This window comes from Rhodoferax sp. XS2R6, assembly GCF_056521365.1.
The window spans coordinates 1-113,266 of sequence record NZ_JBWMAY010000002.1 but is presented as its reverse complement, the minus strand read 5'-3'; the positions used below and the strand labels follow the sequence as shown (position 1 = coordinate 113,266).

Here is a 113,266-nt window from a genome sequence, read left to right as displayed (position 1 = left end):
CGATGTGGGCCAAAAAGGTATTGCTGTTGGGGCCCGGGTAGCTGCGGTACTGGTCGGCAAAGGGGTAACTGGCCACAGCGGCTTCAATGCCGTCAATCATGGCCTCCACCTCCACGCCGCGGTGGTCCACCAGCAGCGCAGGGACCGAGCCGTACCAGAGCCCGTCGGGAATCGCGTAGTTGCGTTGCACCACCTGTGGTGCACGCCAGCCCACCACGTCGTAACGGGTGTAGGCCACCTCACCCTTGCGCTTGTAAATGATCCACGGGTGCACCGCAAAATTGCCACGCCAGCCGTAGGTGGGAGCGGCATACACCTGCACGATCGCCAGACCGGCCTGCTGCACCGGGTCCGGCGCCATGCCCGAGGAATGTCGGGGCGCCGTCGCCCAGTTGCGGGTGGGGTTCTGTTGTGCGTGCACCCCTTGGGCGACCCACACCAGTCCACCCAAAAAGACCGTAAGGCCCAGACGCGACAGTAGCTTCACAGCGGCCGGTGTGGGGTGTTAGCCAAACGAGGCCACGGGCGTCGGCAACTCGTCGTCCAGGTACAGCTCGTACTCGTCCCACTCGCCTTTGCCAAAGTGTTCGTCACATTGCAATGCAATGTCCTCGAACGAGGTGAACTCGGTGCAAAACATCACGGTACTGAAACTCTGGCGGTACGCGCGCCCGGCTTCGTCGATCAGTTCTCCCCGCGGGTCGATGACGATCTGGCAGCAGTGCACCCACACGTACTGGCCATCCAGCGCATCTTCCATCTCGATGGCGCGCAAGGCATCTTCTGTGTCTTCGGGGTTGGGCCAAGGCCGGGCCAGGCGGTAGGTCTGCCCATGGCAAGGATGGTGAGGGTCGAGCTCCAGATCAATCGTCTGCCAATCCGGGGAAATCTGGTCGGCAACCGCGATCAGCTCCTGCTGGCTGATGTCACCTTCCCAATGCACATCGGTGATGTGCACGGAAGTACCAAACTCGCCGAACCAGAGGCTCGCTTTGTGTTTCATCGTGTCAGGGTGCATACGGGGGCTCCAAAGTGCGTGGAAGCACTTTAGCGCATGCCGGGCCCTCACCCCCACACAACAGCGAAAACCCCAAACCGCTCAGTGGTCCAGCTTGGAGGGGCTCTCTCGGCTCAGCAAGGCATCAAACCAGGCGGCGCTTTGGGCGCTGCACTTCATGTGCCGTTGCAAATCTCGCTGGAATGACGTCAGACGCGGCTGCCTTTGCTGCATCGGAGGTGTCAAGGATTTCACAGGCTGCCGAACTTTTCTCATTGGCTGTGTCCCTTCGAGTGGTGAGTCCATCCTAGCGGCTTGTTTTGACAAAACCATGCTCCGTGAGCGAAGTTTTTGAAGCGAGTCATAGAACTGTGGGGTTCTCTCCACACGCACCGCACGGATACCACAGCAGCGCGCTGTGCAGACGCCAACAGTGCGTCTGGCGCACTATGAATCGCATTAGAAAAACCTATTTGAGCGATTCATGCGCAAACCCTACACTGACTTGGTCAAACGATTTTCAACAGCCCAAGGAGATAAACATGTCGACAGAAGCCAAGTGCCCGTTCCCCCACGCAGCGCGCAACACCACCACCGTGGCCGCGCAGTCCAATACCAACTGGTGGCCCCACCAGCTCAAGCTCACCATCCTGCACCAGCACTCCGCTCAGTCCACCCCCATGGGCGAGGCCTTTAACTATGCCGAAGAGTTCAAGAGCCTGGATCTGCATGCCGTGGTCAAGGACCTGCATGCCCTGATGACGGATTCGCAAGACTGGTGGCCAGCCGACTGGGGCCACTACGGTGGCCTGATGATCCGCATGGCTTGGCACTCGGCCGGCACCTACCGCACGGCCGATGGCCGCGGCGGCGCAGGCACTGGTAGCCAGCGCTTTGCCCCGCTGAACAGCTGGCCCGACAACGGCAACCTGGACAAGGCACGCCGCCTGCTCTGGCCCATCAAACAAAAGTACGGCCGCAAGATTTCCTGGGCCGACCTGATGATCCTGGCCGGCAATGTGGCACTCGAATCCATGGGCTTCAAGACCTTTGGTTTCGCCGGCGGCCGCCCCGACATCTGGGAACCTGAAGAAGACATCTACTGGGGCGCCGAAAAAACCTGGCTGGCCACCAGCGACAAGCCCAACAGCCGTTACTCCGGTGACCGCAATCTGGAGAACCCACTGGCTGCTGTGCAGATGGGACTGATCTACGTGAACCCAGAAGGCCCGGACGGCAAACCCGACCCGGTGGCCAGTGGCCGCGACGTGCGCGAGACCTTTGCCCGCATGGCCATGAACGACGAAGAAACCGTGGCCCTGGTGGCTGGCGGCCATACCTTCGGCAAGGCGCACGGCGCCGGTGACCCCACGCTGGTCGGCCCCGAGCCCGAAGCTGCAGGCATCGAAGAACAAGGCCTGGGCTGGATCAACAAGCTGGGCAGCGGCAAGGGCGTGCACACCACCACCAGCGGTATTGAAGGCGCCTGGAAGCCCAACCCCACCACCTGGGACAACGGCTATTTCGACATGCTGCTGGGTTACGAATGGGAGCTGACCAAGAGCCCCGCCGGCGCGCACCAGTGGGTGGCCAAAAACGTGAAGCCCGAGCACATGATTCCCGATGCGCACGATCCGTCCAAGAAACACGCGCCCATGATGACCACGGCCGACCTGTCGCTGCGCTTTGACCCGGCCTATGAAAAAATTTCGCGCCGCTTCCACCAAAACCCCGCCGAGTTTGCCGACGCCTTTGCGCGCGCCTGGTTCAAACTCACCCACCGCGACATGGGCCCAGTTGCACGCTACCTGGGCCCGCTGGTGCCCCAGGAAACCCTGATCTGGCAAGACCCGATTCCAGCTGTCAACCACCCACTGGTGAATGCACAGGACGTGGACGGCTTGAAAGCCAAAGTGCTGGCATCCGGCCTGTCCATCTCCCAGTTGGCGAGCACGGCCTGGGCCTCGGCATCCACCTTCCGGGGCAGTGACAAACGGGGCGGTGCCAACGGCGCACGCATCCGCCTGGCGCCACAAAAAGACTGGGAGGCCAACCAGCCCGCCGAACTGGCCAAGGTACTGTCGGCACTGGAAGCCATCCAGAAGGAATTCAACGCCGCGCAATCGGGCGGCAAGCGCATCTCCTTGGCAGACCTGATCGTGCTGGCCGGTGGCGCCGCCGTCGAAGCCGCCGCCCAGCAGGCGGGCAACCCGGTGCAGGTGCCGTTCACCCCGGGCCGCATGGACGCGGCGCAGGAGCAGACCGATGTGGAGTCCTTCGCCGTGCTGGAGCCAGCCGCCGACGGTTTCCGCAACTACGTTCGCAAAGGACTGGAAGGTTCGGCTGCCGAGCTGCTGGTGGACAAGGCCCAGCTGCTGACCCTGAGCGCGCCCGAGATGACAGTGCTGGTGGGGGGCCTGCGTGCCCTGGGTGTGAGCCAGGGGCAGCAAGGTGTCTTCACCCAACGCGCCGGAGTGCTGAGCAATGACTTCTTTGTCAACCTGCTCGACATGGGCACACAGTGGCAAAAATCCACCACCGCCCCCGGTGTGCTGGAAGGGCGGGACCGCGCAACGGGCCAGGTCAAATGGACGGCCACGGTGGCCGACTTGGTCTTCGGCTCTAACTCCCAGCTGCGTGCGCTGGCCGAGGTTTATGCCAGCAGTGATGCACAGCAATCCTTTGTGCGCGACTTTGCCGCGGCTTGGACCAAGGTGATGAACCTGGACCGTTTCGACCTGGCGTAAACCAAGCGCTTCCTGCCTACTTGGGCAGGAAGAGCAGCCAGTACACCAGCAAGAGATTGACCAGCCCCAGCACGAAAGTGGCCAGCTTCCAGACGAAGCTGGGGTCACGCTGCATCAGCGGCGTGCCCTGCGGGGCGTTGAGCGGGCGTGATGCGCCGCGCTCCAGCGCCAGCAAAAACTCTTCGGCGGTCTCAAAGCGCTGGCGCTGGTCGCGCGCCACGGCTTTTTGCAATACGTGGTCCAGCCAGATGGGCACCTCAGGGTTGTGGCGGCTGGGGGCCGTGGGGTCGCGGTAGTAACGGCCCACTTGGTAGGGCAGCACCTCGCCATACGGCAGCTTGCCGGTGAGCAGCTGGTACAGCGTCACGCCCAGCGCAAACAGGTCGCTTTGTGCATTGGGCAGTTGGGCCTCGCCCTCCTCCGCCTCGCCCTTGCCATTGGCCGCCTTGGTGCGAAAGCCCCACTGCTCGGGATTCACATAACTGGGCGTACCCGCGTGTAGTGCGCGCATGGCGGCAGGCTCGCGCCCGCTCAGGGCCACGCCAAGGTCCAGCACACGCAACACACCGTCGTCGCCCAGGTGCAGGTTGGCGGGTTTGATGTCGCGGTGCACCACACCCTGGCGGTGCAGGCGGCCCAGCGCGCGCAGGGCCTGCATGGCATAACCCAGCGCCACGGCTGGCGCCACACGGGGCTGTTTGTCCAGCAGTTGCTGCAGGGTCTCGCCGCCATGCCAGTCGTACAACACATAAAACGCCGAGCGCTCGCGACCCGTGGGGAGTGTGTCGTGCACAGCCACCAGGTTGTCGGCCGCGCGCGAGCTTTGCATGCGCTGCGCCAGCCAGGCCTCGTGGGCCAGCATGGCGCGTTCTTCCTGGTCATGGGCGCGGGCCGTGTTCAGCGTTTTAAGGGCGTACAAGGTCTGGGTCGCTGGATCACGTACTTGGTAGAGCACATTGATGCCGTTGTCCGCGATCGGCGCGGTCACGGTGAATCCGTCCAGCACGTCGGCCACCTTCAGGCGTGGCGGAATCGGTAGCGCCTGCGCCAGGCGGTTGGCGTCGGCCAGGGTGGCCTCCTGCAGGCCGCGCACACGCACCACGATGGCAGAGACGTTGTCGTTGCTGCCTTTGGCCAGCGCCTGGTCCACCAGTTTCTCGCTGGCCTCACGGGCGTCCGCCAAGGCGGCGTACTCGGGCAGGCGCCGGGCAGACACCTCGCCGTGCACACCATCCGTCATCAAAATGAACACATCCCCCACCTGCAGGTCGCCTTGCAGGTAGTCCACCACCAAGCGGTCTTCGGCGCCCACAGAACGCAGCAGTTGGTGCTTGAAATCGGGGTGGTTGACCACATGGTCTTGCGTGAGCTGGGTGGCCTGGCCGTCGCGCACCAGGTAACAGCGTGTGTCGCCCACATGGGCCAGCGTGTAAGACTGGCCGCGCAGCACCAGCGCGGTGAGTGTGGTCAGGCCCATGGCAGGCTGGCGGCGCCGGTTGATGCCACACAACCAGGCGTTTTGCGCGGCAATGATGCGGTCCAGCGCCACCGTGGTATCCCAGGTTTCGGGCGTACCAAAGTAATCGCGCACCAAACTGGTGACCGTGGTCTGCGCCGCCTCGCGCCCCATGCCCCCGGCACTCACACCATCGGCAATGGCCACAATGGAGCCGTGGTCCTCTTGCCCCGGGGTGGGCAACATGGCCGCACAAAAGTCTTCGTTCAGCGCCTTGCGTCCGGCTTGCGAAGCAAACCCAATATCAATATCAAATGCCATGCACCAAGATAAGCAATTTTGGTGCCCAGGAATGCCGCACCGCACCAAATTTGTGCGGGTTAACCCTTGTCTTCCGGCTCACCCAACAGCATCTGCATGCTGCGTTCGTAATGGGTGGAGAGCTGTTCAAACAGACCCAGCAAGGTCTCACTGCCAGTGGCCAGCTCTTGCAGGCGTGCGCTGCGCGGGCTGCCTGCCAGGCGCTGTGCGTCTTGGGCGGCGGCCACCATTTGCAACCAGGCCACGCCGGCCGCGCCCAGCGCACCATGGATGTCGGGGGTGCTCAGGGGAATGCCGTTGAGGTACGTGAGCGCCTCTTCAAACTCGCGCTGAACGACGCGCAGGCTGGCCTGGGCCAGGTCCACCACAGCGCCCTCGCCCACCAGGGCCAGCAGCACGTATTTGCTATAGCGCTGGGACAACATGCGCTGGCGCCCGGCCAGGTTCAGCACATGCAGCGGTGCGGCGGCGCCCGAGCTTTCCAGGTTGGTGGTCAGGCGCTCGGCCCCCAGCAGCAGCGCCTCGGCCTGTTGTTCCACCGCATCGGTGCTGCCCTGGGCCAGGACGGCCTTCAATTGCTCCCAGGTCTGGGCCACCTGCTCCAGCAGGTCGCCATAGGTGGGTTGGGACAGGTTTTTGCGCAACAGGGCAAAGTTGCTATCCACCCACAGTAAAGAGTCTTTCAGCAGCGCCGCATGGTGCACCGGCTGTACCCCCGCGGCTTGCAGCAGGTGCAGCTTGACCAGGCGCTGCGACAACATGCGCAACTGGCCCGAGCGGTTGACCGCCTCGGCAAAGTGGGCTGACTGGATGATGTGCTGCGACAGCTGGCCCATGCGCTGGTTGGAATTCATGGCGGCCGAGCGCAGCGTGCGGAAGGCGTCGTCGTCCGACAGGCTCTGGGCCCGCATCAGGATGCCCTTGGCCCGGTCCACCGCCTTGCGCTCCTCAAACCGGGTCGCCATGTCCTCAAAGGCCTCGCGCTGCTGCCGCTCTTTCTGAAACCGGGCCTGTGCCAGGTGGACCAGAGGGCGCAGGCGATTGGCGCCATACCCATGCACCACGTAGACGTGCACCCCGCTGTCGGTGGCCTGCTGGATATGGGCGGCATCCGTGTCATGGGTGAAAACGACCAGCGGGCGGGGTACGGTCTGCCCCACCATCTGCAGCGCCTGGAGCCAGGCCACCGTGGGCAACGGCAGGTCGCAGATCACCACATCTGGTGCGTGCAGCACCACGGCCTGCACCAACTTGCTGCAATCCTCCACCGTGGCCCGCACCGCAATGCCCGCCGCCGCCAGGTCGGCGGCCAGCGTGGGGGCGGTTTTTTGGCGGGCGGAGCACAGCAGGGCGGAGGTCATAAATAACAGGTGTAGCTGGGGAAAACGGGGCTGGTCAGCCCTGCAGGGTCACGCAATTCGCGCACCAGGAGGCCAGGGCGGCAGGCCTGCGTGGCCAGGCGCCGATCATATGGCACAGCTCTTGCATTAGCTGAGGTGGGCGCAACGACGCGTCCAAACGAGATGACAGCCGGCAAGGTTCTGCGCACAACGACGTCGCGCAGCACAGGGCTGTCCAAGGCCAGTGCTTGCTGGTGCGCCTTTGCTTAAGGCGCGGATCTCCTCTACCCCCTTATTTCTGGCATGTGGCCCCGCCACATCCGCGTTTGTCTCGTTCTTTGGAGTCGCCACTATGAAAAAATCGAAACTGGTAATGATTGGCAACGGCATGGCCGGCGTGCGCACCATTGAGGAATTGCTCAAGGTGGCCCCGGACCTGTACGACATCACCGTCTTTGGCGCAGAACCCCACCCCAACTACAACCGCATCTTGCTGAGCCCGGTGCTGGCTGGCGAGCAGACGCTGGACGAGATCGTGCTGAACTCGTTTGAGTGGTACACGGAGAACAACATCACGCTGCACGCCGGCAAAAAAGTGGTGGAAGTGGACCGCGTCAAACGCATCGTCAAGGCATCCGACGGTACTGAGGCCGAGTACGACCGCCTGCTGATCTGCACCGGCTCCAACCCCTTCATCCTGCCCATCCCCGGCAAAGACCTGCAAGGCGTGATCGCCTACCGCGACATTGCCGACACCAACGCCATGATCGACGCGGCCACCAAGTACAAGCATGCGGTCGTCATCGGCGGCGGCCTGCTGGGCCTGGAAGCGGCCAACGGCCTGATGCTGCGTGGCATGACCGTGAGTGTGGTGCACGTGATGCCCACGCTGATGGAACGCCAGCTGGACACCGTGGCCGGTGGTCTGCTGCAAAAATCATTGCAAGAGCGTGGCCTGAACTTCCTCATGGGTGCACAGACCCAGGAGCTGGTGGGTGGCGAAGACGGCCGCGTGAAGAGCATCAAGTTCAAGGACGGCACCGAAGTACCCGCCGACCTGGTGGTGATGGCCGTGGGCATTCGCCCCAACACCGAACTGGCCGCCAGCATGCGCCTGCATGTGGACCGCGGCATTGTGGTGACCGACACCATGCAAACCGTGACCGACGCCCGTATCTACAGCGTGGGCGAGTGCGCCGCCCACCGCGGCATTGCCTACGGTCTGGTGGCGCCTCTGTTTGAGCAGGCCAAAGTGGCGGCCAACCACCTGGCCATGTACGGCATTGGCCGCTACACGGGTTCGCTCACCTCCACCAAGCTAAAGGTGACCGGCATCGACCTGTTCTCCGCCGGCGAATTCCAGGGCGGCGAAGGCACCGAAGAAATCGTGATGAGCGACCCGTTTGGCGGCGTCTACAAAAAGCTGGTCATCAAGGACGACAAACTGGTGGGCGCCTGCATGTACGGCGACACCGTGGACGGCAGCTGGTACTTCAAGATGCTGCGCGACGGCCGCAGCATTGCTGACATCCGCGACAAGCTGATGTTTGGCGAAAGCGGCTCCAACATCGGTGACGTGGGCCACCAAGGCCAGAACAAGGCCGCCGCCATGGCCGACAGCGACGAAGTCTGCGGCTGCAACGGCGTGAACAAGGGCACCATCTGCAAGGCCATCAAGGAAAAAGGCCTGTTCACCCTGGACGAGGTGAAGAAGCACACCAAGGCCAGCGCCTCCTGCGGTTCCTGCACCGGGCTGGTGGAACAGATCATCATGTTCACCGCGGGCGGCGACTACTCCGCCACGCCCAAGAAGAAGGCCATGTGCAGCTGCACCGAGCACAGCCACCAGGAAGTGCGCGATGCCATCTTCGCCAACAAGTACCTCACCATTGCCGCGGTGCAACAAGGCATGGGCTGGAAGACCCCCAACGGCTGCTCCAGCTGCCGCCCTGCGCTGAACTACTACCTGATCAGCAGCTGGCCCAAACAAGCCAAGGACGATCCACAAAGCCGCTTCATCAACGAACGCAGCCACGCCAACATCCAGAAGGACGGCACCTACTCCGTCATCCCACGCATGTGGGGCGGCGAGACCACAGCCAACGAGCTGCGCAAGATTGCCGACGCGGTGGACAAGTACAAGATCCCCACCGTCAAGGTCACCGGCGGCCAGCGTATCGACCTGCTGGGCGTGAAGAAGGAAGACCTGGTGAGCGTGTGGAAGGACATTGGCATGCCCAGCGGCCACGCCTACGCCAAGGCCCTGCGCACGGTGAAGACCTGTGTGGGCTCTGAGTGGTGCCGCATGGGCACCCAGGACAGCACCCAGATGGGCAAGGACCTGGAGCGCGCCCACTGGCGCATGTATGCACCGCACAAGGTCAAGTACGCCGTCTCTGGCTGCCCGCGCAATTGCGCTGAGGCCGGCATCAAGGACGTGGGCATCATTGGCGTGGACAGCGGCTGGGAGATGTACATCGCCGGCAACGGTGGTATCAAGACCGAAGTGGCGCATTTCTTCGTCAAGCTCAAAACGACCGAAGAAGTGCTGGAGTACACCGGCGCCTTCATGCAGCTCTACCGCAAGGAAGGCTGGTACCTGGAACGCACCGTGCACTATGTGAGCCGCGTGGGCCTGGACTATGTGAAGAAGCGCATCCTCGAAGACGCCGAAGGCCGCAAGGCCCTGAACGAAGAACTGCTGTTCGCACTGGACGGCGAGCCGGATCCCTGGTTTGACTTCCAGGACGCGCAGGTCGACACCCGCCAGTTCGAAGCCGTCAAAGCCTGAGGGCCGCAGCCATGCAACGCAGAACCCTGATGTCTGTGGCCGCCGCCGGCGCAGTGGGCCTGGCCCTGCCCGCCCGCGCCCAGGTGGCGGACTTGAGCGACGCCATCAACAAGGCCGGGCGCCAGCGCATGCTGAGCCAACGCATGGGCAAGGCCTGGTTGGCCCTGCTGCAAAACGTGGAAAAAACCAGCGCCCAGGTGGTGCTGGACAAATCCATGGCGCTGTTTGACCGCCAGCTGACCGAGCTGAAGGGGTTTGCCCCCACGCCCGATGTGCAAGCCACCTACACCAAGCTGGACGCCGCCTGGTCCGACTACAAAACCGCGCTGGTGGGCAAAGCCCCCGCGCGTGACGGCGCAGCAGCCCTGCTGCAGCTCGACGCCAAAGTGCTGGCCCTGGCCCACCAAGGCACGGTGCAATACGAAGCCGCGCTAGCCAAACCCGTGGGCAAACTGGTCAACGTGGCCGGGCGCCAGCGCATGCTGACCCAGCGCATGGCCAAGTTTTACTTGGCCGCCACGCTGCCAGTGGACGCCGCTGTGGCCAGCGCCGAGATTGGCAAGGCACGCAGCGAATTCACCACCGCCATGGAGCTGCTGCGCAACGCGCCCGAAGCGACCCTGCGTATCAAAGACGAGTTGCTGCTGGCCGATGCACAGTGGGTGTTTTTTGACATGGCGCTCAAGCAGCTGCAAGAAGGTGCGCAGCGCCCCAAACCCATGGCCGACGTGTTTGTGAGCAGCGAAAACCTGCTCGCCGTGATGGACCGGGTGACCGGCCTGTACTCGGCTGTCAAAGCGTAAATACAAGCAAAATAGGCCTCTAGCGCTTATGAAATATGCGCAAGCAGCTACTAAAACAATAGCATTAGGAAGAACAAAATGACCGAATGGACCCTCATCTGCAAGATTGACGACATCCCCGTGCTGGGCTCGCGCCGTGTGGAACGCGCCCAGGGTCTGGACGTGGCGGTGTTCCGCAACACGCAGGACGAAGTGTTTGCGCTGCTGGACCGCTGCCCGCACAAGGGGGGCCCGCTCTCGCAAGGCATTGTGTTTGGCACCAGCGTGGCCTGCCCGCTGCACAACTGGACCATCGGCCTGTGCGATGGCCAGGCCAGCGCGCCGGACGAAGGTTGCACGCCCAAGTTCGAAGTCAAGCTCGATGGTGGCCAGGTGTTCCTCAAGTCGGCCGAACTGCAAGGCCACGCCACCGACCTGGTGCGCCCCATCGCTGGCCCCGCCCGCCGCAACGCCGCCGCCTGACCGTTACGAGGACCCGCAACCATGACCGAAACGCGCTCTACCTGCCCGTACTGTGGTGTCGGCTGTGGCGTCATCATCGAGTCCCAGGGTGCGCAGATCACCGGCGTGCGCGGGGACCCGGACCATCCGGCCAACTTCGGCCGCCTGTGCTCCAAGGGCTCCACGCTGCACCACACGGCCAGCGCCCCCGTCACGCTGCAAACCCGCCTGCTCCAGCCCTTGCAGCGCCTGCAGCGCAATGCGGTGCCCCAGCCCGTGTCCTGGGACAGCGCATTGACGCTGGCCACCGACCAGTTCGCCCGCATCATCCAAAACGACGGCCCCGACGCCGTGGGTTTTTACGTCAGCGGCCAGCTGCTTACCGAGGACTACTACGTCTTCAACAAACTCGCCAAGGGCCTGATTGGCACCAACAACATCGACACCAACTCGCGCCTGTGCATGAGCAGCGCCGTGGCGGGTTACAAAAAAACACTGGGCGCCGACGCCCCGCCCACCTGTTACGACGATGTGAACCACGCGCAGACGATTTTTATCGTCGGCTCCAACACCGCGTTTGCCCATCCCATCCTGTTTCGCCGCATCGAAGACGCCAAGCGCAAAAACCCCGGCATGAAGATCGTGGTGGCCGACGTGCGCCGCACCGACACGGTGGAACTGGCCGACCTGTTTTTGCAAATCCAGCCCGGTACCGACGTCATGCTGTTCCACGGCATGCTGCACCTCATGCTGTGGGAAGGCTGGACCAACGCCGCCTTCATCGCCGAGCACACCACGGGGTTTGACGACCTCAAGGCCACGGTGCGCGACTACACACCCGACGCCGTGGCGCAGACCTGCGGCATCAGCAAGGCCGACCTGCTGGAAGCCGCACGCCTGTTCGCCCAGAGCCCGGCCACGCTGAGCCTGTATTGCCAGGGTCTCAACCAGTCCAGCAGCGGCACTGCCAAAAACACGGCCCTCATCAACCTGCACCTGGCCACCGGCCAGATCGGCATGCCCGGCGCCGGCCCGTTTTCGCTGACCGGCCAGCCCAACGCCATGGGCGGGCGCGAAGTGGGTGGCCTGGCCAACCTGCTCTCCGCCCACCGCGAACTGGCCAACCCCGCACACCGTGCCGAAGTGGCCGCGTTGTGGGGCGTGCCCAGCGTGCCAGAGACTCCCGGCAAGACAGCCGTGGAAATGTTCCAGGCCGCTGCCGATGGCGAGATCAAAGCGCTGTGGATTGCCTGCACCAACCCCGCACAAAGCATGCCCGACCAGGCCACCGTGCGCCGCGCCTTAGAGCGCGCCGAGTTTGTGGTGGTGCAAGAGGCCTTTGCCACCACCGCCACCACGCGTTACGCTGACCTGCTGCTACCCGCCACCACCTGGGGCGAAAAAGAAGGCACGGTCACCAACAGCGAACGCCGCATCTCTCGTGTGCGCGCCGCCGTAGTGCCGCCTGGAGCACCCGACACCGCACCACGGCACGACTGGGCCATTGCCACCGACTTTGCCCAGCGCTTGGAGCACGCCCTGGGCCGCACGCCCGCACAGCCCACACTGTTCCCCTACCCCACGGCCGAGTCGGTGTGGAACGAACACCGCGAATCCACCCGCGGCCGCGACCTGGACATCACCGGCATGGACTACGCCCAGCTGGAAGCCACGCCCCTGCAATGGCCCATGCCCGCGGGCGCCAGCACCGGCAAAGTGCGCCTGTACGAAGACGGCGTGTTCCCCACCCCGGATGGCCGCGCCCGTTTTGCCAACGTGGCCTACAAAGCGGTGGCCGAGCCGCGCGAGGCACGCTACCCGTTTTCGTTGACCACCGGCCGCCTGCGAGACCAGTGGCACGGCATGAGCCGCACCGGCACCTTGGGCCGCCTGTTTGGCCATGTGCGCGAGCCCGTGTTGCAAATGCACCCGCAGGACATGGCGCGCCGCCTGATCGCCGAGAACGACCTGGTGCACGTGACCAGCAAGCGTGGCTCCATCCTGGTCCCGGTGCAGGCCAGCCCCGAGGTGGGCCTGAGCCAGGTCTTCATGGCCATGCACTGGGGTGAGGAATTCTTGAGCGGCGTGAGCGCCACCGGCACCCGCCTGGCGGGTGTCAACGCGCTCACCACCTCGGCCTATTGCCCGGACTCCAAACAGCCCGAGTTCAAACACGCTGCCGTCAAGGTGCTCAAGGCCGATATGCCCTGGACCCTGCTGGCCATTGCCTGGCTGCCCGACGACACCGTGCTGGCGGTGCGCGGCCAGCTGCAGGCGCTGATGGAGCGTTTTGCCTACGCCAGTTGTGTGCCCTTTGGCAACGCCACCGCCGACGACCATGGCCGCAGCGGTGTGTTGTTCCGCGCGGCCGACATGGAAGCCGCACCCGACGCACTGCTGCAGGAGATCGAAGCACTGCTGCAACTGGGCGGCGCCGATGTGGTGCGTTACGCCGACAAAAAACGCGGCCAGCGCCGTGCCGTGCGCCTGCAACGCGGCACGGCCAACGCCACGCTGGAAGGCTTTTTGCTGGCCGGTGACACCCGCGCGCAGAGCTGGATGACCACGCTGCTGCAGGACGAGCAGCCCGCACAAAACTACGGCCGCGCCCTGCTGGCGCCCGGTGCCACACCGCCCCTGCCCGTGCAGTCGCGCGGCAAGGTCGTGTGCAGCTGCTTCAACGTGACCGACACCGCTATCGACGCCACGCTGGCCGAATGCACCGGCTTTGCGGCAGACCGCCTGGCCACGCTGCAAAGCACGCTCAAATGCGGCACCAATTGCGGCTCGTGTGTGCCCCAGTTGCAGCGCATGGTGCGTGCCAGCATGGCGCCGGCTGCGGCAGGTGCATAAGCACATAGCCGAAAGTTATCTGGCATCAAAGACAATCGCCCCATGGCTATTGGCAACTACATCAAGGAAATCGGGCGCGGCAAAGACGGCGCCCGTGCACTCACCCGCGAACAGGCGGACGATCTGTTCGGCCAGGTGCTGGACGGCAGCGTGACCGACCTGGAGGTCGGCGCCTTCTGCCTGGCCATGCGCATCAAGGGCGAGACGGCCGAAGAGATGGCCGGCTTTCTGGATGCCACCCGCCGCCGCATGGCCTTGCTGCCCGCCAGCACCCTGCCCACGGTGGTGATTCCCAGCTACAACGGTGCGCGCAAGCTGCCCCTGCTCACGCCGCTGCTGGCCTTGCTGCTGGCGCGCGAGGGCCTGCCCGTGCTGATCCACGGCGCGGCCACCGAGGACCGCCGTGTTTTTGTGTCAAAAGTGCTCGAAGCCCTCGATATACCTGCGCAAGAAGCTATCAAATCCATAGCACCTGGCAGCGTGGCCTTTGCGCCCACGGCCCTGCTCAGCCCCGGCCTGCAGCGCCTGCTGGACGTGCGCCGTGTGGTCAATCTGCGCAACCCGGCGCACAGCCTGGTCAAGCTCATGAACCCGGTGAACGGCCCCGCCCTCCTTGTGAGCAGCTACACCCACCCCGAGTACGCCATCTCCATGGCCGACACCTTTGCGCTGATGCAGGCCAACGCCTTGCTGATCCGCGGCACCGAAGGCGAGTCGGTGGCCGATCCGCGCCGCACGCCCAAGATGCAAGCCTTTCTGCGCGGCCAGGCCACCGACCTGCAGGCCTACCAGGCCGGCTCGCTGACCGAACTGCCCGAACTCCCCAGCGCCATTGACGCTGCCAGCACCGCGGCCTACATTGGGTCTGTGCTGGCCGGCAGCCAGGCCGTTCCAGCCCCCATTGCCCACCAGGTGGCGCACATTTTGCAACTGCACCGCAGCCTATGACACACGATCTTTCCAGCACCCTTAGCAGCGGCCACGTCACCTTGGTCGGCGCCGGCCCGGGCGACCCGGAGTTGCTCACACTCAAGGCGCTCAAGGCCATCCAGCAGGCCACCGTGCTGCTGGTGGATGACCTGGTGAACGACGCCATCGTGGCGCACGCCAACCCGGCTGCCCGCGTGGTGCATGTGGGCAAGCGCGGTGGCTGCAAGTCCACACCACAGTCCTTCATCGAACGCCTCATGATCACCGCCGCCCAAGAGGGCGAGAACGTGGTGCGCCTCAAGGGTGGCGACCCCTTCATCTTTGGCCGCGGTGGCGAAGAGGTGGAGCACCTGCAAGCCGCGGGCATTCGCGTCTCGGTCATCAACGGCATCACCGCCGGCCTGGCCGCCGTCACCTCGCTCAACGTACCGCTTACACACCGCGAGCATGCACATGGTGTGGTGTTTGTCACCGGCCACGCCAAGCCCGGCGACAAGGGCACCGACTGGCCCGCCCTGGCCACTGCGGCCAAGCAGGCCAAGCTCACACTGGTGATCTACATGGGCGTGAGTGGTGCGGCCGACATTGAAGCCGGCCTGCTGCAAGGCCTGCCCGCCGACACGCCGGTGGCCATCATCCAGAACGCGAGCCTGCCCACGCAGCGCCACGCGGCATGCACCCTGCAGGCCCTGCAAGCCACCATCCGCCGCGAGCACCTGGCCAGCCCCAGCGTGATCGTGGTGGGCGATGTGGTGCTGGGTCTGCAAGCCGCCGTGCAAACGAGTCACAGCAAGGCGGCATAACGGCATCGTTTTTGCATGGTGTGACTCCACCGCGAAAGGAGTTCACCATGTTCATGCCTACCCCCGTCCAGAACCCCTCTCCCCCTCGCACGTCCCTGCAGACGCAGCCCTTGGCCAGGCTCGCCGTAGCGGCCGCGACACCCCCCATTTCCGACCTGAACCTTGCCGCACGCCAGCGCATGCTGTCGCAACGTGTCGTCATGCAAACCCTGCTGGCCGCCGGCGGTGATGCACGCCAGCTCAGTGCGGCACGCACCACCTTCCAGCTGTTTTGCGACAGCCATGCACGGCTTCTGGGCACCATGTCGCACTACGACACGCCCAGCGCTGCACGCCTGCACGCGGTGTACGAAGGCCCGCAGGGCGTGAACGCCACGATCCAGGCTTTTATGGAGCTGATGCGCAGCGCGCTGGACCACATCGCTCGGCAGTCGCCACGTATACAGCCGGTGCTCGAAGCCATTGTGGACACCACCGACTCCGTGCTCGAAGCACTGAACGCGGCGACCAATGTGTTCGACGCCGTAACCAAGGCCAAGGCCGATCTGCTGTTCAAGGAGCTCACCGGCATCGTTTCCGACATCCACACCATCGCCCGCGAAGCCAAGGTGGTGAGCTTCAACGCCCAGGTGATGGCCGCACGCGCGGGCCAGCAAGGGCGCGAATTTGCCGTGGTGGCCACGGTGCTCTCGGGCATCAGCACCGAGATTGACGGGCTGTCGCGCAAGGCGATTGATTTGGCAGACCGGAACCGGCAGCACGCCTGACGGGGTCGCGACCCACTGAGTCCGCTCTTCTCCGGCTAGGTCGCAGCGCGCCGGTGCCCACAGCCCGGCGCTCATGGCGCCCTGCTGGTCGCAAAATCGCGCCGAACTGCGGGCACCGGCGCGCTGCGACTGGGGCGTACAAGACTGCTCCTCTACACTGCGGCCTATGCACAGTTTTGACGTGGTGATCGTGGGTGCCGGGGCTGCCGGCTTGTTTTGCGCCGGGGTGGCGGGCCAGTTGGGCCTCAAGGTGCTGGTGATCGACCACAGCGAGAAGGTGGCCGAAAAAATCCGTATCTCGGGTGGCGGGCGCAGCAACTTCACCAATGTAGATGTCACCGCCGCCAACTTCCTGAGTGAGAACCCGCGCTTTGCCAAATCGGCGCTGTCGCGTTACACACCAGCCGACTTCATTGCGCTGGTGAAGAAGCACAACATCGCCTTCCACGAAAAGCACAAGGGCCAGCTGTTTTGCGACCGTTCGGCCGAAGACCTGATCGACATGCTGCTGGCCGAATGCGCCGGCGGCGGCGTGGAGCGCTGGCAGCCCTGCAGTGTTAAAAATATAAGGTTTTTGGCCTCTAGCCCACATGGCGCATGCGCCAGCAGCTATGAAATTGAGAGCGACCGCGGGACCATCCACTGCGGCGCAGTCGTTATCGCCACGGGTGGCCTGTCCATTCCCAAAATCGGCGCCACCGACTTTGGCTACCGCGTGGCCAAGCAGTTCGACCTGCCTGTGGTCGCGCCCCGCCCTGCGCTGGTACCGCTGACCTTTGACGAAGCCGCCTGGGCCCCGTTTGCCCAGCTCTCAGGCCTATCGCTGCCGGTGGACATTGCCACCGGGGCCAAGAAGGCCAGCATGGCCTTTCGCGAGGACCTGCTGTTCACCCACCGGGGCCTCAGTGGCCCGGGTGTGCTGCAAATCTCGAGCTACTGGGCCGAAGGCACGCCGATTCGCCTGAACCTGGCGCCCGGCACCGACTTGTCGAAGCACCTGAGCGAAGCCAAGACTACCTCGCGCAAGCGCATTGCCAACGAGCTGGCCGGCCTGGTGCCCAGCCGCCTGGCCGATACCTGGGTGGAGCAAGGCAAAACCTGGGGCCACGACTGGCAGCGCCCGGTCAACGAGGCCAGCGACAAGGCCCTGAACGCCCTGGCCGAGCACCTGAGCCGCTGGGAACTCACGCCCACCGGCACCGAGGGCTACCGCAAGGCCGAGGTAACGGCCGGCGGCGTGGACACCAAGGTGCTGTCCAGCCAGACCCTGGAAAGCCACCAACCGGGCCTGTTTTTCATTGGCGAAGTGGTCGATGTGACGGGCTGGCTGGGCGGTTACAACTTCCAGTGGGCCTGGGCAAGTGCATTTGCTTGCGCAAAAGCACTTGCCGAGCGGCGGCAATAAGGCCCCCACGCTCCACCGCTGCGCGGGTCGCTGCCCCCCCAAGGGGGTCAATTCGGCCCCAGACAGGGCTTGGCAGCGCGCATTAACGCGTTATAATCGCGGGCTATTCTGGCAGTCTCCCCATCGGCCAATACTAGTTATAGATGGGGAAATACCGCTGAACGTGGCATGTGGGTCTCGATCTCCCCCCATGACTGGCGACAGCACATTTTGGAATTCATTACGTAATGACAACGATCCGTGTAAAAGAAAACGAGCCCTTTGACGTCGCCCTGCGTCGCTTCAAGCGCACTATCGAAAAATTGGGTTTGCTGACCGACTTGCGCGCCCGCGAGTTCTATGAAAAGCCCACTGCTGAGCGCAAGCGCAAGAAGGCAGCCGCCGTCAAGCGCAACTACAAGCGCATTCGCAGCATGCAGCTCCCCAAGAAACTGTTCTAAGTTTCTGGCCCATGAAGCTGTACGCAGCTTCTGGCCACAAAAAGCTCGCCTGGGGACGCTCCGGCGGGCTTTTTTCATTCTGTAGCCTCACTCTCATCCCCTCTCAGGAAGCACTGTTATGTCACTCAAAGACCAGATCACCGAAGACATGAAGACCGCCATGCGCGCCAAGGACAGCGAGCGCCTGGGCACCATCCGCCTGCTGCTGGCTGCGTGCAAGCAAAAAGAAGTGGACGAACGTGTGGAGCTGGACGATGCGATGGTGGTCGCCATCGTGGACAAGCTGATCAAGCAGCGCAAGGACAGCATCGAAGCCTTTGTCAAGGCCGAGCGCCAAGAGCTGGCCGACAAGGAAGCATCTGAGATGAAGGTGCTGCAGGCCTACCTGCCCCAACGCATGTCTGCCGACGAAGTGCTGGCGGAAGTGAAAGCCATCGTGGCCGAGCTGGGCGCTACCGGACCCGGCGATATGGGCAAGGTCATGGGCGTGGTGAAAACCCGCCTGGCCGGCAAGGCCGAAATGGGCACCGTGTCGGCCGCGGTCAAGACCGCGCTGGCTGGCTAATTTGCCCGACTAGGGCTGGACCCGCACCGCCGTGGGCGCGGCGCTGGCCAGTACCTGTTTGGGGTTCAGGTTGTCCAGAAACTCCAGCTTGAGGGTGTAGTCCCCCACGGGTGGGGCCAACCAGGCCTCGGTCTGGCCTTCCACAAAATCCATTTCCGCCACGGCACCGGCCTTGCTGACGACCGTGAGCTTGAAGTGGCCCGTGTCTTTTTCCTGCTGCACTGCATGGGCCACATTCAGGCCCGAGGCATGGAACTGGACGCGAAAAGGCGTTTTCACTTCGGCGCCCGATACTTGGATGGCAATACCTTGGGCAACAAGTGCCTTGGGATCCGTCGCATTTTTCTTCGTCACCGTGACCTTGAGCGGCTTGCTGTAAACAAAGTGCGGCAGGTGTTTATCGTCCGCCAGCAACATACGCAGCGTGTAGGTGCCGGGTGCCAGTGTCAGCACAGCCTCCATCTGGCCTTTGCCAAAGTGGATGTACTGTTCGTTGAAGGGCAAGGCTGCCTTGAAATCCAGCGGCAAATCCCGGTTCACCAGCAGGTGGTGATGGCCGCTTTTGCCGCCCAGGGGTTTGGCAATGGGCGCCAGGCCCCAGCCGCCCGACAAACCGAATTTCAGCAAAAAAGGCGTTTCAATGCGGTCGCCCGACTTCAGGTTGGTGAAATAGGCCTCTGCCGTACCAGCAGGCATCGGTGCCTGCCAAGGATGAAGCACACGTGCGGGAGTGGCTGGCGCTGGTGTTTGCGCACGGGCGCTGACGGCCAACACGACAAGGCACATCAGGCTTACAAAAGTACGCATACAAGCTCCTTCAGCTTCCCGCCACTTTCATGCGGTTGATCAGCACGGAACCCACGGTTTTGGCACCGTAGTTGTACGTATCGGCTCCCACCGCCTCGATGCCCTTGAGCATGTCCTTCATATTGCCTGCGATGGTGATTTCGTGCACCGGAAAAGCGATGCGGCCCTTCTCGACCCAGAAGCCACTTGCGCCACGCGAGTAGTCACCCGTCACGTAGTTCACACCCTGACCCATCAGTTCGGTCACCAGCAGGCCGGTGCCCAGTTTCTGCAACATCGCGTCCAGGTCGTCCCCGGCCTTGGTCAGGCGCGAGGTGAAGGTCAGGTTGTGCGAACCGCCCGAATTGCCGGTGGTGCGCATGCCCAGTTTGCGGGCCGAATAACTACTCAAAAAGTAACCTTGCACGCGGCCGGCATCCACCACCTTACGGGCTTTCACCCGCACGCCTTCGTCATCGAACGGCGAGCTGCCCTTGCCGCGCAGCACAAACGGGTCTTCCTGGATATCAATGTGTTTGGGCAGCACCTGTTTGCCCAGTGAATCGAGCAAAAACGTGCTCTTGCGGTACAGCGCACCGCCGCTCACGGCCTGCACAAACGCCCCCACCAGCCCGGCCGCCAGCGGCGATTCGAACAACACGGGACATTCCACCGTGGCAATTTTGCGGGCCTTGAGGCGGCTCAGCGCACGCTCAGCGGCGTAACGCCCTACGGCCTGGGGCGAAGCCAGTTCGTCAGCAGAACGCATGGAGCTGTACCAGGCGTCGCGCTGCATGTCGCGGCCTTTGCCCGCAATCGGCGACACCGACAACGAGTGGCGCGAGGAAGCGTAACCACCGCGAAAACCACGCGTGTGGGCGCTGAAGAAATGCGATTGCTGGGCCGATACGGCCGCACCTTCGCTATTGGTGATGCGTTTGCTCACGCCCAGGGCAGCGGCTTCACATTCCAGGGCCAGTTGGGCAGCTTCTTCGCTGGTCACGGCCCAGGGGAAGAACAAATCGAGGCTACGGCCACGCTCGGCCACGGGCACGATGTCATCGGCGTCGGGCAGGCTGGCAAACGGGTCTTCTGCGGTAAAACGGGCAATGTCGTAGGCCGCGCGCACGGTTTGCTCAATCGCCGCGTCCGAAAAGTCGGAGGTGCTGGCATTGCCGCGGCGGTTGCCCACATACACGGTCACGCCCAGCGATTTGTCGCGGTTGCGCTCCACGTTTTCCAGCTCGCCATTGCGCACGGACACGCTCAGCCCACAGCCTTCCGACACTTCGGCGCCCGCGTCCGTCGCACCCAGTTTTTTGGCCTGGGCCAGTGCGGCGTCCACGCGCGACTCGAAAAAGTCACGGGTGTAGGCAAAGCCGCTATCGGCCGGTTTGGCCTTCAAAGAGGGAGATGGGGAGGTGCGCCCAGAGGCGGAGGTGGGTTTCTTCATGGCGACGGCTATGATACTTGGCTATGTCACGCAAACTAAAAAAAGGCTATTACGTCAAGGGCCAGTTCGTCGCCGAAGGCAGCGCACTGGACTTGGAGTACAAGCGCGAACTCAAGGGCACGGATGAGCCGACCCGCACCGACCTCAAAAAGGAAAGCACCGAGCTGCAAAAGCTGGGCGAAGACCTGTTGACGTTGCGCACCGAACTCATGACCAAGTTGGAACTGCCCGACAAACTGGTGGAAGGCGTGGCGGAAGCCAAACGCATCACCAACTTCGAAGGCAAACGCCGCCAGATGCAGTTCATCGGCAAGCTGATGCGCAAACTGGAGCCGTCCAAATGGGACGAGATCCGTGCCGCGCTGGAAGAACAGCACATGCCGTCGGCCAAAGAGACTTTGGTGCTGCACCAAGCCGAACAATGGCGCGACCGCCTGATTGCCGACGACGATGCCGTGGGCCAGTGGATCACGCTGAGCCCCGCCACCGACAGCCAGAACCTGCGCGCCCTGGTACGCCAGGCCCGCAAAGACGCCAAGCCCGAGAAACCCGGCGAGGCCTTGCGCCATGGCCGCGCCTACCGCGATATTTTCCAGCTGGTGCGCGAAGCGCTGCTGGCCCATGCGGAGGGCCCCGCAGCCGATGACACCGACGATGGGGCGGACTACGACGGGGACGAGGCGTGAGTGGGTCGGGGATGAGTGCCGCCGGGCCGTCCCAAGGCGCGAAGGCCCCCTCGGGGGGCAGCGCAGCACACGCAGTGGCAAGCGTGGGGGCATCATTTGAGCCGGTGCGCATTGGCATCGTCTCCATCAGCGACCGCGCCTCCAGCGGTGTTTATGAAGACAAGGGCCTGCCGGCCCTGCAGGACTGGCTAGGGCGTGCACTGCACAACCCCATCCAGTTCGAAGCCCGGCTGATTGCCGACGAACAAACAACCATTGAAGACACGCTGATCGCGCTGACCGATGCCGGCTGCGCGCTGGTGCTGACCACCGGTGGCACCGGCCCTGCCCTGCGCGATGTGACGCCCGAAGCCACGCTGGCGGTGGCCGACAAGGAAATGCCAGGTTTTGGCGAACAGATGCGCGCCATCAGCCTGCACTTTGTGCCCACGGCCATCCTGTCGCGCCAGGTGGCGGTGATCCGCAAGCAGACGCTGATCATCAACCTGCCGGGCCAGCCCAAGGCGATTGCGGAAACACTGGAAGGTCTGAAGGACGCAGATGGCAAACAGATCGTGCCCGGCATCTTTGCCGCCGTGCCCTACTGTGTGGACCTGATTGGCGGGCCCTACCTGGAAACCGTGGACGCGGTCTGCAAGGGCTTCCGCCCCAAAAGTGCGGTGCGCCCCGAGCGCGGCTGAAACCGCACAGCCGTAAAAAAGGCCCCTCGGGGCCTTTTTTACTTTCCAATGAGCTGGTTGAGTTTCTCCGCCTCAAAACACTCTTTGCGCGAGGCATCGCTGGGCACACAGTCACCCTCTGCACCGCGGGCGGACAGTTGCTCGATAGCCTTCCACAGCAGCGCAATCTGGTGGTCCTGGCCGGAAGCACTGTCCACTAAGCCACGCAGTGCCTGGCTCACCGGGTCGTCTTCCTGGGTGATGCCGTAGGCGGTGAACTTGCGGTCGGCCGTGGTCACGTCGGCACTCACCCCGGCTTTGCTGGGCAGAATGCGCGCCGGAATGCCCACCGCCGTGGCGCCCGCTGGCACAGGCTTGACAACCACGGCATTGCTGCCGATCTTGGCGCCATCACCCACCTCAAAACCGCCCAGCACCTTGGCGCCAGCACTCACCACCACATCCTTGCCCAGCGTGGGGTGGCGTTTGGCGCCTTTGTACAGGCTGGTGCCACCCAGGGTCACGCCCTGGTAGATCGTGCAACCGTCGCCAATCTCGGCGGTTTCGCCCACCACGGTGCCCATGGCGTGGTCGAAGAACACGCGCTCGCCCAGCTTGGCGCCGGGGTGGATTTCAATGCCGGTAAAAAAACGCGACAGGTGCGAGATAAAGCGCCCCAGCCACTTGAGGCCGTGCGTCCAGCACCAATGCGCCACCCGGTGCACCACCACCGCATGCAGGCCCGGATAACAGGTGATGACCTCCCAAGTGGTACGGGCGGCCGGGTCCCGGTCGAGGATGCATTGGATGTCGGAGCGGATGCGGGAAAACATGCGAAAGAGTCTACCCGTTCAAGTCTGCTTTGCCGTCTATCGCCACCAAACCCGCACCCTTGGCAGGTGCTTGCCCGCTTTGCTGGAGGATGGCCTTGGCAATGCCGCGCAGGATGTGGATTTCCTCTTGCGTGACCTGGGCACGGTTGAACAGTGCATTCAGGCGCGGCATGAGTTTTTTGGGTGCGGCGGGGTCCAGAAAGCCCAGCGCCACCAGCGACTGCTCCAAATGCGTGAGCATGCCGCTGACCTGCGCTGCGTCGGCAAGCGCGCTCGGTGCGGCGGCCACGTCCACGCCGAAGCCCCCCAAGGCCAGTCGCCACTCGTAGGCGATCACCTGTAGCGCCGCGCCGATGTTCAGCGAACCGAACTGCGGGTTGCTGGGGATGGAGAGGCAGACATGGCAGCGGTACACGTCTTCATTCCGCATGCCAAAACGCTCGGAGCCAAACAGGAAGCCTACGCCGGATTGGGTGGATTTTGATGCCAAATCGCCCTCTAGCCCAGGTGGGTACTGCGCAAGCAGCTCACCTTTTGATAGCGCGGCAAAGTGCTCACGCGGCGTGGTGGTGGGCGGGCCGAAGTCGCGCGGTGTCATCGCCGTGGCGCACAGGTGGCTGATGCCGTCCAATGCCTCGTCCAGCGTGTCCACGATGCGGCACTTGGCCAACACATCCAGTGCCCCGCTGGCGCGCTGGATGGTTTCCTCGCGGCGCAGCACGTTGGCCCAGCGTGGCGCCACCAGCACCAGGTCGTCAAAACCCATGGTTTTCATGGCGCGGGCGGCGGCTCCCACATTGCCGGCGTGGCTGGTGTTGATCAGGATGAAGCGGGTTTGCATGCAGAAAATGGGGGCAAAAGAGGCAGGTTACGGGTGATAAACGCCCGCTAGGGTGCGCAACCAAGGCCCTGCCGTTAAAATACGCCTATTGTCGCCGCCTGCATCGCCAGCCGGTCCTCCCAGTTCTTCCCCCAACAATCTATGACGCTCAATCTGCACCCCATGGTCAATGTGGCCATCAAGGCCGCCCGCACTGCCGGAAATATCATCAACCGCGCGGCGCTGGACATCGAATCCGTACGCGTTTCGCAAAAAAAGGCCAACGACTTCGTTACCGAAGTGGACCATGCGGCAGAACAAGCGATCATTGAAACCCTGCTGACGGCCTACCCCGGCCACGGCATCTGGGCCGAAGAATCCGGCAAGGAACACGGCGCCAAAGACTCCGAATTCGTCTGGATCATCGATCCGCTGGACGGCACCACCAACTTCATCCACGGCCTGCCCGTGTACTGCGTGAGCATCGCGCTGGCCGTCAAAGGCAAGATCGAGCAAGCCGTGGTGTACGACCCCAGTCGCAACGACCTGTTCACCGCCACCAAGGGCCGTGGTGCTTACCTCAACGACCGCCGCCTGCGTGTGTCCAAGCGCACCCAGCTCAACGAGGCGCTGATTTCCACCGGTTTTCCGTTCCGCCCCGGTGACAACTTCAACCAATACCTGCAGATGATGGGTGACGTGATGCAGCGCACCGCCGGCCTGCGCCGCCCAGGCTCCGCCGCACTGGACTTGGCCTATGTGGCCGCGGGTTACACCGAAGGCTTCTTTGAGCTGGGCCTGCAGCCCTGGGACGTGGCAGCGGGCTCCCTGCTGGTGACCGAGGCCGGCGGCCTGGTGGGCAACTTCACGGGTGAGGCCGAGTTTTTGGAACAGAATGAAATCCTGGCCGGCAGCCCCCGCATCTATGGCCAGATGGTCAGCATCCTGGGCAAGTACAGCAAGTTCGCCCCCGCCGGTGAAAAAGCAGCCTTGCGCCAAGCAGCGGCGGCCCAGACCGAGGCGGCTACTGCGGCCGATGACAACGGCTCCGTAGGCGACGCGTTGCTGTAATCAGATCTCCCACAGGGGCGGCAATGCGGCTTCCGCCGCCTCGGGTGACAGCAGCAACTGCGCAACCGGCACCGGGCGGCCAAACAAATAGCCCTGAAACAGGGTGCAGCCATTGTCCAACAGGAAATCGCGCTGCCCTTCGGTTTCCACCCCTTCCGCCACCACACTGAACCCCAGGCTCTTGCCCAGCGCCAGCACGGTGCGGGCAATGGCCGCGTCGTTGGGGTCGGTCAACACGTCGCGCACAAAGGACTGGTCGATCTTGAGTTGCTGCAGTGGCAGCAGCTTGAGGTACGACAAGGACGAATAACCGGTGCCAAAGTCGTCCAGCGCAAAACCCACTCCGGCAGCCTGCAGGGCAGTCATTTTCAGGATCGCATCCTGCGTATCGCTGAGCAGCAGGCTCTCGGTCAGCTCCAGCTTCAGGCGTTGCGGGTTGGCGCCGGTTTTGTGCACCAGGTCCAGCACCTGCTGGGCAAAATCGGGGTGACGGAACTGGCGTGCGCTCACATTCACTGCCACCGTGAGCGCCTCGGTCTCCACCTGCTGTGCCCACAGGGCCAACTGCCGGCATGCCATCTCTAACACCCAGGCGCCCAGCGGAATGATGAGCCCGGTCTGCTCCGCCACCGGAATGAACTCCATGGGGGACACCAACCCGCGCTGCGGGTGTTGCCAGCGCACCAGTGCCTCGGCACCTACCATGCGGCGCGCAGCGTCCACCACGGGTTGGTAGTACACCACCAGCTCCTGGCGCTGCAAGCCATGGCGCAGGTCCAGCTCCAGCGCGGTGCGCTGGGCCACCAGCGCCTGCATGGCCGGGTCAAAAAAGCGCATGGTGTTGCGCCCCGCGGCCTTGGCCTCGTACAGTGCCAGATCGGCCTGCTTGAGCAGCTCGTCCACCGTCTGATGCTGCTGCGCAAACAGGGTGATGCCGATGCTGGGCGTGCTGTGGTGCTCTGCCGCACCCAGCACATAGGACTGGTTCAGGCTGCTAATCACTTTTTTGCCCACCAGCTCCACATGGGCGCTGGCCTGGGCCGGGTCGGCGTCCAGGCTGTGCAGCATCACCACAAACTCATCCCCCCCCAAACGCGCCACGGTGTCAGTCCCGCGCACGCAGGCCAGCAGGCGCTGTGCCACCTGCTGCAGCAGCAAATCCCCCACATCGTGGCCCCGTGTGTCATTGAGGTCCTTGAAGTTGTCCAGGTCAATGAACAGCAGGGCGCCATGCAAACCATCGCGGGCAGCCAGCGCCAGAGCCTGTTGCAGGCGATCGATCAGCAAGCGGCGGTTGGGAAGGCCGGTCAACACATCGTAGAAGGCCAGGCGTTCGATCTTTTCTTCCGCCAGCTTGCGTGCGGTGATGTCGCGGCCCACACCGCGGTAGCCCCTAAACTGGCCTTGGACATCCACAAACGGTGCCCCGCTGACAGACACCCAGTAGGGTTTGCCCTGCGAATCCAGATCGCACAACTCCAGTTCGCGAAACACCTGGCGGTCCTGCAAGATCTGCCGGTGCGCCTCCCAGTCGGCCTCGTTAAAGTTCAGCGCCCCCAGCTCCCACCGGGTCTTGCCCATGCGGTACAGCTGTGACTTACCCGCCAAATTGCCATCAAAACGTACGAAACGAAATTGCGCATCCTGCTCCCAGTACCAATCGGAGGACAGCTCGGTCAGTGCGCGAAAGCGGGACTCGCTTTCCATCAGCGTGGCCTGGGAGGCCTTGATGGCCGTGATGTCGGTCACCGAGCCGTAGGCAATGTGGTGACCCGAAGGCTCCCAGATGGTGATGGCCTTGCCGAACAGCGAGCGCACCGTGCCGTCAGGGCGGTGCACGCGAAACTCGTGGGCCCAAGTAGCGCCGTGTTCGGCCGTGTCGTTCATAGAGGCCACCATGGCGGGCAGATCGTCCGGGTACACGCAGCGAAACACCCTGCGGGGGTCGGACCGGGCTTCCTGGGCCGTGACACCAAACAACGCCTCACAGGCATCGCTCACAAACGTGAACTCGCCATGTGTGGGGCTGTGGCGTACAAACTGGAACACCATCTCGGGCAGGCGGCTGGTCAGGCGCTGGATCATCTCCAGTCGCTCCTGCAGGGCCTCCTTGGCACGTGCCTCTTCCGAAAAATCCTGCACCACCCCAAAGTCGACAAAAGATCCGTCATCGTGGTGCTGGCGGCGCATGCGGGTGCGCAACCACTGCACCACACCAATCCGGTTGAGCCAGCGGTACTCCAGCTCGCTGCCGTCCATGCGCTCGCGCGCTTGCAAAAAAGCCGGCCGGTCGTCCGGGTGGATGTGCTGGCGCGCCGACTCAAAGGTCATGCCCGGCTGCCATGGCAGATCTGCCAGCGCATACAGCCCTTTGGACCAGACCGGCCGGCTCGCGCCCTGTGGCACCGTCCAGTGGCCGACCCGGGCCAGGCGCTCCGTCAGTTCAAACAACTCCAGCTGTCCGCGCAACTCCTGATTGGCCTGCTGCAGGGCCCGCTCACTCACCTGCACCGCCTCCTGGGCCTGGCGCTGCAGCGTGATGTCGTGCAGGTAGACCACCACATGCAACTCCCCCGCCAGGCTCAGGCGGGTGCCCTCCATCTGGAATAGGACCTGGCGCCCGTCCGGGGTGGTGAAGGGGACCTCCACCTGGTGCTTGCCCCGCAGCTCCGCGGCGCGGGCAAAGGCCGCGTCGCGCGCCGCAGCGTTGGGCCAGAAGCCCAGCTCCAGTGCCGTTTTCCCCACGGCATCTGCCCAGCGGTAACCGGTGACCTGCTCCCAATGCGCGTTCACATCCACAAAACAGCCATCGCTCATGCGTGTCAATGAAATCGCGGCCGGGCTGCGCACAAACAGCGCGTCCAGCATGTCGTACTGTCGGCGCGCCCCCGATTCCGCAGAGGCCAGGGCGTCCTCCAGCCGTGCAATCTCCTGTGCACACTCGGCAGCCGTGCGCTGCGCCCAGTCAAACCCTGCACTCATGGCGCGGGCAGCTCCAGCTGTTCCACCGGCACCGGCCGACCAAAGAAATATCCCTGAAAGGCCTTGCAGCCGTTGCGCAGCAAAAAGTCCCGCTGGCCTGCAGTTTCCACGCCCTCGGCCACCACGCCCAAGTCCAGGCTGCGCGCCAGGTTGAGGATGGTGCGCGCAATGGCCGCGTCGTTGGGGTCGGTCAACACATCGCGCACAAACGACTGGTCAATCTTGAGCTGGTCCAGCGGCAGGCGCTTGAGGTAGGCCAGCGACGAGTAGCCGGTGCCAAAGTCGTCTAGCGAGAAACCCACACCAATGGAGCGCAGCTCGCTCATCTTGACGATCACCTCGTCAAAGTCGGACAGCAGCAGGCTCTCGGTCAGCTCCAGCTTGAGCCGGTAGGGGTTGGCCCCCGAAAGGCGTAGCAGGCTCAAGATGTGGTTGGAAAAATCGGGGTGTTTGAACTGGCGTGCACTCACGTTGACGGCCATGGTCAGGCGCTGGGTGTGGGGCTTGGCACTCCAGGCCACCAGCTGCGCACAGGCCGCCTCCAGCACCCACTGGCCCAGCGGCAAGATCAGCCCGGTCTGCTCCGCCACGGGGATGAACTCTCCCGGCGGCACCAGCCCGCGCTCGGGGTGCTTCCAGCGCAGCAGGGCCTCCACCCCGGTGGTGTGGCCCTGGTCGTCCACCACGGGCTGGTAATACAGCATGAACTCGTTGCGCAGCAGGCCTTGGCGGAGGTCGGCCTCGATGGCGGCCCGGGCCGAGGCGGCAGCCTGCATCTCGGGGTCAAAAAAGCGCAGGGTGTTGCGCCCCGCGGCCTTGGCCTGGTACATGGCCAGGTCGGCACGTTTGAGCAGCTCGTCCACCGTGTGGGTGTGCTGGTAAAACAGCGTGACGCCAATGCTGGGCGAGCTGTGCAACTGGTGGCTGCCCAGCGCGAACTGCTGGTTCAGGGCTTGCAGGATTTTTTTGGACACCATCTCGGCCTGGCTGGCCGCCTCGGTGTCCACCGCACCCAGCTCTTCGAGCATGACCACAAACTCGTCCCCGCCCAAGCGGGCGACGGTGTCCACATCCCGCACACATTCCTGCAAGCGCGCGGCCACCTGCTTGAGCAGCAGGTCCCCCATGTGGTGGCCCAAGGTGTCGTTGAGGATTTTGAAATTGTCCAGGTCAATGAACAGCAGGGCACCGTGGTGGCCATGGCGTGCGCTGGCAGCCACGGCATGCTCCAGCCGGTCGATCAGCATGCGCCGGTTGGGCAGGCTGGTCAGCGCATCGAAGAAGGCCAGGCGTTCGATTTCGGCCTCGGCCTGCTTGCGCGCAGAAATGTCACGCCCGGTACCCCGGTAGCCGCAGAACACACCCTCAGCATCAAAGATGGGCGCACCACTGATGGCCGCCCACATGTAAGTGCCGTCTTTCAGGATGCGCTGCATCTCGAAGTCATGGAAGGTCTCGTGCGCCTGCAACTGCGCCTTGTGCGCCGCCCATTGCATCGGGCTCACGCCCAGGGCGCCGGACTCCCAGCGCGTCTTGCCGATGGCCGCGTCCGAGGCCAGCTTGGCGCTACTCAAGCCATTGCCGTCAATACGGACAAAGCGAAAGTCCGCATCCTGCTCCCAATACCAGTCGGAGGACAGGGCCGACAGGCTGCGGAAACGCTCCTCACTGACCTGCAAGCGGGCCAGCGCCTCTTTCTGGGCCGTGATGTCGGTGATGGAACCACAGAACAACACCGACCCATCAGGCTGAAACTCAGGCAAGGAGTTGCCCAGCATCCAGCGATCCGCCTCGCCGGGCTTGCCCACGCGGAATTCGCAGCGCCAGGGCTGCACCGCGCCCATGGCTGCCCAGGTGCTCTTGATGACCAGGCGCATGTCTTCAGGGTGGATGCACTGGAACACGGACACCGGATCGGCATAGGCCTGCTCGGGCGTCACGCCATAAATCTGCTGCACACCCGCACTGACAAAGGGAAACACATACTTCCCGTCAGGCCACATCTGGTACTCGTAGACCAACCCCGGCGCACGGCTGGTGATCTTGTGGATGAAGGCCAGCTGGTTCTCCAGGTTCTGTCGCACCCGATGCTCGTCGGTGAACTCCTGGATCACCCCCATCTCGGCCTGGATCACACCGTCCTTCATTTGGCGGTAAAAACGCGCACGCACCCAGATCAGCTGCCCATCGGACCGGCGCCAGCGGTACTCCACCACCTCACCATCCATGCGTTGCAGCGCCTGTTCCACCTGGGCCCGGTCCTCGGCTTGCAGGCTCTGGATAAGCTGCCCGCGTTGCAACAGGGTCTGGGTATCCATGCCGCCAATGTGGGCAGCTCCGCGCGATATCTGCAAGTCCGGTGAGTCGGGGTAGGCCACCCAGTGGCCTACCTTGGCCAAGGACTCGGTCAGCTCGTAGAGCTTGACCTGGCGGTTGAGCTTGTCATTGGCCTGCTCCAGCGCCTGTTCCCCTGCGCGCAGGGCTTCATGGGCAAGGCGCTCGGCAGTGACATCGCGCAGGTACAACAGGATGTAGGCCTCGCCCTGCTCGTGCACCAGCGCCGCGTTCATGCGCACCACACGGGGGTTACGGTCTTTCATGACCAGGGTGACATCGGTATCCACCACACGCCCGCCCTCGTGCAAGGGAGCAAACACGCGCTTGCGCGCTTGCGGGTCCAGCCAGTGGCCCATGTCCACCGCCGTCCGGCCCAGTGCCTCAGCACGGGAATAACCAGTCAGGTGCAGCCACTCGGTGTTGACCTCCACCAGCACATCGTCGCGCTCCCGTATCAGGGCAATCGCTTCCGGGCTGCGGTCAAAAATGGTTTTGAACACCCCATCGGTCACGCCCCAAGCCGCCCCAGGCACCGCGGGCTGCGCGCCGGGCAAGGCCGACTGGGGCTGTTCGGGTGAAGGCAACACGGGCAAAGGGGCTAGCCAGAGTGAAGGGTGTTTCCATCATAGAGCCTCAAAGCGGTGCCCGCCACGCTGGGCAACCCCTAGTGGACCCGGCCGGACCAGTGAAGTTGATAGACTTCTTGGGATGAGCGAACCGGCCCCTCCCCACACCCCCATGATGATCCAGTACCTGGGCCTCAAAGCCCAGTACCCCGGCACCCTGCTGTTCTACCGCATGGGGGATTTTTACGAGATGTTTTATGCCGATGCCGAGAAGGCTGCGCGGCTGCTGGACATCACACTGACGCAGCGCGGCCAGTCCGCCGGCCAGCCCGTGGTGATGGCCGGCGTGCCCTTTCACGCGATGGAGGGCTACCTGGCCAAATTGATCCGCCATGGCGAGTCCGTGGCCATCTGCGAGCAGACCGGTGAAGTGGGCGTGAACAAGGGCCCGGTGGAACGCAAGGTGGTGCGCGTCGTCACCCCCGGCACGCTGACCGATGCGGAGCTGCTGAACGAAAAATCCGAATCCATTTTGATGGCCGTGCACCAGGGCCCGCGCAACCGCTGCGGCCTGGCTTGGTTGTCGGTCACCCAGGGTGTGGTGTTTTTGGCTGAATGTGCGCCCGATGAAGTGAACGGCTGGATCACCCGCGTGGCGCCCAGCGAGCTGACCTACAGCGCGGGCTGCACCACCAGTTTTGAAGACAAACTCAAGCGCCTGCGATCCACCAGCCACGCGCTGTACCTGACGGCCCGGCCCGAGTGGCAGTTTGACAGCGCACTGGGCCAGCGCAAGCTGCTGGACGCGCTGCAAGCCGCCAGCCTCAGTAGCTGGAACGCGCAAGACCTGCCCCTGGCCCATGCCGCCAGCGCCGCGCTGCTGGGCTATGCCGAGCACACGCAAGGCCGAGCGCTGACCCACATCCACAGCGTGCAGGTGCAGCGCAACGACGCGCTCATCGACCTGCCCACCACCACCCGCCGCAACCTGGAACTGGTGCAGACCCTGCGCGGCGAGGACAGCCCCACGCTCTTCAGCCTGCTGGACACCTGCATGACCGGCATGGGCAGCCGCATGCTCAAAAGCTGGCTGCTGGAACCCCAGCGCGACCGCACGGAGGCCCAGCACCGGCTGCAGGCGATTGGAGTTTTACGCAACAACCTATGGCAAACACTGCGCGGGCAGCTCAAGGGCTGTGCCGATGTGGAGCGCATCACCGCCCGCACCGCGCTGCGCCAGGTGCGCCCACGCGAACTCGTGGCACTGGTGGTGACGCTACAAAAAACAGAGCTGCTCGCGCAACATCTACGGGGGCTAGAGGGCTATTTGGCTCATATTTCAGAGCATTTGCTGCCGCCGGGCGATGCCACCGCCCTGCTGGCCCGCGCGATTGACCCCGAGCCCGCGGCGCTGGTGCGCGACGGTGGTGTGATTGCCGGCGGCTTTGACGCCGACCTGGACGAGCTGCGCGCCATCCAGACCAACTGTGATGCGTTTTTGCTGGACCTGGAAGTGCGCGAAAAGGCCCGTACCGGCATTGCCAATTTGCGCGTGCAGTTCAACAAGGTGCACGGCTTCTACATCGAGGTCACCACCGGCCAGGTGGACAAGGTGCCCGACGACTACCGCCGCCGCCAGACTCTGAAGAACGCCGAGCGCTTCATCACGCCCGAACTCAAGGCCTTTGAAGACAAGGCCCTGAGCGCGCAGGAGCGCGCGCTGGCGCGTGAGAAGTATTTGTTCGAGCAGGTGCTGGACCAGTTGCAGGCCCACATTCCACAGCTGACACGCGTGGCCCGTGCATTGGCCGCGCTGGACGCGCTGTGCGCACTGACCGAACGCGCGCTGACGCTGGACTGGAACCCACCGCAGTTTGTGGCCGAGCCCTGCATCGACATCGAAGCCGGCCGCCACCCGGTGGTGCAGGCGCGGCTGGCAGAACTCTCCAGCGGTAACTTCATTGCCAACGACTCCCGCCTCGGCGCCCGCCAGCGCATGCAGATCATCACCGGCCCCAACATGGGCGGTAAGTCCACCTATATGCGCCAGGTCGCCATCATCGTGCTGCTGGCCAGCATGGGGAGTTATGTACCCGCCAAGGCTTGCCGCCTGGGGCCCATCGATGCCATCCACACCCGCATTGGTGCGGCGGATGACCTTGCCAACGCCCAGTCCACATTCATGCTGGAGATGACCGAGGCCGCGCAGATTCTGCACAGCGCCACGCCGCACAGCCTGGTGCTGATGGACGAAATTGGCCGCGGCACCAGCACCTTTGACGGTCTGGCCCTGGCCAGTGCCATTGCCACCCAGCTGCATGACAAAACCCAGGCCTTCACGCTGTTTGCTACGCATTACTTTGAGCTGACCGAGTTCCCGGCCACCCACCATGCCGCCATGAACGTGCACGTGAGCGCGGCCGAGGCAGGGCGCGACATCGTGTTCTTGCACGCCATCGAACCCGGCCCGGCCAGCCGCAGCTACGGGATTCAGGTGGCCCGCCTGGCCGGCATGCCCGCTGCGGTGGTGAACCAGGCCCGCCACACGCTGGAGGCACTGGAGACCCAGGCCACGGCATCGCAGGCCCAGGTGGACCTGTTTGCGGCACCGCCTGCTATCGAAATAGAAGCTAGCAGCGCAGTAGAGACGGCGCTTGCAGGCATTAATCCTGATGCATTGAGCCCGCGGGAGGCCATGGAGGCGCTGTACCAGTTGAAGGCGCTGGCGGCCCAAGGCTAGCCCCACCCCCGATACACTCTCAGCTTTGCCCCACCGAACCAGACCATGACCTACTGCGTCGCCATCAAACTCAACGCCGGACTGGTGTTCCTCTCCGACTCGCGCACGAACGCAGGACTCGACCAGATCAGCACCTTCCGCAAGATGATCGTGTACGAGAAGCCCAACGACCGCTTCATGGTCTTGCTCTCGGCGGGCAACCTCAGCATTTCGCAGTCGGTGCGCGAGATTTTGCAGATCGAAAAACTCAAGGACCACGAGGACGACGAAGGCATCACCATCTGGAATGCCAAGAGCATGTTCGACGCCGCACGTGTGCTCGGCTCCGCCATCCGCAAGGTGCAGGAGCGTGATGGCGCCGCCCTTAAAAACGCGGGCGTGGACTTCAACGTGTCGCTGATTTTTGGTGGCCAGATCCAGGGCGAAGGCATGCGCCTGTTCCAGGTCTACTCGGCCGGCAACTTCATCGAAGCCACACCCGAGACGCCTTACTTCCAGGTGGGCGAATCCAAATACGGCAAACCCGTGCTGGACCGTGTGATCACCCCTCATACCCCACTGGACGAGGCCGCCAAGTGCGCGCTGGTGTCCATGGACTCCACGCTCAAATCCAACCTGTCGGTGGGCCTGCCGCTGGACATGGTGGTGTACGAGGCCAACAGCTTTGCCACCGACAAGGTGGTCTGCATTGACGAGAACAACCCCTACTTCGCCATGCTGCACAACAGCTGGGGCCAGAAGCTGCGCGAAGTGTTTGACAGCATTGAAGACCCGATGTGGAACGGCGGCCAGACCTCGGTGCCCCTGCTGGTGCCCAGCACCCGTAGCTTGCCGCTGAAAAAGATCACCACCCCTGATGAAAAACTGATCTAAATCGGTTCTTGATGTCCACCATCGTTTTTTCCCACGCCAATAGCTTTCCCGCCAGCACCTACAAGGTGCTGTTCAAGAGCCTGCGGGCCCGCGGCTACGCCGTGAAGGCCATCGACAAATATGGCCACGACCCGCGCTTCCCGGTGACCGACAACTGGCCCCATGTGGTGCAGCAACTGGTGGACTACGCCACACGCGTGGTGGACAAGGTGGGAGAACCCGTGTGGCTGGTGGGCCACTCGCTGGGCGGCTTCCTCAGCCTGATGGCGGCAGCCCGCCACCCCGAGCTGGCCAAGGGCGTGGTGCTGATCGACTCGCCCATCCTGGGTGGCTGGCGCTCCAAGGCGCTGGGCCTGGCCAAAACCACGCAGCTGGTGGGCTCCATCTCGCCCGGCGCGGTGAGCCGCCAGCGCCGCCACAGCTGGCCCAGCGTGCAGGCCGCGTTTGAGCACTTTCGCCACAAAAAGGTCTTTGCCCAGTGGGATGCCCAGGTGCTGATCGACTATGTGGACGCCTTTGCCGAAGACGCCGACGGCAAGCGCAGCCTGGCCTTTGACCGTGCAGTGGAAACCGCCTTCTACAACACCCTGCCCGACAACCTGGACCGCCTGCTGGCGCGCCACCCGGTGAAGTGCCCGGTGACCTTCATCGGTGGCGACCAGTCGGCCGAGATGAAACAGGTCGGCATGGCCATGACCGAGAAGGTGACCAAGGGCCGCATCATGATGCTGGACGGCAGCCACCTCTTCCCCATGGAAAAACCGCTGGCCACCGCCGCGGCGATTGAAGCCGCCTTGCGCAATATGGTGCGCTGACGCCAGATGTCCAACAGCCCGCAAGCACCACTGGACCGACTGCAAGAGCAGGTTCAGGCCTTGCAGGCCAAAAATCGACAGCTGCAAGCGGCCTTGGATGAACAGCAAACCCTGGCCAGCCAGTGGGTAGAGCGCCGCACGCGCGAGCTGCAGGCCGAAGCGCTGGAACAGAAGAAAGCAGAAGCACTGCAAAGCGTGTTCTACCGCATTGCAGAACGGGCCACGGCAGGGCTCACGCTTTACGACTTTCTGAAAACCGTGCACCAGCTGCTGGGCGAGCTGCTGTATGCCAAAAACTTCTATGTCTGCCTGAGCCATCCGTCCAAAAACACGGTGGACTACCCCTATTACGAAGACGAGAAAGACGGCGACACCATGCAGCGCTACGGCGTGCCACGCAAGCGCGGTATGACCGAGTTTGTGCTGCGCACCGCACAGCCGGAGCTGATTGACGCTGCGCGTTTTGTGCAGCTGCAGAGCAGCGGTGAAATCACCCAGGCCTCGGGTGACCTGACCTTCAGCAGTTGGCTGGGCGTGCCCATGCAAATGCAGGGGCGCGTACGCGGCGTGCTGGTGGTGCAGGGCTACGAGCCCCATGTGCACTACACCGAGAACGATGCCGATATTCTGGGCTTTGTGGCCAACCACGTGGGCGCTGCACTGGAGCGGCAGCAGGCCATGGAAGAAATACGCAACTCCGAGGCGCGCTACCGCTCGGTGATTGAGAACGTAGGCGTGGGTGTGGTGGTGGTGCAGGACGGACGCATGGTGTTTGCCAACCCCAGCATGGTGCGCATCGTCGGGCATTCGCTGGAGTACCTGCTGGCGCATCCCTTTACCGCCACCATCCACCCTGAGGACGTCCCCGTGGTGATGGAGCGCCACCAACGCCGCCTGCGTGGGGAAGCGGTGGAGGTGAACTACAACTTCCGCGTCATCACCGAAGCCGGGCAGGTGCGCACGCTGGAGCTCTCGGCCGTTCTGATCCAGTGGAGCCAGCGGGACGCAACGCTGCTGTTCGTCGTCGACGCCACGGCCAGAATGCAAGCCGAAGAAAACCAACAGATCGCCCTGCAGCAGCAAATTGCGCTCAACGACATGAAGGCGCGTTTCATCACCATGGCCTCGCACGAGTTCCGCACGCCGCTGGCCACCATCCACGGCTCGGTGGAGCTGCTGCAGCACTACGAAGACCGCATGCCCGCCGACAAGAAGCTGCACACCCTGCAGAAGATTGACGACGCGGTGGAGCGCATGACCCACATGCTGGAAAACGTGCTGGTGATTGGCCGCACCGACGCAGGGCGGCTTGAATTCAAACCGCGCACGCTTAGCGTCACCACCTTCTGCCAAGGCCTGGTGGACGAGTTACGCAGTGCCATGGCGCGCCAACTGGTGGGCGTGCGGCTGCAGCTGGAGCTGCCACCGGCCGAGCAACTATTCTGGCTGGACGACACCCTGATCCGCAACATCGTGGGCAACTTGCTGTCCAACGCCATCAAGTACTCGCCACAGGGCGGCGATGTGCACTTTGCCGTGCGCGACCAGGGTGATGCGCTGGTGTTCACCGTGTCCGACCAGGGCATTGGCATCCCCGAGGCCGACCAGGCCGCACTGTTTGTGAGCTTTCACCGCGCCAGCAATGTGGGGCCGATTGCCGGCACCGGCCTGGGCCTGTCGATAGTCAAAGAAGCCGTGACCTGCCACCTGGGCGACATCCGTGTCGACAGCACGGTGGGCCAGGGCAGCACCTTCACCGTCACCCTGCCCACCCACCCCTGCACCCCCGAGGACTGAGGCCATGCGCATCCTGATTGCCGAAGACGAGCCCTCACTGCGCGAGAACCTGCAGTGGATGCTGGAGCTGGAGGGCTACGAGGTGATGGCCGCCTGTGATGGTGCTGACGCCTATGCCCAGGCGCAAGCCCTGCGCCCCGACCTGGTGCTGACCGATGTGATGATGCCCACGCTGGATGGCTATGGCCTGGTGCGTGCGCTGCGCGAAGACGCCCGCACCGCCACCGTGCCCATCATCATGCTGACGGCCAAGGCCGACCGCGCCGATGTACGCGCCGGCATGAACCTAGGCGCCGACGACTACCTGACCAAACCCTGCCGGCGCGACGAACTGCTGGAAGCCGTGCAGGCCCGCCTGCAGCGCAGCAGCAGCCTCGAGCAAGCGGCCCAGCGCCTGCAAAACGAAACCCGCTACGCCATGCAGATCGACACGCTCACGGCCCTGCCGGGGCGCGACCTGTTTGAGCAGCAACTGGAATCGGCGCTGCAACACCACGCTGGCGTAGCCCTGCTGTGCCTGGGCCTGGACGGTTTTGCCAAGATCAACGAATCGCTGGGCACCGGCGTCGGCGACCTGGTGCTGCGTGAGGTGGGCAAACGCCTGAACCTCTACTCCGCCCAATGGGAACACCCCAGCGCCCACGACGTGGTGGGCCGCATCGGGGGCGACCAGTTTGCGGTGTGTATGGCCGGCCTGGCCCATGAGGACACCCTGGGCGAGCGTGCCGCCGAACTGCTGCGCCGCTTGGCCCAACCCTACCAGGTGAGCGGCCACACGCTCTTCCTTACGGCCAGCGCCGGTGCCAGCCTTTACCCGGTGCAGGCCGATAGCGCGCATGCACTGTTGCTCAACGCCGAATCGGCCCTGCACCACGCCAAGCCCGCGGGCCCTGGCACCTATGTGTATTTCGACGCCGCCATGAACCGCCAGGTAGCGCGCTCCCTGCAAATCCACAACGAGCTGCATCGCGCTATGGCCCAGGGCGACCTGCAGGTTTATTACCAACCGCAAGTCAACATCCAGAGCGGCGCCGTGGTGGGTTTTGAGGCCCTGCTGCGCTGGCACCACGCCACACTGGGCTGGATTCCTCCGTCCGAATTCATCCCGATTGCCGAGCAAAGCGGCGTCATCGTGCAGCTGGGCCAGTGGGTCATGCACACGGCCGCCGCCCAGGCCGCGCAGTGGCTGGCCCAGGGCCACAGCAACTTTCGCATGGCAGTGAATTTGTCGGTGCGCCAGTTTGCTGGCAAGGAACTGCCGGCCCTGGTGGCCCAGGTGCTGCAGAGCACCGGCTTGCCCGCCCACATGCTGGAGCTGGAGGTGACCGAGAGCATGGCCCTGCAAAGCGTGGCCTCCACGCTGGCCACGCTGCATGCCTGCAAAGCGCTGGGCGTGAAGCTGGCGATGGACGACTTCGGCACCGGCTACTCCAGCCTGGCCTACCTCAAGCAGTACCCGCTGGACGCCCTGAAGATAGACCAGGCCTTCACCCGCAACATCACGCAGGACGCGGGCGATGCCGCCATCACCAAGGCCATCGTGGCCATGGCGCACAGCTTTGGCATGACGGTGGTGGCGGAGGGCGTGGAGACGGCCGAGCAGCTGGAGTTTCTGCGCGGGCTGCACTGCGAGGAGTTTCAGGGCTATCTGTTTAGCAAGCCTGTTCCGGCCGATGAAGCTGAGAAGTGTTTTGCGGGGTACCGGGCGTAGTTTTTTCTGGGTGAGCAGCGCGACGTCAATGGTCGATAAGCCGGAAAATGTACTGTGTGTGCATTCTTCGACTACTGCGGAATTGACACAACTATCCCGTATCCACAAGCACTGCCAGCAGCATGTGGGCAACAACTAGAGGCACACGTTGCGGCCTTGCCCGTCAACAAGTATTGACGAGCTGCTCATCGTCAACTATAGTTGACGAATGAACCTCACGCGACATCTCCCTGACCCGAGTGACATTCCTTTGGCCCTGGCGGCAGTGGTTGCACTCCGACAAGTAGCAGATCAATACGAATCGCGTGTTGTCACCTTAGCACTGCAGTGCGGCTGGTCATGGTCTCAGATCGCCGAAGCCTTGGGTGTGTCGAAGCAGGCCGCCCATCGAAGACTCTCTCACTTGAAAGATTGACTCACCTCCAAAGGAAGACTAAATGTTCACTCTGAAGAATAAGTTCAAGGACATCGGCACCCTCTCCCAGCTTTGCAAGGATGCGGAGCGAATTGCACATTCCCTTGGCCAAGTGGTGCCGGGGTCCGAGCATTTTGTACTGGCCTCGCTCGCCTTGACGGACGGGACAGCGCGGACAGCACTCGCCAGCCTTGGTGCAACACCCGAAGCATTTGAGGAGGCCATAAGCGCCCAGTTCGCAAATGCACTTCGCCACGCGGGCCTCGAGGCAGTAACGGATGCAGACGTGGCACTCCAGAGCAGCCCGCCTGTCCCCAATACTTCAAAGCTCTATCGTGCGGCTCCGTCCGGGCAATCGATGGTGCAGCGTCTCTCTTCCACAACTGAAGCCCGCAGCAGCCGTTCATTGCTGAGTGCAGACGTACTTCTTGCCGCCGCCGAAGAGGAATACTCAATTGCCGCTCGTACACTGGGGGTGCTTGGCATCAACCGAGAGCAACTCATTCAAGCGGCTAATCATGCGATTACGTTCCATGAACAAAGACAGGGCAAGTCATGACCCTGGCTCGGGCAAGTCGCGTGAGATTGCAATCAGAACTCGACCGCATAGTCGCAGCTGAGCACGGCCGAGGCGACGCTCACGAGGTCGCCCTTGGCGTTATGGAGGTCGACACCTGGACTCATGCCTGCAGGGGCAACTGGCAAGGACAGCCAGTTGGGCCGCATACTCCCTTTCTGATCGCATCGACCTCAAAGCTGCTGATCACCGCCATGATCCTGCAGCTCGTTGGCCAAAGACACCTTGCCCTGGACGACCCACTTGGGCGATTCTTCGCACCGGCCGAGCTCGATGGCTTACATGTCTGGAATGGCAAAGACTACACGGCAGGCATCACACTGCGCCATTTGCTCACACACTCTTCTGGTTTGCCCGACTATTTCGAGGGGAAGCGCCGCGACGGTTCGTCGCTGAGCGCCAGCCTCTTTCTGGGCCAAGACCAGCCCTATGGTCTGACCGAAGTGCTGGCGTGGGCACGTAACGAAATGCGCCCGTCTTTTCCCCCGGGTACAGGAATGAAAGCCCTCTACTCGGACACAAACTTCTATTTATTGACTGAAATCATCGCGCGATCAGGGGGGCAGGACATCGACACGGCGCTCGCCACCCGTATCGCTCACCCGCTGGACTTGAATTGCACAGCCTTCTACAAGCCAGGAATGGCGACGCTTCCGCTTCGGTACGGCGCAAAGGTGGTGCAAATTCCTCTCGCATTAGCCTCGATGCCCGGCGACGGCGGGGCGGTGTCCTGCCTCGCAGATCTAGCGCACTTCACCTCGGCATTTTTCAGCGGTGCACTGTTCCCGAGCGCGATGCTCCAAGAGTTGGCTCCCTGGAGGAGGATTTTTTTCCCGCTTCAGGCTGGCACCGGTGTGTTGCGCTTTGCCATCCCACGATGGCTGCCACCCTTCCGCGGGGATCTGGAGTTTATCGGCCATTCAGGCATTACCGGCACGCTCGCTTTTGCCTGTCCCTCGCGCGGTCGGATCATCGTGGCCACTGTCAATCAGCTCCAGGATCGCTCCCGTCCTTACAGGATGATGATCAAGGCTGCGTTGGCCTGACTGCCCCTGCCATTTATCTTTGAGAGCTCACGCGCAGTAGTTCCGAACACCGGTTGACGTTAGCGTTGCCACGCCGGTAAGGCCCTGGTCGTGGTGAAGTCACCAAATCGGCTGTCCAAGCGCTACAAAGACAAACCCAAAGTCAGGCCGCCCAGGTAACCACCCCAGTCCAGGCAGTAACCAACACCACAACCCCAAACACGATGCGGTAGTAAGCAAACCCCACAAAACTGTGCGTAGAAATAAAGCGCAATAACCAGCGCACACACAACCAAGCGCTGATAAAAGAAAACACCAGCCCCACACCAAACAGCGGCACATCGGCCACCGACAGCAGCGCACGCTCCTTGTACAGGCTGTACACCCCCGCTCCAATCAAGGTGGGGATGGCGAGGAAGAATGAAAAGTCGGTGGCGGCTTTGCGCGACAGGCCCAGCAGCATGCCGCCGATGATGGTGGCGCCGCTGCGGCTGGTGCCGGGCACCATGGCCAGGCACTGCACTAGGCCCACCTTCAGCGCATCCAGCGGCGTCATGTCGTCCACCTCGGCCACGCGCACGGTCTTGGGGTTGTTGGCCTGGCGGCGCTCGGCCCAGAGGATGATGAAACCGCCCACGATGAAGGTGGTGGCGACGATGGTGGGGGTAAACAGGTGCGCCTTGATGAACTTGCCAAACAGGAGGCCCAGCACCACCGCGGGCAGAAAACCAATGGCCACATTCAAGGCAAAGCGCTGCGCCTGCTTCTCGGTCGGCAAGGCCACCAGCGTGTCGCGGATCTTTTGCCAGTAGACCAGGATGACGGCAAAGATGGCACCGGTCTGGATGGCGATTTCAAACACCTGGCGTTTGTCGTGGTCCAGAAAGTCCAGCAGCGCGCCCGCCAGAATCAAATGGCCGGTGCTGGAAATGGGCAGAAACTCCGTCAACCCCTCGACCACGCCCATGATGGCCGCTTTGATCAGCAATGTAATGTCCAAAACACACTCCCTTTTTATAAGCGAATAATAGCCAGAAGGCGCATATTATCTGCGCGAGCAGCTCACTTATTCATAGCGCAATGCCTGAATAGGTAACAGTTTGGAAGCGCGCCGCGCTGGGTAGTAGCCAAAAAACACACCCACCACGCCCGAAAAGCCCACCGCCAGCAACACCGCCCCGGCACTCAGCGACACCTGCCACCCCGCAAAGTGGCCCACGCCCCAGGTGGCCAGCGCGCCCAGCACCACGCCCACAGCACCGCCCAGCACACTGAGCGTCACCGCTTCAATCAAGAACTGCGCCAGGATGTCGCGCCCGCGTGCGCCCACGGCCATGCGCAGACCAATCTCGCGCGTGCGTTCGGTCACGCTCACCAGCATGATGTTCATGATGCCGATGCCGCCAATCACCAGGCTGATGCCCGCCACCGCGGCCAGCAACAGTGTCATCACATGGCTGGACTCTTCCTGCGCCTGCAAAATTTCTGTGAGGTTGCGCACCACAAAAGGATCACCGCCGCTTTCCTGCACCTTGAAACGCTGGCGCAGCAGGTCTTTGATGCTCGCCTCCACCGCCTTCATGTCCTGGCCGTCGCGTACCTTCACGCTGATGGCGCCCACACGTTTCAAGCGGCTGGTGGCATCACCGCCCCAGATGCGGTTACGCAGCGTGCCCAACGGGATCATGACCACGTCGTCCTGGTCCTGGCCCATGGAGTTTTGCCCCTTGGGCGCCAGCACACCAATCACCGTGATGGGGATGTTGCGCACGCGGATCACCTGGTCCACCGGGTCCTGCTCACCAAACAACTCGCGCGCCACGGTGCTGCCAATCCAGGCCACCTTGGCCGAACCGGAGAGTTCTGCCGCATCAAACACCCGCCCGCTGGCCAGCGGCCAGTCGCGCGCCTCCAGGTAGTCGTTGTTCACGCCAATGATGCTGCTGCCCCAGTTGGTATTGCCAAACACCAGCTGCCCGCTGGTGCGGGACGTGGGCGCGGCCACCTGCACCTCGGGGATCTCCAGCGCGATGGCGGTGGCGTCTTCTTCGGTCAGGCGCTGGCGCGTTTGCGCGCCCAGGCGCACACCGGCCTGCGACACACCGCCGGGCAGCACCAGCATGATGTTGGAGCCCAGGCCTTTCATTTGCTCCTGCACGCGGTTGGTGGCACCTTGCCCCACCGCCACCATGGTGATGACAGCGGCCACGCCAATGATGATGCCCAGCATGGTGAGGATGCTGCGCAGCGTATTGGCCGCCAGCGATCTGAGCGCACTGCGCAGTGCGGCAAGTGTGTTCATCGCAGCGTGTCCTCCACGATGTGCCCGTCCTTGAACACCAAGGTGCGCCGCGCCCAGGCGGCTATGTCGGCCTCGTGCGTGACCAGCACCACGGTCATGCCCTGGCGGTTCAACTCGGTCAGCAGCTGCATGATGTCTTCGCTGGTCTGCGAGTCGAGTGCACCTGTGGGCTCGTCGGCCAGGATGAGTTGCGGGTGGTTGACCAGTGCCCGCGCAATCGCCACACGCTGCTGCTGCCCGCCCGACAGCTCGGCCGGTGTGTGGTGGGTGCGCTGGCCCAGGCCCACACGCTCCAGCGCGGCGCGTGCACGCTGGTGGCGTTGGGCGGCGGGCACGCCGGCGTACACCATGGGCAGCTCCACGTTTTCCAGCGCGCTGGTGCGCGGCAGCAGGTTGAACTGCTGGAACACAAACCCGATGCGCCGGTTGCGGATGCTGGCCAGTGCGTCGGGCGCCATGTCTTGCACCGGCTCACCGGCCAGCCGGTAGCTGCCGGCGCTGGGCTGGTCCAGACAGCCCAGAATGTTCATCAGCGTGGACTTGCCCGAACCCGAGGCGCCCATGATGGCCACCATTTCGCCCTCGGCAATGTCCAGCGACACACCCCGCAGCGCGTGCACCGTCTGGTCGCCCATGGTGTAGGCCTTGGTCAGGTCGCGCGCCTGGATCAACGCAGGCGCTAAGGATGCTGTTTGCGGCACAGTGCGTGCGCCTTAAAACGGTGGCCGCGGGCCATTGCTGCGTGGCGCCGTGGCGCTGCCTTGCGGCTTGGTGCCCACCAACACCTCCACCCCCTCGCGCAGCGCCGTGGCGGCCGGTGAGTCGGGTGGCAATATCAGCTCGGTGCTGCTCCCATCCGACACACCGGCGCGCACGGCAAACGCCTGCGGCTTGCCATCGGCACCCAGCACATACACCCGGCCACGGCTGGCCCCGCGGGCTTCGGTGGGTGCCGCCGGCTCCACCCCCTCAATACGCAGGCGCAACGCCGCGTTGGGCACCTTGAGCACATTCTCACGTTGCTCGGTCACCACGCGCACATTGGCCGTCATGCCCGGCAGCAGCTTGCCCTGCACATTGGCAAACCGCACGATGGCCACATAGGTCACCACATTGGCCACATTGGTGGCGGCCTTGCGCACCTGGCGAATCTCGCCCTCAAAGGTCTGGCCCGGAAACGCGTCCACGTTAAAGCTGGCCTTCTGCCCCGGCTGCAGGCGGCCCACATCACTCTCGTCAATCGCCGCCTCCACCTGCATGTCCGACAGGTTTTGCGCAATCACAAACAACTCAGGCGACTGCAGGCTGCTGGCCACGGTCTGGCCACGCTCAATGGTGCGTTTGATGACAATGCCGTTCACCGGCGAAGTGATGCGTGTACGCGCCAGGTCAATGCGGGCCTGGGCCAGCGCAGCCTCGCGCTGCGCCACATTGGCCTGCGCGGTTTTTACCTGCGCCTGGGCCACCCCCACCTGGGCTTGCACCGCCTTCATCGCCTCGGTGCTGGTGTTCACCAGCGCGCGCGCCTTGTCGGCCTCGCTCTGGGTGATGAACTGTTTTTCCACCAGGCTTTGTTTGCGCTCGAAGTCGCGCTGGGCCTCGTTCAGGTCCACCTGCGCGCGTGACACCTGGGTTTGCACCGCCACCACATTGGCCTGCGCCGTCAGCACCGCTGCGCGGGCAGCGTCTACATCGGCCTGGGCCGAGCGCACGCGGTATTCAAAGGTCTCGGGGTCAATCTGGGCAATCAGCTGGCCGGCCCTCACCTCGCTGTTGAAGTCCACCAGCACCTCGCGGATCTGCCCGCTCACCTGGGTGCCCACACTCACCTGCGCCACCGGGCTCACCGCACCGCTGGCGGCCACTGTGGCCTGCAAGTTGCCGCGGCTAATGGCCGCACTGCGGTATTCCACCTGGCTGCCCGCGCTGGCATACAAGCCCCACCACGCCGCACCACCCAGCGCCGCGACCAGCACCGCAGCGCCACCTATCAATGTTCTGTTCATCCCCCGATTCTAGAAAGCCACGGTGGCAGCACGATGGCAGCGGCACAAAGGCCCCGTTTTCCTGCATTTGGCGCTGCCCAAGCGGCATTTCGTCGCAAGCCGCTCGCATGGGCGGCGTCCGGCCGGCACAGTCCGCCCATCGTTTGTTGCGCGTGTTGAACTTCCAAGGAGTCGTGCTGTGATCTCTCTTTTTCTCTCGAACACCCCCATCTGGGTCTGGCCGCTGCTGCTGGGCTTGCTGGTGCTGGGCCTGCGCCAAACCCGGACCCAGCAGATGGGCTGGATGCGGGTGACCGTGCTGCCGCTGGTGCTGGTGGGCCTGTCGATCTATGGCACGCTGGCCATAGCCGGCGCACCCGGTGCGGCCCTGCTGTTGTGGGCCCTGGTGGCGCTGGGTGCGGCCACCCTGGTGCTGCGCCAGCGCCTGCCTGCCGGTGCCCACTACGACCTGGCCCACCAACGGTTCACCGTGCCGGGCAGCGCCGTGCCGCTGGCGCTGATGATGGGTATTTTCTTGACCAAATACGCCGTCGGTGCCACCCAAGCCCTGGCACCGGCACTGCTGCAGACCACGCTTGCCGCCAGCAGCATTGCCGCGCTGTATGGCCTGTGCAGCGGCGTGCTGCTGGGCCGCAGCCTGCGGCTGTGGAAACTGGCTGCACAGACCGACGCCCAGTGGCACCATGGCGGCCATATCCCCCGTGCCACGGCTTAAGGAGCTCCTCCCATGAAAACACGCTTCCCCTGCCTCGCCCTCTCCACCGCCCTGCTGGGCACCACCCCGCTGGCCATAGCCCAGTCCTTTGATGCGGTGCAACTGCGCAACGCCCCGCCCGGCGCCGACGGTGGCAGCCTGGGCCTGGTCGTCGTGTCCACCCCCGAGTACCTGGGCGGTGATCAGCGCAAAACCCAGGTGTTCCCCAACGTCAGCTACCAGTGGGCCAACGGCTGGTTTGCCGGCCTGGACAACGGAGTGGGTTACAACTTTTCCAAAAACCCGGCGCTGCATTACGGCCTGCGCCTGACGGCCGACATGGGCCGCCAGAGCGGCGACAGCACTGCGCTACGCGGCATGGGGGATGTGGACGCCAAGCCCGAGCTGGGTGGTTTTGTGACCTATGCCACTGCCGACGGCCTGGCCTTCACCGGCTCGGTGCGTTGGGGTTCGGGCCAGAGCAGCAATGGCACGGTGGTGGACCTGGGCGTGGCTTACTCGGTGGCGCTGGCGCCCCAATGGCGCCTGGGTGCCAAGCTGGGCGCCACGCTGGTGGACCGCCAGTACATGCAAAGTTACTTTGGGGTGGACGCGCAGCAAGCCGCCCGCAGCGGCTACGCGCTCTACACCCCCGACGCCGGCCTGCGTGAAACCAGCTTGGGACTGTCCCTCACCTACGCCATCAACCCACGCACCTTCGTCACGGCGGTCGTCTCGGGCAGCACGCTGGGCGACGGTGCCAAAAACAGCCCCATCGCCCGCAGCAGCAATGCCAATGCGGCCGTGCTGGCCCTGACCTATGCGTTCTGACACCATGCTCCTCCCCCGCCCTTACGGCGCCGCGCAGTGGACCGGCTGGTCCACCCTGATGCTGCTGGCGCTGGGGGTGTCGGGCTACACGCTGTGGCTGCTGCTGGGCACTCCGCGGCCGGACTTTGCGGCCGCCCTGTTCGCCCGCCACCCCGTGGGCGCACTGGTGCACATGGTGACCAGCCCCTTGGCCTTGGTAGCCGGGGCCTTGCAGGTCAACCGGTCCATTCGCACCCGCTACCTGGTGCTGCACCGCTGGTTGGGCCGTCTGTATGTGCTGGCCGTGCTGCTGGCCGGCAGCAGTGGCCTGGCGCTGGCGTTTGGCTCCTTTGGGGGCCCCATCACCCACTGGGGTTTTGGTCTGATGGCGGTGTTGTGGCTGTGCAGTACGGGCCTGGGTTTTGTGGCCATGCGCCGTGGTGAACACACCCCCCACCGCGAGTGGATGATGCGCAGCTACGCCATCACGCTGGCCGCCGTCACCCTGCGGATTTACGTGCCCCTCACCCAGATCGCCGGCCTGCCGTTTGAAGATGCCTACCGCGCCATTGCCTGGTTGTGCTGGGTGCCCAACCTGCTGCTGGCCGAGTGGCTGATCCGCCGCCTGCGCCGCACCGCACGTCCCTGAACCCGGTCGGAACACCCCCATGCAACTCACCCCCGTCATTGCCCTGCACATGGGCGCCGCGCTGGCTGCGCTGGCCATTGGCCCGGTCGCGTTGTGGGCGCGCAAGGGCGCCACCCAGCGCCCGCGCCTGCACCGCCTGGCCGGCTACACCTGGGTGGTGCTGATGGTGGTCACCGCGCTGTCCGCGCTTTTCATCCGCGACTTTCAGTTGCCCAATATCGCGGGCTACACGCCGATCCACCTGCTGGTGCCTTTCACGCTGTTTTCGCTGTGCGGTGCGTTCTGGTTTTTGGCGCGCAAAAACATCGCGGGCCACCGCAAGACCATGCAACAGCTTTACTTCGGTGCCTGTGTAGGTGCCGGTGCCTTCACACTGCTGCCGGGCCGTTACCTGGGCCAGTGGGTCTGGGGCCAGTGGCTGGCGGCATACTTGCCGGCATGACCCGCCGCCACTACACCACACTAGGCTACGGCCTGTGGAAGACCCTCACGATCAATACCGTGATTGCCATTGGCATCACCCTGTTTGGCGACCACGGGTTTTGGAGCAACCTGGCCTACTCCCATTGCATCGGTCTGAGCATCGGCGCCGCCATTGATGCGGGCCGCTTTCTCTTTATCCAAGACTGGCGCACCCAGATGCGCCGCCTGGTGGGCATTGTTCCCGTGGGGGTAGTGCTGGGCTTTTTCTTCGGCAACTTTGTGGCCGACTGGCTGCTGGGCGGCAGTGCGTTTCAGTACTGGGTGGTCTCGCCCCACAAGGCTTGGGGCATGTTGTTTCTGAGCCTGGTGGCGGGTGCCGTACTGACCCACGAATTTGTCAGCCGCGAAGTATTGGCAGTTGAACGCGAAAAAGCGGAGGCCGCACGCCGCCAGGCCAGCGAAGCCCAGTTGCGCCTGCTGGAGACCCAGCTGGAGCCGCACATGCTGTTCAACACCCTGGCCAACCTGCGGGCACTCATCACCCTGGACCCGCCGCGCGCCCAGACCATGCTGGACCACATGATTGCCTACCTGCGCGCCACCCTCAGTGCCTCCCGCACCGACCCGAACCGCCCCCACACGCTGGAAGACGAATTTGCCCGCCTGCAGGACTACCTGGAGCTCATGGCCATCCGCATGGGGCCACGCCTGCGCTACACGCTGGACTTGCCCGAGGCCCTGCGCCAGCAAGCCGTGCCGCCGCTGCTGCTGCAGCCGCTGGTGGAAAACAGCATCCAGCACGGGCTGGAGCCCAAGGTGGAGGGCGGCAGCATTCGCGTGAGCGCCAGCCGCCAGGGCGAGCTGCTGTGCCTGGAGGTGGAAGACACCGGACTGGGCTTGCCCCCCGCCGACACCCACCGCCCCGGCTTTGGCCTGCAGCAGGTGCGCGAACGGCTTAGCACCACCTTTGGCGCCCTGGGCACTATCAAAATAGGAGCTGCCAGCGCAGAGGGGACGAGGGTTAACATCACTTTTCCCTTGAAATCATGAGCCACCCTACCGCCCTGATTGCCGAAGACGAACCGCTGCTGGCGCAGGCCCTGCAGGCCGAGCTGGCCCAGGCCTGGCCCGCGCTACAGGTGCTGCGCACCGTGGGCGACGGGACCTCGGCCGTGGAGGCCGCGCTGGCGCTGCAGCCCGACGTGCTGTTTTTTGACATCCGCATGCCGGGCCAAAGCGGACTGGAGGCCGCGGCCGAGCTGGCCGACGCCTGGCCCACCGATGACCCCCAGGCCAAACCCTTCCCCGCACTGGTGTTTGTCACCGCCTACGACCAGTACGCCGTGCAGGCATTTGAGGCCCAGGCGGTGGACTACCTGCTCAAACCGGTGCAAAGCGCCCGCCTGCAAAAAACAGTATCAAAACTGCAGCTAGCCCTCGCCAATGCTGCGCAAGCAGCTCCTAAAACAGGAGCAAATGATGCGGCACTGGAAGCCACGCTGGCCCAGTTGCGCAGTTTGCTGGCGCCCACCGCAAGCACGCTGGCCGGCGCGCCCCTGCAGGTGCTGCAAGCCAGCATCGGCAACAGCATCCACATCATCCCGGTGGGCGAAGTGCTGTACCTGGAAGCGGCCGACAAGTACTTGCGCGTGCTCACCGCCACGCAGGAGTACCTGCTGCGCACCCCGCTCAAGGAGCTGCTGCCCCAGTTGGACTCCCAACTGTTCTGGCAAACCCACCGCGGCACCGTGGTGCGGGTGCAGGCCATCCGCAGTGTGAGCCGCGACGAGGCCGGGCGCCTGAGCTTGACCTTGCACCACAGAAGTGAAAGACTCCCGGTCAGTCGGCTGTATGCCCATCGCTTCAAGGCGATGTAGGCGCCGACATCACAAGGAGGAGACCCATGGCACTGCTCGGTAGTGCACGGATGTGGTTGGTTGTGCTGGCCGCGCTGACCAGCCTTGCCACACCCCCAGCCCAGGCTCAGGGCAACACCCTGGTTTTTGCAGTCACCACTGACGATCGCTTCAGCAAAACGATGGCCCAGCGCGTGCTCAGCGCCGCCTACAAAGAGCTGCGGATCGACGTGGCGTTTATGCCCCTGCCTATACGGCGGGGCTATGCCCAAGCCGAGGCGGGAGAAGTCGATGGCCTGGGCATGACCGTGACGTTGGAGCTGGCGCCCAACCTGTTACGGATTGATGTGCCCATCTCTTACGAAGAAACCGCGGTCTGGGCCACGCGACGGGATCTTGTGCCCAACGGTTTTGCCTCGCTGCAACCGTTTCTGGTTGGCCATATCGCCGGTATCCGCTATTTCGAGCACCGCCTGCAGGGCATGCGCACCGACCCCGCGCCCAACCTGGAGGCGCTGTTTCGCAAACTGGAACTGGGCCGCACCGATGTGGCGGTGGAGTCGCGTTTCAACGGCTGCCTGGTCCGGCAACTGGGGCTGAACAAGGTGGTCTTGCTGCAACCCTCGCTGGAGGTGCTGGCGGGTTACCACTTTGTGCACAACAAACATGCGGCACTGGTGCCACGCATCACCGCGGTGCTGCGCAAGATGGAGGGCGATGGCAGCATCAAGAAGATCCAAGCCGCCGCGTTGAAGGAATTTCAGGCCCAGTGCGGCTAAATTGCGCCACGACCCGCACCGCGGCTCTAGGGGTTAACCACAGGCGGGGAAGCGTGGCACGGTGGTTGCGTGAACAGGGCGGCTCCCTACAATGTCCCCCTTCTCCTACTAGGAACCCCACGATGCAACTGAATCTCTCGCGCCGCAGCGCTGTGCGCCTGCTGGCCCTGTCTGCCGTTCTCTCCAGCGCCCTGCTCCAGGGTTGCGATTCTGTCCCCTCTGTCATCAAGATTGGCGTGGCCCAGCCACTCACAGGCAACCTTTCGGCCCTCGGGCAGGACTTGCTCAACGGTGTGAACCTGGCCGTAGAAGAACTCAACAAGGAAGGTTACAAGGTCAAAGGCAAGACCGTGACCTTTGAGGTGGTGGCCGTGGACGACCGCGCCAACGCCGACACCGGCAAAGAAGTGGCCCAGCAGTTGGTGGACGCCGGCGTAGTGGCCGTCATTGGCCACCTGAACTCGGGCGTCAGCATTGCCGCCGCCCCCATTTACGCCGAGAAGGGCATCGCCCAGCTGGCCATCTCTACCAACCCCAAGTACACCCAACTGGGCCTGGACACCACCTTCCGCCTGGTGGCCAACGACACCCTGCAGGCCAAGGCCATTGGCAGTTACTCGGCCTCCCAGTTCTCGGGCACCAAGTTCGCCCTGCTGGACGATGGCACCCCCTACGGCAAAGACCTGGCCGCCGGCGCCGGTGCCCAGCTCAAAGCCGCCAAGAAAGAAGTGGTGCTGCAACAGTCGTTTGACGACAAGACCACCAAGTTTGAAGAAGTGGCCGCCAAGATCAAGGAAACCGGCGTGGAAGTAGTGGTTTCCACCCTCAACGACTTCCAGATCGTGGCGCTGCTCGATGCGCTCAAGGCCATCAGCTACACCAACATCAAGGTGCTGGGCGGCGACACCATCAAGACCACGCTGATGCTCAAAGGCGCAGGCGTGGCCAGCGGCCTGTTTGCCACCTCCCCCATCCTGGAGGCGCGCGAGTTCACCGCCGGTGGCGCCTTCCTCGACAAGTACCGCGCCAAGTACAAGATCGACCCCGCTTACGCAGGCCACTACACCTACGACGCCATGCACGTGCTGGCCGCGGCCATCCGCCGCGCCGAGTCCGCCAAGCCCAAGGACATCACCGCGACTCTGAAAAAGATTGACGGCTACGCCCCCGTGACAGGCTCCATGAAGTGGGATGCGCAGGGCGAGCAGCGCTACGGCGTGATTGGGGTGTACAGTGCCAACGGCGGTCTGTGGGAATCGCAGATGCGCTCAGACAACTGGTAAGCCCCAGCCAACGGGAGACACCCCATGACCTTGCGTTACACCACAGTGCCCAACACCTTGCATGAAACCAAGATGCGCCTGTACCCCACCAAGGTCATCAACGTCATCGGTGGGCCGGGGTGTGACAAATCGCTCATCTCCTCGGCCATCATCCTGTACTTGCACCTGCACACCAAGACGGTAGAGACCATCCCCGACTTCGCCAAGTCGCTGGTGTGGCAGCAAAACTTTGAAGTGCTCAAAAACCAGTACTTCATTGCCCAGCGCCAGTACGAGATGCTCAATCTGCTGGACGGGCAGGTGCAGTTCCTCATCACCGAGTGCTCGCTGCCCCAGGTGCTGTACTACAACGAAAACTACCCCGAGAACATCTGCGACGTGGCCAAGACGCGCGCGCAAATTCTGGAGTGGTACCGGCAGCACGACAACATCAATGTGTTCGTTGAGCGTGGCGACAAGAAGTATGTGCACACCGGCCGGTTTCAGGACGAAGACCAGGCCCGCGATGTGGACCGCGGCTTGCGCGCCATGCTGGTCCGCGAAGGCCTGCACTACACCGCGCTAACACCCGATGTGGAATCCATCAACGCCTTTGCAAAAACCCTGCTCGCATGAGCATGCACTAGTGCAGTGCACGGCAGTGGCGGAGGCACCAAATGAATACGGGTTTTTACCTACCAATCCCGCTTTTGGGAGTAATGAAATTCATGCATCATTAGATCTTTGAATACAACAAGGTCCTAAGTACAAGCCACATGTCCAGTACCTGCGACTTGCGCTAACGTCCGCGTTGTGGAAATAAATTCACGCTGTTTTTTCTTTGTTGTTCATTTTTTTGGAGTTTTTATGCAATTCAAAGTGAAAAGTACTTTGACGGTATTGGCTGCGGCGGCCTTGTTGGTTGCTTGCGGTAAAAAAGAAGAAGCGGCTCCTGCAGCCCCAGCGGCTGCGCCCGCAGCAGCCCCCGCGGCTGACGCCGGTGCAGTGGTCAAGATCGGCCACGTCGGCCCCACCAGTGGCGCCATCGCCCACCTGGGCAAAGACAACGAAAACGGTGCCCGTCTGGCCATCGAAGAACTCAACGCCGCTGGCGTGATGATCGACGGCAAAAAAGTGACCCTGGAACTGATTGCCGAAGACGACGCTGCCGACCCCAAGCAAGGCACTGCCGTGGCGCAAAAGCTGGTGGACTCCAAAGTCGCTGGCGTGATCGGTCACCTGAACTCCGGTACCACCATCCCCGCCTCCAAGATTTACAGCGACGCGGGCATTCCTCAAGTCTCTCCTTCCGCCACCAACCCCAAGTACACCCGCCAAGGTTTTAAGACCACCTTCCGCGTGGTGGCTGACGACACCCAACTGGGTGGCACTCTCGGCAAATACGCAGTGGGCACCCTCAAGGGCAAGTCCATTGCCGTGATCGATGACCGTACCGCGTACGGCCAAGGCGTGGCAGAAGAGTTTGCCAAGGCCGTGGAAGCGGCTGGCGGCAAAGTTGTGGCCAAGGAATTCACCACCGACAAAGCCACCGACTTCAACTCCATCCTGACCACCATCAAGGGCAAGAAGCCTGACGTCGTGTTCTTCGGCGGTATGGACGCTGTGGCTGGCCCCATGTTGAAGCAAATGAAATCTTTGGGCATCAAGGCCAAGTTCATGGGCGGCGACGGCATCTGCTCTTCCGAGCTGGTGAAGCTGGGCGGTGACGCGATTGCCGACGACCAAGTGTTCTGTGCCGAAGCCGGTGGTGTGGAAGGTGAAGCCAAGGCTGGCATGGAAGAGTTCAAGACCAAGTTCAAGGCCAAGTTCAATGCCGACGTGCAGGTCTACGCACCCTACGTGTACGACTCCGTCAAGCTGATGGTGGCTGCCATGGTCAAGGCCAACTCTTCGGACCCCGCCAAGTACCTGCCTGAGCTGGCCAAGACGGACTACAAGGGTGTGACCGGTCCTATCATGTTTGACGAGAAGGGCGACATCAAGAATGGCGCGTTGACTCTGAAGACCGTGCGTGCTGGCAAGCTGGAAACTCTGGCTGTCATTCGCTAAATTGAATTTTTGTCAGTAAGTGAGTTAACTTGATAGGGACTCTCGCAAGAGAGTCCCTTTTTTCTTGATAGGTTCCAAGTGACACCTCACCGTTTTATGTTCCCTGCCCTAGCCTGCAGTGCCTGGCTGGGTTTAGCTGCCTGCGCCCAATTGCCTACACAAGTGGCAGAACTAGGCTGGCAAGACTTGTATGGCGATAGAGGCGCTCAGGTACTGGCCCGCGACTACGTTATGTGCACGGAACTCACTGAGCAACGCAGGAGCCTGTTGGGTGGCTGTATGGCCTCGCGGGGATGGAAAGTCGCTACGAATTGAGTGAACCCAGGGCACACATTGCCCCGCACAACGGTTTATTCGCTCCCCGTCAGCCCCGCGGCTGCAGCCCCTGCGGCACATAGCGCGCCAGCCGCGCCGCAATGGCTGCCTCGTGCCGCTGCCACCACACGCCCAGCGCCACCACACCCAAGCCCAGCAGCGTCAGCGCCAGCGGGAACAACAGGCTGTCGCGGAACACCTCGTGCGACAGGTGGCCCAGGTACAGCGCCACGCCCAGTGCACCAAACACCGTGAACACGCGCCGCCCAATGGCCGCGCCCACCAACACCAGCGCCAGGTTGATCAGCGCGTAAATGAACTTGCCCAGCTCCGAATCGGAGTCATGCAGGCTCAGGCCACACCAGAACATGGTGGTGCCAAAAATGTAGAGCCAAAACGCAAAGTCCTGCCGCCACTCGGCGGTCTGCGACAGGCGGCTGCGCACATCCACCCACAGCGCCACCGCCACGGTGCCGATGCCAAACACCAGCGACACATCGCGCATGAACTCCCATTCCCAGCCTTGGTCGTTCAGCAGGGCGTTGGCCACATCCATGCTCATGTACCAGAGCGTGAGGGCCAGTGGCATCACCATAAAAGGCAGGCGGTAGCGCCACAGCATCACCACGCCAGCGGCCAGCGTGGCAAATTCGAGCGTGAGCCAGCGCCAGTCAATGCGCGTGTGGTAGCTGGCAAACACATCAGAACCACCCGGTGGCCACAGCCCTGCCAAGCTCTGCGCGCTCCACACGGCCAGCGGCACCATAAACACCGCCAGCGTGGCCAACAAGCCCGCAGGCACATGCAGACCACGCGCCTTGAAATGGTCTGCCACCTTGAGGCACGCCACCATATAGCCCAGCGCAATCGCCAACAAGGCGCCGGCCCCCAGCGACTGGAAGCCCAGCGTCATAAAGAGGCTCATGGCACCAATGGCCACCAGCCCGCCAAAGTAATACAGCACGTTCACAAAGCCAAACGCAGGCCCCGGTGTGGGGCCGGTGCGCTCTGGCGGCTGGGTGTGCGCGGGGGCGCTGTGGCTCCAGCGCTGCCACAGGCTCTGGGCCTGGGCCTCGGTGACCAGGCCGTCGCGGGCGGCCTCCTTCAGGTCCTGTAAACGCAGCTCCACCACCAGATTGGTGGTGTCCGTAAAGTCTTTGATGTGCATGGTGCATACCTGCTGTGGTTTGGCCGCATATGTACCACAGCCAGGCTCCTAGAATCCGCCCATGCAAACCCCAATGCCCGCAGCCCACGCAGCTCACCTGCCCGCGATCCTGGACCAGATCCACACCGAAGCCCAGGCCCTGTTTGGCCAAGGCCAGGTGGCCAGCTACATTCCGGCGCTGGCCGAGGTGGCGCCGCGCCAGTTCGGCATGGCCGTAGCGCTGGTAGACGGCAGCACCTGCAGCGTGGGTGATGCACACACGCCGTTCTCGTTGCAAAGCATCACCAAGCTGTTTACCTTTGTGCTGGCGCTCAAGACGGTGGGCGACGACCTGTGGCAGCGCGTGGGCCGCGAGCCCTCCGGCGCGGCGTTTAACTCCATGGTGCAACTGGAAACCGAAAAAGGCATTCCACGCAACCCGTTTATCAACGCTGGCGCGCTGGTCATCACCGACATCCTCACCACCCGTTACGCCCACCTGGACTACGCACTCTTGGGCGCCCTGCGCCGCCTGACGGACGACCCAGAGCTGAGCTGGAACGCGCGCATTGCCCGGTCCGAACGTGAGACCGCACACCGCAACATGGCCCTGGCCTACTTCATGAAAAGCTACGGCAACTTTGTGAACGAACCCGAGCTGGTGCTGGACAACTACTGCCGCCAGTGCGCCACCGAAATGAGCTGTGCGCAACTGGCCCAGGCCACCATGTTTTTGGCCAACAACGGGCGTGACCTGGGTCGCGACGGCCAGCCCGACGAGCAGTTTCTGGCCGCCGACGATGCACGCCGTGTAAACGCCCTCATGCTCACCTGCGGCGCCTATGACGCGGCGGGCGACTTTGCCTACCGCATTGGCCTGCCGGTAAAAACGGGCGTGGGTGGCGGCATTGTGGCCATTGCGCCCGGCGTGGGCACTATTGCCGTGTGGGCCCCCGAGCTGGACGCCAAAGGCAACTCGGTGCTGGGCGCCTTTGCGCTAGAGCGCCTGGTGCAGCTCACCGGCTGGCACCAGGCCTGATGCAGCCCATGCGCACCACCACACCCCTGCCAACCCTGGCCCTGCTGTGCCTGCTGACGCTGAGCGGCCCCGCCCCCGCCACAGAGCTGGACGCCCAAGGCGTGCAGATGTTGCTGCCCGCGCAAGCTGGTGGCAGCGCGTTGGCGCTGGGCACACAAGACCCCAACACCGACACACGCTTTGGCTTTGACTACAAGGCCAGCGCCACCGCCGCCCAGGAAGGCCCCCTGCGCTACTGGAACTTGCAAGCCACCCCACTCACCTACAGCAGCGGAGGCAAGGGCTTTACCGCGCGCCTGCACCTGCGGGCCAGCGGCGGCAAACAGCAGTTCAACTGGAAGACGCAGCAGGGCTACCTCGGCAGCCCGCAGGATGTGCGCAACCAGGAGTTCACGGTGTATGTGCGGGTGCACGAGCCGCTCACCCCGGTGAATGCACAAGTCACCCTCAAAATCCGCGGCGGCCACCACAGCGCAAAAGACGGCGATGCCGCCTCTTGCACCATGATGACCTTCGCCCCTGGTGGCGCAAGCGGCATCACCCGATTTGCCAAGGAGCTGACCCACCCGCTGTACGACTACGTAGTGCTGGCCCCGCAGCTGGACACCCGGCTGGCCGACAACACCTGGTACGGCCTCAAGCTGCTGAGCTACAGCCACCGGGCCACACCGCTGCAAGTGGTCAACCAGCTCTATATCGACACCACTCCGTTTGACGCCCAGGGCCGCCCCGCCAACCACTGGCAACTGCTGAGCGAATACACCGACGTGCAAGGCAAACGCACCGGCCGCCACTACGACACCGTGGCCAACTGGGGCGGCTGGCAGACCACGCTGCGCATGGACGGCTACCGCAGCCTGGACTTTGCCTACCCCTCGGTCCGCGAAGCCCAAGCACCCGCCCCCTAGGGCTGTACATACGGCTTGCAAATGTGCAGCGCGCAAGTACTATCGGTGTATGCGCCCAATGCCTGACCACAGGCCATAAAAAAACGCAGGGAGTCATTGCAGATGTAGGAAAGGGCACCATGCCCCTTTGGCTCAAAACACTGCACGCCAGCCTGGTGTGCCTGCTGCTACTGGCCGCCTGGCCCGTGCAGGCAGAGAAGATTTCCGTTGTGTATTCCCGCGAGATCCCCGAGGCCGACAGCCGGCTCGACTACCCCGTGCGCCTGCTAGAACTGGCGCTGAAGAAGTCGGGCACCCACTACGACATTCGCTCTTACCCCCGCCCCATGCCACAGGGCGCCGCACTGACCCGGCTGGCCACGGGCGCCGGCGTCAATGTGGTCTGGAGCATGACCTCCAAAGACCGCGAAGAGCAGCTGCTGCCCATTCGCGTGCCCATCGACAAAGGCCTGTTTGGTTACCGCATTGCTTTTGTGCGCGAGCAGCACCGGGGCATTATTTCTGGCGTCAAAGGGCTGGACGACCTGCGCGCCTTTGCCGCCGGCCAGGGCCACGACTGGCCCGACACCGACATCCTGCAAGGCAATGGCCTGCGGGTGGCCACCAGCACGGCCTATGAAGGCCTGTTTGCCATGCTGCAAGCCGGGCGGTTTGACTACTTTCCGCGCTCCATTCTGGAGATCTGGGACGAAACCGCGCTAGCCAGCAAACAACAACTGGTGGTGGAAGACAAAGTGCTGCTGCATTACCCCGCAGCCATCTACTTTTTTGTGAACAAAAAAGACGCTGCGCTGGCCAGCGCCATAGAGGCCGGCCTGCACAAAGCCATGGCCGACGGCAGCTTTGACACCCTGTTTTACGAGCGTTTTGGCGATGTCATCAAACGCGCCAACCTGCGCGGCCGCGTGGCCATTGCGCTGACCAACCCGCTGCTGCCCGCCGCCACCCCGCTGGGGCGCAAGGCGCTGTGGCTGGATGTGGCCAACCTGCCCAAATAAGCCGCCCCCCGCTGCGGCTCAGGCCTCGGCCCACACCAACTGGTCGCGGCCCTGGGCCTTGGCGGCGTACAGCGCATGGTCGGCTCGGCGCATGTTGTGCGCCGCGTCCTGGCTGGGGTCCAGCATGGTGAGCCCGGCCGAGCAGGTGTAGGCAAAGCCCGGCACCTCGGGCAGCGGGCGCGCACTGCGCACTTTCTCTAGCACCCGGCCCACGGTTTGCTCCAGCGCGGCGTGGCTGATGTTGGGCAGTAACAGCATGAACTCCTCACCCCCCAGGCGGCCAAAGCCGTCTTCGCGGCGCAGCGTGGCCTCTACCAGCCGGGCAAAGTGGGTCAGAACGCCGTCGCCCGCCTGGTGGCCGTGTGTGTCGTTTACCCGCTTGAAATGGTCCAGGTCCAGCATCACCAGGCCGCAGGGCTGCTGGCGCTCGCGCAGTTGGTCCAGCCGCTTATCCAGCTGCTGCATCACGTGGGCGCGGTTGCTGATGCCGGTGAGCGCGTCCACCTGCGCGGCGCGCAGTGCCCCGTCGCGCGCCAGGCGCAGCGTGCGCTCGCCCACGCGCATGGACGAAATATCAAACGCCACACACAACATCCAGCCCTGCTCGTCCACCGTCTCGGTCATGTAGATCCAGCGGCCATCGGTCAGGTCGGCCTCAAAGGTGCGAAACGGCAGCTTGCCCCGGCGCGAGCGGGTGGATGTGAGCCAGGCTTCGAGGTCTTTGGTCTGGATGGCAGCGCCCACGCCCAAGCTGTGGCTGCGACGCATCAGCTCGGTCCAGGTCAGCGTGGCCGTGGGCTCCACCCCAAAAGCGCTGCTGAACGCCACATTGGCGTAGCGCATGGTGTCCGTCGCATCAAACAGCGCCACCAACAGCGGCGACTGCTCGTACAAACGGGCCATCTGCAGGGCAGTGGCGTTGGGCACAGCGGGGGGCGAGGCCATGGGCTGCTGCTTTTGAAAAGAAAGTGGTGAAACTGTTGCGCCCCAGTGTACGGGGGGCGCTGCGCATTTCCAAGCGGCGTCTAAAATCAAATCCATGAGCGCCAACACCCCTTCTTCCGCTGCTAACGCCGCCAACACCCCCGAAACACCCAAGATCAGCAACTTTCTGCGCCAGATCATCGAATCCGACTTGGACAAAGGCACCTACGCCCAGCGCCGCTGGGCAGGCACCCCTGGCGACGCCGCCCACCACGCCGCTGGCCAGCCAGACCCCGCCAAGATCCGCACCCGTTTTCCGCCCGAGCCCAATGGCTACCTGCACATCGGCCACGCCAAGAGCATCTGCATCAACTTTGGCCTGGCGCGTGACTACGGCGGCGTGTGCCACCTGCGCTTTGACGACACCAACCCCGAGAAGGAAGACACCGAATACGTCAACTCCATCATCGACGCGGTGAAGTGGCTGGGCTTTGACTGGAACGGCGCACCCGACGCCGCCGCCTACCAGGCCAGCGACTACTTTGGCTTTATGTACCGCGCGGCGGAATACTTGATCGAAGCCGGCTACGCCTATGTGGACGAACAAACGGTAGAACAAATGCGCGTGAACCGCGGCGACTTTGGCAAGCCCGGTGTGGACAGCCCGTTCCGCAGCCGCACGCCTGCCGAAAACCTGGCGCGCTTTCGCGAGATGCGCGATGGCAAGCATGAAGACGGATCGATGGTGCTGCGCGCCAAGATCGACATGGCCAGCCCCAACATCAATATGCGCGACCCGGCCATCTACCGCATTCGCCGCGCCACGCACCACAACACCGGCGACACCTGGTGCATCTACCCGATGTACACCTACGCCCACCCCATTGAAGACGCGCTGGAGCAGATCACCCACAGCCTCTGCACGCTGGAATTTGAAGACCAACGGCCTTTCTACGACTGGCTGCTGGAGCGCTTGAGCGAGGGTGGCCTGCTGGCTGCGCCCGCTCCGCGCCAGTATGAGTTTGCCCGCCTGAACCTCACCTATGTCATCACCAGCAAACGCAAGCTGGCACAGCTGGTGTACGACCACAAGGTGAGCGGCTGGGACGACCCGCGCATGCCAACAATAGTCGGCCTGCGCCGCCGCGGCTACACGCCCGAGAGCCTGCAACTCTTTGCCGACCGCATTGGCGTGACCAAGAGCGACAGCTGGATCGACTACAGCACGCTGGAAGGCTGCCTGCGCGAAGACCTGGAAGCCAAGGCCCACCGCGGCATGGCCGTCATCAACCCTGTGAAACTGGTGCTGACCAACTGGGACGACGTGATGGGCGCCGGCCACCTGGAGCCCTGCACCCAGCCCGCCCTGCCCCATCCACCAGAGGGTGTGGAAAGCCCCACGCGCCACTTCACCATCGGCAAAGAGGTGTGGATCGAGCGCGAAGACTTTGAAGAAGTGCCGCCCAAGGGCTACAAGCGCCTGTTCCCCGGCAACAAGGTGCGCCTGAAGGGCGGCTACGTGATCGAGTGCACCGGCTGCACCAAGGATGCGGATGGCACCATCACCGAAGTACTGGCCACCGTGGTGCCCGACACCAAGAGCGGCACGCCGGGCAGCGACTTGGTGAAGGTGAAAGCCGCCATCACCTGGGTGGGTGTGGCCAACGGCGTCAACGCCGAAGTGCGCATGTACGACCGCCTGTTTTTGGATGCGCAGCCCGATGCCGGTGGCAAAGACTTCATCGAGAGCCTGAACCCGAACAGCCTGAAAGTGGTGACCGCGATTGTTGAACCTTCATTGGCGAATTCCGCGCCAGACCAGAAGTTTCAGTTTGAGCGGCATGGGTACTTTGTTGCGGATCGGGTGGACCATGTCACAGGTTCCAAGCCGGTGTTTAACTTGGCGGTGGGGTTGAAGGATTCTTGGGGAAAATAAGTGCTCTCACAACTGTAAATGTGTTGAGCCATTGCTAACTGAATGAGTTCGCCGTTAAAGTCTTAGAGCACCCATAGTGGTGCTCTTTTCATATCTGAATTGGGAGACAAAAGAATGCGTATCGACGAAGTAGCGATCTCAAATTACAAGAGTTTTCTAGATACGCAAAGGATTCAACTTGAGCAAGGATTCAATCTACTCCTCGGCACAAACAACGCTGGAAAAACATCTGTACTCGACGTTATTGACATGGAAATTGGCTTAAACGAGCCACATCGATCAGAAAGGACGATTCCACGTTATGGTGGTCAAACGATTGAGAGCTCGAAACTCGAAGTTACTTTGGCAACGTGTTTCGATGAGCTTTGGCGGCTTGCAGGCGCTTCACAACTGTATATGCCAGTTGCAAATGTGTATGGTGGTTCTGACGACGGAAACACTATTGCGGCACTGAAGAACTTGATAACCAACAATGGAGAGGTCCGTTTAACTTCAGCATTTAGTCAAGGCTCAGAGGTGGTCAGTTTCAGTAGCGGACCGCTCATAAATGGTGCGGCGAGTCGGAACAACCCGAATGTACCTATTCCGTCTGCGCTGATCCAAATCACCCCAGGCGCTAAAGACTTACAAATTCAGCTGGCAAATTACGGTGGTGCAGCCAATGTCATTGGTCAATACGCGCAAATGTTCAAGCCAAAAATCTATCGATTTAATGCACAACGACGTCCCGGTTTCCAATGTGCAGGTCAGAACACCAACGTGTTGGATCGTGAGGCAATCACTCTTCCTTACTGTTTAAACAATTTACAAACAAACGACTCACATGGGCATCGACTGCTTTGTGAATGGGTAAATCGTGTTTTTCCAAGCGTTCAATGGGTTCAATCAACATCTGTCGGCAGCAACTTTGAGTTGAGATGTTTACCGCTTCGACCTGAAATCCGGCGGGATGACCTTGCCATTCCTATGGCACGAATGGGGGCAGGCATAGGTAATGTGATTGCAATGCTCTATGTCGTATTGACTGCGCGTGAGCCGCAAGTCATAGCTATTGATGAGCCAAATGCTTTTCTTCACCCGCGCGCACTTCGTGAGTTGTTGGCAATATTAGAAGCGGAGGGAAAACAGCACCAGTTCATTCTGACTGCGCATTCAGCGGATGTATTAACTGCGGTAAATACACAATCAATTTCATTGCTGGAATTCGACGGCGTAGCAACAACAGTGCAGCAGGTTGGTCCAAAAGATCTGCATCACCTTCGCAGCGGTTTAGCAGCCCTTGGCATTCGAATGACAGACCTCCACGCTAAAGATCATGTGTTTTGGGTAGAGGGACAAACAGAGGAGTTGGTGATGCCAGCATTGTTGCGCTGGGCATGCCCTGAAGTGGCGTCCGGCACTGCGGTACTCCGTGTTGAACGGACTGGCACGTTTTCACGAAAGAAGGGCATTGAACCTGCAGAAGTAGCCCAGATATATGAACGACTATCCAAGTCTTCAGCACTGGTTCCTCCCATGGTGTGCATATTGTTGGATGGTGAAAACCTTACAGAGGCCAAGCGCAAAGAAATCGAAACCACATCAAATGGGAAACTCCGGTTTCTAGACCGACGTATGCTGGAAAACTACCTGCTGCATCCTTCGGCGATACAAGCAGCTCTATCGGAGTTGGGGCTTGCAGTTGAAATTGAAAAAATTGAAGGTTCATTGGTCAAAGCAATGGGCAAAAATGATTTCGTGGGCGTAGACGCTGCGAGTGCACTACAAACCAGTTTTACGGAGCTATCTGAATCCAAATTGGAGTTCAGAAAGACACGCGATGTTCTAGTAATGATCGAATGGATACTCGCCAATAATTTTGAGTATTTGGCGCCCCTTCGCGAGTGCTTACGTAAATCGTTTGGCCTTAAAGGTTAGACAACTAAACTACTTGGAACACTGCATCATGCAACCCCAACCCATCCTCCACTTCCTGTTCGAAGAGCGAACCGCCAAGCAAAACTTCGTCAAAGATACCGTACTAGACGAAACCACTCGCGCGTGGTTTGGCTCCGTGTGGCCGTCTCCTAAATAGTTAAAAGACAACATGCCCCTTTCCTGGAACGAAATCAAATCCCGCGCCCTAACCTTCAGCCGCACCTGGGCTGACGCGGCCAACGAGGACAGCCAGGGCAAGCCATTCTGGATCGACTTTTTTGAAATCTTTGGCATTACCAACAAACGCGTTGCCACGTTTGAACATGCGGTAAAAAAAATCCCGGCCAAAGTGCGCGGGGAGAAGAGCAAGACAGACGGGTTTGTAGACCTTTTCTGGCCCGGCATGCTTCTGGTGGAGCAGAAGTCGCGTGGCAAAAATCTGGATGCGGCGCTCACCCAGGCCCTCTCGTACTTTCCCGGCATTGCCGAGCGCGATTTACCGCAAATCATCATCGTGTGCGACTTTGCGCGTTTTCGCGTGCACCACCTGGTTAGCGGCCAAACCACCGAATTTTCACTCAAAGACTTGCACAAGCACGTCAAGCTGTTTGGCTTTGTGGCGGGCTACAAAACGCTAGAAATCAAAGCCCAAGACCCGGTCAACATCAAGGCTGCCGAGCGCATGGGCAAGCTGCACGATGCGCTCAAGGCCAACGGCTACACCGACCACCCGTTAGAGGTGCTACTGGTGCGGCTGCTGTTTTGCCTGTTTGCGGATGACACCGGCATCTTCCAGCCCGCCAAATCGTTTCAGGCCTTCATAGAGGAACGCACCGTTGCGGATGGCTCAGACGTGGGCTCGCGCCTGGCGCAACTCTTTCAAGTGCTCAACACTGCAGACGACAAACGCAGCAAGGCGCTGGACGAACAGGTAGCGGCCTTTCCGTATATCAACGGCAAGCTGTTTGCTGAGCCGCTGCCTATGGCGGACTTCACCCCCGCTATGCGCGATGCCCTGCTGGATGCTTGCGCGCTGGACTGGTCTGCCATCAGCCCCGCCATATTTGGTAGCTTGTTTCAAAGCATCATGAACGAAAAGGCGCGCCGCAACCTGGGTGCGCACTACACATCCGAAGAAAACATCCTCAAACTCATCAAGCCGCTGTTTCTGGATGAGCTGTGGGCAGAGTTTGAGAAGGTCAAACGCAACAAGAACAAGCTATTTGAGTTCCACAAAAAGCTGCGCACCCTCACCTTTTTTGACCCCGCATGCGGGTGCGGAAACTTTTTAGTCATTGGCTACCGCGAGCTGCGCGAACTGGAGCTGGCCGTGCTGCGCGCCAGCATCACCGACGGCCAAATGGGTGTGGATGTGCACGGACTCATCAACGTGGATGTCGACCAGTTCTACGGCATTGAGATTGAAGAATTTCCCGCGCAGATTGCGCAGGTTGCCATGTGGCTGGTGGACCACCAGATGAATGTGCGCCTGAGCGAAGAGTTTGGCTTTTACTTCGCCCGCATTCCGCTGCGCACCTCGCCACATGTGGTGCACGACAACGCGTTGCGACTGGATTGGAACGAGGTGCTGCCTGCACAGCACTGCAGCTATGTGATGGGCAATCCGCCTTTTGTGGGCAAGAAGGAACAAACGCCTGCGCAGAAAGCCGACTTGGCGCCAGTATTTGCGCCACTCAAGGGTTCAGGCGTTCTTGATCTTGTGGCGGCTTGGTACATCAAGGCGGCGGACTACCTGCAAGCTGCACCCGAAGCGCGCGCAGCATTTGTGTCTACCAACAGCATCACACAAGGTGAACAAGTTGGCGTACTCTGGAGTTGGATGCTGGCGAAAGGCATGCACATTCAATTTGCACACCGCACTTTCAACTGGAGCAACGAGGCCCGGGGCAGGGCAGCGGTGCACTGCGTGATTATTGGCTTCGGGCCGCAGGACTTGCCCGGCAAGCTCATCTACGAATACGAGGACGTGAAGGGCGAGCCGCACGCGGTTGCTGCAAATCATATCAACGCCTACCTGACGGATGCAGTGGACTTGTTCATTGAAAACCGACGCGACTCTATTTGTGCCGCACCCCCAGCGGTATATGGAAGTTTTGCCCTTGACGATGGTCACTACACACTGGAGGAAAGCGTCTACGCGAGTCTGCTGGTAAGCGAGCCAAGGGCAAGCCAGTTCCTGCGCCCATTTATCGGGGGAGAAGAGCTTATCAACGGCGGCAAGCGTTGGTGCTTGTGGTTGAAGGATACGCCTCCGGCATTACTCAAAGCGATGCCTGCCGTATTGGCGCGCGTGGAAGCCGTGCGTAAGTGGCGAAGTTCGCGTGACCGCGAAACCACTAAAAAGCTGGCGGCAACGCCGACGTTTTTCGCGGAGGTGCGGCAACCGCAAACGGACTACATCGCAATCCCTACGGTGAGCTCCGAGCGCCGTAACTACTTGCCGATCGGCTTTTTGAAGGCCAATGTTGTTGCCTCCAATCAGTTATATGTGATCGCCAATGCCAACTTGTTCGCCTTCGGCGTTCTTACCAGCGCCATGCACAACGCTTGGGTTCGCATCGTTTGCGGTCGTTTGAAAAGCGACTATCGGTATTCGGCAGGCATCGTTTACAACAACTTCCCCTGGCCCGAATTTCCGCAAAACTCCAGACAAAATCAGCCCGTAGACCGTGCTAAAACTGCGCAAGTTGCTATCGAAACTGCAGCACAAACCGTACTCGACGTGCGCGCCAAGTTCCAGTCTGGCGACCAGCCCGCCACACTGGCCGATCTGTACGACCCGCTCACCATGCCGCCCGAATTGCTCAAAGCGCACCAGAAGCTGGACGCTGCCGTAGACAAAGCCTACGAGGCAAGCGGCGGCAAAAAAGGCTACAAAAGCGACGCCGAGCGCGTAGCGTTTTTGTTCGAGCTGTACCAGAAGTACACCAGCCTGCTGCCCGCCGCGCCCGCCAAAAATAAACGCAAAACATCAACACCCAAATAACTCGATTAGGGAGATCACAAATGGCCAAGTTTTTAGCGACTACAGGTACCAACTACCACCTCGAAGAATTGATCAAGAGCGCATCTGATCGTCTTATCTTGATCAGCCCGTTCCTCAAGCTCAATGACCGCATGAAGGAACTGCTGGCAGACAAGAATCGCCTGAAGATCGATGTGCGCATCGTCTACGGCAAGAGCGAGTTGCAGCCGCAAGAAATTGAGTGGCTCCGAAGCATGACCTACGTTCGCACTAGCTTCTGCAAGAACTTGCATGCCAAGTGCTACATGAACGAAGAGCTGTGCATCATCACCAGCCTCAACCTGTATGAGTTCAGCCAAGTGAACAACAACGAAATGGGAATCCTGATTCAACGAGGCGAAGACACGCAGCTCTACAAAGAAGCGTATGAAGAGGCGCAGCGCATTATTCGCATAAGTGAAGAAGTGCGCATTTCCATGGAGCGAGTTGTAGATGTAACTGCCACTGCCAGCTCTACTGCCGAGGCTAGCGACGAGGGTGATGCTGCAAGTGACAAGCTGCCATCGGGCAAACTGGCGCAGAAGTTGGGAATGAAGGCTGTCGATCTGCTGGGCCGTGCCACAGAACAAGGTTACTTAGAGCTCCACGGCGACAAGCATGTACTGACGCCCAAGGGCGACAAGGCGGGTGTCGAGTTCGTGGCAAAGGGTCGCTTTGGTCCCTACTTCTTGTGGCCCCACGATTTCCATCCAGTTTGAAGCGCCAAAACACACTGCAACAGCTTGTAGTCTGCTTCTGTCATGCAACCCCAACCCATCCTCCACTTCTGGTTCGAAGAGCTAACCGCCAAGCAGCACTTCGTCAAAGACACCGCGCTAGACGAAACCATTCGTGCGCGGTTTGGCAACACGCTGGAGGCGGCGACGCGGTGTGAGTTGTTTGCTTGGCGCGCTACAGCCGAGGGACGGCTGGCGGAGATCATCGTGTTGGACCAGTTCTCGCGCAACGTGTACCGCGACACGCCGCGCGCCTTTGCGCAGGACGCGCTGGCGCAGAAGTCTTCGTTTTAGGTTTACGGGCTGATGCGGCCTGCATTGCGATCCCATTTATTAGCAAATATGCTAATGTTCAAACCCGATGACTTGGTCCATCACTTACTACAACGAGCGTGTTGGTAAAGAGGTCTTGGCCATGCCGGCGGGCATCGTTGCGGACTATGTGCGCCTTACCGATGCGATGGCCTTGCATGGTGCTGATCTGCTTCCAGAGCCATGGGCGCAGGGCTTTTTGAATTGCGTCCCAAAGGGCCAGAAGGCATTGGACGGGTGTTCTATTGCACACAAGTGGGGCACACCATCGTGGTCTTGCATTCGTTCGTGAAGAAGACCCAAGAGACACCAGACGCTGAGTTACGCCTGGCCCGTAAACGACTGAAGGATGTTCAAAATGGCTAAAACTGACTACCAACCCGTACCGCATGACGCGGCATTCCGCAAAGCACTGCTGGCCAAGCCAGGCGTAAAGAAAGCATTTGACGGGCTTGAAGAGGAATACACCGCGTTGCACGCCATGCTGGACGCGCGCCAGGCGGCGGGCCTGACCCAGGCCGATGTGGCAAGCCGCATGGGCACCACGGTGTCCGCCGTCTCCCGGCTGGAGGCATCTTTGCGCAGCCCAAAGCATTCACCATCTTTTGCGACCCTGCGCAAGTACGCGCAAGCCTGTGGCAAAAAGCTTGTCATTCAAATGGTCTGATTGGCAGCTTTAATCGCGCATGCCGCAGCTACTTGCCATGGAACACATTGCACTAGATGCCTTCTGGGCCATCGAAGCTGAAAGCCGTCTTGCGGCGTATCGCGCAGGACAAATCAAATCCATCCCATTGGCTGATGTGCTTGCCAAATACAAACAGCGCCTACGCCCATGCAACCCCAATCCATCCTCCACTTCTGGTTCGAAGCGCTAACCACCAAGCAGCACTTCGTCAAAGACGCCGCGCTGGACGACACCATCCGTGCGCGGTTTGGCGACACATTGGAAGCGGCAGCCAAGTGTGAGTTGTTTGCGTGGCGCGCAACGGCCGAGGGGCGGTTGGCGGAGATCATTGTGTTGGACCAGTTCTCGCGCAACGTCTACCGCGACACGCCGCGCGCCTTTGCGCAGGACGCGCTGGCGCTGGTGTTGGCGCAAGAGCTGGTGGCCAGCGGGCAAGACCGCAGCCTGCCTGAAGCGCAGCGCGTGTTTGCCTACATGCCCTACATGCACAGCGAGTCCGCGCTGGTGCATACGCAGGCTACTGAGCTGTTTATGCAGCTGGGCATACAAGACAACCTGAACTTCGAGCTGCGTCACAAAGCCATCATCGACCGCTTTGGCCGCTACCCCCATCGCAATGCCATCCTGGGCCGCAGCTCCAGCGCCGAAGAGCTGGCCTTTTTGAGCGAACCGGGGTCTTCGTTCTAGGTTTCTGTCTTAGGCTTGTATTTGCTATGTTTTTAATAGCTTTTGGCGCACGCTCCACGTGGGCTAGAGGCTGATTTGACACACCAACGGGGTGCTCCAGTAAACTCCAAGCCATGCACCCCGCCATCGCCCAACACCGCTCAGGTATTTCTGCCATCTGCCAGCGCTACCGCATTCAGCGGCTAGAGGTGTTTGGCTCGGCGGCACGGGCCGATGACTTTGACCCCGCAAGCAGTGACGCAGACTTTCTGGTGGAGTTTGCGCCAGGCACCCAGCCTGGGCTCAACGCGTTGTTTGGCGCCAAAGCAGACCTAGAAGCCCTGTTGGGCCGTGGAGTGGACTTGGTAGAACCGAGCGCAGTCCGTAACCCCTACGTGCTGGCCGGCATCAATAGCAACCGCGAAGCCGTGTATGCAGCGTGATCCACGCGCTTTTCTGTGGGATGTGCGCGAGTCGGCTTTGGCGATTCAGTCATTTACCAGTGGCATGGACGTGACAGCGTATGAAGGCAACGCGATGGCCCAGGCCGCGGTAGAGCGCAAGTTTGAAATCATCGGCGAAGCACTCAACCAGCTATCCAAACTTGATGCAGTCATTGCCGCACGCATTCCAGACTTGCCGCAAATCGTGGCGTTCCGCAATCAGCTGATCCATGGCTATGCCACGGTGAGCGTGGGCACGGTCTGGAACATTTCCCAAAGCGCCCTGCCCGCTCTGCTTGACTCTGTGCAAGGGCTGCTGGACGAGCTCGGTTAGGCTTTCGCCCCAGCCGCCTTGCGCCGCACATGCAGGTGCGTCTGCACCGCATCGCCCTCGCCGCTCTTCACTTCTTTCACGTCCAGATACGCCGCCTGCTGGCGGATGAGTTCGCCCAGTTTGGCCACGCCGTAGTTGCGCGGGTCAAACGAGGGGTGGCTGCGGTTGATCTGGCTGCCCAGGGCGGACAGCGTGGTCCAGCCGTCTTCACGGGCGGTGGCGTTCAGGGCGTTGAGCAAGATGGGTTTGAGCTTGGGCAGCTCGGCCACGGGCTCGTGGCCCACCTTGGTTTCCTCGGGCTGGGCGCGCAAGATTTCGGTGTAGATGAACTTGTCGCACGCGGCCACAAAGGGTTCGGGCGTTTTGCGTTCGCCAAAGCCGTAGACCACCAGCCCCGCCTCGCGGATGCGGGTGGCCAGGCGGGTGAAGTCGCTGTCGCTGCTGACCAGGCAAAAGCCGTCCACGCTGCCGGTGTGCAGCACGTCCATGGCGTCGATGATCAATGCCGAGTCGGTGGCGTTTTTGCCGCTGGTGTAGCTGAACTGCTGGATGGGCTGAATGGCCATGGTGTGCAACACCTCTTTCCAGCCTTTCAGATTGGTGGTCGTCCAGTCGCCATAGGCGCGCTTGATGGTGGCGGTGCCGTAGCGCGACACCTCGGCCAGCAGCTCCTGAATGACGGAGGCCTGCGCGTTGTCCGCGTCAATCAGGACGGCGAGTTTTTGGTTGGTGTTGGTGGCCATGGCGTTCCCCCTGTGGTTTGCCACATCGTACAGCGCGGCAAGACCGCTATGGTTTTGGTAGCTGCTTGCGCAATATCTACGGGGGCTAGCGGCCTATTTGACACATAAATGGGGCGCGCCGCTAAACTGTACCGTGGTGCCGCCCCGCTGCCTTGTAAACTCTCGCCCTTTTGCCCGCCCGGAACCGGAAACAAGCATGCCCAAAACCAACAACAAACCTTTCGTGATCGGTGTCGCAGGCGGCAGTGGCAGCGGCAAATCCACGGTGACGCGCGAGGTGCTGGCCTCCATCGGGCCAGAGATGGCCACGGTGGTGTTTCAGGACGATTACTACCTGGACCAATCCCACATGTCGCCCGAAGACCGGCGCAAAACCAATTACGACCATCCGGATGCGTTTGACTGGCCGCTGCTGGTGCAGCACGTGCAGGCGCTGCGCCGGGGTGAGGCGATTGAAATGCCGACCTACGATTTTTCCAAAGACAACCGGGCCAGCACAACCATCACCGTGAAGCCTGCGCCGGTGATTGTGGTGGAGGGCCTGTTTGCGCTGTACGACGCCAAGCTGCGCAACATGATGTCGCTGAAGATTTATGTGGACACCGCATCCGACGTGCGTTTTATCCGCCGCCTGCAGCGCGACATGGCCGAGCGCGGGCGCAGCGCAGAGAGCGTGATCAACCAGTATCTAGAAACCGTGCGCCCCATGCACAAGCAGTTCATCGAGCCGACCAAACGCAACGCCGACGTGATCTTGCCGCACGGCGCCAACGGGCCGGCGGTGGACATCATCACCACCAAGGTGAAGACCCTGGTGCGCGATTTAAACCCCAGCTAACACCGCCCCCCATGGCAGAACCCCTCGTTGCCCAATATGGCCCCGATGTGCCCCGCGCCATTGCGCGCATGGTGGCGGCGGTGCACCAGCGTTTTGACACCGACGCCTTTTTGCACGACGCGTTAAGCGGGTACGAAGCACTGGCGCTGATGCCACGTGGCAAACACATGGCGCGGGCGCTGCAACGGCATTTGCCGCAAGACTACGCCCAGGCGCTGCCGATTGTGCTGGCGTCGGCCGAGCAGCCGCATGGGCGCGACCCCAATCTGTCGCTGGCGTCTTTTTTGTACCTGCCGCACACGGTGTTTGTGGCGGAGTTTGGGCTGGGGCATTTTGAGTTGTCGATGCAGGCGCAGCACGCGCTCACGCAGCGTTTTACGGCGGAGTTCAGCATCCGGCCCTACCTGCAGCAGCACCAAGAGGCCACGCTGGAGCGGCTGATGGCGTGGACGCGCGACCCGAGCGACCATGTGCGTCGCCTGGTGTCCGAGGGCTCGCGGCCACGGCTGCCTTGGGCGTCGCGCCTGCCCGCTTTTCAGCGCGACCCGGCGCCGGTGCTGGCCTTGCTGGAGCATCTGAAGGACGACCCGGCGCTGTACGTGCGGCGCTCGGTGGCCAACAACCTCAACGACATTGGCAAAGACCACCCCACCCTGCTGGCCGACACGGCCACCGCCTGGCTGCAGGGCGCCACGCCCGACAGGCGCTGGATCGTGCAGCACGCGCTGCGCACTGCCGTCAAACGCGGCGAGGCGGGTGCCTTGTCGGCACTGGGTTTTGGCGCATCGGCCGATGTGACGGTGAGCCAAGCCCACGTGGCGCCGCAGCGCGCGGTGGTGGGCGGCACGCTGGCCGTGGCCTTTGACGTGACCAACAACACGGCCCAAACGCAGCAGGTGCTGGTGGACTTTGCGGTGCACTACGTCAAGGCCAACGGCCAAACACGCGCCAAGGTGTTCAAGCTCAAAACGCTGGACCTGGCCCCGCATGAGACCCAACACGTGGGCAAACAAATCTCGCTAGCCGAGATGACCACGCGCAAACACTACCCCGGCGTGCACCAGGTGGACGCCATCATCAACGGCCGTGCGCAGGCGCTTGGCAGTTTCGATTTGCTACTTATTTAGTAGCTGCTTGCGCATATTCCACAAGGGCTACAGCCCTATTTGGCAACAAACTCCACCGCCGCACACACCGCCGCCACCTGCGCGGCAATGCACTGCGCGGGCGTGGCGCGGGGGCTGTCGGGGTAGACCTCGGTGGTGCTGGTGTAGCGGGCGCCGGTGATGCCGGCGCACAGGCCCAGCTCGGCCATGGCGTAGTGGATGACGCCGTGCGCCACCAGCGGTGAGCCGATGAGGCAGCCTTGCGCATCCGCCGGGGCAATGTGGGTGACGCGCTGCACCGCGTTGATGATGGCCTGTTGGAATGCGGGCTGGGGGTTGGCGCTGTCGTCCACCAGGTAAAAGCCGTCGGGGATGGTGCCGGGTTCAAACGGTTTGCCGTCGCGCGCGGCCACGGCCGGGCGGTATTCACTCTCGTCCGTGTCGGTGGTTTCGTGCAGGTCGATATGGGCGGCAATGTGGCCGCGCAGCGGCGCAATCAAACGCATCAAAGCAGCGGACTCCTGCGCAGGGCTGTCCGCCCGGAAGTGGCGGTTGGGGTCCAGCGCGTCGTGGTTCCAGCGCTGGATGCGTTCATAGGCCCAGGGGCTCACACAAGGCACCACCAGCAGGTTCACGCGGCCCGCGTAGTCGGCCGCATGCGCGTCCACAAAACGCAGCGCGCCGTGCACCCCACTGGTCTCGTAGCCATGCACGCCGCCCGTCACCAGCACGGTGGGCAAGGCGGCATTCCACGCGCGGCTGCGGATGGCCCTGAGCGCAAAGTGCTCATCGCCATACACCACCTCGCCATAGGTCTCCACGTCAAAGCGCTCGCGCAGGCGCTCCACCACGGCCAACACATCGTCGGCATAACTGCGCTGGCGCACTTGGCGCGCCCGCCACTGGGCGCGCTCTGCCGGGCCCCAGGGCTGGCCGGGGGTGCCTAGGGGGTAGAACTGGGAAGGACTCATGGCTGCACGGAGTTGGGGGTAAAGGAGGAACGACAGCGAGATTATCAAGGGCCGCTGGAACGGGTTTGGGTGCAGTGATTGCTATGTTTTTAATAGCTTCTTGCGCATATTCCACATGGGTTAAGAGCCAATTTCATGCCTAAATACTGGCTGGCAGGCCGCCAAACGCTACGGCCTTGTGCGACATGCAAACGGGCGGTTGTCCGACAGACCGCGCGGCGCGTCGGGCGCGTAATGGGCTTTTAGGAGCCCCCCCATGACCCAACACGCCACCGTGAACGACCACGTGACTTACCGCCCCGGCGACGGCGCACCGCTGGTGATCCCCCAAGGCCCGGTAGAGATTGAGCTGGCAGCCGACAGCGCCACCCTGAGCTGGACGGAAGAGAACGGCACCGCAGGGCTGACGGCGATTCCGCTCACGCAGTACAAAGAATACGTGCGCCAAAAACGCATCACGCTGGCAACCTAGTCCCCGGCAAAACGGCGACCTGCGGGGCTGTGCCCTTGCCAACTGGCGCGGCACTGGCAATACTGCGGCCCTTGAACAAGGGGAAGCCATGGTGAAGGTGGAGTTTGCAGCCAGCTTGCGGCGCCATGTGGAGTGCGCGCCGCAGCAGGTGGCGCCAGGCAGTTTGCGCGCAGTGCTGGATGCAGCACTGGCCGCAGCGCCCGGCCTGCGCCACTATGTGCTGGACGACCAGGGCCACATCCGCAAACACGTGGCGGTGTTCATCAACCAAACCATGGTGATGGACCGCCAAACCCTGGCACAGCCCCTGGCCAGCGGCGACAACGTGCTGGTGATACAGGCGCTGACCGGCGGATAGGACATGGCCCCACCCGGCGGTGAAACCCACTCATCGGAGAACTCAGCGATGCAAACCTTGCTTGTAGGCAGCCGCAAAGGCCTGTTCGTGGTGCGTGGCCAGGGCGCGCAGTGGGCGGTGGTGAGCCACCACTTTGCGGGCGACCCGGTCACGCAGGTGCTGGCCGACCCGCGCACGGGCCACTGGTTTGCCGCGCTGCGCATGGGCCACTTTGGTGTGAAGCTGCGCAAAAGCACCGACCAGGGCGCGAGCTGGACCGAGATGGCCGCGCCCGCCTTCCCACCCAAGCCCACCAGCGGCCCGCTGGCCGACGACCCCACGCCCTGGAATGTGGACCTGGTCTGGGCCCTGACACCCGGCAGCGCCGACCAACCCGGCACGCTGTGGGCAGGCTGCATGCCGGCGGGGCTGTTCAAGTCGGAGGATGGTGGCGCCAGTTGGGCGCTGTGCACCGCGCTGTGGGAAGACCCGCGCCGCCCGGGCTGGTTTGGCGGCGGCAATGACTTTCCGGGCATGCACTCGGTGCTGGTGGACCCGCGCAATGCGCAGCACATCACGGTGGCCATCTCCTGCGGCGGCGTGTGGCAAACACAAGACGGCGGTGCCAGCTGGGCACTCACGGCGGCCGGCATGACGGCCGACTACCTGCCCACCGACAACGCCGACGACCAAAACACCCAAGACCCGCACCGCGTGGTGCAGTGCGCGGCGCAGCCCGATGTGCTGTGGACCCAGCACCACTGCGGCATCTACCGCAGCGCCAACGGTGGCCAGCAGTGGCAGCGTATTGCGGCGCCCGCGCCATCGGGGTTTGGTTTTGCCGTGGCCTGCGACCCGCAGGACCCGCAGCGCGCCTGGCTGGTGCCGGCCCAGGCTGACACGCACCGCTACCCGGTGGACGGCAAGATGGTGGTGAACCGCACCGACGATGGTGGCCAAACCTTTCAGACCTTCAGCGCCGGCCTGCCGCAGACGCATGCCTACCACCTGGTCTACCGCCACTGCCTGGAGCTGGCCGCCGACCGCCAGACCCTGGCCATGGCCTCCACCACCGGCGGCCTGTGGGTCAGCGCCGACGCGGGGGAGCACTGGCACTGCGTAAGCCAGGACCTGCCGCCCGTGGCCGCACTGACGTGGGTGCCTGCCTGACGAAAGACGCGCCAGGGAGGCGGGATGAGGGGGCGGGCACAGGGCGGATGTCTGTTTCATTTCCTTACAGCCCATACAGGTCCACACACTTTAGGCGCGGGAAATACGAACGACCGTTCGTATACTTTTTAGGGTTTCCCCCTGGCCCTGTTGTGCCCACTGGCACACGTCCGTCCCCCTTTCTTTCCTGTCTATGCGTCGTCACAGCCTCACTTTGCTCGTTGTATTTTTGGTTGCATGTGGTGGAGGGGGCGGCGGTGGCGACGGCGGCTCTGGCACACCCTCCAGCAGTTCTACGTCGTCCAGCAGCAATAGCAGTAGTGGCAACAGCTCGCTCAGCTCCAGCACGTCTGGCGGCCCGGTGGCCACCACCTCTGGCGGTTTTTCCACCACGGCAGGGGGCGGTGTCAGCGGCGCGCTGGTGCGCAGCGCAGCCACGCTGCAGGACATGATCAACGAAGTGGCGGCGGCCAAAGCGGCGGGCAAGCCCCTGGTGCTGACCTACACCGGCAATGAAGATGCACAGATCGCGCAGATCGTGCAAGACCACACCGCAGACGCCAACCACGACTGCCCCAACCCACACTGGAACGATGCCTACCGCGAACTCCAGATCAAGGACTTCACCTATGGGCTGACCATCCTGGGCGCCAACGGCTCGTCTGCCAACTTCGGCATCACGCTGATCCGCAGCGACAACGTCATCGTGCGCAACATGAAAATAGGCGCACTGGCCGGTGCCGCCAATGACGCCGACATGCTGCGGGTGGACAGCTCCTCCAATGTGTGGATTGACCACAACGAGCTGTTTGCCGTCAACAACGAATGCAATGGCTCGCCCGATGGCGACCTGACGTTTGAGAGCGCCCTGGACATCAAGAAGGACTCGCACAACATCACGGTGTCGTACAACTACATCCACGACAACAAGAAGGTCGGCCTGGACGGCTCGTCGAGCACAGACATTGCAGGCGGACGCGAGATCACCTACCACCACAACATTTACAGCAATGTGAACGCCCGCCTGCCCCTGCAGCGCGGTGGCTGGACACATATGTACAACAACCTCTACACCGGCATCACCGACTCCGGCATCAACGTGCGCCAAGCCGGCTACGCGCTGATCGAGAAAAACTGGTTTGAGAACTCCAAGAACCCGGTGACCTGCCGCTACGACTCCAGCAACTGCGGCTGGTGGGACCTGCGCGGCAACAACACCCAGAGCGCGGCCGACAACGCCACCTACAACATCACCTGGACCACCGGCAGTGGCTACATCAACGCCGACAGCTGGACCACCACCCAGGCCTTCCCCATCACCCTGCCCTACACCTACACCGCGCAGACACCAGCCTGTGTGAAGGCCAGCCTGGCCACTGTGGTGGGCGTGGGCAAGGGTCTGGCCACGCTGAGCTGCACCTAAAAACCGCCCGGGGCTACCTCAAAACCGAGTAACCCCACCGCATGCGGTGTATTCAGTGGGTGATAACTTCGCGCCCCTTGTTGTCACTCTCTCTGGAGCCTTTCCCATGCTTTTTAATCCCCTGCAAGTTGGCGCGCTGACCCTCCCCAACCGTTTTGTGCTGGCCCCGCTCACACGCACCCGTGCGGGCGTCGAGCACCTGCCCAACGACCTGATGGCCGAGTACTACGCACAGCGCGCCAGCGGCGGTCTCTTGATCACCGAATGCACCATGGTGGTGGAAGGCACATCGGCCTTCATCGCCGAACCCGGCATCTACTCCGCAGAGCAGATTGAAGGCTGGAAGAAGACCACCGCCGCCGTGCACGCCAAGGGCGGGCGCATCTTCATGCAGATCTGGCATGCAGGCCGCGCCGCACACCCCGACATCAACGGTGGCCAACGCACCGTGTCCAGCAGCGCCACCGCCATTGAGGGCGAGATCCACACGCCCGCCGGCAAAGTGCCCCACGCCGTGCCGCACGCGCTCAACACGGACGAGATTACCGAGATCGTGGCGGCCTTCGCCCAGGGTGCAAAAAACGCCATCGAAGCCGGTTTTGACGGTGTGGAGGTGCACGGCGCCAATGGCTACCTGATTGACCAATTCTTGCGCGACGGCTGCAACCAGCGCACCGATGGCTATGGCGGCTCTGTGGAAAACCGGGCGCGCTTTTTGTTGGAGGTGTTGACGGCCGTGAGCGCCGCCATTGGCTCAGAGCGTGTGGGCCTGCGCCTCTCGCCCCTGAACAGCTACAACAGCATGAAGGACAGCGACCCCGTGGGCCTGACCGCCTACCTGGCCGAGAAGCTCAACGACTTCAAGCTGGCCTACCTGCACCTGATGCGGGCTGACTTCTTTGGCGTGCAAACCGGCGATGTGATGACGGTGGCCCGCGAAAAGTACAAAGGCGTGCTGATAGGCAATATGGGCTACAGCGCAGAAGAAGCGGCGCTGGCCATCAAGGAAGGGAAGCTGGATGCAGTGGCGTTTGGCAATACCTACATTGCCAACCCCGACCTGCCAGAGCGCATCAAGGCCGGGGCGGCGCTCAATGCGCCAGACAGCAGCACCTACTATTCGCCCGGTGCCAAGGGCTACACCGATTACCCCACGATGTAAGGGGGAGAGGCTAGCCGCCTCTGCGAGGGCTTACAGGCCTTCGTGGCGGTCGGCGGCAGCGAACAGGTCGTTCGCAAATTCAGGGTCGCTGCTCTGAATGGTCGCGGCGTAGGTGCGCAGTTCTTCGGCTTCTTGGTAAGCAGTCTTGGCGGGGGCCGACTTGGCGCCCACAACCGCTTGCCACACCGCTACAGACAAAGCCTGACCGGCCGCCCACAGGGCTTGCAGAGACGCACCCACGGTGGGCTGAGTGCGGGAAGGCAGTGCGAGGCTGTTGAGTGTGGTGCTGGCCATGGTGGGCTCCTGTAAAGTAAAAACAACTGATGTTGCAGTGCAGTATAGGGTAAACCCTATACGCAATACAAGGGTTTACCCTAGGAACCTGTTGCTTTAGTTAGACAGTCAGCCCTAAGTCCGCGCCCAGTCCACACTAACGCAGCCGTTCCACCCGGTAGCCTTTGTCGGCCAGCATGCGCACCACACCGTCGCTGCCCACCAGGTGCAGCGCGCCCACCACCACCAGCACGTTGTCGCGGGCCTTGTCCCGCAGCAGTGCGTCCAACTGGGGCAGCCAGGCCTTGTTGCGGTCAACATTCACCCGCTGGTAGAGCACGGGGTATTGCTCACGCATCTCGGCCAGCGCGGTGCGCTCCAGTGCGGCCACATCTCCCTGGCGCCAGGCGGTGTGCAGTGCTTCAAACAGCCCTTTGAAGTCGCCCATCTCACGCAGTGTGTCTTGCAAAAAGGCGTCTTGCAGTGTGGCGTCCAGGCTGTCGAGCATGGCAATCTGCGCATCGGCCGTTTCCAGGCCCTGCGTGGGTTTACCGGCCTGGGCGGCGCGCTCCATCAGGTGCTGGTCCAGCCCCAGTGCGGGGTTCAGGCCCAGTTTCTGGCTTTCGGTCAGCGCCAGCAGCATGCCCACAAACCAGGGTTTCAGGCCTTGCAGGCCCGCCACGTCCATCTGGTTCTTGGCAGCGTAGCGTTGCAGCGCGCGCCAGGTGGCGGGCGACACGGCTTGCTGCAGGGTTTTTCCATAGGTGCGGGTAGCGGCCTGCATCATCCGGGCGGGCAAGGCGGGGTCGGCCATCTCGTGCGGCGCCACTTCAAAAAACATCTGCTGTACATCGGCCAGCGCGGCGTTCACGCTCGGGGCCAGCGGGTAGTCACTCGCCTTGAGCATGTGAAAAGAACCCAGCAGGTAGATGCTGTTGTCGGCATCACTCACCTTCCACAACATCGGCACTGGGGCCTGCGCCCATGCCAGGGTGGTGCTCAGCGCCCACAGCCATACCCATGCCAGTCGTCTCATCCGCCCTGCTCCCGTAACACAAAGGTACAAGCATAAGCGCACGCCCACCGGCGCCAGGTATTGCTATGCATTCAGGAGCTGCTTGCGCATATTCCATAAGGGCTGGAGGCCTATTTGGCACTTAAACCCAAGCCGCATACACTGCGCGCACACTACCCAGGGAGTCTGTCCATGCAACGCACCGTCCAGTTTTTGAAGTGGCTGACCGGTCTGGCCGTGCTGCTGGCGCTGCTCACCTGGGGCGTGCTTCAGTTACCCACGTTTGGCGGCCCCTTCGAAGGCGCACGCCTGCAGCGCATGCAGCAGTCACCCCAGTTCCAGCACGGCCGCTTTGAAAACACCCCGCCCTATGTGAGCGATATGTCGTTCACGCGCGAGCTGCACGACTACCTGGGCGAGCAGGTGCGTGAGCCCACGTTTGAGGTGCCGGTGGTGAAGATGGCTGCCGGGCAGCTCGATGGCCCCGCAGCGCCGGGCCTGCGCAGCTGGTGGCTGGGCCACGCCAGCGTGCTGGTGGAGCTGGACGGCGTGCGCATTCTGACCGACCCGGTGTTGTCGCTGCGGGCCTCACCCTTCCAGTGGATAGGCCCCAAGCGCCTGCACCCGGCTCCGCTGCCGCTGGAGCAATGGAAAAACATAGACGCCGTGGTGATCTCGCACGACCATTTTGACCACCTGGACATGGACACCATCCGCCACCTGGCGCAGGGCGGCACCCACATTTACGCCGGCCTGGGCATTGGTGCCCACCTGGAGCGCTGGGGCGTGCCCGCCGCGCAAATCCACGAGATGGACTGGTGGGAGCAGGCCAGCATCAAGGGGGTGACCATTTACTGCACACCGGCGCGCCACTACTCGGGCCGCACCAGCATGGACAACTCCACGCTGTGGGCATCTTGGATGGTGAAGGGCCCCCAACACTCCATGTACTACAGCGGTGACACGGGGTATGCCGGGCACTTCAAAGCGATCCGCGAGAGGCTGGGCGCGCCGCAGCTGGCCCTGGTCAAGGTGGGCGCCTACGGCGACACCTGGCTGGACATCCACATGGCCCCCGAGCCCGCGGTGCAAGCGGTGCAAGACCTGGGCGCAGCAACCCTGCAGCCGGTGCACTGGGCCACCTTCAACCTGGCCTACCACGACTGGGCCGAGCCCGCGGTGCGCACCCTGGCCGCAGCCCAAACGGCCGGTGTGCACACCGTGTTGCCACGCGTGGGCGAAAAGTTTGAGTTCGGCCAGCCCTTTGTTAACCAGCCCTGGTACCGCCCGTGACCGAACTCCACCTCATCCCCGTGAACGCCAATGTGCACAGCGTGCACGGGCCCGACGGTGCCCACGTGGGCAACCTCAAGCGCATAGGCGCGGTGTGGAAGTTCAAGGCCGTGGGTTACGACGCCAGTGGTGGCGTGGAGCCCGGCGGCGGCCCCCTCACCGAGCAGCACAACATGGTGTTTGATGCCCCCGATGCGCAGGTGGTGAGTGCGCGGCTGGGCTGCTGGCTGTAGCCCGCCCGCGCCCCTACAATCGCGGTGGGCGTGCAGGACGCCCGCCTCGCAAAAGCCGAAGCACCTGCATCGCAAGCACCCTGCTTGCATACCCCTCCTCACTGGCCCACTGCGAGAACGGCCGATTGTTCCAAGGAGTCGGTATGCACATTTCCAGCATCCCACCACACACCACCCCCAGCGCGCTGGACCTGGCCCTGCGCCAAGCCCGCCTACTGCACCGCGCCGCCCAGACCGGCACGCTCACCCAGGCGCTGCCCGCGCTACGGCGAGCGCACAACGCGGGCCTGTTTGCCGAGCTCTCGCTCAGCAGCCTGTACCGGCAACGGCACCTGCTGCAGCGCAAACATTTCTTGCGCACGCTGGCAGCCGAGGCCGGCCACGCCAGCTGGGCCGAGTACCTGCCCACGCTGCGCGCGCAAGCCGCGCACGACTTTGCGCACTACACCACGGGCCGCGAATACGGCTACCCCAACGCCTGGTTCAGCACCCACGCACAGGCCGAAGCCTACGCGGCCGAACACGGTGGCAAGGTGGTGCGCTATGGCCATCAGGCCATGGTGCAAGCGGTGATGCAACACTAAATTCGCTATCGTTTCAGGAGCTGCTAGCGCTTGTACTACAAGGGCTAGCAGCTCTTTTGACGTACAAAATCGCCCCGCTATCATTCCCCCATGGCCCAACCCGATTTCAGCCCCTCTGCCGAGCGCAACAAGCACCCGATTCTGGAGGTGCTGCAAACCTTTCTGCCCGCGCAGGGCACGGCGCTGGAGATTGCCTCTGGCACCGGCCAGCATGTGGTGTGGCTGGCGCAACAGATGCCGCTGTGGACCTGGCAGCCGACTGAGGTGCACCCCGGTGCGCTCTACAACATCGAGGTGCGTGCCACCGAGGCGGACCTGGCCAATGTGAACGTAGCGTTACCGCTGGACGTGTGCAAAACACCCTGGCAACTGGAAGACACACCGTTTGACCTGATCCTGTGCATCAACATGCTGCACATCGCGCCCTGGGAGGCCTGCAGCGCGCTGATGCGCGGTGCCGCCACGCACCTGGCGCCGGGCGGCAGGCTGGTCACTTACGGCCCCTATTTCGAGACCGGTGTGGCGCCCACGCAAAGCAATCTGGACTTCGACCAGAGCCTGCGGACGCACGATGCGAGTTTTGGCATTCGCCAGCTGGCGGATGTGCAAGAGCAGGCCACCCTGGCGGGCCTGCACCTGCAGGCGCGCCACGCGCTGCCGGCGAACAACCTGCTGCTGGTCTGGGGCCACGCCCCGGCGACCTGAGCCCCGCCCTAGACCACGCGCTCTACCGACACCGGGTAACGCGGCTGGCCGGTGGCGGCAAAGCTGCTGATGTTGTCCAGCGTGGTGCGGGCAATGGCGGCCAGTGCGTCTTCGGTAAAAAACGCCTGGTGCCCAGTGACCAGCACATTGGGGAAGGTGAGCAGGCGTGCAAACACATCGTCCTGAATCGCCGCCCCCGAGAGGTCGCGAAAAAACAGATCGCCCTCCTCCTCGTACACATCCAGCCCCAGCGCGCCGAGCTGCCCACTCTTCAAGGCATCAATGGCGGCCCGCGTGTCCACCACCGCACCGCGGCTGGTGTTGACCAGCATGGCGCCACGTTTCATGCCGGCAAAAGCGGCAGCGTCGATCAGGTGGTGGGTCTGCGGCGTGAGCGGGCAGTTCAGGCTCACCACATCGCTGCGGGCCAGCAGCTCGGACAATGGCACATACGCCACGCCCAGGGCCACACAGGCCGGGTTGGGCTGTGGGTCTGCCGCCAGCAGCGTGCAGCCAAAGCCGGTCATCAGGCGGCAAAAGGTTTCACCAATGCGCCCCGTGCCCACCACGCCGATGGTGCGGCCATGCAGGTCAAAACCCAGCAGGCCATCCAGCGCAAAGTTGCCCTCACGCACCCGGGCGTAGGCACGGTGAATTTTGCGGTTGAGCGTGAGCACCAGCGCGAGTGTGTGCTCCGCCACGGCGTAGGGTGAATATTCGGGCACGCGGGCTACTGCCAACCCCAGTTCGGCCGCGGCGGCCAGGTCCACCTGGTTAAACCCCGCGCAGCGCAACACCACCAAGCGCACGCCCAGTGCATGCAGGGCCTGCAACACATCGCGCGGCAACTGGTCGTTCACAAACACACACACGGCGTCGGCCCCGGCTGCGGTGGCCACGGTGGTCGCGTCCAACCGCACATCCAGAAAGGTCCACAGGTGCGGCGTGCCCTCTGCAGCGGCACTGAGGGCGGCCCGGTCGTAGGGGCGGGTGCTGTAAACGGTGATGTGCATGGCGGGCTCGGTGGGAGGGGTGTCATCCATCTTACGGCTGGCTGGGTTAACCTCGCCGCCTCAGCCACCAAGGAAACTTATGAAAAAACTCCACGTCACCATCAAACTCGAAATGTCCGTACCTGACGAATGGGAGCTGGTCGAAACCTCGGAAGGCACCCCCGTGCTGAGTCTGCCCAACGGGCAGTTTTTGGACATGGCCATCGAGCCCCTGTTTGCCACCAACCCCGAAGAAACCTGGGCCAGCACCGAGAGCGAAGACGAGCTCAACGACATCCTGGACATGGTGGAGAGCGAGGAAGTGGCCTACGAATTCGTGGTGCACTAAGCCCCACCCGGCCTTGCCCCCAAGGGTTTAGGCCAGATCCAGCGCGTGGAACACACGAATGGCCGCATATGCGTCATTCGCGGCGTACACCAGCTGGGACTCACTCAGCCGCGCATTGGCCCAGTTGCTGGTGGCGGCTTTTTTGGACTTCATGAAGCGATGGTTGAACAGCACGGCTACTGCGCCCTTCACGCCCATGTCCTTGCGGTAGCCGCGCTCGCGGAACACGGTGTTGAGCTCCAGAATGCCCTGGGGTTGCACGCCCAGCTTGCTCACAATGCGTTTTTTGTCATCGCCCAGGCCAAAACCGGCCTTGGCAATGCCGCCCAGCGCCAGCAGCTCGGCCGCCACGGCGCTGCAGGCCGGGTCCATCAGCTGGAACACCCAGGCGCGCTCTGGCGTGGCCAGCTGCAGGATGTGCGGCCCGTCGGACACATCACCCACCTTGAAGGTGGGTTTGGATTCGGTGTCAAAACCCCAGGCGGGGGTGTCGGTCAGAGCGGCGTAGGCTTCTTTGGCCTGCGCGCCCGTGCTCACCAGGGTGATGCGGTCCAGCCCCAGGCGCTCGAACGGCGGCAATAGGGCAATGGTGTCTTTGTCGGGTGTGGGGTGGCGTTCCTGCATGGGGCGTATCATCGCCCACCCGCCTTTGTTGGCCCAGGACCCCCATGAAAAAGACATTTCCCCTCGCCGTAGAAGGCAAACACCCCGAGCGCCTGCTCGAAGCCACCAAGCACGAAATCCGCAAATACGTCAAACGCGAACGTCGCCGTGACCTGCCCGAAGGCGTGGACTTTTGGGACTTTGACTGCCGCTTTGGCCCCACCGAAGACGCTGCCCAGACCGCCCATTTGGCAGAAATCACCAAGCTGATCGATGCCGTGGTGCAGAGCGGCGGCACCCAGTTTTATGTGGAAATTCTGGCCAAACACGGCGTGCGCAAGGCGCGTGACCCGAGCGAAGCGCCCACCGCTGGCGACTTTCTGGAAGAGTAAGCGCCCCAGGCCAGACCCTAGATGCGGCTGGCCAAAGCCTCCGCCTGGCCCAGCCAGCGCGTGCGGTGCGCAGGCGTCGAGCTGATCACCGGGCCCAGCGACAAGGTTTTGCGCACCCGGATGCCGCAAAACTCCAGCGTGGTTTTACGCATCTGGTGAATCGCCGGCATGCGGTAAAACCAGCGGAAGTACCAGGGCGGCGTGTCCATGGGCACCAGCAGGTGCGCAGTGCGCCCCTTCAGCAGTGGCACTGGAAACGGTGAACCCTGGTTGAACTTGAAAGCATAGCCCGAGACAAATGCCCGGTCCAGAAAGCCCTTGAGCAACGCTGGCACCCCGCCCCACCAGACCGGAAACACCCAGGCCATGTGCTGCGCCCAGGCCATGCTCTCTTGTGCGGCCAGCAGGTCGGGCTCCAGCGCCTGGTGGTGCGGATTGCTGCCATGCAGCAGCGGGTCAAATTTCAGGTCGGCCAAGTGCAGCACCCGCACCGTGTGGCCCGCGGCGCGTGCGGCCTGGGCATAGGTGTCGGCCACGGCGGCACTGAAGGTGTTGCGGCCCGAGTGGCCCAAAATCACCAGGACGTTTTTGCCAGCAGGCAGGGACATGGTTGCAGTTCCGGTAGTGAAAGAACCACCACCCTAAGTCTGCCCCCAGGGGCAGAGTCAAGCGCAGGCGGCCAGGGGCACGGGCAGCTGTGTCTCGGTGCAGGCGTCAATCTCGGTCTGGATGGCCTGCAACTGCGTGTCCAGCGCCTGCAGCCGGGCCACCTCCAACGCAATGTCGGCACGGCGCTGCGCCACCTGGCGGGCCAGCGCAGCCCAATCCGGCTCGGCCGTGCGGCCCCGCAACACGGGCACCACCTCGGCTAGGCGCAAGCCCAAGCCCTGGGCCTGTTTGATCAGGCGCACCAGCGTGAGGTGCTGTTCGGTGTAGACGCGGTACTTGCCCAGCCGCTGCACACGCCCCAGCAACCCCAGCGACTCGTACAAGCGGATGGCTTTGGCGCTGGCACCGCTTTGGGCGGCCAGTGCGCCGATGTACATCACCATCAGCGGCCCCCGGCGTCGCGCAGCAGCTCGGCGACATGCACATGTTTGCGGGCCAGGGCGTGCTGCAAGGGCGTCACCCCCTGGGCGTCGGCCAGATTCAGATTGGCCTTGGCAGCAATCAGCATGCGCACGATTTCGGCATGCGCCAGCCCGCCATCGCCCAAAATCACGGCCTCCAGCAGCGCCGTCCAACCCAGGTTGTTGACGTGGTCTACCGCAATGCGGGTGGTGAGCAGCAGGCGCACCGTGTCCACATGGCCGTAGTGGCAGGCCGGAATCAGGGCCGTGCCGCCATAGCGGTTGGTACTGGCCAGGTCCGCCCCGGCGGCCAGGGTGAGCTGCACGATGTCGGTAAAACCGCTGGCACCGGCCAGCAAAAAGGCGCTGTCTTGCTGCGCATCCTGCGCATTCACATTGGCGCCGCGTGCCACCAGCAGACGCACCACGTCCACATGGTTGCCCTGGGTGGCGGCCAACACGGGCGTGGCATTGCGGCTGCGTGCCGTGTCGGCCCGCGACTCAATAGGTGCGCCGCCGTCCAGCAGCACCAACACCTTGCCCCACTGCCCGCGGGCCGCGGCGTCCACCAGCTCAGGGCTGTTGCCGGTCAGGTGCACCGGCTGGGCAAAAGTAAGGGGGGTGCTCAGTAGCAACAGGGCGGCCAAAGCGGCGTGACGGCGGTGCAGATTCATTCTGGTTGGTCCTTGTCCTGGGGCAGGCGCAGCTGCAGCAGTTGCGCGGCCTGTTGGGGGTCGTCGGGGTCGGTCACCATGGTAAACACCCAGTCGCTGCCCTCGGGCAACACCGCCAGGCCTTCCACCTTGGGGGCGCCGTGCAAAAGGTGCATCCGGTGCACCTGGCCATTGGGCAGCACAACGCCCACCGCGCTGGCCACACAGGCACCGTCTGCGTAACTGTTGTCGGTGCCCTCGGCCACGGCGGTAAACGCCCAGGCCCCTCCGTGCAGCGGGGTGCCATCGGTCAGCGTGAGCGGCACCTCGTCCACACGGCCCAGGTCCAGCAGCTGCACACTTTTCGCGCTGGGCGGCTGGGGCTGCAGGCCCGCCAGCCAGGGGGCGACCAGGTTCCAGTCATAACGGATGCAGGCGCTGTGGGCGTCCGCCAGGTTGCCACGCTGCAACAGCAGCAGCTCACCACTGACCACCAGCGCACCTTCGATGTTGAGGTCGGCAAACCGTTTGCGCAGCGGGGCGTAGAGTGCGCCCAGGTTCACCGTGGCCATGCGGCCATTGGGTTGGCCCAGCACGTCCAGCGCCACCAGCACACCAGTTTCGCGGTTCGGCCGCGAGCCCGAGCCCAGCGCCAGCAGCGCACCGGCGGGGCAACCCGGCAGCGGGGGCAACAGGGCCAGGCTTTCCAGATCGGGTTTGGCCGCTTTGCGTTGCTTTTTGCCCTCGGGCAGTTCACCGTCCAGCACGCGTAGCAGCGTGCCGGGGGCGGCCTGGGGCGTGGGACTGCTGCAATCGTCAAACTGGCCCAGGTGCAGCTCGTCGTCGGCAACCACATAGAGGCGCTGGCGCACACGTACCAGGCCACTGGCCGCGCTAAGGTGGGCCAGCCCACGCGGGTGCTGCGCCGGGTCCAGCTGCAGGGTGTGCAGCAGTGTGGGGTGCAAGGGGGTGGACGGGGTGGCGGGCTGGGCCATGGGCGCTTTCTGGAGTTGCGGCATGGTACAGGCTGGGGCCTGCGGCCCTGCGTCAGGCCAGCACTGCGCGCCGCTTGCCGGTCTGCTTGGCGCGGTACAGGGCCTGGTCAGCCGCCAGTGCCAGGGTTTTGATGTCGGTGCCGTGGTCCGGGAACAAGGCCACCCCCGCGCTGGCCGACACCGGAGCCAGCACCTGTGGATAGGGTTCAGAGAGCGCCACCACAATGCGCTCCGCCGTGTCCATGGCACCGGTGTCGTGCACGTCGGTCAGCAGCACAATAAATTCGTCCCCGCCAATCCGGGCCACGATGTCCGAGGCCCGGATGGTCAGCAAAATACGCTGCGCCACCTCCCGCAGCACCGCATCCCCCGCGGCGTGCCCCTGGGTGTCGTTAACGGTCTTGAAGCCGTCCAGGTCGACCGCCACCACGGCCAGCACCTGCCCGCGCCGCTGCGCAAAGGCCAGGTTGCGCTCGGCCACCTCGTCAAACAGCAGGCGGTTGGGCAGCTCGGTCAGTGCGTCATGCTGGGCAAAAAACTTCACCTGCTTCATGGCCAGCGAAGCCTGCACCAGTGCGGCGCCTACCGCCTCGGCCTCTTGTAAACGGATGGAGGGCAAGGCCACGTCTTCGCCATGGCTCAGGGCCTGGGCAGCGTCATTGAGTTCACGCACCGAGGCCAGCACCCGCAGGGAGATGGTGCGCGCCAACCACAGCCCCAAGCCGTAGGCCGCCAAAATGCCCCCCAGCACCCAGCCCAGGTGCGACAGAAGATCGCGCAACAACACTGACCGGGGCGCCCCCACCACCACACGCCAACGCCACGCCTTGGAGGTGGTGTAGGCCGTGAACACTGACACACCATCTTTGGTTTCGGACAGCAGGGTGTCGCTGTCCCGCAGGGCCATGGCTGCCAGCAGCTCAGGCACGGCCGGCTGGCCCAGGTAACGCTGCACATCGCGCGAGCGCCCCACAATCTGGCCACTGCTGTCCAGCACGGCCACCAGCCAGCCCGGCGGCAGGTGCTGCTGCCCCAGCAGGGCCTGCACACGTGCTGGGTCCAGGCCGATGTTGAGGCTGTACACCACCCGCTCCCCCACCTTCACCGGCACCCCCATGGCCACCGCCTGGCGGCGCGCCACGGGCCCTACAAACAGGTCGGTCAGCACACTGGCCTGTTCGGTGAATACGCGCGCGAGCTGCGGCGGGGTCCCGGTGGTGGGCAAGGGGGTGCCCCAAGGGCGCAGGGTGTTGAGCAACTGGCGCCCCTGCACGTCGGTCACGATGTAGTTGTAGGCCAGCCCCGTGCCCAGGGTGTTGGTGGCGCGTTGGTAAAACCCGCGCATGTCTCCCCCGGTGAGTTCGGGGGCCGTGGCCATGACCTTGAGGACGGATTCGATGGAGGCCAGCTCCCGCTCCAGATCGGCCAGCACCGACTGGCCCAGCAGCACGGTTTGCTGCTCCACCTGCTCGCGGCGCAGCTGGTAGGTGGAATAGGTCAACAAAGCGCTGACCAGTGTGGCCGGCAGCACGCAGACGAATACCAGTAGCCTCAAGTTGCTGCGCAAGGAGTATGGACGTTCCGACAGCTTGAACAACAGCATGTAGTGGTGTGCCTGGCGCTTGGTTTCCCTGATCCGAGCACACTATGGCAGATGCAGGCGCCGCGCGCAATCAACCGGGGCTGGCTACTGCATAAATGATAGTGGGACGCATTGCTACCACGGCCCTGGCAAGACCAAAGCCAGAAAAAAACAAAAAAAACTTACCCCAATTTCATGGAGACAACGCTGTGGATAACCACCAGAACAAGCCGCCAAAACCGCGCCAGTTGGGGCTTGCCACACGACGCCTGTTTTTTAAGCACTACCGTGGCACGGCAGAACACCAGGACGCACATTTGTCAATGAGAGAAAAATCTGTGCTAGCAAAAATGAACAATAAGTGAAAACCCGGAAATCGTTTTCTCACCCCTCCAAGTTGCACCCGGAAACTGTGCGTGACTTTGTGGATAACTATGTTCACAAGCGGCAAAACCCGCGCCAACAGGGGCTTTGCCAAGGGTGCCTGCAAAATGACCAGCCGGGAACCTTTTGGCCGCTGGCACACTCCACCTACGCTGAACCTTCTGGACCGTGTCTGTGCGGTTCCGCCCCTAACTTTTCTGAACACCCCATGCCGAAAGCCACCCCCGCGCCCTTTGCCCAACGCCAACGTTTGCACCTGCTGGCCCTGCCCCTGGTGGCTGCCGTGGCCGGACTGGCGGCCTGCTCCAAGACCGAAGAAGTCGCCACAGCGCCCGCCCCCGCCGCCAGTGCTTTGCCACCGGCCCAGGCCTATGAAAAAGTAGCCATCACTGGCAAAGGCTTCACCGTGGGCGCGCTGATGAGTGCCAACCCGGTGTTTGTGCTGTTTGACCCCCAGTGCCCACACTGCGGCCACCTGTGGCAAACCTCCCAGCCGCTGCTGGGCAAGGTCAAGTTCGTCTGGGTGCCGGTGTCCTTCATCAACGGCAAAAGCGCCCCCCAGGGCGCGGCCATTCTGGCGGCCAGCAACCCGGCCGAATTCATGGCGGCACACGAAGCCTCGCTGCTTGCCGGGACGGGCGGCGCCCCCCTGCCCGCCAGCATGTCGCCCGAACACGAGGCCATCATCAGAGCCAACACCGAGCTGTTCAACAGCCTGAAAGTGGAGTCGGTGCCTTACATCGTGGCCAAAAACCTCAAAACCGGCGCCGTGGTGACCAACGCCGGTGCCATGGAGACCGCCGCGCTGGCCGAATTCCTGGGCGTGTAAACCCTGAGAGGCGCCACTTTGCTATGTTTTTGCTAGCTGTTTGCGCATAATCCACGGGGGCTTAGGCCCCTTTTTGTTTGGATTTTGGGGAGACAACATGCGACACAAAATGAGCATAGCAATCGCCGTGGTGGCCGCGCTGGGCTTGGGGGTGTTTTTTACCCTGCCCCGCATCGTGGACCAGCGCATGAACCGCGTGGCCCTGGCCGGCCCGCACACGGCCAGCGCCCGTGCCACTGCCCTGCACCCCACCCTGTTTATTGCTGACCTACACGACGACGCACTGCTGTGGTCGCGAGACCTGCTCCAGCGCTACGACTACGGCCACACTGACCTTCCCCGCCTGCAAGAGGGCAAGGTGAGCCTGCAGGTCTTCAGCACCGTGACCAAAAGCCCCAAGGGCCTGAATTTTGAGCGCAACGGCGCCGACAGCGACACCCTCACCGCCCTGGTGATGGCCCAGCGCTGGCCCGTGGCCACCTGGAACAGCCTGCTGGCCCGCGCCCTGTACCAGAGCGAAAAGTTGCACCGCGCCGCGGAGGGCAGTGCGGGCGCCATGCAGGTCGTGCGCACCCAGGCCGAACTGGCCGCGCTGACCCAGGGCCAACCACCCGCCGGTGGAAAGCTGATTGCGCTGCTGGCCACCGAAGGCCTGCACCCGCTGGAGGGCAAGCTGGAGAACGTGGACACGTTGTACGACGCGGGTTTTCGCATCATGGGCCTGACGCACTTCTTCGACAACGAGCTCGGCGGCTCGGCCCACGGGCTGGAGAAAGGCGGGCTCACGCCATTTGGCAAACAGGTGGTGGCCAAGCTGCAAGAGAAAAGCGTGCTGGTGGACTTGGCCCATGCCTCCCCCCAGGTGGTGGACGACGTGCTGGCCATGACCAAACGCCCGGTGCTGGTGTCGCACACCGGCGTGCAGGGCACCTGCCCCGGCCCGCGCAACCTGAGCGACCGCCACATCCAGGCCATTGCGGCCACCGGCGGTGTGATGGGCATTGGCTACTTTGAAGGCGCGGTGTGTGGACTGGACACGGCGTCCATCATCAAGGCCATGCGTTACACGGCGAACCTGGTGGGTGTGAAACACGTGGCCTTGGGTTCGGACTTTGATGGTGCGACCCAAACCGCCTTTGACACCACGGGCCTGGTGCACCTCACCCAGGGCCTGCTGGAGGCAGGATTCTCGGAAGGGGATGTGGCCGCCATCATGGGCGGCAATGTGCTGCGCCTGCTGCAGGCCCAGTTGCCTGCCAAGTGAAGCAAATGCGTCCCGGCGCTACAGCACCGCTATAGCACCGCATAACGCCCGGGCCGGTGGTTGATGGCAATAAACAGGTTCATCACCACCGCGGCCAGCACCGAATAGGCCACCCGCACCGGGTCCACCACCGTCAGGGCCAGCAGCACGATAGTGCAGTCCATGCCCATCTGCACCACGCCAGCGCGCCAGCCGCGCGACTGCTGCAGGTACAGCGACACGATGGTGGCCCCGCCAAGGCTGGCGCGGTGCCGCGCCAGAAACAGACAACCCGAGCCCAGCAGCAAGCCGCCCAACACCGCGGCATAGGCCGGGTGCAACCGATCAATGGCAAACAGCCGCGGCGACCACTCCGCCATGGCTGAGAGAAAGGTGATGGCGACAAAGGTTTTGAGCGTGAACTCGCGCCCCATGCGCCGCCAGGCAAACCAGTAAAACGGCAGGTTGATCAGGAAGAACAGCTTGCCCAAGCTCACGCCCGTGGCGTAGTGCAGCACAAAGGCCACACCGGCCGTGCCACCCGTGAGCAGCCCCGCCTGCGCAAACAGGATCAGCGCCAGGCTGACAAACAGCGTGCCGGTGAAGATGGCCTGCGCGTCTTCAAACAGCGTGTGGGTGTGCACCGGGGTGGTGAGGGCGTTCATATCGGGCATGGAGCAAGCATTGTGCCGCGCCCCTGCCCGCGGGGTTCACCAACCCGCCGGGTCGACCCTGAAAAAGCCCCGCAGCTCGGCATACACCGCCGGGTACTCGGCCGCCAGCGCCGGGCCCTGCTCAAAAAACACCTCCACCACCACCGCAAAAAACTCGGCCGGGTCTTGCGCCCCATAGTGGTTGAGCAGGCCCTGCTCCCCCATAAAAACCTGTTGCCGCAAATGTTCGTAGGCCTCTGCAAACACCCGCTGCCAGCGGGCGGCGTTGTAGCCCACATCGCCCAGCACCGGCAAGGGCGCACCCACGGCGCGGCCGTTTTCCTGGTCCAGCTGGTGGGCAAATTCGTGGATCACCACGTTGCGGCCGTCGTCGGGCGTGGCGGCACCGTCCAGCGTGTCTTGCCACGACAAAATTACCTGCCCCTCACCCCAGGATTCGCCGGCCAGCGCCTCGCGCTGCTCTTGCTGCACGCCAGCCGCATCGGTGTGGCGGCGGTTCACCACAAAGGCTCCGGGGTACATGAGGATTTGCCGCACCTTGGGAAAGTACGCCGCCGCGTCGGGCCGGTTGAGCAGCAGCAGGCAAGCCTGGGCGGCCACCACCACACGCATCTCTTCGGTCACCTGCAGGCCGGCGCAGCCAATGAAGGTTTTCTCGGCAACAAACACCTGCATGTGTTGCTTGAGCTGCAGTTGCAAGTCGGCCGGCAGGCGCGCCACCAGCGGCACGCGGCGGCGCAACAGGGTGCGCCAGTGTTTGGGAAAGGGCTGCGCCTGCAGCCGGCGGCGCTGCACGCGCTGCCACCAGGGGTAGCCCAGCAACCAGGCCAACAGCCCGGCCGCAGCCAGGCAAAACACAACAAAGGCCACAGGGCTCCGATCCAAAGCGTTGCAGGAACGCCGTAGCTGGAGGCCGCGTGGCCTTTTTCAAGCCATCCGCTCAGGCCCCTATCGCGTCACCAGCACCGGCACGGGGCTTTCGGCCACCACCTTGGTGGCCACGCTGCCCAGCATCAGCCGAACGATACCGGTTCTGCCGTGGGAGCCCAGCACAATCAGGTCCGCCCCCACCTCGGCCGCCGCCTGCACAATGCCGCTGGCCGCGGTCACCCCCTCCAGCAGCTTGGCCTGCATGGCCACCACCGGGCCGCCTTCGCGGCACAGGGCGTCCGCCTGCGCGTGGGCCTGGGCGGCCAGCTCCTGCGCCGCGGCGGCATAGGCCTGGTACCCCATGGGGTTGGCTTCGCCCACGCCCAGGTAGGGGTAGGGGTCGGACACATACACCGCGGTAAGGCGTGCACCATGGGCACGCGCCAGGCCCACCGCCAAGCTGCCCGCGTGGGCCGACGCGGTGGAGCCATCGGTGGCCAGAAGAATGTGTTTGAACATATAAACCTCGCCTTCGGGAGTGAACCAGCCTCCATGCTGCGCGTGGGCTGCGCTACAGTCATTGATATAGATCAGGCGCGGCCAAGATGCAAATTCCAGGTCGCAAATTTGCTATGGTTTGTATAGCTGCTCGCGCATACACAATGCGGGCCAGTACCACTTTTTGCCAAAAATTTATGACCACACCCCTCTCTTGGCGCCTGGCCCTGGGCGCCGCCCTGCTGGGCAGTGCTGCCGGCGCCCTGGCCGTGCAGGACTGCGAACTCAACGGCAAGTCCATCAACACCAACAACGGTGCCGAAACCGCGGGCAAAAGCGGCATGGTGCGCTGCAAAGACCGCGACAGCGGCCTGCTGGAGCGCGAGTACGAACTGCGCAACGGCGACTCGGTGGGCCTGTCACGCTATTTCCGCAATGGCAAACTGGCCAAGGAGTTCACCATCACCGCCAACGGCCCACACGAAGGCCTGGAGCGCGAGTGGGCGCCTAACGGCCAGTTGGTGCTGGAATTCACCAATGTGAAGGGCAATACACGCGGCCTGCGCCGCAGCTGGTACGAGGATGGCAGCCCCAAGGCGGTGGAATGGGTAGGTGATAACGAACGTGAGGGCGCCAGCGCCCAGTTCACGCCGGGCAAACAACTGGCCAGCCTGCGCTGCGGCCCCAAGCCACTGCTGGCCCCGCAGGTGGACGATGCGGCGCTGTGCGGTTTTGGCGGCAGCGCCAGCACGGTGTCCACCTACAGCAGCGGCGGCAAGCTGCGCGGCACCCAAACCCTGCTGGCCGGTGTGGTGCAAAAGCAGGCCGTGCTGATGGACAACGGCAAACTCCAGGAAGAGATGGAACGCCAAGGCAGCCAGCGCACCGAGCGCTTTTTTGCTGAAGATGGCAACAAGCGCCGCGAGAAGGTTTGGAACGAAGCCGAGAAGCCTGCGGCACTGGTGCGCGAATCGGAATACCACGCCAGCGGCAGCCTGGTGCGCGAGCGCCGCTACACCCTGACCGAGGTGGGCGGGCGCAAACGCAACCGCCTGAGCACAAACGCCCGCTTTTACCTGAACGGCCAGCCGCAAAGCAAGGAAACCTACACGCTGGACGGCGAGACCGAACTGCTGGACCAGCAGCGCTTCAACGACAAAGGCCTGTTGGCCAGCGAAGGCCGCTTTGCGCTGGAGGGCCGCTACGGCCAACGCAGCGTGGGGGTGCACAAACTCTATTACGAGAACGGCAAGCTCGCGCAGGAAGAGCACTTTGACGCCCAGGGCAAGCCCAACCGTCTGCGCACCTGGGACGAAAGCGGCAAACCAACCGCGGACGATCAACTGTTTGAAGACGGCTCCCGCAAGGCTTTTGCACGCTGAACCACTGTCACACAAGCGGACTACACTGGGGCGCAAAAGGCACACAAGGCCCCCATGATTCCGTCGTTGCGACAACTGTTTGCCACGCTCTTGCTAGCGCTCTGGCCCTTGTTAGGGCAGGCCCAGGCCATGCGTTATATCTACCCGCCCCCAGAAAGCGGGTCCGATGTCCGCCTGAACTACTACTGGGAACTGCTGCAGGCCGCGCTGGATGCGACCAGGCCCCAGTGGGGCAGTTATGAACTGCAGCCCAGCCCCAAGGTTATGAATGCAGGGCGGGCCGAGCTGCTGCTCACCGCCGCCACCGACATCAGCGTGATGGCCCGCACCACCAGCATCACCCGTGAAAACGCGCTGCGCCCGATCCGCATTCCCCTGGACAAGGGGCTAACGGGCTACCGTCTTTTTCTCATCAAGGCCGGCACACAAGCGCAGACCAACACGGTGCGCACGCTAGAGCAGCTGCAGGCCCTCTCCATCGGCCAAGGCGCCACCTGGGTGGACACCGAAATCCTGCGGACCAATGGGTTCACCGTGGTCACCGCCCCAACCTACGAGCTGCTGCTGCCCATGCTGGATTCGGGCCGCTTCGACCTGTTCTCGCGCGGGGTCAACGAGATCAGCCACGAGCTGGCCAGCGGCCGCCAAGCCCTCCCCGCGCTGGCCATAGAGCGCCAGCTGCTGCTGTATTACCCGCTGCCACGTTATTTCTTCTTTCCGCGCACGGCCGAGGGTGAGCGGCTGGCCCAGCGCGCCGAAGAGGGGTTGCGCCTGTTGATGAAAAACGGGCAGTTCGAGAAGCGTTACCAGGCCTTCAAAAAAGCCACCCTTAGCGACCTGAACCTGCGCGGGCGGCGTGTTTTCAGAATCAACAACCCCCAGCTGAGCGCAGAGACCCCGCTGACCGACCGTGCGCTGTGGGACACCCTGGAGCCCGAACTGCGCGCCAGACCCTGAACGCGGGTGGTGCCGCTATATGATCGTGGCCACAAACAGAGGGCCACAGGCCCCACCCACTTTCAAGGAGGATCCCCCGCATGCAACATGCAGACATTGGCACGCCTGGCGTAACCGACCCACTAGACGCACCCGACACCCAGGTGCAGCTCCCCCCATCCACCAACCAGATCGGCATCGCCTTCACCGGCTCCGGCAGCGAGTATTTCCGCATCTGGATCGTGAACCTGCTGCTCATGCTGGTCACGTTGGGCATCTACTTCCCCTGGGCCAAGGCCCGGCGCCTGCGCTACTTCATGGGTAACACGCTGGTTGGCGGCCAGCCCCTGGGTTTTCATGGCGACCCGAAAAAAATGTTCAAGGGGTATGCGCTGGTGGGCATCTTGTTCACGCTGTACTCGCTGGCTGGCGAGTTCTCCAACACCGCAGGCCTGGTCGCCCTGGTCCTGGTGGCCGGGCTGTGGCCGGCGCTGTTCAAGTCGTCCATGCAGTTCCGCATGGCCAACACCAGCTGGCGTGGTCTGCGCTTCCGTTTTCTGGGCAACCTGGCCGGAGCCTACCGTGCCATGCTGCCGCTGTTCCTGCCCGGCCTCGTGCTCGTGGGCGGCTTGGCGTTTGTGGACGACAGGAACGCACCGCCCATGTGGTACGGCATTCTGGCCCTGGGGGTCATGGTTGCCACGCTGGCCATCGCCCCGTGGCTGCTGTGGAACCTGAAGCAATACCAGCACAAGCACTACAGCCTGGGCCACCTGCAAACCACCTTCCGGGCTACCGTGGGTTCGTTTTACGTGCTCGCACTCAAGGTGCTGGGCTTGGGCCTGCTGGCCATCGCCTTGCCGGCTGCCGTGGTGGTGGGGCTGGTGTTTGGTCTGGATGGTTTTGACAGCCTGCGACAGCAACGCGGCGTATGGATGATCGCCGCTGCCATCGTACCGATCCTGCTGGGCACCCTGGCCGTGTTGGTGTGCCTGCAGCCCTACGCCGTTGCACGCCTGCAAAACCTGGTGTGGACCAAAACCGGCAACACCGAACTGCGCTTTGTGAGCACCCTGCGCGTGCGTGCGCTGCTGTGGGTGACCCTCAAAAACTGGTTCCTGATCATCATCACCCTGGGCCTGTACTGGCCGTTTGCCGCGGTGGCGCTGACGCGTGTACGGCTGGAGGCCGTGAGCATCAAATCGCGCGCCAACCCGGACCTGCTGGTCTCACAGGTGCAAGCACAGGAAGGCGATGCCGCGGGGGATGCTGCAGGCGACTTCTTTGGCATGGACGTGGGGCTCTGAGCCGTGCACGGCACCGGCAGCCCGCTGCACGCCACCTACTTTGACGGCCGCAGTGCCCGCGCCCAGCCCGTAACGCTGCGGCTGCATGGCGAAGGCCGGCAGCGCAGCCTGCACATCCAGGGCGAGGGGGTGGACCTGCAAGTGCCCACCCACCAGGTGCAGTGGCCCGAGCGCACGCGCCACGGCCTGCGCCTGGCCCACCTGGCCGGCGGTGGCCATGTGCAGTGTGAAGATGGTGCCGCTTGGGATGCCTGGGCATACAGCCAGGGCCAGCACGAATCATTGGTGGTGAAGATGCAGCAAAGCTGGCGCTGGGTGGCCGGCAGTGTGGCCGTGCTGGCCACATTGGCCGTGGCACTGCAGCTCTGGGGCCTGCCGCTGCTGGCGCGTGCCGTGGTGGCGGCCACGCCGCCCGGCATCGAACAATCGCTGGGCGAGAGCACACTGGCAGCGATCGACCAGTCCTTGATGCAACCCAGCAAACTGCCGCTGGCCGAGCAAACCCGCATCACGCAGGCGTTTGCCAATGCGGTGGTGCACCAGGACGTGGCCAGCCAGCGCCCCTGGAAGCTGGTGTTTCGCCAAAGCAAGATCGGCCCCAACGCCCTGGCCCTGCCGGGTGGAACCATCATCATGACCGACGAGATGGTGGCGCTGGTGAACGCCGATACGCAAGTGCTGACCGCCGTGCTGGCGCACGAACTGGGCCATGTGCAGCAACGCCATGGCCTGCGCATGCTGGTGCAGGCCACCGTACTGGGGGCGCTGGGTGCCGTGGTGCTGGGCGATTTCAGTACCCTGCTGGCCGCCGTGCCAGCACTGCTGGGCCAGGCCCACTACTCGCGCGAGGCTGAACGCGAGGCCGATGCCCATGCGGTGCAGGTGCTCAAGGACGCGGGCCTGTCGCCCCTGCACATGGTCACCTTGTTTGAGGCCCTGGAGCAAGAGCGCCAGAAAAAGGCCACCAAGGCCAAAGACGGCGAAGACGCCAAGGACGAGAACGCGGACGACGAAGACAGCCCTTCCTGGCTCGGCATTGCCTTTGCCTCGCACCCGTCGGACGCCGACCGCATTGCCTACTTCCGGGCCGCAGCCCAATAAGAACATGCGCAAGCAGCTATATTTTTAATAGCAGACTCATGACCCAACACAGTTTTTACGTCAACGACACCGAGGTCTATCTGGAGGGCCGGGGCAGCCACACGGTGGTGATGCTGCACGGCTGGCCCGACACCCATCGCCTGTGGGACGGCATGGTGGGCGCGCTGGCCCCGCAGTACCGCTGTGTGCGTTTCACGCTGCCGGGCTTTGAAGATCCCGCCAGTTCGCCCGCCCGCACGCTGGCGCAGATGACCGCCCAGTTGCTGGCCATTGTGAACACGGTGAGCCCGCAGCAGCCCGTGACGCTGCTGCTGCACGACTGGGGCTGCGTGTTCGGCTACGAGCTGGCCATGCGCCACCCCGACCGGGTGGCCCGCATCGTGGGCATCGACATTGGCGACCACAACAGCGGTGCCTATTTGCGCGCGCTAGGCGGCAAACAGAAGCTGCAAATCCTGGGCTACCAGTTCTGGCTGGCTGCCGCCTGGGGCTTGGGCATGCTGGGCAGCGAAGGCCTGGCAGACCGCATGACCCGCCGCATGGCGCGTATCCTGCGCTGCCCGTTGGCGTCGGCGGCCATCCACTGGCGCATGAACCGGCCCTACGCCATGGCCTGGCTGGGCGCCGCCGGCGGCCTGCGCCACACCCTGCCAGTGCGCCCCCAATGCCCGGTGTTTTATGCCTATGGCACACACAAGCCCTTTATGTTCCATTCGCCCCGCTGGCTGGAGACGCTGGGCCGCAACCCGGTCAACGTGGCGCTGGGGTTTCGCAGCGGGCACTGGGTCATGCTGGACCAGGCCGATGCGCTGCAAACCGCCGTGCGCCAGTGGCTTGAAAGCCCCAATAACCGCCCCAGCTAAAGGCCATGACCGACGCCCTGCACATCGTTTGCCCCCACTGCCACACCACCAACCGCGTGCAACACGCCCAGTTGGCCAGCGCACCCGACTGCGGCAGTTGCAAGAAGCCCCTGTTTGTGGCCCAGCCGGTGGCGCTGGACGAAGCTGCCTTTGACAAACACATTGCGCGCAGCCACATCCCGGTGCTGGTGGACTTTTGGGCGCCTTGGTGCGGGCCCTGCCGGCAAATGGCACCGGCCTTTGCCCAGGCCGCCGCACAGCTGGAGCCGCAGCTGCGCCTGGCCAAGGTGGACACCGAAGCGGTGCCGAATCTGGCCGCGCGTTTTCAGATCCGCAGCATCCCTACCCTGGCGCTGTTTGCGGGTGGCCGCGAAATTGCGCGCCAGCCCGGTGCCCTGGGCACGGCCGACATCGTGCGCTGGGCGCGCAGCCACCTGGGGCGCTAAGGCGCGCTAGAACAACGAGAGGTTGGGCGCCACCGGGGCGGCCCGGTCCAGCGGAGCGGCGGCCGCCACCAGGTCGTCTGCCGGCGCGGCGCGCATGAAGTCCACCGCCTGCTGCGGGCTGGCCTGCAGCCAGTCGGCATACAGCGCGGGCGGCACGATCACCGGCATGCGCTTTTCCTCATCGGGCCGGTGCATGCGACCCATCACGGCGTGGCCATCGGCGTTCACCGTGAGCACGGTGAAGCTGCCCTGCACGTTGCCCGTGACCGGGTCGGTCCAGCGGTCCCACAGGCCGGCCACGGCAAAGGGCTGGCCATCGGCCCGAGCGATGCGCCAGCGCGTGGGGCGACCACCATTCGCTACGGCGTCTTCCCAACTGGGTTCAAAAAAGCACTGCATAGGCACCAGCACCCACTGGCGGGCGGCCCAGGCCGTGCGAAAACTGGGTTTGCTGGCAGCAGTTTCACTGCGTGCGTTGTAGGTCTTGCGGCTGATGTCGCGCGCCTGCGCGGCATCAGAACACCAGTGTGGCACCAGGCCAAACTGCGCCAGGCGCAGCGCGGCCAGGCTATCGCCAGCGCCGCCACGGCGCAAGGCCACGGGTGCGCTGTAACCCGGAAAGATGTCTTCCAACTGGCCCAGCGGCGGCTCCAGCGGGCCCAGGCGCTCGGCCAGAAAGGCCGGGTTGGCGGCGGGCTGGAAGTTGATGCACATGGCTGCGATTCAGGACGCTATGAATTCAGGAGCTGCTCGCGCAATATCCACGGGTGCTAGAGGCCGATTTGGCTCTATTCTTCGGCCCCGGCGTCATCCACGCGCGGTGGGCGGGGCACTTTCTTGAAGCGGATCTTGCGGTCCAGCTCGATGGCGTCTTTCTTGAGCTGGCGCTCGGCGTCCAGCTTCTGGCCGGCGGCCAGCCAGTCGGCAAACTCGGCAGGGGTTTCCAGCGTCATGCGGCCCAGCGCGCAGGCGCGGAAGTCGTGGATCACGATTTCCGCCGCCTTCTGCAGGTTGATCTTGCCGCCACTTTGCAGCGCACCGCGCTTGCGGCCTATCGCGTCCAGCAGCTGCTCGTCGGTTTGCTCGGCCACGCCGGTGAGTTTGTAGCGCGCCTCCAGCGCCGCAGCGTAGTGCTGGCGCAGGTAGTCCAGCAGCTCCAGCGCCACCTCTTCTTCGTCAAATGCGTTTTTGCCAATGGCGCCACTGGCCGCCAAGTTGTAGCCGCTCTTGGCCACGATGATGCGCGGCCACAACACGCCGGGCGTGTCGTAGAGGTAGAAGTCGTCGGCAATCGTGATGCGCTGCTCCAGCTTGGTCACACCGGCCTCGTCGCCGGTCTTGGCCGCGCGTTTGCCCTTCAGGGTATTGATGAGCGTGGACTTGCCCACGTTGGGGATGCCGCAGATCAGCACGCGCATGGGTTTGGCCATACCGCCCCGGTTGGGCGCCAGCTCATGGCAGGCAGCCACAAGCGCACGCGCGGGGGTGGTCATGCTGGCATCCAAAGGGAGCGCACGCACGCCGGGCATGGCGTTGTAGTGCGCCAGCCAGAGGGCGGTGCGTTCAGGATCGGCCAAGTCTTGTTTGTTGAGCACCTTGAGCGCGGGCTTGCCGGCGGTCATCTCGGCCAGCATGGGGTTGGCGCTCGATCCGGGCAGGCGGGCGTCCAGCAGCTCAATCACCACATCAATCGCCTTGATGCGGTCCTGGATCGCCTTGCGCGTCAGGTGCATATGCCCCGGGAACCACTGAATTGCCATGCCGTGTCGTCTTTCTGCCTGTGCGCTAAACCCTGCATTGTCCGGCATGTGGCACTCCGGTGCCGCTTAGGCAGGTGCCTCTAGGAAAGACGCGGGATTTAAGGTGCCTTCACTAGGGGGGCTTTGGAGAATGCGTTGTGTCGATTTCCGATTCATCCACTTTGCAGGAGTTTTCCATGGCCAATAAGAAACTGTCCACCGTGACCACCGAACTGATCGCGTCTTATGGCAACACTGCCAAGAACGTGATCAACGCCTACCGCGTGGGCAATGCCCGTGCCGTGGGTTATGTCGACCAGTCCTGGGCTGCCGCCGTCAAGAAGGCCGGCAACCGCATCAGCGCCGAAGTGCGCACCAATGCCGTCGCTGCCCAAAAGAAGGTCACCTCCCTCTACACCCAGGGCGTCACCCTGACCACCGACAGCGCCGACAGCGCCGTCAACAAGGCCGTGGAACTGGCCGGCAAGGGCCTGGAGCAAGTGGCGGCCAACGCCAGCCGCTTTGAGAAAAGCACCGGCCTGACCACGCTGAACACGATTGCCGTGGCTGCGGTGCCTGCTGCCGTCGCCGTGAACAACGTGGCTGCCAAGATTGAAGCCCAAAGCGGCGCACTGGTGAGCAAGATTGCGGGCTCCAAGGTGAAGGCCAAGGCGGCGACTGCCAAGCGCGCAGTTGCCAAGAAGGTCAGCCGGGTGCGCAAGGCGGCCTGAGTCGTTCGCGCTTCGCAAAAACCAGTCCTTGTGGCTGGTTTTTTTTGTCTGCGCGTTCTCCAGTTGCACCGCTTTTTTTTAACACCCACTCCCCCAGCCCCTCGCCCCGTCGGCGAGGGGAGTTTTTAACAGCCATATTTTGTCGTTGTGCGCCGGGTACGTGGCTACTGGGGTGACGTGGCGACTGTTCCTTTGCTCCACGGCGAGTGCGTACGGTTGTGGAAGCCTCGGAGGAATGTGTGTGCCAACGCTGGCGGCTGTGCCCGCCAGTGGCTCCGTGCCCGCATTTTTCTATTCGCTACAACCGTCGGCATTGGCAGTGGCGTACCACCCGTTGGTAACAGCCCTGAAGTAGCACCGTAGCCGGAGCAAGGCCACCAAATCGGCTGTTCAAAAGGCTCCCCTCGCCGACGGGGCGAGGGGCTGGGGGAGTGGGTGTTAAAAAAAGCGGTGCGACAGGAGAAAAACAGTCAACCCAGCTTGACAGCCCGAGCCTGCAAGCGATGCGGTGCCAAGTACTCCTGCAGGTAAACGTCAAACGGCATCGTGTCCGCCGCCTCAATCGCACGCTGCGCATCCCAGGATGCTTGCGACTCTTCCGCAAACCGCGCCGCCACCTCAGGCGCCAACGGGTTCTGCAACATGGCCGCACGTATCTGCTCCGACTGCGCACGGGCAAAGGCGACGAAGGAGCCTTCGTGCTGCTCAGTGATGGCGCGCAACACGCGGGCCGAGGGCAAGGTATCGGGGTGCTGCAAGCTGTGCTGGGCGGCCAACACGGCGCGGCTGTAGGCGTCGGTGCGGTGGGCGGCATCCAGCGCCTGCGCAATCGCCACCATGCCATCGAGAAGCTCTTGCCCCCACGTGGTCAGGCTCACCTGCGCATCGCCACGCTGCAACAACAAGCCGGGCTCGCGGCCGCGCTCAGCCACGGCGTGCTGGTTGCGGCCCACAGCGGCAATTTCTTGCGGCGAATCGTCGGGGCTGGCGGTGGACAGGCAGTGCAGCAAAAACACGTCGAGGAATCGCATGGTCTGGCTGTTGATGCCGACCACCTCAAACGGGTCCAGGTCCATCAGGCGCACTTCCACGTACTCCACGCCACGCTCCCGCAGCGCATGCAGTGGGCGCTCGCCCGCAAAGGTCACACGCTTGGGGCGGATGGTGCCGTAGAACTCATTTTCGATCTGCAGCAAGGTGGTGGCGAGCTGGTTGTAGCTGCCGTCCGCTGCACGCACTCCCACCGCTTCGTAGGGAGCGTAGGGCTGGGTCAGCGCGCCGTGCAGCGAGTGGGCATAACCCTCCAGGCTGTTGTAACTCACGGCCAGCGAGGCCTGGGCATCACTCTGGTAACCCAGGCGGCCCATGCGCAGCGAGGTGGCGTGGGGCAGGTACATGGTGCCACTGCTCAGGGCCTGCAGCTGGTGCTGGCGGCCCGCCACAAAGGACGAGCACACCGCAGGCGACGCGCCAAACAGGTAGAGCAGCAAAAAGGCGTGGCGGCGGAAGTTGCGGATCAGGCCGAAGTACTGCTCGCTGCTCACGTCGGGCAACGACCAGTTGTAGTGGATGCCTGAGATGGTTTGCATGCGCCGGCCGTAGCGGTGGCCCAGGCCACGGCGGTACACGGTCTTGGACTGCGCCACGTTGGAGCTACCGTACTGGCCCAGAGGGATTGCATCGTCCTCGGGCAAACAACAGGGCATGCTGGAGACCCACAAGCGCTCATCGCCCATGGCACCCAGCGTGAACTGCTGCACGTCGGCCAGCTCCTGCAGGCAGACATCGGGGTCGGCGTGCACGCCGGTGATCAGCTCCACCTGGGATTCGCTGAAATCGGTGGTGATGTGGGGATGCGTGAGGGCCGAACCCAGCGCCTGGGGGTGCGAGGTCATGGCCAGCATGCCGCTGGGCAGCGCGCGCAGGCTTTCTTTTTCCACACCCCGGCGGATGCCGCGCAGGCGTTCTGCTGTCAGGGCGCTCAGGGCCGCTTGTCTACTGTCCATGCCAAAGGGCCCTTCAAAATTTCTTCGGGGCGCAAAGTTACCACAGGCTGGCATTTGCTGCAGGCGCCGGGCTGACTTCACGGGTTTCCGTTAACTGGGGGCGGGACCACAGATTTCAATGGGGGGCTGCAGTGGCTGGTGAATAATGGCCCGGTGGAAACCTCCGAACTGATGGTCTGGTCCTGCATGCTCGGCGGCCTGTTAACAATGGCCACCGTGGCCTTGGCCGACGTGCTCATGAACCGCAGCGTCGCCTCGTGGCGCGGGCTGGTGTTTGTGCTGATGCTGGGCAGCTGTGCCATTCTGATGACCAGCCTGCCGGCGCTGTGGTTTCCAGAACTCCCCCCTTCGGTATTGCTGACCCTGAAGGCCAGTTTGGGTCCGCTGTGTGGCGCCTTGTCACTGATTTACCTGGGCCTGTGGCTTGGGGCGGCGGCAGAAGACCGCATCGTCTACTACAGCCTGGCCTGGGGTGCCACGGTTTTGGTGGGCACAGCCGTGCTGCTGGCGTTTTGGGCCCTGAACTACGAGGGCGAGCGCCCCGAGGACGTCATTGAAGTGGCGGCGGTTTTTAGCGGAGGGGCGCTGCTCTTGGCGCTGGGAGTGTCTGTTCGCGCCCATGCCTTGGGCGACCAACTGGCCCGCTGGATGGTGGTGGCTTGCTTTTTTCTGGCAGGCATGATTCTGGGCCTCTACACCTACACCCTGCACCCCAGTTGGTTTGGCTGGCAGGGCATGGCGCTCACTGCCTTTTGCACCGTGGCCCACTTTTTGGTGGCCACCGCACTGGCGGTACGCCGCAACCGGCAAAACCGCCAACTGCTGCGTCTGGCCGGCCTGGCCCAGGGTGCGGACCCGGCCACCGGCCTGCCCACAGGGTCGGTGCTCTTGTCCAAGGTGGACGATGCGTTTTGGCGCGGTGCCCGCATGCACGGGCAGTGCACCGTGGTGTGCCTGCACCTGCACAACCTGTACGAGCTGGGCGAATCCGCCGGCCACCGCGTGGACCAGCAGATCCTGACCTCCATCACCGCGCGCATCCGCCGCGCGGTGGGTTTTCGCTGTGTGGTGGGCCTGTACCACCCGCGCTGTTTTGTGGTGGTGATCTCGGGCATCAAGCACGAAGAGCTGGTGGAGCGCACCGTGCTGCGCCTGCGCATGGTGCTGTCCAAACCGCTCAGCGTGGTGGGCCTGGACGAAGCCTTCCACACCTTCATGCCACGCTACGGCATGGGCGTGGTCACCGTGCATGCCGCCAGCGCCGACCCGGTAGCCGTGGTGGACGAGGCCGAACGCAAGTCGTGGGAAAACGCGGGCAACGCACCACCCGCTGCAGCCACGGCTTTTTAAGCGCCGGGCTTAGCGCCCGCCCAGCTGGGCCATGGCGCGTGCCACTTCCTGCCCGCCCTGGGCCGCACCACTGTCCGGCACCGTGTCGCCCGCACGGGCCAGCACCGCTTGCAACTGGTCCGCCAGCGCTTCGGGCGCTTGCGCGTCCAGCCCAATCCAGGCACCTTGTGTGAGCGTGATGTGCGCCGCCTCCACACTGCCCGCACCGGCGCACAACGTGGTGCGTGTGGGCGCGTCTTCAGCCACCAGCACCAGCATGGCGGGCACCACGGCTTCGGGTTTCAGCGCTTCCAGCACGGCGGGCGGCATCAGGTCTTCGGTCATGCGCGTGGCGGCCGTGGGGGCCAGGCTGTTGACGCGGATGTTGTTCTTGGCGCCTTCGATAGCCAGGGTTTGCATCAGCCCCACCAGCGCCAGCTTGGCCGCGCCATAGTTGCTCTGACCAAAGTTGCCATACAGGCCGGAGCTGGAGGTGGTCATCAAAATGCGGCCGTACTTCTGTTCGTTCATATAAGGCCACACGGCCTTGCAGCAGTGCACCGCGCCCATCAGGTGCACGTCCACCACCAGGCGGAAGTCGGCCAGCTCCATCTTGGCAAAACTCTTGTCGCGCAGAATGCCCGCGTTGTTCACCAAAATGTCCACGCGGCCCCAGGTGTCCACCGCCTGCTTGACCATGGCCTGCACCGCCTCGAAGTCGGTGACCGATGCACCATTGGCCATGGCCTCGCCACCCGCGGCGCGAATTTCGGCCACCACCGCTTCGGCGGCGGACAACGAGCCGCCCGAGCCATCGCGTGCGCCACCCAGGTCGTTCACCACCACCTTGGCACCGCGTGCGGCCAGGGCCAAGGCGTGCTGGCGGCCCAAACCTCCGCCCGCGCCCGTTACGATGGCCACACGGCCTTTGAAATCCAGATGCATTGTTTGTCTCCTCGGGTTGTTGAATCGGACTAGGGCTTGTGCGTATGGCCCCGGCCTGCTGCACGTACTTTAATTCAAGCAATTGCTCACTAAAAAGCACAAGAGAAAAGACAGTCCCATGCATGACATGCTTGAACCCGCCAGCGGTGCGCCGCGCGATGCCTCCACCGTGGTGCTGCTGCGCGACGGCTCCCAGGGCCTGGAAGTGTTTTTGATGAAGCGCAGCGGCCTGTCGGACACCTTTGGCGAGGCCTATGTGTTCCCCGGCGGGAAGCTGGACGCCCACGACAGCTCACCCGCCGCCGTGGCTGCACTGGACATGCGCTCCGACACCCTGGCCCAGCAACTGAATGAGCCCGAACTCAGTGGCAACCTGGCAGCCGGCCTGTATGTGGCCGCGCTACGCGAGCTGTTTGAAGAAGCCGGCGTGCTGCTGGCCGCAGGCAACACGCGCCCTGCCAGTCTGCGCCCAGAAGACTGGCAGGCCTGGGTGGCCGCATCAGGCGCCACGCTGCAGGCCAGTGCCCTGCGACCCTGGAGCCGCTGGATCACGCCACGCATGGCCGCTTTAAGCAAAAAGCGTTTTGACACCCGCTTCTTTCTGGCCCTGGCACCGGCTGGCCAAGAGGCCAGCCACGACAACTTTGAGACCACCGCCAGCATCTGGCTCACGCCCAAGGAAGCGCTGCTGCGCTACCACCATGGCGAAATTGAGATGGCGCCGCCGCAAATCATGAGCTTGGCCCACCTCGCGCGCTACGCCAGCGCGGCTGAGGCCATGGACGCCGCGCGGCAACAGCCGCCGCCCTGCATCTGCCCCGAGAATTTCAGCGACAACGGCGAGGTCATTCTGTGTTACCCCGGCGACCCGCAGCACTCAGTGCCTGCACGCGCCCTGCCCGGCCCTACGCGGCTGGTGGTGCGCAACAAGCGCTTTGTGCCGGTGGACGGGTTGGAGAGTTTGTGGGCCTAGCGCCCAGCGCATCGCGCTATTAATTCAGGAGCTGTTTGCGCAGTATCTACGGGTGCTAGAGGCCTATTTGGCATGTAAACAGCTGCTCCGTCACCTCTTTGCCCCACTGGGCGCCAGAGGCATCGTGGTGCGATCCGCCGATGGCAATGCAGCCGTGGATCACGCAGCCGGGGCGGTAACCGAGGTGAATGTTCATGGCTGAGGAATTCCCGTGCGCATCCAGGCTTCCACATCACTGGGTTTGACCAGTGTGCGCATCTCGTCAAACGCGGTCTGCGCCTCTGGGTAGTGGCGGCGCAGCAGGTTGAGCCATTGTTTCACGCGGCCGGCCTGCTGTTTTTTCTCCAGATGAGTCACCGCTATCTGCCAAAAGGCGTGCATCAGGGGGCTCAGGTCTTGCCACGTCCAGTCCTCACCTGGCTGGGCGATGCTGCCCGGCGCGGTGCCCATGGCGGCCAGAATGCTGCGGGCGAGCGCCGGGCGCGCCACGATGCCGCGGCCCAGCATCAGCGCGCTACAGCCACTTTGCGCCACCGCCGCTTGGGCGTCCTGCACGTTCCAGATTTCGCCATTCACCACCACTGGCACCCGCACCGCCTGGCGCACATCGGCCACACGGCCCCAATACGCGGGCGGCCGGTAGCCCTGCGCCTTGGTGCGTGCGTGCACCACGATCTCGGCCGCACCACCGGCCTCCAGCGCGCGCGCGCAGTCCAGCGCCAGGCTGTCGTCGTTGTAGCCCAGGCGCATCTTGGCGGTAACGGGAATGTGGGCCGGCACGGCCGCACGCACTGCGGCCACGAGGGCATGAAGAATCTCGGGGTCTTGCAGCAGCGTGGCGCCGCCACCATGCCGGTTCACCACCTTGGCCGGGCAGCCAAAGTTCAGGTCAATACCGGGCGAGCCCATCTCGGCCAAGCGCGCTGCGTTCTCGGCCATGCACACGGCGTCCGAGCCCAGCAACTGCGGCCACACTGGCACGCCAGCAAACGTACGCGCGCCAAAGGCCAGCTCGGGCACCGTGCGCAACAGCGCCTTCTCCGACATCAGCGAATGCGTGATGCGGATGAACTCCGACACGCACTTCTCCACCCCGCCCACGCGGGTCAGGATGTCACGCAGGACAAAATCGAGAAGCCCCTCCATGGGGGCGAGGTAGATACGGACGGGCACGGGGATGAAAAACTGAGAAAGGGACAAAGCAGTCGCGCATTGTCCCCCAACAAGGGAGCCGCCTTTAGAGCGGTTTGGCGCCAGCTTGCAGCAGTGCGCCCGGATCCAGGAAGAACATTTTCTTCCACCCTTGTGTCTCTGAACTAAAGTGCCATGGCAGAGGAATGAGCGACACCACGGCGTAGTGCAAATGTGGCGGCTTGCCTGCGGCGTTGCCGCTGGTGCCGACCAAACCGAGCACCGCCCCCTTGACGAGGAAGCGGGGCGACGGATCGGCATCGGCCAAGTGAGCGTAGTAGTGCACTCTCCATTTCGGCCCAAGGACCGCAACCACGTTGCCGCCAATACCGAGGTGGCCTTGATAGAGGACAACACCCGGTACGGCGGATACGACATGCCTGCCTTGGGGTGCGAACACATCAATACCTTTGTGCACGCCGGAGACTCCCCATGGCTCATACCAGAATGACTTTGGATTCCAGTCTTTCGAGGTAGCACCCGCTACAGGAATGCGGGGGTCCTCAGGAATGGCAAAACCAATGCCGAGCAGCACTCCGATGGCGGCAAGAAAGGTATATAAGCGGCGATGCTTCATCTCATGTTGTGGCTTGGGCGAGGCTGTCAACGTCAGCCGTGAATGGACCGAAACGGTGCACTCAGTTGTGAAGAATGGCGACCATGATGGCCTCCGTTGTGGGACCATTCGACGAACCTGTTAAGTCTCGCGACATTCATTTCTCGACCCCTGGCTTGCGTTCGCTCTCATACCATCGCAAGTAAGCGCCGAGCTCCTCGCTCACACCTGTTGGGAACGGCGTCTCAACTCCATGACGGGCGCCGCCTGAGGCGATACCCGCTCGGAGCTCCCAACTTGCACGTAGGCAAGATAAATCTGCCGCCACCAAACACTTGCGCTCTTCGCGCAGGGCAACCGTCTGAACATAGGTGCTCCTAGCAAGGCCACCATCCAAGCCGACTCGATAAGCCGCATACAAAGCGAGCCCGGAAACAACGGCAGCAGCGATGAGTATGGCAGGACGCTTCATGCGAGATTTAACGTTTGAGATGAGAGGTGGCGCCCGGCTTGCCGGGTGACCTCCTCTCGATTGAAGGGTTAGGCCTCACGGGCGGTTGGGTCGGACTCTACCAAGCATTGGCTGATTTTCCTTAAGCCACTCGGAAGCACTCTTCTGCCAGGGCCAGACGCCAGAAGTTGAAGGCCAGACGATCTGCACGACAGAGTACTCCTTGTCCTTGTAATACCGATCACAGCCCAAGGTGTACTCGGCAAGCAGCTTCCTGCGGGCTGGCTCGATATAAACGCCGAACCCGACGAGGAAGCCTGGATACAGGACACCTCGTTTGAAGCGAGTGCCAGCCCTTACCTGACGGTTGTATTCATTGATCATGAACCCACCAAGATTTGGCTTGAGTCCAACGACGATTGCATCAGGAACGTCGCTTGTCTCTTGGATACCAATGGAATACGAAAAGCATGGGGTCGATTCTTCTGGGTCAAACACGCTAATGACATGACAACCGTATTCAAAGACATCTTCGGCGACTCGCTTGTCATTCGCAGCGCGCTTTTCGGCAGAGATACTCATCAATGAGGCCTAACGCAATGTGTGCCGCAAACCTTGCGGACTATTCTGGGCGCTGCGGAATAAACTGGGCATGGAATCCTCCTGAAGATAGCTTCCGTGTTGGGCCATTGAAACACGGCACTGCTCGTCTCGCCCTGTCCGCCTGATGGATCAGGTTCGCGAGCGAATTCGGTACTTGCACTATAGCTTGAGCACCGAGAAAACCTACTTGTACTGGATTCGTTTTTATCCGCTAGCGGGCTATTGGTGGGCAAATGCGGCACCCGTGCGATATAGAAATGTCGCCACAAAATCCACAGCTTCTCTCACAACAACAAAGGGCGCCGAAGCGCCCTTTGTTGTTGTAATTACCGCGCTACGCTTCGACAAGCTCAGCGCGAACGGGAAGTTGATGCACACATCAGTTGCGGATCAGATGGTCAAACGCACTCAGCGCTGCCTTCGATCCCTCGCCCGCTGCGATGACGATCTGCTTGAACGGCACGGTGGTGCAGTCGCCCGCCGCAAACACGCCACTGGCATTGGTGTGGCCCTTGGCGTCCACGATGATTTCGCCGAACTTGCTCAGCTCGATCGTGCCCTTGAGCCATTCGGTGTTGGGCACCAGGCCGATTTGCACGAACACGCCTTCCAGCTCCACCAGGTGTTCCACGCCAGTCGCGCGGTCCTTGTACTTCAGGCCGTTCACCTTGCCGTCGGCGCCGGTGATTTCGGTGGTCTGGGCGTTGGTGTGCACGGTCACGTTGGGCAGGCTGTTGAGCTTCTTCACCAACACGGCGTCGGCCTTCAGCTGGTCTGCAAACTCGATGACGGTGACGTGGGCCACGATGCCAGCCAAATCAATGGCGGCTTCGATACCCGAGTTGCCACCGCCGATCACCGCCGTGCGTTTGCCCTTGAACAGCGGGCCATCGCAGTGCGGGCAGTAGGCCACGCCCTTGTTCTTGTACTCCTGCTCGCCGGGCACGTTCACATTGCGCCAGCGCGCGCCGGTGGACAGGATCACAGTCTTGGCCTTGAGCGAGCCGCCGTTGGCCAGCACCACTTCGGCCAAGCCACCGGCTTGGGTAGCGGGAATGATCTTGTCGGCGCGCTGCAGGTTCATGATGTCCACGCCGTAGGAGCGCGTTTGCGCTTCCAGCGCCGCAGCGAACTTGGGCCCGTCGGTCTCTTGCACCGAGATGTAGTTCTCGATGGCCATGGTGTCGTTCACCTGGCCGCCAAAGCGCTCGGCGGCCACACCCACGCGGATGCCTTTGCGGGCGGCGTACACCGCAGCCGCGGCACCTGCAGGGCCACCACCGACGATGAGCACGTCGTACGGGTCTTTGGCAGACAGCTTGGCCGCGTCTTTGTCAGCGGCACCTGTGTCCAGCTTGGCCACAATTTCTTCGACCAGCATGCGGCCATTGCCGAACAACGCGCCATTCAGGTAGACGCTGGGCACGGCCATAATTTCGCGGGCGTTGATCTCTTCCTGGAAGGCGCCGCCTTCGATAACGGTGGTTTTGACCTTGGGGTTGAGGATGGCCATGAGGCTCAGCGCCTGCACCACGTCTGGGCAGTTGTGGCAAGTCAGGCTCATGTAGACCTCGAAGTTGAAGTCACCGTCCAGGCCTTTGATCTGGTCGATCACGTCCTGCTCCACCTTGGGTGGGTGGCCGCCGCTCCACAGCAGGGCCAGCACCAACGAGGTGAACTCGTGGCCCAGGGGCAGGCCGGCAAAACGCAGGCTGGTATCAGTGCCACCGCGCTTCAAGGTAAAAGAAGGCTTGCGAGCGTCCTGGCCGTCGTAGGCCACGGTGATTTTGTCGGCGCGCAGGCTTTGGATGGTTTGCAGCAGGTCGCGCATTTCCACCGAGTTGTCGTCCTCACCGAGGGACGCCACGATCTCGATCGGCAGCGTCACGCGCTCCAGGTAGGCGCCGAGTTGGGATTTGAGTGTGTCGTCAAGCATGGTGATTCCTCTTCTTACTATCAATTTGGTAGCTGGTAGCACACTGTTTACGTGGGCTAGAGCCATATTTTGGGTATAAAAAAGCCGGACGGCCTGCTACACATGCAGCAGGACGCTGTCCGGCTTGGGAGCGCACGAGGCGCTCTGCCGTTTCCAGCTTCTGGTTTAGATCTTGCCGACCAGGTCCAAAGAAGGCGTGATGGTCTTGGCGCCTTCGTTCCACTTGGCGGGGCACACTTGGCCAGGGTGAGCGGCGGTGTACTGGGCAGCCTTCAGCTTGCGCAGAGTTTCTTTCACGTCACGGGCGATCTCGTTGGAGTGCACTTCCATGGTCTTGATCGTGCCTGTGGGGTCAATGATGAAAGTGCCGCGCAGTGCCAGGCCTTCTTCGTCGATGTGCACGTCAAAGCCGCGTGTCAGGGCGTGGGTGGGGTCACCGATCAGGGGGAACTTGGCCTTGCCCACGGCGGGGGAGGTTTCGTGCCACACCTTGTGGGCGAAATGGGTGTCGGTGGTCACGATGTAGACCTCGGCACCGGCCTTTTGGAATTCAGCGTAGTTGTCAGCTGCGTCTTCCACTTCGGTGGGGCAGTTGAAGGTGAACGCTGCGGGCATGAAAATGAACACGTTCCACTTGCCCTTGATGGACTCGTCGGTCACGGTGATGAATTTGCCGTTGTGGAAGGCTTCGTTCTTGAAAGCTTGGACTTGCGTGTTGATCAAAGACATGGAGGGTTCCTCTAAAAATAGCCGTTCGATGAATGAACAGGACGAATCTTAGAGGCTCTGGGCCATGTTTCGGGTTGATTGATCCAATCAACCACATTGACTTTGCCTATGACGCCCGAAACACCCGGTGGTGCAGGCGGCGCAAAGACCACCAGACGCTGCCCGCCACCACTGGAATGGCGGCCGCGGCCGTCATTTCAGGGCTCCAGGGCCAACCCCAGTGCTGGGCACCCTTGGCCAAATAACTGGCCAAGCCGACGATGTAGTAGGTAATGGCAGCCACCGACAGGCCTTCCACCGTGGACTGCAGCTTGAGCTGCATGCCCTGGCGGCTGTTCATGGTGGCCAGCAAGGCCTGGCTGCTTTGCTGCTGCTCAATCTCCACCCGCGTGCGTAGCAGGTTGCTGATGCGCGAGACGCGCTGCGACAGCGCATCTTGCCGGCGGCTGGACCAGGCGCAGGTGCTGCGCGCGGGTGTGAGGCGCCGCTCCATAAATTCACCAATGGTCTGCATGCCGGCCAAGCGCGACTCGGCAATGTCTTCAATGCGTTTGTCCACCAGCTCAAAGTAGGCCGCGCTGGCCGAAAAGCGGGAATGGGTGGCCGCGTGCTGGCTCTCCACCTGGCCGGCCAGGCGGGTCAGCCGGTCCAGCAGCTGGGGTTCGTCATCACGCGTGGCGGTGCGGATGGCTTCGGCCAGCTCCGCCAGCTCACGCTCGGCACTGGCCAGCACGGCAGATGCCTCACGCGCAGCCGGCAGCCCCAGCAGGGCCGCCATGCGGTAGGTCTCGATCTCCAACAGGCCTTGCACCAGCCGGCCCAGGCGGCGCGGTGTCATGCCACCGGCCAGCAACACCATGCGCGAGAAGCCGTCGGCATGCACCGCAAAGTCGGTGTAGACCTCGCCAAAACCATCGGCCACGGTGGAGGCGACCAGGGTTTCTTCGTGCAGCACTTGGCGAATCCAGGGGCCGGTGTCTACCTCTTGTATGGGCAGCACCCACAGGTGCAGGCTGGCCAGGCATTCACCCGGCAAGGCGGCCAGCCACTGCTGTGGCACGGCATCCAGCGCCAGCTCGGGTTCACGCTCGGCCCCGCCCTGCCCGGCAATCGGGCGCATGAAGGTCCAGGTGACAAATTCGGTGTGCAGCTCCCAGCGCACCCGGTACAAGCCAAAGTCCATACGAATATGGATGGACGCAGCATCGGGTGGTGGCAAATGGTGATCGCGCGCCAGCGCGGCCATGTGGGCACGGCTGGCGTCACGCTGCTGCGCGTTGCACACCATCACCACATGGGACAACGCCATGGGCAAACCCATGGGCTCTGGCGGGCGGGCGTGGACCTCGTTATGCAGCGAAAGGCGCTGCGCGTGTTGTACAGGCAAAAAGTTCAACGCAAGGTCCACATGTCAGAAAGCCTCAATCCTCAACAAACGCCTCTTCGCGCTTGGCCTTGATGGAAGGCATGAGCACGACGACCAGCAGCAGAACGGCCGCTGCGAGCAAGCCCGCCGAGAGCGGCCGGGTGATAAACAC

General features: G+C 63.1%; 111 protein-coding genes and 2 pseudogenes (1 of these 113 cut by a window edge). 71 read left to right on the top strand and 42 right to left on the bottom strand.

Features of this window, described 5'->3' with window-relative positions:
• Together AC097A_RS07060 and AC097A_RS07055 are read right to left on the bottom strand one after the other, a co-directional pair.
• Window positions 1–487 carry the 5' portion of a DUF3750 domain-containing protein gene (locus AC097A_RS07060; RefSeq protein ID WP_479620294.1) on the bottom strand. Its footprint begins 296 nt before the window's first position, so the window shows 487 of its 783 coding nt (coding positions 1–487); the start codon lies at window positions 485–487; its stop codon lies off the left edge, out of view.
• 18 nt (window positions 488–505) lie between these two features.
• Entirely contained in the window at window positions 506–1,003 is a 498-nt protein-coding gene (locus AC097A_RS07055) for a hypothetical protein (protein WP_315494555.1), read from the bottom strand.
• A gap of 536 nt (window positions 1,004–1,539) precedes the next feature.
• Between AC097A_RS07055 and katG the strand changes: the two genes are divergently transcribed.
• The gene (gene katG / locus AC097A_RS07050) at window positions 1,540–3,744 is read left to right on the top strand and encodes a catalase/peroxidase HPI (protein ID WP_479620293.1); all 2,205 of its coding nucleotides are present in this window, start codon (window positions 1,540–1,542) and stop codon (window positions 3,742–3,744) included.
• 16 nt (window positions 3,745–3,760) lie between these two features.
• On the opposite strand, the gene AC097A_RS07045 is transcribed toward katG, so the two are convergent.
• On the bottom strand, window positions 3,761–5,521 hold the full coding sequence (locus AC097A_RS07045; RefSeq protein ID WP_479620292.1) for a bifunctional protein-serine/threonine kinase/phosphatase: 1,761 nt from the start codon (window positions 5,519–5,521) through the stop codon (window positions 3,761–3,763).
• Window positions 5,522–5,580: 59 nt separating this feature from the next.
• Window positions 5,581–6,882 carry a type IV pili methyl-accepting chemotaxis transducer N-terminal domain-containing protein gene (locus AC097A_RS07040; protein ID WP_479620291.1) on the bottom strand — a complete coding sequence of 434 codons (1,302 nt, stop codon included), beginning with the start codon at window positions 6,880–6,882 and terminating at the stop codon, window positions 5,581–5,583.
• Window positions 6,883–7,213: 331 nt separating this feature from the next.
• Between AC097A_RS07040 and nirB the strand changes: the two genes are divergently transcribed.
• The 10 genes from nirB (at window position 7,214) to AC097A_RS06990 (ending at window position 18,659) form a co-directional block, all read left to right on the top strand.
• Window positions 7,214–9,652, top strand: a complete 2,439-nt coding sequence (nirB, locus tag AC097A_RS07035; RefSeq protein ID WP_315848547.1) for a nitrite reductase large subunit NirB — start codon at window positions 7,214–7,216, stop codon at window positions 9,650–9,652.
• 11 nt (window positions 9,653–9,663) lie between these two features.
• Entirely contained in the window at window positions 9,664–10,455 is a 792-nt protein-coding gene (locus AC097A_RS07030; RefSeq protein ID WP_479620290.1) for a type IV pili methyl-accepting chemotaxis transducer N-terminal domain-containing protein, read from the top strand.
• A 78-nt stretch (window positions 10,456–10,533) separates the two neighbouring features.
• The gene (gene nirD, locus AC097A_RS07025; protein WP_315495613.1) at window positions 10,534–10,917 is read left to right on the top strand and encodes a nitrite reductase small subunit NirD; all 384 of its coding nucleotides are present in this window, start codon (window positions 10,534–10,536) and stop codon (window positions 10,915–10,917) included.
• A 21-nt stretch (window positions 10,918–10,938) separates the two neighbouring features.
• Window positions 10,939–13,749, top strand: a complete 2,811-nt coding sequence (locus AC097A_RS07020) for a nitrate reductase (RefSeq protein WP_479620289.1) — start codon at window positions 10,939–10,941, stop codon at window positions 13,747–13,749.
• A gap of 42 nt (window positions 13,750–13,791) precedes the next feature.
• Window positions 13,792–14,697 (top strand): DNA-binding protein YbiB, encoded by a 906-nt coding sequence (gene ybiB, locus AC097A_RS07015; RefSeq protein WP_479620288.1) that lies wholly within the window; start codon window positions 13,792–13,794, stop codon window positions 14,695–14,697.
• Window positions 14,694–15,482, top strand: a complete 789-nt coding sequence (gene cobA / locus AC097A_RS07010; RefSeq protein ID WP_479620287.1) for a uroporphyrinogen-III C-methyltransferase — start codon at window positions 14,694–14,696, stop codon at window positions 15,480–15,482. Before ybiB ends, cobA begins: the two co-directional genes overlap by 4 nt.
• A 47-nt stretch (window positions 15,483–15,529) precedes the next feature.
• Window positions 15,530–16,249, top strand: coding sequence for a methyl-accepting chemotaxis protein (locus AC097A_RS07005; protein ID WP_479620286.1), 720 nt, complete (start codon window positions 15,530–15,532; stop codon window positions 16,247–16,249).
• A 166-nt stretch (window positions 16,250–16,415) separates the two neighbouring features.
• Window positions 16,416–17,654 carry a BaiN/RdsA family NAD(P)/FAD-dependent oxidoreductase gene (locus AC097A_RS07000; RefSeq protein WP_479620285.1) on the top strand — a complete coding sequence of 413 codons (1,239 nt, stop codon included), beginning with the start codon at window positions 16,416–16,418 and terminating at the stop codon, window positions 17,652–17,654.
• A gap of 227 nt (window positions 17,655–17,881) precedes the next feature.
• Entirely contained in the window at window positions 17,882–18,094 is a 213-nt protein-coding gene (gene rpsU, locus AC097A_RS06995) for a 30S ribosomal protein S21 (RefSeq protein ID WP_105262375.1), read from the top strand.
• A gap of 118 nt (window positions 18,095–18,212) precedes the next feature.
• On the top strand, window positions 18,213–18,659 hold the full coding sequence (locus tag AC097A_RS06990; RefSeq protein WP_105262374.1) for a GatB/YqeY domain-containing protein: 447 nt from the start codon (window positions 18,213–18,215) through the stop codon (window positions 18,657–18,659).
• Between the two features lie 9 nt (window positions 18,660–18,668).
• Here the strand turns inward: AC097A_RS06990 and AC097A_RS06985 are convergent, their stop codons facing one another.
• A complete protein-coding gene (locus AC097A_RS06985; protein WP_479620284.1) occupies window positions 18,669–19,466 on the bottom strand; it encodes a DUF4399 domain-containing protein in 798 nt (265 codons plus the stop codon).
• 10 nt (window positions 19,467–19,476) lie between these two features.
• Window positions 19,477–20,898 (bottom strand): metalloprotease PmbA, encoded by a 1,422-nt coding sequence (gene pmbA, locus AC097A_RS06980; RefSeq protein ID WP_479620283.1) that lies wholly within the window; start codon window positions 20,896–20,898, stop codon window positions 19,477–19,479.
• Between the two features lie 23 nt (window positions 20,899–20,921).
• On the opposite strand from pmbA, the gene yjgA reads away from it, so the two are divergent.
• Complete coding sequence (yjgA, locus tag AC097A_RS06975) at window positions 20,922–21,584, top strand: ribosome biogenesis factor YjgA (protein ID WP_315848537.1); 663 nt, start codon at window positions 20,922–20,924, stop codon at window positions 21,582–21,584.
• Between the two features lie 83 nt (window positions 21,585–21,667).
• The gene (gene mog / locus AC097A_RS06970; protein ID WP_315848536.1) at window positions 21,668–22,264 is read left to right on the top strand and encodes a molybdopterin adenylyltransferase; all 597 of its coding nucleotides are present in this window, start codon (window positions 21,668–21,670) and stop codon (window positions 22,262–22,264) included.
• 38 nt (window positions 22,265–22,302) lie between these two features.
• Here mog and cysE read toward each other — a convergent pair whose 3' ends face one another.
• A complete protein-coding gene (cysE, locus tag AC097A_RS06965; protein WP_315495604.1) occupies window positions 22,303–23,076 on the bottom strand; it encodes a serine O-acetyltransferase in 774 nt (257 codons plus the stop codon).
• Window positions 23,077–23,086: 10 nt separating this feature from the next.
• Window positions 23,087–23,917: an RNA methyltransferase gene (locus AC097A_RS06960; protein ID WP_479620282.1), complete on the bottom strand. Its 831-nt coding sequence runs from the start codon at window positions 23,915–23,917 to the stop codon at window positions 23,087–23,089.
• 141 nt (window positions 23,918–24,058) lie between these two features.
• Between AC097A_RS06960 and AC097A_RS06955 the strand changes: the two genes are divergently transcribed.
• Complete coding sequence (locus AC097A_RS06955; RefSeq protein WP_479620281.1) at window positions 24,059–24,967, top strand: inositol monophosphatase family protein; 909 nt, start codon at window positions 24,059–24,061, stop codon at window positions 24,965–24,967.
• Here AC097A_RS06955 and AC097A_RS06950 read toward each other — a convergent pair whose 3' ends face one another.
• Window positions 24,968–27,949, bottom strand: a complete 2,982-nt coding sequence (locus AC097A_RS06950) for an EAL domain-containing protein (protein ID WP_479620280.1) — start codon at window positions 27,947–27,949, stop codon at window positions 24,968–24,970.
• On the bottom strand, window positions 27,946–30,873 hold the full coding sequence (locus AC097A_RS06945; protein ID WP_479620279.1) for a sensor domain-containing protein: 2,928 nt from the start codon (window positions 30,871–30,873) through the stop codon (window positions 27,946–27,948). The genes AC097A_RS06950 and AC097A_RS06945 overlap by 4 nt, the downstream gene beginning before the upstream one ends.
• Before the next feature lie 121 nt (window positions 30,874–30,994).
• Between AC097A_RS06945 and mutS the strand changes: the two genes are divergently transcribed.
• The 8 genes from mutS (at window position 30,995) to AC097A_RS06905 (ending at window position 40,826) form a co-directional block, all read left to right on the top strand.
• Complete coding sequence (mutS, locus tag AC097A_RS06940) at window positions 30,995–33,592, top strand: DNA mismatch repair protein MutS (RefSeq protein ID WP_479620278.1); 2,598 nt, start codon at window positions 30,995–30,997, stop codon at window positions 33,590–33,592.
• Between the two features lie 45 nt (window positions 33,593–33,637).
• On the top strand, window positions 33,638–34,465 hold the full coding sequence (locus tag AC097A_RS06935; protein WP_479620277.1) for a proteasome-type protease: 828 nt from the start codon (window positions 33,638–33,640) through the stop codon (window positions 34,463–34,465).
• 11 nt (window positions 34,466–34,476) lie between these two features.
• Window positions 34,477–35,280, top strand: coding sequence for an alpha/beta hydrolase (locus AC097A_RS06930; protein WP_479620276.1), 804 nt, complete (start codon window positions 34,477–34,479; stop codon window positions 35,278–35,280).
• A 6-nt stretch (window positions 35,281–35,286) separates the two neighbouring features.
• Window positions 35,287–37,077, top strand: a complete 1,791-nt coding sequence (locus AC097A_RS06925; protein ID WP_479620275.1) for a sensor histidine kinase — start codon at window positions 35,287–35,289, stop codon at window positions 37,075–37,077.
• A 4-nt stretch (window positions 37,078–37,081) separates the two neighbouring features.
• Entirely contained in the window at window positions 37,082–38,788 is a 1,707-nt protein-coding gene (locus tag AC097A_RS06920; protein ID WP_479620274.1) for a putative bifunctional diguanylate cyclase/phosphodiesterase, read from the top strand.
• A 208-nt stretch (window positions 38,789–38,996) separates the two neighbouring features.
• Window positions 38,997–39,203 (top strand): helix-turn-helix domain-containing protein, encoded by a 207-nt coding sequence (locus AC097A_RS06915; RefSeq protein ID WP_479620273.1) that lies wholly within the window; start codon window positions 38,997–38,999, stop codon window positions 39,201–39,203.
• Window positions 39,204–39,225: 22 nt separating this feature from the next.
• The gene (locus tag AC097A_RS06910) at window positions 39,226–39,762 is read left to right on the top strand and encodes a Clp protease N-terminal domain-containing protein (protein WP_479620272.1); all 537 of its coding nucleotides are present in this window, start codon (window positions 39,226–39,228) and stop codon (window positions 39,760–39,762) included.
• Window positions 39,759–40,826, top strand: coding sequence for a serine hydrolase domain-containing protein (locus AC097A_RS06905; protein ID WP_479620271.1), 1,068 nt, complete (start codon window positions 39,759–39,761; stop codon window positions 40,824–40,826). The genes AC097A_RS06910 and AC097A_RS06905 overlap by 4 nt, the downstream gene beginning before the upstream one ends.
• 142 nt (window positions 40,827–40,968) lie before the next feature.
• Here the strand turns inward: AC097A_RS06905 and AC097A_RS06900 are convergent, their stop codons facing one another.
• The 4 genes from AC097A_RS06900 to AC097A_RS06885 form a co-directional block, all read right to left on the bottom strand.
• The gene (locus AC097A_RS06900) at window positions 40,969–41,805 is read right to left on the bottom strand and encodes an undecaprenyl-diphosphate phosphatase (protein WP_105262359.1); all 837 of its coding nucleotides are present in this window, start codon (window positions 41,803–41,805) and stop codon (window positions 40,969–40,971) included.
• A gap of 66 nt (window positions 41,806–41,871) precedes the next feature.
• A complete protein-coding gene (locus AC097A_RS06895) occupies window positions 41,872–43,107 on the bottom strand; it encodes an ABC transporter permease (RefSeq protein ID WP_479620270.1) in 1,236 nt (411 codons plus the stop codon).
• On the bottom strand, window positions 43,104–43,808 hold the full coding sequence (locus tag AC097A_RS06890) for an ABC transporter ATP-binding protein (protein WP_370446740.1): 705 nt from the start codon (window positions 43,806–43,808) through the stop codon (window positions 43,104–43,106). Before AC097A_RS06890 ends, AC097A_RS06895 begins: the two co-directional genes overlap by 4 nt.
• Window positions 43,809–43,820: 12 nt before the next feature.
• Window positions 43,821–45,113, bottom strand: a complete 1,293-nt coding sequence (locus AC097A_RS06885) for an efflux RND transporter periplasmic adaptor subunit (RefSeq protein ID WP_479620269.1) — start codon at window positions 45,111–45,113, stop codon at window positions 43,821–43,823.
• A gap of 178 nt (window positions 45,114–45,291) precedes the next feature.
• On the opposite strand from AC097A_RS06885, the gene AC097A_RS06880 reads away from it, so the two are divergent.
• The 10 genes from AC097A_RS06880 (at window position 45,292) to AC097A_RS06835 (ending at window position 53,656) form a co-directional block, all read left to right on the top strand.
• The gene (locus tag AC097A_RS06880) at window positions 45,292–45,828 is read left to right on the top strand and encodes a DUF6622 family protein (RefSeq protein ID WP_479620268.1); all 537 of its coding nucleotides are present in this window, start codon (window positions 45,292–45,294) and stop codon (window positions 45,826–45,828) included.
• A 12-nt stretch (window positions 45,829–45,840) separates the two neighbouring features.
• The gene (locus AC097A_RS06875; RefSeq protein ID WP_479620267.1) at window positions 45,841–46,638 is read left to right on the top strand and encodes a MipA/OmpV family protein; all 798 of its coding nucleotides are present in this window, start codon (window positions 45,841–45,843) and stop codon (window positions 46,636–46,638) included.
• A 4-nt stretch (window positions 46,639–46,642) separates the two neighbouring features.
• Window positions 46,643–47,266, top strand: a complete 624-nt coding sequence (locus AC097A_RS06870; protein WP_479620266.1) for a DUF2306 domain-containing protein — start codon at window positions 46,643–46,645, stop codon at window positions 47,264–47,266.
• A 19-nt stretch (window positions 47,267–47,285) separates the two neighbouring features.
• Window positions 47,286–47,708 carry a DUF2306 domain-containing protein gene (locus tag AC097A_RS06865; protein WP_479620265.1) on the top strand — a complete coding sequence of 141 codons (423 nt, stop codon included), beginning with the start codon at window positions 47,286–47,288 and terminating at the stop codon, window positions 47,706–47,708.
• The gene (locus AC097A_RS06860; RefSeq protein WP_479620264.1) at window positions 47,705–48,739 is read left to right on the top strand and encodes a sensor histidine kinase; all 1,035 of its coding nucleotides are present in this window, start codon (window positions 47,705–47,707) and stop codon (window positions 48,737–48,739) included. Before AC097A_RS06865 ends, AC097A_RS06860 begins: the two co-directional genes overlap by 4 nt.
• Entirely contained in the window at window positions 48,736–49,566 is an 831-nt protein-coding gene (locus tag AC097A_RS06855) for a LytR/AlgR family response regulator transcription factor (RefSeq protein WP_479620263.1), read from the top strand. The genes AC097A_RS06860 and AC097A_RS06855 overlap by 4 nt, the downstream gene beginning before the upstream one ends.
• Window positions 49,567–49,592: 26 nt before the next feature.
• Window positions 49,593–50,324, top strand: coding sequence for a substrate-binding periplasmic protein (locus AC097A_RS06850; RefSeq protein WP_479620262.1), 732 nt, complete (start codon window positions 49,593–49,595; stop codon window positions 50,322–50,324).
• Window positions 50,325–50,446: 122 nt separating this feature from the next.
• Window positions 50,447–51,607 (top strand): ABC transporter substrate-binding protein, encoded by a 1,161-nt coding sequence (locus tag AC097A_RS06845; RefSeq protein ID WP_315479848.1) that lies wholly within the window; start codon window positions 50,447–50,449, stop codon window positions 51,605–51,607.
• Window positions 51,608–51,631: 24 nt separating this feature from the next.
• Window positions 51,632–52,222 carry a hypothetical protein gene (locus tag AC097A_RS06840; protein ID WP_105262348.1) on the top strand — a complete coding sequence of 197 codons (591 nt, stop codon included), beginning with the start codon at window positions 51,632–51,634 and terminating at the stop codon, window positions 52,220–52,222.
• 231 nt (window positions 52,223–52,453) lie between these two features.
• On the top strand, window positions 52,454–53,656 hold the full coding sequence (locus AC097A_RS06835; protein ID WP_105262823.1) for a branched-chain amino acid ABC transporter substrate-binding protein: 1,203 nt from the start codon (window positions 52,454–52,456) through the stop codon (window positions 53,654–53,656).
• A gap of 364 nt (window positions 53,657–54,020) precedes the next feature.
• On the opposite strand, the gene AC097A_RS06830 is transcribed toward AC097A_RS06835, so the two are convergent.
• Window positions 54,021–55,139 carry a DUF2157 domain-containing protein gene (locus AC097A_RS06830; protein ID WP_479620261.1) on the bottom strand — a complete coding sequence of 373 codons (1,119 nt, stop codon included), beginning with the start codon at window positions 55,137–55,139 and terminating at the stop codon, window positions 54,021–54,023.
• A gap of 61 nt (window positions 55,140–55,200) precedes the next feature.
• Between AC097A_RS06830 and AC097A_RS06825 the strand changes: the two genes are divergently transcribed.
• From AC097A_RS06825 to AC097A_RS06815, 3 genes are all read left to right on the top strand, one after another.
• Window positions 55,201–56,157, top strand: a complete 957-nt coding sequence (locus tag AC097A_RS06825; protein WP_479620260.1) for a glutaminase — start codon at window positions 55,201–55,203, stop codon at window positions 56,155–56,157.
• A gap of 8 nt (window positions 56,158–56,165) precedes the next feature.
• On the top strand, window positions 56,166–57,065 hold the full coding sequence (locus AC097A_RS06820; RefSeq protein ID WP_479620259.1) for a hypothetical protein: 900 nt from the start codon (window positions 56,166–56,168) through the stop codon (window positions 57,063–57,065).
• Window positions 57,066–57,184: 119 nt separating this feature from the next.
• The gene (locus AC097A_RS06815) at window positions 57,185–58,063 is read left to right on the top strand and encodes a hypothetical protein (protein ID WP_479620258.1); all 879 of its coding nucleotides are present in this window, start codon (window positions 57,185–57,187) and stop codon (window positions 58,061–58,063) included.
• 18 nt (window positions 58,064–58,081) lie between these two features.
• Here AC097A_RS06815 and AC097A_RS06810 read toward each other — a convergent pair whose 3' ends face one another.
• Window positions 58,082–59,008 carry a diguanylate cyclase domain-containing protein gene (locus AC097A_RS06810; RefSeq protein WP_479620257.1) on the bottom strand — a complete coding sequence of 309 codons (927 nt, stop codon included), beginning with the start codon at window positions 59,006–59,008 and terminating at the stop codon, window positions 58,082–58,084.
• Between the two features lie 94 nt (window positions 59,009–59,102).
• Between AC097A_RS06810 and AC097A_RS06805 the strand changes: the two genes are divergently transcribed.
• The 11 genes and pseudogenes from AC097A_RS06805 to AC097A_RS06755 all read left to right on the top strand — a co-directional run bounded on the left by AC097A_RS06805 (window position 59,103) and on the right by AC097A_RS06755 (window position 69,045).
• Window positions 59,103–60,923, top strand: a complete 1,821-nt coding sequence (locus AC097A_RS06805) for a glutamine--tRNA ligase/YqeY domain fusion protein (RefSeq protein WP_479620256.1) — start codon at window positions 59,103–59,105, stop codon at window positions 60,921–60,923.
• Between the two features lie 114 nt (window positions 60,924–61,037).
• Window positions 61,038–62,840 carry an ATP-dependent nuclease gene (locus tag AC097A_RS06800; RefSeq protein ID WP_479620255.1) on the top strand — a complete coding sequence of 601 codons (1,803 nt, stop codon included), beginning with the start codon at window positions 61,038–61,040 and terminating at the stop codon, window positions 62,838–62,840.
• 169 nt (window positions 62,841–63,009) lie between these two features.
• Window positions 63,010–65,847 (top strand): class I SAM-dependent DNA methyltransferase, encoded by a 2,838-nt coding sequence (locus AC097A_RS06795; RefSeq protein ID WP_479620254.1) that lies wholly within the window; start codon window positions 63,010–63,012, stop codon window positions 65,845–65,847.
• A gap of 20 nt (window positions 65,848–65,867) precedes the next feature.
• On the top strand, window positions 65,868–66,584 hold the full coding sequence (locus tag AC097A_RS06790) for a phospholipase D family protein (RefSeq protein WP_479620253.1): 717 nt from the start codon (window positions 65,868–65,870) through the stop codon (window positions 66,582–66,584).
• A gap of 42 nt (window positions 66,585–66,626) precedes the next feature.
• Window positions 66,627–66,896: a DUF924 family protein gene (locus AC097A_RS06785; RefSeq protein ID WP_479620252.1), complete on the top strand. Its 270-nt coding sequence runs from the start codon at window positions 66,627–66,629 to the stop codon at window positions 66,894–66,896.
• 67 nt (window positions 66,897–66,963) lie between these two features.
• Window positions 66,964–67,280 (top strand): annotated as a pseudogene (locus AC097A_RS06780) (type II toxin-antitoxin system RelE/ParE family toxin).
• Complete coding sequence (locus AC097A_RS06775; protein ID WP_479620251.1) at window positions 67,273–67,581, top strand: helix-turn-helix domain-containing protein; 309 nt, start codon at window positions 67,273–67,275, stop codon at window positions 67,579–67,581. Before AC097A_RS06780 ends, AC097A_RS06775 begins: the two are co-directional and overlap by 8 nt.
• A 19-nt stretch (window positions 67,582–67,600) precedes the next feature.
• Entirely contained in the window at window positions 67,601–67,792 is a 192-nt protein-coding gene (locus AC097A_RS06770; protein ID WP_479620250.1) for an addiction module protein, read from the top strand.
• Complete coding sequence (locus tag AC097A_RS06765) at window positions 67,750–68,289, top strand: DUF924 family protein (RefSeq protein WP_479620249.1); 540 nt, start codon at window positions 67,750–67,752, stop codon at window positions 68,287–68,289. The genes AC097A_RS06770 and AC097A_RS06765 overlap by 43 nt, the downstream gene beginning before the upstream one ends.
• 113 nt (window positions 68,290–68,402) lie before the next feature.
• Window positions 68,403–68,711, top strand: coding sequence for a nucleotidyltransferase family protein (locus tag AC097A_RS06760; protein ID WP_479620248.1), 309 nt, complete (start codon window positions 68,403–68,405; stop codon window positions 68,709–68,711).
• A complete protein-coding gene (locus tag AC097A_RS06755) occupies window positions 68,701–69,045 on the top strand; it encodes a HepT-like ribonuclease domain-containing protein (RefSeq protein WP_479620247.1) in 345 nt (114 codons plus the stop codon). The genes AC097A_RS06760 and AC097A_RS06755 overlap by 11 nt, the downstream gene beginning before the upstream one ends.
• Here the strand turns inward: AC097A_RS06755 and AC097A_RS06750 are convergent.
• The gene (locus AC097A_RS06750; protein WP_479620246.1) at window positions 69,042–69,788 is read right to left on the bottom strand and encodes an NYN domain-containing protein; all 747 of its coding nucleotides are present in this window, start codon (window positions 69,786–69,788) and stop codon (window positions 69,042–69,044) included. The two genes, AC097A_RS06755 and AC097A_RS06750, sit on opposite strands and share 4 nt — an antisense overlap.
• 196 nt (window positions 69,789–69,984) lie before the next feature.
• On the opposite strand from AC097A_RS06750, the gene udk reads away from it, so the two are divergent.
• A complete protein-coding gene (udk, locus tag AC097A_RS06745; protein WP_479620245.1) occupies window positions 69,985–70,626 on the top strand; it encodes a uridine kinase in 642 nt (213 codons plus the stop codon).
• Between the two features lie 11 nt (window positions 70,627–70,637).
• Window positions 70,638–71,753, top strand: a complete 1,116-nt coding sequence (locus AC097A_RS06740) for a DNA alkylation repair protein (RefSeq protein ID WP_479620244.1) — start codon at window positions 70,638–70,640, stop codon at window positions 71,751–71,753.
• A gap of 35 nt (window positions 71,754–71,788) precedes the next feature.
• Here the strand turns inward: AC097A_RS06740 and AC097A_RS06735 are convergent, their stop codons facing one another.
• On the bottom strand, window positions 71,789–72,703 hold the full coding sequence (locus AC097A_RS06735; protein ID WP_479620243.1) for a M14 family metallopeptidase: 915 nt from the start codon (window positions 72,701–72,703) through the stop codon (window positions 71,789–71,791).
• A gap of 256 nt (window positions 72,704–72,959) precedes the next feature.
• Here AC097A_RS06735 and AC097A_RS06730 point away from each other — a divergent pair, with 256 nt between their 5' ends.
• The 5 genes from AC097A_RS06730 (at window position 72,960) to AC097A_RS06710 (ending at window position 77,267) form a co-directional block, all read left to right on the top strand.
• Window positions 72,960–73,175: a hypothetical protein gene (locus AC097A_RS06730; protein ID WP_479620242.1), complete on the top strand. Its 216-nt coding sequence runs from the start codon at window positions 72,960–72,962 to the stop codon at window positions 73,173–73,175.
• An 88-nt stretch (window positions 73,176–73,263) separates the two neighbouring features.
• Window positions 73,264–73,533 (top strand): MoaD/ThiS family protein, encoded by a 270-nt coding sequence (locus AC097A_RS06725; RefSeq protein ID WP_479620241.1) that lies wholly within the window; start codon window positions 73,264–73,266, stop codon window positions 73,531–73,533.
• Window positions 73,534–73,581: 48 nt separating this feature from the next.
• Window positions 73,582–74,682, top strand: a complete 1,101-nt coding sequence (locus AC097A_RS06720; RefSeq protein WP_479620240.1) for a WD40/YVTN/BNR-like repeat-containing protein — start codon at window positions 73,582–73,584, stop codon at window positions 74,680–74,682.
• Window positions 74,683–74,896: 214 nt separating this feature from the next.
• Window positions 74,897–76,105, top strand: a complete 1,209-nt coding sequence (locus tag AC097A_RS06715) for a pectate lyase family protein (RefSeq protein WP_479620239.1) — start codon at window positions 74,897–74,899, stop codon at window positions 76,103–76,105.
• Between the two features lie 106 nt (window positions 76,106–76,211).
• Window positions 76,212–77,267: an alkene reductase gene (locus tag AC097A_RS06710; RefSeq protein ID WP_479620238.1), complete on the top strand. Its 1,056-nt coding sequence runs from the start codon at window positions 76,212–76,214 to the stop codon at window positions 77,265–77,267.
• A 30-nt stretch (window positions 77,268–77,297) separates the two neighbouring features.
• Here the strand turns inward: AC097A_RS06710 and AC097A_RS06705 are convergent, their stop codons facing one another.
• On the bottom strand, window positions 77,298–77,561 hold the full coding sequence (locus tag AC097A_RS06705) for a hypothetical protein (RefSeq protein ID WP_315479829.1): 264 nt from the start codon (window positions 77,559–77,561) through the stop codon (window positions 77,298–77,300).
• Window positions 77,562–77,697: 136 nt separating this feature from the next.
• A complete protein-coding gene (locus tag AC097A_RS06700) occupies window positions 77,698–78,576 on the bottom strand; it encodes a TraB/GumN family protein (protein ID WP_479620237.1) in 879 nt (292 codons plus the stop codon).
• 171 nt (window positions 78,577–78,747) lie between these two features.
• Between AC097A_RS06700 and AC097A_RS06695 the strand changes: the two genes are divergently transcribed.
• From AC097A_RS06695 to AC097A_RS06680, 4 genes are all read left to right on the top strand, one after another.
• Window positions 78,748–79,848, top strand: a complete 1,101-nt coding sequence (locus AC097A_RS06695; RefSeq protein WP_479620236.1) for an MBL fold metallo-hydrolase — start codon at window positions 78,748–78,750, stop codon at window positions 79,846–79,848.
• The gene (locus tag AC097A_RS06690; RefSeq protein ID WP_479620235.1) at window positions 79,845–80,081 is read left to right on the top strand and encodes a hypothetical protein; all 237 of its coding nucleotides are present in this window, start codon (window positions 79,845–79,847) and stop codon (window positions 80,079–80,081) included. The genes AC097A_RS06695 and AC097A_RS06690 overlap by 4 nt, the downstream gene beginning before the upstream one ends.
• 143 nt (window positions 80,082–80,224) lie before the next feature.
• Window positions 80,225–80,665, top strand: coding sequence for a hypothetical protein (locus AC097A_RS06685; protein ID WP_479620234.1), 441 nt, complete (start codon window positions 80,225–80,227; stop codon window positions 80,663–80,665).
• 90 nt (window positions 80,666–80,755) lie between these two features.
• Window positions 80,756–81,370, top strand: coding sequence for a DUF938 domain-containing protein (locus AC097A_RS06680; RefSeq protein ID WP_479620233.1), 615 nt, complete (start codon window positions 80,756–80,758; stop codon window positions 81,368–81,370).
• An 8-nt stretch (window positions 81,371–81,378) separates the two neighbouring features.
• Here AC097A_RS06680 and AC097A_RS06675 read toward each other — a convergent pair whose 3' ends face one another.
• A complete protein-coding gene (locus tag AC097A_RS06675; protein ID WP_479620232.1) occupies window positions 81,379–82,383 on the bottom strand; it encodes a 2-hydroxyacid dehydrogenase in 1,005 nt (334 codons plus the stop codon).
• Between the two features lie 79 nt (window positions 82,384–82,462).
• Here AC097A_RS06675 and AC097A_RS06670 point away from each other — a divergent pair, with 79 nt between their 5' ends.
• Entirely contained in the window at window positions 82,463–82,711 is a 249-nt protein-coding gene (locus AC097A_RS06670) for a hypothetical protein (RefSeq protein ID WP_105262314.1), read from the top strand.
• Between the two features lie 27 nt (window positions 82,712–82,738).
• Here AC097A_RS06670 and AC097A_RS06665 read toward each other — a convergent pair whose 3' ends face one another.
• Window positions 82,739–83,335, bottom strand: a complete 597-nt coding sequence (locus tag AC097A_RS06665) for a 3'-5' exonuclease (protein ID WP_479620231.1) — start codon at window positions 83,333–83,335, stop codon at window positions 82,739–82,741.
• Between the two features lie 44 nt (window positions 83,336–83,379).
• Here AC097A_RS06665 and AC097A_RS06660 point away from each other — a divergent pair, with 44 nt between their 5' ends.
• The gene (locus AC097A_RS06660) at window positions 83,380–83,706 is read left to right on the top strand and encodes a DUF6172 family protein (RefSeq protein WP_296472210.1); all 327 of its coding nucleotides are present in this window, start codon (window positions 83,380–83,382) and stop codon (window positions 83,704–83,706) included.
• Window positions 83,707–83,723: 17 nt separating this feature from the next.
• On the opposite strand, the gene AC097A_RS06655 is transcribed toward AC097A_RS06660, so the two are convergent.
• From AC097A_RS06655 to AC097A_RS06635, 5 genes are read right to left on the bottom strand one after another with little or no spacing between them, the layout of a single operon-like run.
• Complete coding sequence (locus AC097A_RS06655; RefSeq protein WP_479620230.1) at window positions 83,724–84,314, bottom strand: NAD(P)H-dependent oxidoreductase; 591 nt, start codon at window positions 84,312–84,314, stop codon at window positions 83,724–83,726.
• A 57-nt stretch (window positions 84,315–84,371) separates the two neighbouring features.
• Entirely contained in the window at window positions 84,372–84,758 is a 387-nt protein-coding gene (locus tag AC097A_RS06650; RefSeq protein WP_315479820.1) for a MerR family transcriptional regulator, read from the bottom strand.
• The gene (locus AC097A_RS06645) at window positions 84,758–85,450 is read right to left on the bottom strand and encodes an ankyrin repeat domain-containing protein (RefSeq protein WP_315847939.1); all 693 of its coding nucleotides are present in this window, start codon (window positions 85,448–85,450) and stop codon (window positions 84,758–84,760) included. Before AC097A_RS06645 ends, AC097A_RS06650 begins: the two co-directional genes overlap by 1 nt.
• The gene (locus AC097A_RS06640) at window positions 85,447–86,424 is read right to left on the bottom strand and encodes a DUF6929 family protein (RefSeq protein WP_479620229.1); all 978 of its coding nucleotides are present in this window, start codon (window positions 86,422–86,424) and stop codon (window positions 85,447–85,449) included. Before AC097A_RS06640 ends, AC097A_RS06645 begins: the two co-directional genes overlap by 4 nt.
• Window positions 86,425–86,476: 52 nt before the next feature.
• A complete protein-coding gene (locus AC097A_RS06635) occupies window positions 86,477–88,027 on the bottom strand; it encodes a GGDEF domain-containing protein (protein WP_479620228.1) in 1,551 nt (516 codons plus the stop codon).
• A gap of 101 nt (window positions 88,028–88,128) precedes the next feature.
• Between AC097A_RS06635 and AC097A_RS06630 the strand changes: the two genes are divergently transcribed.
• The 3 genes from AC097A_RS06630 to AC097A_RS06620 all read left to right on the top strand — a co-directional run bounded on the left by AC097A_RS06630 (window position 88,129) and on the right by AC097A_RS06620 (window position 90,483).
• Window positions 88,129–88,371, top strand: a complete 243-nt coding sequence (locus AC097A_RS06630; RefSeq protein ID WP_479620227.1) for a hypothetical protein — start codon at window positions 88,129–88,131, stop codon at window positions 88,369–88,371.
• Between the two features lie 227 nt (window positions 88,372–88,598).
• A complete protein-coding gene (locus tag AC097A_RS06625) occupies window positions 88,599–89,219 on the top strand; it encodes a DsbC family protein (protein ID WP_479620226.1) in 621 nt (206 codons plus the stop codon).
• 109 nt (window positions 89,220–89,328) lie between these two features.
• Window positions 89,329–90,483: a dipeptidase gene (locus AC097A_RS06620; protein ID WP_479620225.1), complete on the top strand. Its 1,155-nt coding sequence runs from the start codon at window positions 89,329–89,331 to the stop codon at window positions 90,481–90,483.
• Between the two features lie 29 nt (window positions 90,484–90,512).
• Here the strand turns inward: AC097A_RS06620 and AC097A_RS06615 are convergent, their stop codons facing one another.
• The 3 genes from AC097A_RS06615 to AC097A_RS06605 form a co-directional block, all read right to left on the bottom strand.
• Complete coding sequence (locus tag AC097A_RS06615) at window positions 90,513–91,136, bottom strand: YitT family protein (protein WP_315479815.1); 624 nt, start codon at window positions 91,134–91,136, stop codon at window positions 90,513–90,515.
• A 36-nt stretch (window positions 91,137–91,172) separates the two neighbouring features.
• Entirely contained in the window at window positions 91,173–92,006 is an 834-nt protein-coding gene (locus AC097A_RS06610) for a M90 family metallopeptidase (RefSeq protein WP_105262305.1), read from the bottom strand.
• A gap of 78 nt (window positions 92,007–92,084) precedes the next feature.
• Window positions 92,085–92,525 carry a universal stress protein gene (locus AC097A_RS06605; protein WP_315479813.1) on the bottom strand — a complete coding sequence of 147 codons (441 nt, stop codon included), beginning with the start codon at window positions 92,523–92,525 and terminating at the stop codon, window positions 92,085–92,087.
• Window positions 92,526–92,701: 176 nt separating this feature from the next.
• Here AC097A_RS06605 and AC097A_RS06600 point away from each other — a divergent pair, with 176 nt between their 5' ends.
• The 6 genes from AC097A_RS06600 to trxC all read left to right on the top strand — a co-directional run bounded on the left by AC097A_RS06600 (window position 92,702) and on the right by trxC (window position 98,539).
• A complete protein-coding gene (locus AC097A_RS06600; protein ID WP_479620224.1) occupies window positions 92,702–93,886 on the top strand; it encodes a toxin-antitoxin system YwqK family antitoxin in 1,185 nt (394 codons plus the stop codon).
• A 54-nt stretch (window positions 93,887–93,940) separates the two neighbouring features.
• Window positions 93,941–94,843: a hypothetical protein gene (locus tag AC097A_RS06595; protein WP_479620223.1), complete on the top strand. Its 903-nt coding sequence runs from the start codon at window positions 93,941–93,943 to the stop codon at window positions 94,841–94,843.
• Window positions 94,844–94,923: 80 nt separating this feature from the next.
• Window positions 94,924–96,129 (top strand): YjgN family protein, encoded by a 1,206-nt coding sequence (locus AC097A_RS06590; protein WP_105262301.1) that lies wholly within the window; start codon window positions 94,924–94,926, stop codon window positions 96,127–96,129.
• Between the two features lie 3 nt (window positions 96,130–96,132).
• On the top strand, window positions 96,133–97,230 hold the full coding sequence (locus AC097A_RS06585) for a M48 family metallopeptidase (RefSeq protein WP_479620222.1): 1,098 nt from the start codon (window positions 96,133–96,135) through the stop codon (window positions 97,228–97,230).
• Between the two features lie 38 nt (window positions 97,231–97,268).
• Window positions 97,269–98,093 carry an alpha/beta fold hydrolase gene (locus tag AC097A_RS06580; RefSeq protein WP_105262299.1) on the top strand — a complete coding sequence of 275 codons (825 nt, stop codon included), beginning with the start codon at window positions 97,269–97,271 and terminating at the stop codon, window positions 98,091–98,093.
• A 5-nt stretch (window positions 98,094–98,098) separates the two neighbouring features.
• On the top strand, window positions 98,099–98,539 hold the full coding sequence (trxC, locus tag AC097A_RS06575; protein ID WP_479620221.1) for a thioredoxin TrxC: 441 nt from the start codon (window positions 98,099–98,101) through the stop codon (window positions 98,537–98,539).
• Window positions 98,540–98,545: 6 nt separating this feature from the next.
• Here the strand turns inward: trxC and AC097A_RS06570 are convergent, their stop codons facing one another.
• A complete protein-coding gene (locus tag AC097A_RS06570) occupies window positions 98,546–99,253 on the bottom strand; it encodes an SOS response-associated peptidase (RefSeq protein WP_479620220.1) in 708 nt (235 codons plus the stop codon).
• Window positions 99,254–99,327: 74 nt separating this feature from the next.
• Window positions 99,328–100,299: a ribosome biogenesis GTPase YlqF gene (gene ylqF / locus AC097A_RS06565; protein WP_315496914.1), complete on the bottom strand. Its 972-nt coding sequence runs from the start codon at window positions 100,297–100,299 to the stop codon at window positions 99,328–99,330.
• Window positions 100,300–100,475: 176 nt separating this feature from the next.
• On the opposite strand from ylqF, the gene AC097A_RS06560 reads away from it, so the two are divergent.
• On the top strand, window positions 100,476–101,009 hold the full coding sequence (locus tag AC097A_RS06560) for a hypothetical protein (protein ID WP_479620219.1): 534 nt from the start codon (window positions 100,476–100,478) through the stop codon (window positions 101,007–101,009).
• A gap of 470 nt (window positions 101,010–101,479) precedes the next feature.
• On the opposite strand, the gene gshA is transcribed toward AC097A_RS06560, so the two are convergent.
• Window positions 101,480–103,015, bottom strand: a complete 1,536-nt coding sequence (gene gshA, locus AC097A_RS06555) for a glutamate--cysteine ligase (RefSeq protein WP_479620218.1) — start codon at window positions 103,013–103,015, stop codon at window positions 101,480–101,482.
• 153 nt (window positions 103,016–103,168) lie between these two features.
• Between gshA and AC097A_RS06550 the strand changes: the two genes are divergently transcribed.
• Window positions 103,169–104,365: a sensor domain-containing diguanylate cyclase gene (locus tag AC097A_RS06550; RefSeq protein ID WP_315496918.1), complete on the top strand. Its 1,197-nt coding sequence runs from the start codon at window positions 103,169–103,171 to the stop codon at window positions 104,363–104,365.
• Between the two features lie 9 nt (window positions 104,366–104,374).
• Here AC097A_RS06550 and AC097A_RS06545 read toward each other — a convergent pair whose 3' ends face one another.
• The gene (locus tag AC097A_RS06545) at window positions 104,375–105,289 is read right to left on the bottom strand and encodes an SDR family NAD(P)-dependent oxidoreductase (protein WP_479620217.1); all 915 of its coding nucleotides are present in this window, start codon (window positions 105,287–105,289) and stop codon (window positions 104,375–104,377) included.
• Window positions 105,290–105,407: 118 nt separating this feature from the next.
• Here AC097A_RS06545 and AC097A_RS06540 point away from each other — a divergent pair, with 118 nt between their 5' ends.
• Entirely contained in the window at window positions 105,408–106,262 is an 855-nt protein-coding gene (locus tag AC097A_RS06540) for an NUDIX hydrolase (RefSeq protein ID WP_479620216.1), read from the top strand.
• Window positions 106,263–106,317: 55 nt separating this feature from the next.
• On the opposite strand, the gene AC097A_RS06535 is transcribed toward AC097A_RS06540, so the two are convergent.
• From AC097A_RS06535 to AC097A_RS06500, 8 genes and pseudogenes are all read right to left on the bottom strand, one after another.
• Window positions 106,318–106,458 carry a hypothetical protein gene (locus AC097A_RS06535; RefSeq protein ID WP_479620215.1) on the bottom strand — a complete coding sequence of 47 codons (141 nt, stop codon included), beginning with the start codon at window positions 106,456–106,458 and terminating at the stop codon, window positions 106,318–106,320.
• Complete coding sequence (locus AC097A_RS06530; protein WP_479620214.1) at window positions 106,455–107,408, bottom strand: tRNA dihydrouridine synthase; 954 nt, start codon at window positions 107,406–107,408, stop codon at window positions 106,455–106,457. The genes AC097A_RS06535 and AC097A_RS06530 overlap by 4 nt, the downstream gene beginning before the upstream one ends.
• A 91-nt stretch (window positions 107,409–107,499) precedes the next feature.
• Entirely contained in the window at window positions 107,500–108,030 is a 531-nt protein-coding gene (locus AC097A_RS06525) for a M23 family metallopeptidase (protein WP_479620213.1), read from the bottom strand.
• A gap of 526 nt (window positions 108,031–108,556) precedes the next feature.
• On the bottom strand, window positions 108,557–109,042 hold the full coding sequence (locus AC097A_RS06520; protein ID WP_479620212.1) for a DUF4262 domain-containing protein: 486 nt from the start codon (window positions 109,040–109,042) through the stop codon (window positions 108,557–108,559).
• A gap of 400 nt (window positions 109,043–109,442) precedes the next feature.
• A complete protein-coding gene (gene ahpF, locus AC097A_RS06515; RefSeq protein ID WP_479620211.1) occupies window positions 109,443–110,999 on the bottom strand; it encodes an alkyl hydroperoxide reductase subunit F in 1,557 nt (518 codons plus the stop codon).
• A 165-nt stretch (window positions 111,000–111,164) separates the two neighbouring features.
• Window positions 111,165–111,728 carry an alkyl hydroperoxide reductase subunit C gene (ahpC, locus tag AC097A_RS06510; RefSeq protein ID WP_479620210.1) on the bottom strand — a complete coding sequence of 188 codons (564 nt, stop codon included), beginning with the start codon at window positions 111,726–111,728 and terminating at the stop codon, window positions 111,165–111,167.
• A 106-nt stretch (window positions 111,729–111,834) separates the two neighbouring features.
• Window positions 111,835–113,124, bottom strand: coding sequence for a DUF3422 family protein (locus AC097A_RS06505; RefSeq protein ID WP_479620209.1), 1,290 nt, complete (start codon window positions 113,122–113,124; stop codon window positions 111,835–111,837).
• Window positions 113,125–113,149: 25 nt separating this feature from the next.
• A pseudogene (locus AC097A_RS06500) lies at window positions 113,150–113,266 on the bottom strand (tripartite tricarboxylate transporter permease); the annotation flags it as partial.

Coding starts and splice junctions, on each gene's coding strand:
- AC097A_RS06645 (WP_315847939.1), bottom strand. CDS start 85,450: ATGAATCTGCACCGCCGTCACGCCGCTTTGGCCGCCCTGTTGCTACTG.
- AC097A_RS06540 (WP_479620216.1), top strand. CDS start 105,408: ATGCATGACATGCTTGAACCCGCCAGCGGTGCGCCGCGCGATGCCTCC.
- AC097A_RS06825 (WP_479620260.1), top strand. CDS start 55,201: ATGCAAACCCCAATGCCCGCAGCCCACGCAGCTCACCTGCCCGCGATC.
- AC097A_RS06845 (WP_315479848.1), top strand. CDS start 50,447: ATGCAACTGAATCTCTCGCGCCGCAGCGCTGTGCGCCTGCTGGCCCTG.
- AC097A_RS06840 (WP_105262348.1), top strand. CDS start 51,632: ATGACCTTGCGTTACACCACAGTGCCCAACACCTTGCATGAAACCAAG.
- AC097A_RS06835 (WP_105262823.1), top strand. CDS start 52,454: ATGCAATTCAAAGTGAAAAGTACTTTGACGGTATTGGCTGCGGCGGCC.
- AC097A_RS06625 (WP_479620226.1), top strand. CDS start 88,599: ATGCCGAAAGCCACCCCCGCGCCCTTTGCCCAACGCCAACGTTTGCAC.
- mutS (WP_479620278.1), top strand. CDS start 30,995: ATGAGCGAACCGGCCCCTCCCCACACCCCCATGATGATCCAGTACCTG.
- AC097A_RS06905 (WP_479620271.1), top strand. CDS start 39,759: ATGACCCTGGCTCGGGCAAGTCGCGTGAGATTGCAATCAGAACTCGAC.
- AC097A_RS06725 (WP_479620241.1), top strand. CDS start 73,264: ATGGTGAAGGTGGAGTTTGCAGCCAGCTTGCGGCGCCATGTGGAGTGC.
- AC097A_RS06735 (WP_479620243.1), bottom strand. CDS start 72,703: ATGAGTCCTTCCCAGTTCTACCCCCTAGGCACCCCCGGCCAGCCCTGG.
- AC097A_RS06875 (WP_479620267.1), top strand. CDS start 45,841: ATGAAAACACGCTTCCCCTGCCTCGCCCTCTCCACCGCCCTGCTGGGC.
- AC097A_RS06860 (WP_479620264.1), top strand. CDS start 47,705: ATGACCCGCCGCCACTACACCACACTAGGCTACGGCCTGTGGAAGACC.
- AC097A_RS06800 (WP_479620255.1), top strand. CDS start 61,038: ATGCGTATCGACGAAGTAGCGATCTCAAATTACAAGAGTTTTCTAGAT.
- AC097A_RS06545 (WP_479620217.1), bottom strand. CDS start 105,289: ATGCATCTGGATTTCAAAGGCCGTGTGGCCATCGTAACGGGCGCGGGC.
- AC097A_RS07045 (WP_479620292.1), bottom strand. CDS start 5,521: ATGGCATTTGATATTGATATTGGGTTTGCTTCGCAAGCCGGACGCAAG.
- AC097A_RS06750 (WP_479620246.1), bottom strand. CDS start 69,788: ATGGCCACCAACACCAACCAAAAACTCGCCGTCCTGATTGACGCGGAC.
- AC097A_RS06670 (WP_105262314.1), top strand. CDS start 82,463: ATGAAAAAACTCCACGTCACCATCAAACTCGAAATGTCCGTACCTGAC.
- AC097A_RS06700 (WP_479620237.1), bottom strand. CDS start 78,576: ATGAGACGACTGGCATGGGTATGGCTGTGGGCGCTGAGCACCACCCTG.
- AC097A_RS06680 (WP_479620233.1), top strand. CDS start 80,756: ATGGCCCAACCCGATTTCAGCCCCTCTGCCGAGCGCAACAAGCACCCG.
- AC097A_RS07030 (WP_479620290.1), top strand. CDS start 9,664: ATGCAACGCAGAACCCTGATGTCTGTGGCCGCCGCCGGCGCAGTGGGC.
- AC097A_RS07040 (WP_479620291.1), bottom strand. CDS start 6,882: ATGACCTCCGCCCTGCTGTGCTCCGCCCGCCAAAAAACCGCCCCCACG.
- rpsU (WP_105262375.1), top strand. CDS start 17,882: ATGACAACGATCCGTGTAAAAGAAAACGAGCCCTTTGACGTCGCCCTG.
- AC097A_RS06705 (WP_315479829.1), bottom strand. CDS start 77,561: ATGGCCAGCACCACACTCAACAGCCTCGCACTGCCTTCCCGCACTCAG.
- AC097A_RS06935 (WP_479620277.1), top strand. CDS start 33,638: ATGACCTACTGCGTCGCCATCAAACTCAACGCCGGACTGGTGTTCCTC.
- AC097A_RS06570 (WP_479620220.1), bottom strand. CDS start 99,253: ATGTGCATCAACTTCCAGCCCGCCGCCAACCCGGCCTTTCTGGCCGAG.
- pmbA (WP_479620283.1), bottom strand. CDS start 20,898: ATGAAGAAACCCACCTCCGCCTCTGGGCGCACCTCCCCATCTCCCTCT.
- AC097A_RS06920 (WP_479620274.1), top strand. CDS start 37,082: ATGCGCATCCTGATTGCCGAAGACGAGCCCTCACTGCGCGAGAACCTG.
- nirB (WP_315848547.1), top strand. CDS start 7,214: ATGAAAAAATCGAAACTGGTAATGATTGGCAACGGCATGGCCGGCGTG.
- AC097A_RS07000 (WP_479620285.1), top strand. CDS start 16,416: ATGCACAGTTTTGACGTGGTGATCGTGGGTGCCGGGGCTGCCGGCTTG.
- AC097A_RS06795 (WP_479620254.1), top strand. CDS start 63,010: ATGCCCCTTTCCTGGAACGAAATCAAATCCCGCGCCCTAACCTTCAGC.
- cysE (WP_315495604.1), bottom strand. CDS start 23,076: ATGTTTTCCCGCATCCGCTCCGACATCCAATGCATCCTCGACCGGGAC.
- udk (WP_479620245.1), top strand. CDS start 69,985: ATGCCCAAAACCAACAACAAACCTTTCGTGATCGGTGTCGCAGGCGGC.
- ahpF (WP_479620211.1), bottom strand. CDS start 110,999: ATGCTTGACGACACACTCAAATCCCAACTCGGCGCCTACCTGGAGCGC.
- AC097A_RS06525 (WP_479620213.1), bottom strand. CDS start 108,030: ATGAAGCATCGCCGCTTATATACCTTTCTTGCCGCCATCGGAGTGCTG.
- AC097A_RS06855 (WP_479620263.1), top strand. CDS start 48,736: ATGAGCCACCCTACCGCCCTGATTGCCGAAGACGAACCGCTGCTGGCG.
- AC097A_RS06775 (WP_479620251.1), top strand. CDS start 67,273: ATGGCTAAAACTGACTACCAACCCGTACCGCATGACGCGGCATTCCGC.
- AC097A_RS07005 (WP_479620286.1), top strand. CDS start 15,530: ATGTTCATGCCTACCCCCGTCCAGAACCCCTCTCCCCCTCGCACGTCC.
- AC097A_RS06815 (WP_479620258.1), top strand. CDS start 57,185: ATGCCCCTTTGGCTCAAAACACTGCACGCCAGCCTGGTGTGCCTGCTG.
- AC097A_RS06650 (WP_315479820.1), bottom strand. CDS start 84,758: ATGGTGATGTACATCGGCGCACTGGCCGCCCAAAGCGGTGCCAGCGCC.
- AC097A_RS06760 (WP_479620248.1), top strand. CDS start 68,403: ATGCACCCCGCCATCGCCCAACACCGCTCAGGTATTTCTGCCATCTGC.
- AC097A_RS06770 (WP_479620250.1), top strand. CDS start 67,601: ATGCCGCAGCTACTTGCCATGGAACACATTGCACTAGATGCCTTCTGG.
- AC097A_RS06710 (WP_479620238.1), top strand. CDS start 76,212: ATGCTTTTTAATCCCCTGCAAGTTGGCGCGCTGACCCTCCCCAACCGT.
- yjgA (WP_315848537.1), top strand. CDS start 20,922: ATGTCACGCAAACTAAAAAAAGGCTATTACGTCAAGGGCCAGTTCGTC.
- gshA (WP_479620218.1), bottom strand. CDS start 103,015: ATGGACAGTAGACAAGCGGCCCTGAGCGCCCTGACAGCAGAACGCCTG.
- AC097A_RS06830 (WP_479620261.1), bottom strand. CDS start 55,139: ATGCACATCAAAGACTTTACGGACACCACCAATCTGGTGGTGGAGCTG.
- trxC (WP_479620221.1), top strand. CDS start 98,099: ATGACCGACGCCCTGCACATCGTTTGCCCCCACTGCCACACCACCAAC.
- AC097A_RS06665 (WP_479620231.1), bottom strand. CDS start 83,335: ATGCAGGAACGCCACCCCACACCCGACAAAGACACCATTGCCCTATTG.
- AC097A_RS06695 (WP_479620236.1), top strand. CDS start 78,748: ATGCAACGCACCGTCCAGTTTTTGAAGTGGCTGACCGGTCTGGCCGTG.
- ybiB (WP_479620288.1), top strand. CDS start 13,792: ATGGCTATTGGCAACTACATCAAGGAAATCGGGCGCGGCAAAGACGGC.
- AC097A_RS06850 (WP_479620262.1), top strand. CDS start 49,593: ATGGCACTGCTCGGTAGTGCACGGATGTGGTTGGTTGTGCTGGCCGCG.
- AC097A_RS06620 (WP_479620225.1), top strand. CDS start 89,329: ATGAGCATAGCAATCGCCGTGGTGGCCGCGCTGGGCTTGGGGGTGTTT.
- AC097A_RS06870 (WP_479620266.1), top strand. CDS start 46,643: ATGCTCCTCCCCCGCCCTTACGGCGCCGCGCAGTGGACCGGCTGGTCC.
- AC097A_RS06560 (WP_479620219.1), top strand. CDS start 100,476: ATGGCCAATAAGAAACTGTCCACCGTGACCACCGAACTGATCGCGTCT.
- AC097A_RS06655 (WP_479620230.1), bottom strand. CDS start 84,314: ATGTCCCTGCCTGCTGGCAAAAACGTCCTGGTGATTTTGGGCCACTCG.
- AC097A_RS06720 (WP_479620240.1), top strand. CDS start 73,582: ATGCAAACCTTGCTTGTAGGCAGCCGCAAAGGCCTGTTCGTGGTGCGT.
- AC097A_RS06950 (WP_479620280.1), bottom strand. CDS start 27,949: ATGAGTGCAGGGTTTGACTGGGCGCAGCGCACGGCTGCCGAGTGTGCA.
- AC097A_RS06535 (WP_479620215.1), bottom strand. CDS start 106,458: ATGAACATTCACCTCGGTTACCGCCCCGGCTGCGTGATCCACGGCTGC.
- AC097A_RS06910 (WP_479620272.1), top strand. CDS start 39,226: ATGTTCACTCTGAAGAATAAGTTCAAGGACATCGGCACCCTCTCCCAG.
- AC097A_RS06955 (WP_479620281.1), top strand. CDS start 24,059: ATGACGCTCAATCTGCACCCCATGGTCAATGTGGCCATCAAGGCCGCC.
- AC097A_RS06810 (WP_479620257.1), bottom strand. CDS start 59,008: ATGGCCTCGCCCCCCGCTGTGCCCAACGCCACTGCCCTGCAGATGGCC.
- cobA (WP_479620287.1), top strand. CDS start 14,694: ATGACACACGATCTTTCCAGCACCCTTAGCAGCGGCCACGTCACCTTG.
- AC097A_RS06730 (WP_479620242.1), top strand. CDS start 72,960: ATGACCCAACACGCCACCGTGAACGACCACGTGACTTACCGCCCCGGC.
- AC097A_RS06685 (WP_479620234.1), top strand. CDS start 80,225: ATGCACATTTCCAGCATCCCACCACACACCACCCCCAGCGCGCTGGAC.
- AC097A_RS06675 (WP_479620232.1), bottom strand. CDS start 82,383: ATGCACATCACCGTTTACAGCACCCGCCCCTACGACCGGGCCGCCCTC.
- AC097A_RS06765 (WP_479620249.1), top strand. CDS start 67,750: ATGCAACCCCAATCCATCCTCCACTTCTGGTTCGAAGCGCTAACCACC.
- AC097A_RS06915 (WP_479620273.1), top strand. CDS start 38,997: ATGAACCTCACGCGACATCTCCCTGACCCGAGTGACATTCCTTTGGCC.
- AC097A_RS06640 (WP_479620229.1), bottom strand. CDS start 86,424: ATGGCCCAGCCCGCCACCCCGTCCACCCCCTTGCACCCCACACTGCTG.
- AC097A_RS06595 (WP_479620223.1), top strand. CDS start 93,941: ATGATTCCGTCGTTGCGACAACTGTTTGCCACGCTCTTGCTAGCGCTC.
- AC097A_RS06990 (WP_105262374.1), top strand. CDS start 18,213: ATGTCACTCAAAGACCAGATCACCGAAGACATGAAGACCGCCATGCGC.
- AC097A_RS06865 (WP_479620265.1), top strand. CDS start 47,286: ATGCAACTCACCCCCGTCATTGCCCTGCACATGGGCGCCGCGCTGGCT.
- AC097A_RS06985 (WP_479620284.1), bottom strand. CDS start 19,466: ATGCGTACTTTTGTAAGCCTGATGTGCCTTGTCGTGTTGGCCGTCAGC.
- AC097A_RS06895 (WP_479620270.1), bottom strand. CDS start 43,107: ATGAACACACTTGCCGCACTGCGCAGTGCGCTCAGATCGCTGGCGGCC.
- AC097A_RS07020 (WP_479620289.1), top strand. CDS start 10,939: ATGACCGAAACGCGCTCTACCTGCCCGTACTGTGGTGTCGGCTGTGGC.
- AC097A_RS06580 (WP_105262299.1), top strand. CDS start 97,269: ATGACCCAACACAGTTTTTACGTCAACGACACCGAGGTCTATCTGGAG.
- AC097A_RS06660 (WP_296472210.1), top strand. CDS start 83,380: ATGAAAAAGACATTTCCCCTCGCCGTAGAAGGCAAACACCCCGAGCGC.
- AC097A_RS06960 (WP_479620282.1), bottom strand. CDS start 23,917: ATGCAAACCCGCTTCATCCTGATCAACACCAGCCACGCCGGCAATGTG.
- ylqF (WP_315496914.1), bottom strand. CDS start 100,299: ATGGCAATTCAGTGGTTCCCGGGGCATATGCACCTGACGCGCAAGGCG.
- AC097A_RS06740 (WP_479620244.1), top strand. CDS start 70,638: ATGGCAGAACCCCTCGTTGCCCAATATGGCCCCGATGTGCCCCGCGCC.
- AC097A_RS06635 (WP_479620228.1), bottom strand. CDS start 88,027: ATGCTGTTGTTCAAGCTGTCGGAACGTCCATACTCCTTGCGCAGCAAC.
- AC097A_RS06805 (WP_479620256.1), top strand. CDS start 59,103: ATGAGCGCCAACACCCCTTCTTCCGCTGCTAACGCCGCCAACACCCCC.
- AC097A_RS06785 (WP_479620252.1), top strand. CDS start 66,627: ATGCAACCCCAACCCATCCTCCACTTCTGGTTCGAAGAGCTAACCGCC.
- AC097A_RS06820 (WP_479620259.1), top strand. CDS start 56,166: ATGCGCACCACCACACCCCTGCCAACCCTGGCCCTGCTGTGCCTGCTG.
- AC097A_RS06530 (WP_479620214.1), bottom strand. CDS start 107,408: ATGGAGGGGCTTCTCGATTTTGTCCTGCGTGACATCCTGACCCGCGTG.
- katG (WP_479620293.1), top strand. CDS start 1,540: ATGTCGACAGAAGCCAAGTGCCCGTTCCCCCACGCAGCGCGCAACACC.
- AC097A_RS07055 (WP_315494555.1), bottom strand. CDS start 1,003: ATGAAACACAAAGCGAGCCTCTGGTTCGGCGAGTTTGGTACTTCCGTG.
- nirD (WP_315495613.1), top strand. CDS start 10,534: ATGACCGAATGGACCCTCATCTGCAAGATTGACGACATCCCCGTGCTG.
- AC097A_RS06755 (WP_479620247.1), top strand. CDS start 68,701: ATGCAGCGTGATCCACGCGCTTTTCTGTGGGATGTGCGCGAGTCGGCT.
- AC097A_RS06615 (WP_315479815.1), bottom strand. CDS start 91,136: ATGCCCGATATGAACGCCCTCACCACCCCGGTGCACACCCACACGCTG.
- AC097A_RS06885 (WP_479620269.1), bottom strand. CDS start 45,113: ATGAACAGAACATTGATAGGTGGCGCTGCGGTGCTGGTCGCGGCGCTG.
- AC097A_RS06790 (WP_479620253.1), top strand. CDS start 65,868: ATGGCCAAGTTTTTAGCGACTACAGGTACCAACTACCACCTCGAAGAA.
- AC097A_RS06605 (WP_315479813.1), bottom strand. CDS start 92,525: ATGTTCAAACACATTCTTCTGGCCACCGATGGCTCCACCGCGTCGGCC.
- AC097A_RS06925 (WP_479620275.1), top strand. CDS start 35,287: ATGTCCAACAGCCCGCAAGCACCACTGGACCGACTGCAAGAGCAGGTT.
- AC097A_RS06590 (WP_105262301.1), top strand. CDS start 94,924: ATGCAACATGCAGACATTGGCACGCCTGGCGTAACCGACCCACTAGAC.
- AC097A_RS06520 (WP_479620212.1), bottom strand. CDS start 109,042: ATGAGTATCTCTGCCGAAAAGCGCGCTGCGAATGACAAGCGAGTCGCC.
- ahpC (WP_479620210.1), bottom strand. CDS start 111,728: ATGTCTTTGATCAACACGCAAGTCCAAGCTTTCAAGAACGAAGCCTTC.
- AC097A_RS06600 (WP_479620224.1), top strand. CDS start 92,702: ATGACCACACCCCTCTCTTGGCGCCTGGCCCTGGGCGCCGCCCTGCTG.
- AC097A_RS06930 (WP_479620276.1), top strand. CDS start 34,477: ATGTCCACCATCGTTTTTTCCCACGCCAATAGCTTTCCCGCCAGCACC.